This window comes from Maribacter sp. BPC-D8 (genome assembly GCF_035207705.1).
GTDB lineage: Bacteria > Bacteroidota > Bacteroidia > Flavobacteriales > Flavobacteriaceae > Maribacter.
This window is the reverse complement of sequence record NZ_CP128187.1, coordinates 4,209,771-4,325,113: the sequence shown is the minus strand read 5'-3', so window position 1 is coordinate 4,325,113 and position 115,343 is coordinate 4,209,771. Positions and strand designations below refer to the sequence as shown.

At 35.1% G+C, this 115,343-nt stretch carries 107 protein-coding genes and 1 tRNA gene; 69 read left to right on the top strand and 39 right to left on the bottom strand.

What is annotated here, in order from left to right; genetic code table 11:
* Nucleotides 1-126 precede the first annotated feature (126 nt).
* Both QSV08_RS19005 and QSV08_RS19000 read right to left on the bottom strand, forming a co-directional pair.
* Nucleotides 127-1,002 (bottom strand): hypothetical protein, encoded by an 876-nt coding sequence (locus tag QSV08_RS19005; RefSeq protein WP_324025272.1) that lies wholly within the window; start codon nucleotides 1,000-1,002, stop codon nucleotides 127-129.
* A 161-nt stretch (nucleotides 1,003-1,163) separates the two neighbouring features.
* Nucleotides 1,164-3,074, bottom strand: a complete 1,911-nt coding sequence (locus tag QSV08_RS19000; protein ID WP_324025271.1) for an ABC-F family ATP-binding cassette domain-containing protein — start codon at nucleotides 3,072-3,074, stop codon at nucleotides 1,164-1,166.
* A gap of 140 nt (nucleotides 3,075-3,214) precedes the next feature.
* Here QSV08_RS19000 and QSV08_RS18995 point away from each other — a divergent pair, with 140 nt between their 5' ends.
* The gene (locus QSV08_RS18995; protein WP_324028394.1) at nucleotides 3,215-3,610 is read left to right on the top strand and encodes a DUF983 domain-containing protein; all 396 of its coding nucleotides are present in this window, start codon (nucleotides 3,215-3,217) and stop codon (nucleotides 3,608-3,610) included.
* Here the strand turns inward: QSV08_RS18995 and QSV08_RS18990 are convergent.
* From QSV08_RS18990 to QSV08_RS18950, 9 genes are all read right to left on the bottom strand, one after another.
* Nucleotides 3,600-4,643 carry an NAD(P)/FAD-dependent oxidoreductase gene (locus QSV08_RS18990; protein ID WP_324025270.1) on the bottom strand — a complete coding sequence of 348 codons (1,044 nt, stop codon included), beginning with the start codon at nucleotides 4,641-4,643 and terminating at the stop codon, nucleotides 3,600-3,602. The genes QSV08_RS18995 and QSV08_RS18990 overlap by 11 nt on opposite strands.
* 99 nt (nucleotides 4,644-4,742) lie before the next feature.
* Entirely contained in the window at nucleotides 4,743-5,630 is an 888-nt protein-coding gene (gene gldN, locus QSV08_RS18985; RefSeq protein ID WP_324025269.1) for a gliding motility protein GldN, read from the bottom strand.
* Between the two features lie 64 nt (nucleotides 5,631-5,694).
* Nucleotides 5,695-7,263, bottom strand: a complete 1,569-nt coding sequence (gldM, locus tag QSV08_RS18980; protein ID WP_324025268.1) for a gliding motility protein GldM — start codon at nucleotides 7,261-7,263, stop codon at nucleotides 5,695-5,697.
* A gap of 55 nt (nucleotides 7,264-7,318) precedes the next feature.
* Nucleotides 7,319-7,975, bottom strand: coding sequence for a gliding motility protein GldL (gene gldL, locus QSV08_RS18975; protein ID WP_324025267.1), 657 nt, complete (start codon nucleotides 7,973-7,975; stop codon nucleotides 7,319-7,321).
* Nucleotides 7,976-8,060: 85 nt separating this feature from the next.
* The gene (gene gldK, locus QSV08_RS18970; RefSeq protein ID WP_303600511.1) at nucleotides 8,061-9,425 is read right to left on the bottom strand and encodes a gliding motility lipoprotein GldK; all 1,365 of its coding nucleotides are present in this window, start codon (nucleotides 9,423-9,425) and stop codon (nucleotides 8,061-8,063) included.
* 121 nt (nucleotides 9,426-9,546) lie between these two features.
* A complete protein-coding gene (locus tag QSV08_RS18965; protein ID WP_324025266.1) occupies nucleotides 9,547-10,704 on the bottom strand; it encodes a formimidoylglutamase in 1,158 nt (385 codons plus the stop codon).
* 58 nt (nucleotides 10,705-10,762) lie between these two features.
* Nucleotides 10,763-13,267, bottom strand: a complete 2,505-nt coding sequence (gene topA, locus QSV08_RS18960; protein ID WP_324025265.1) for a type I DNA topoisomerase — start codon at nucleotides 13,265-13,267, stop codon at nucleotides 10,763-10,765.
* Nucleotides 13,268-13,483: 216 nt separating this feature from the next.
* Complete coding sequence (locus QSV08_RS18955; RefSeq protein WP_324025264.1) at nucleotides 13,484-14,749, bottom strand: LVIVD repeat-containing protein; 1,266 nt, start codon at nucleotides 14,747-14,749, stop codon at nucleotides 13,484-13,486.
* Nucleotides 14,750-14,807: 58 nt separating this feature from the next.
* A complete protein-coding gene (locus QSV08_RS18950; protein ID WP_324025263.1) occupies nucleotides 14,808-15,551 on the bottom strand; it encodes a hypothetical protein in 744 nt (247 codons plus the stop codon).
* Nucleotides 15,552-15,701: 150 nt separating this feature from the next.
* On the opposite strand from QSV08_RS18950, the gene miaB reads away from it, so the two are divergent.
* The 8 genes from miaB (at nucleotide 15,702) to groL (ending at nucleotide 22,652) form a co-directional block, all read left to right on the top strand.
* Complete coding sequence (gene miaB / locus QSV08_RS18945) at nucleotides 15,702-17,147, top strand: tRNA (N6-isopentenyl adenosine(37)-C2)-methylthiotransferase MiaB (protein ID WP_324025262.1); 1,446 nt, start codon at nucleotides 15,702-15,704, stop codon at nucleotides 17,145-17,147.
* A 20-nt stretch (nucleotides 17,148-17,167) separates the two neighbouring features.
* Complete coding sequence (locus QSV08_RS18940; protein WP_324025261.1) at nucleotides 17,168-18,454, top strand: sigma-54 interaction domain-containing protein; 1,287 nt, start codon at nucleotides 17,168-17,170, stop codon at nucleotides 18,452-18,454.
* A gap of 21 nt (nucleotides 18,455-18,475) precedes the next feature.
* Nucleotides 18,476-18,997 carry an LptE family protein gene (locus QSV08_RS18935; protein WP_324025260.1) on the top strand — a complete coding sequence of 174 codons (522 nt, stop codon included), beginning with the start codon at nucleotides 18,476-18,478 and terminating at the stop codon, nucleotides 18,995-18,997.
* A gap of 5 nt (nucleotides 18,998-19,002) precedes the next feature.
* Complete coding sequence (locus QSV08_RS18930; protein WP_324025259.1) at nucleotides 19,003-19,707, top strand: hypothetical protein; 705 nt, start codon at nucleotides 19,003-19,005, stop codon at nucleotides 19,705-19,707.
* 187 nt (nucleotides 19,708-19,894) lie between these two features.
* A complete protein-coding gene (locus QSV08_RS18925) occupies nucleotides 19,895-20,116 on the top strand; it encodes a tetratricopeptide repeat protein (RefSeq protein WP_324025258.1) in 222 nt (73 codons plus the stop codon).
* Nucleotides 20,117-20,123: 7 nt separating this feature from the next.
* Nucleotides 20,124-20,477, top strand: a complete 354-nt coding sequence (secG, locus tag QSV08_RS18920) for a preprotein translocase subunit SecG (protein ID WP_324025257.1) — start codon at nucleotides 20,124-20,126, stop codon at nucleotides 20,475-20,477.
* A 148-nt stretch (nucleotides 20,478-20,625) separates the two neighbouring features.
* Nucleotides 20,626-20,904 (top strand): co-chaperone GroES, encoded by a 279-nt coding sequence (locus QSV08_RS18915; RefSeq protein ID WP_036156781.1) that lies wholly within the window; start codon nucleotides 20,626-20,628, stop codon nucleotides 20,902-20,904.
* A 119-nt stretch (nucleotides 20,905-21,023) separates the two neighbouring features.
* The gene (gene groL / locus QSV08_RS18910; RefSeq protein WP_324025256.1) at nucleotides 21,024-22,652 is read left to right on the top strand and encodes a chaperonin GroEL; all 1,629 of its coding nucleotides are present in this window, start codon (nucleotides 21,024-21,026) and stop codon (nucleotides 22,650-22,652) included.
* Nucleotides 22,653-23,070: 418 nt separating this feature from the next.
* On the opposite strand, the gene QSV08_RS18905 is transcribed toward groL, so the two are convergent.
* The 4 genes from QSV08_RS18905 to QSV08_RS18890 all read right to left on the bottom strand — a co-directional run bounded on the left by QSV08_RS18905 (nucleotide 23,071) and on the right by QSV08_RS18890 (nucleotide 28,829).
* Nucleotides 23,071-23,436, bottom strand: coding sequence for a heavy-metal-associated domain-containing protein (locus QSV08_RS18905; RefSeq protein WP_324025255.1), 366 nt, complete (start codon nucleotides 23,434-23,436; stop codon nucleotides 23,071-23,073).
* Between the two features lie 20 nt (nucleotides 23,437-23,456).
* Complete coding sequence (locus QSV08_RS18900) at nucleotides 23,457-25,697, bottom strand: TonB-dependent receptor (protein WP_324025254.1); 2,241 nt, start codon at nucleotides 25,695-25,697, stop codon at nucleotides 23,457-23,459.
* Nucleotides 25,698-25,718: 21 nt separating this feature from the next.
* Complete coding sequence (locus QSV08_RS18895; RefSeq protein WP_324025253.1) at nucleotides 25,719-28,211, bottom strand: heavy metal translocating P-type ATPase; 2,493 nt, start codon at nucleotides 28,209-28,211, stop codon at nucleotides 25,719-25,721.
* 213 nt (nucleotides 28,212-28,424) lie between these two features.
* On the bottom strand, nucleotides 28,425-28,829 hold the full coding sequence (locus tag QSV08_RS18890) for an HYC_CC_PP family protein (protein ID WP_324025252.1): 405 nt from the start codon (nucleotides 28,827-28,829) through the stop codon (nucleotides 28,425-28,427).
* A gap of 220 nt (nucleotides 28,830-29,049) precedes the next feature.
* On the opposite strand from QSV08_RS18890, the gene QSV08_RS18885 reads away from it, so the two are divergent.
* From QSV08_RS18885 to rodA, 8 genes are all read left to right on the top strand, one after another.
* The gene (locus QSV08_RS18885) at nucleotides 29,050-30,150 is read left to right on the top strand and encodes a hypothetical protein (protein ID WP_324025251.1); all 1,101 of its coding nucleotides are present in this window, start codon (nucleotides 29,050-29,052) and stop codon (nucleotides 30,148-30,150) included.
* Between the two features lie 114 nt (nucleotides 30,151-30,264).
* Nucleotides 30,265-30,714 carry a GAF domain-containing protein gene (locus QSV08_RS18880; protein ID WP_324025250.1) on the top strand — a complete coding sequence of 150 codons (450 nt, stop codon included), beginning with the start codon at nucleotides 30,265-30,267 and terminating at the stop codon, nucleotides 30,712-30,714.
* 92 nt (nucleotides 30,715-30,806) lie between these two features.
* Nucleotides 30,807-32,339 (top strand): bifunctional phosphoribosylaminoimidazolecarboxamide formyltransferase/IMP cyclohydrolase, encoded by a 1,533-nt coding sequence (gene purH, locus QSV08_RS18875; RefSeq protein ID WP_324025249.1) that lies wholly within the window; start codon nucleotides 30,807-30,809, stop codon nucleotides 32,337-32,339.
* A gap of 56 nt (nucleotides 32,340-32,395) precedes the next feature.
* Nucleotides 32,396-33,424, top strand: a complete 1,029-nt coding sequence (locus QSV08_RS18870) for a rod shape-determining protein (protein WP_027066022.1) — start codon at nucleotides 32,396-32,398, stop codon at nucleotides 33,422-33,424.
* 168 nt (nucleotides 33,425-33,592) lie between these two features.
* Nucleotides 33,593-34,414, top strand: a complete 822-nt coding sequence (gene mreC / locus QSV08_RS18865; RefSeq protein ID WP_324025248.1) for a rod shape-determining protein MreC — start codon at nucleotides 33,593-33,595, stop codon at nucleotides 34,412-34,414.
* Entirely contained in the window at nucleotides 34,407-34,916 is a 510-nt protein-coding gene (mreD, locus tag QSV08_RS18860) for a rod shape-determining protein MreD (RefSeq protein WP_324025247.1), read from the top strand. The genes mreC and mreD overlap by 8 nt, the downstream gene beginning before the upstream one ends.
* Complete coding sequence (mrdA, locus tag QSV08_RS18855; protein WP_324025246.1) at nucleotides 34,913-36,781, top strand: penicillin-binding protein 2; 1,869 nt, start codon at nucleotides 34,913-34,915, stop codon at nucleotides 36,779-36,781. Before mreD ends, mrdA begins: the two co-directional genes overlap by 4 nt.
* Complete coding sequence (gene rodA, locus QSV08_RS18850) at nucleotides 36,771-38,054, top strand: rod shape-determining protein RodA (protein ID WP_324025245.1); 1,284 nt, start codon at nucleotides 36,771-36,773, stop codon at nucleotides 38,052-38,054. Before mrdA ends, rodA begins: the two co-directional genes overlap by 11 nt.
* Here rodA and QSV08_RS18845 read toward each other — a convergent pair.
* On the bottom strand, nucleotides 38,051-38,863 hold the full coding sequence (locus QSV08_RS18845) for a DNA/RNA non-specific endonuclease (RefSeq protein ID WP_324025244.1): 813 nt from the start codon (nucleotides 38,861-38,863) through the stop codon (nucleotides 38,051-38,053). The genes rodA and QSV08_RS18845 overlap by 4 nt on opposite strands.
* Before the next feature lie 89 nt (nucleotides 38,864-38,952).
* Here QSV08_RS18845 and msrB point away from each other — a divergent pair, with 89 nt between their 5' ends.
* The 3 genes from msrB to QSV08_RS18830 all read left to right on the top strand — a co-directional run bounded on the left by msrB (nucleotide 38,953) and on the right by QSV08_RS18830 (nucleotide 40,483).
* Complete coding sequence (msrB, locus tag QSV08_RS18840) at nucleotides 38,953-39,411, top strand: peptide-methionine (R)-S-oxide reductase MsrB (protein ID WP_324028393.1); 459 nt, start codon at nucleotides 38,953-38,955, stop codon at nucleotides 39,409-39,411.
* Nucleotides 39,404-39,946, top strand: coding sequence for a peptide-methionine (S)-S-oxide reductase MsrA (gene msrA, locus QSV08_RS18835; protein ID WP_324025243.1), 543 nt, complete (start codon nucleotides 39,404-39,406; stop codon nucleotides 39,944-39,946). The genes msrB and msrA overlap by 8 nt, the downstream gene beginning before the upstream one ends.
* A gap of 129 nt (nucleotides 39,947-40,075) precedes the next feature.
* On the top strand, nucleotides 40,076-40,483 hold the full coding sequence (locus QSV08_RS18830; protein ID WP_303600486.1) for a DoxX family protein: 408 nt from the start codon (nucleotides 40,076-40,078) through the stop codon (nucleotides 40,481-40,483).
* 70 nt (nucleotides 40,484-40,553) lie between these two features.
* Here the strand turns inward: QSV08_RS18830 and QSV08_RS18825 are convergent, their stop codons facing one another.
* Nucleotides 40,554-42,692, bottom strand: coding sequence for a carboxy terminal-processing peptidase (locus QSV08_RS18825; protein WP_324025242.1), 2,139 nt, complete (start codon nucleotides 42,690-42,692; stop codon nucleotides 40,554-40,556).
* A gap of 191 nt (nucleotides 42,693-42,883) precedes the next feature.
* On the opposite strand from QSV08_RS18825, the gene surE reads away from it, so the two are divergent.
* The 5 genes from surE to QSV08_RS18800 all read left to right on the top strand — a co-directional run bounded on the left by surE (nucleotide 42,884) and on the right by QSV08_RS18800 (nucleotide 47,756).
* On the top strand, nucleotides 42,884-43,657 hold the full coding sequence (gene surE / locus QSV08_RS18820) for a 5'/3'-nucleotidase SurE (RefSeq protein WP_324025241.1): 774 nt from the start codon (nucleotides 42,884-42,886) through the stop codon (nucleotides 43,655-43,657).
* A gap of 45 nt (nucleotides 43,658-43,702) precedes the next feature.
* Nucleotides 43,703-43,987 (top strand): hypothetical protein, encoded by a 285-nt coding sequence (locus QSV08_RS18815; protein WP_324025240.1) that lies wholly within the window; start codon nucleotides 43,703-43,705, stop codon nucleotides 43,985-43,987.
* A 1-nt stretch (nucleotide 43,988) separates the two neighbouring features.
* A complete protein-coding gene (lpxB, locus tag QSV08_RS18810) occupies nucleotides 43,989-45,110 on the top strand; it encodes a lipid-A-disaccharide synthase (protein ID WP_324025239.1) in 1,122 nt (373 codons plus the stop codon).
* A gap of 68 nt (nucleotides 45,111-45,178) precedes the next feature.
* Complete coding sequence (locus QSV08_RS18805; protein ID WP_324025238.1) at nucleotides 45,179-45,742, top strand: C40 family peptidase; 564 nt, start codon at nucleotides 45,179-45,181, stop codon at nucleotides 45,740-45,742.
* 1 nt (nucleotide 45,743) lies between these two features.
* Entirely contained in the window at nucleotides 45,744-47,756 is a 2,013-nt protein-coding gene (locus tag QSV08_RS18800; RefSeq protein WP_324025237.1) for a ComEC/Rec2 family competence protein, read from the top strand.
* Nucleotides 47,757-47,762: 6 nt separating this feature from the next.
* Here the strand turns inward: QSV08_RS18800 and QSV08_RS18795 are convergent, their stop codons facing one another.
* A complete protein-coding gene (locus QSV08_RS18795) occupies nucleotides 47,763-49,295 on the bottom strand; it encodes a peptide MFS transporter (RefSeq protein WP_324025236.1) in 1,533 nt (510 codons plus the stop codon).
* Nucleotides 49,296-49,311: 16 nt separating this feature from the next.
* A complete protein-coding gene (locus QSV08_RS18790) occupies nucleotides 49,312-51,477 on the bottom strand; it encodes a S9 family peptidase (protein ID WP_324025235.1) in 2,166 nt (721 codons plus the stop codon).
* Between the two features lie 211 nt (nucleotides 51,478-51,688).
* Here QSV08_RS18790 and QSV08_RS18785 point away from each other — a divergent pair, with 211 nt between their 5' ends.
* Both QSV08_RS18785 and QSV08_RS18780 read left to right on the top strand, forming a co-directional pair.
* A complete protein-coding gene (locus QSV08_RS18785) occupies nucleotides 51,689-53,005 on the top strand; it encodes a hydroxymethylglutaryl-CoA reductase, degradative (RefSeq protein ID WP_324025234.1) in 1,317 nt (438 codons plus the stop codon).
* Nucleotides 53,006-53,012: 7 nt separating this feature from the next.
* Nucleotides 53,013-53,921, top strand: coding sequence for a GYDIA family GHMP kinase (locus QSV08_RS18780; protein ID WP_324025233.1), 909 nt, complete (start codon nucleotides 53,013-53,015; stop codon nucleotides 53,919-53,921).
* A gap of 57 nt (nucleotides 53,922-53,978) precedes the next feature.
* Here QSV08_RS18780 and QSV08_RS18775 read toward each other — a convergent pair whose 3' ends face one another.
* The 7 genes from QSV08_RS18775 to QSV08_RS18745 all read right to left on the bottom strand — a co-directional run bounded on the left by QSV08_RS18775 (nucleotide 53,979) and on the right by QSV08_RS18745 (nucleotide 61,738).
* The gene (locus QSV08_RS18775; RefSeq protein ID WP_324025232.1) at nucleotides 53,979-56,096 is read right to left on the bottom strand and encodes a peptidylprolyl isomerase; all 2,118 of its coding nucleotides are present in this window, start codon (nucleotides 56,094-56,096) and stop codon (nucleotides 53,979-53,981) included.
* Nucleotides 56,097-56,206: 110 nt separating this feature from the next.
* Nucleotides 56,207-57,433, bottom strand: a complete 1,227-nt coding sequence (locus tag QSV08_RS18770) for a hemolysin family protein (RefSeq protein ID WP_416382032.1) — start codon at nucleotides 57,431-57,433, stop codon at nucleotides 56,207-56,209.
* A 59-nt stretch (nucleotides 57,434-57,492) separates the two neighbouring features.
* Entirely contained in the window at nucleotides 57,493-57,699 is a 207-nt protein-coding gene (locus QSV08_RS18765; RefSeq protein ID WP_299322438.1) for a hypothetical protein, read from the bottom strand.
* Nucleotides 57,692-58,303 (bottom strand): LPS export ABC transporter periplasmic protein LptC, encoded by a 612-nt coding sequence (gene lptC / locus QSV08_RS18760; protein ID WP_324025230.1) that lies wholly within the window; start codon nucleotides 58,301-58,303, stop codon nucleotides 57,692-57,694. The genes QSV08_RS18765 and lptC overlap by 8 nt, the downstream gene beginning before the upstream one ends.
* Nucleotides 58,304-58,308: 5 nt before the next feature.
* A complete protein-coding gene (locus QSV08_RS18755) occupies nucleotides 58,309-59,682 on the bottom strand; it encodes a tetratricopeptide repeat protein (protein WP_324025229.1) in 1,374 nt (457 codons plus the stop codon).
* A gap of 37 nt (nucleotides 59,683-59,719) precedes the next feature.
* Entirely contained in the window at nucleotides 59,720-61,009 is a 1,290-nt protein-coding gene (locus tag QSV08_RS18750) for a hypothetical protein (protein WP_324025228.1), read from the bottom strand.
* Nucleotides 61,010-61,738, bottom strand: coding sequence for a type III pantothenate kinase (locus QSV08_RS18745; protein ID WP_324025227.1), 729 nt, complete (start codon nucleotides 61,736-61,738; stop codon nucleotides 61,010-61,012).
* A gap of 100 nt (nucleotides 61,739-61,838) precedes the next feature.
* Here QSV08_RS18745 and QSV08_RS18740 point away from each other — a divergent pair.
* Nucleotides 61,839-61,911: transfer RNA gene (locus tag QSV08_RS18740), tRNA-Phe, on the top strand.
* Nucleotides 61,912-62,235: 324 nt separating this feature from the next.
* Here QSV08_RS18740 and QSV08_RS18735 read toward each other — a convergent pair.
* On the bottom strand, nucleotides 62,236-63,819 hold the full coding sequence (locus tag QSV08_RS18735; protein WP_324025226.1) for a glycoside hydrolase family 32 protein: 1,584 nt from the start codon (nucleotides 63,817-63,819) through the stop codon (nucleotides 62,236-62,238).
* A gap of 55 nt (nucleotides 63,820-63,874) precedes the next feature.
* On the opposite strand from QSV08_RS18735, the gene QSV08_RS18730 reads away from it, so the two are divergent.
* The 4 genes from QSV08_RS18730 to QSV08_RS18715 are packed head-to-tail and all read left to right on the top strand — an operon-like array spanning nucleotide 63,875 to nucleotide 66,664.
* On the top strand, nucleotides 63,875-64,381 hold the full coding sequence (locus QSV08_RS18730; RefSeq protein WP_324025225.1) for a rhodanese-like domain-containing protein: 507 nt from the start codon (nucleotides 63,875-63,877) through the stop codon (nucleotides 64,379-64,381).
* A gap of 50 nt (nucleotides 64,382-64,431) precedes the next feature.
* Complete coding sequence (locus tag QSV08_RS18725; RefSeq protein WP_324028392.1) at nucleotides 64,432-65,103, top strand: TIGR04282 family arsenosugar biosynthesis glycosyltransferase; 672 nt, start codon at nucleotides 64,432-64,434, stop codon at nucleotides 65,101-65,103.
* A complete protein-coding gene (locus QSV08_RS18720; RefSeq protein WP_324025224.1) occupies nucleotides 65,100-65,915 on the top strand; it encodes a purine-nucleoside phosphorylase in 816 nt (271 codons plus the stop codon). Before QSV08_RS18725 ends, QSV08_RS18720 begins: the two co-directional genes overlap by 4 nt.
* A 44-nt stretch (nucleotides 65,916-65,959) precedes the next feature.
* Entirely contained in the window at nucleotides 65,960-66,664 is a 705-nt protein-coding gene (locus QSV08_RS18715; RefSeq protein ID WP_324025223.1) for a TIGR04283 family arsenosugar biosynthesis glycosyltransferase, read from the top strand.
* Between the two features lie 3 nt (nucleotides 66,665-66,667).
* Here QSV08_RS18715 and QSV08_RS18710 read toward each other — a convergent pair whose 3' ends face one another.
* The 4 genes from QSV08_RS18710 to QSV08_RS18695 form a co-directional block, all read right to left on the bottom strand.
* Nucleotides 66,668-67,669: an N-acetylmuramoyl-L-alanine amidase family protein gene (locus QSV08_RS18710; protein WP_324025222.1), complete on the bottom strand. Its 1,002-nt coding sequence runs from the start codon at nucleotides 67,667-67,669 to the stop codon at nucleotides 66,668-66,670.
* Nucleotides 67,670-67,768: 99 nt separating this feature from the next.
* On the bottom strand, nucleotides 67,769-69,034 hold the full coding sequence (locus QSV08_RS18705; protein ID WP_324025221.1) for an outer membrane protein assembly factor: 1,266 nt from the start codon (nucleotides 69,032-69,034) through the stop codon (nucleotides 67,769-67,771).
* Nucleotides 69,035-69,206: 172 nt separating this feature from the next.
* The gene (locus QSV08_RS18700) at nucleotides 69,207-70,082 is read right to left on the bottom strand and encodes a hypothetical protein (protein ID WP_324025220.1); all 876 of its coding nucleotides are present in this window, start codon (nucleotides 70,080-70,082) and stop codon (nucleotides 69,207-69,209) included.
* A gap of 24 nt (nucleotides 70,083-70,106) precedes the next feature.
* Nucleotides 70,107-70,823: a DUF547 domain-containing protein gene (locus QSV08_RS18695; RefSeq protein WP_324025219.1), complete on the bottom strand. Its 717-nt coding sequence runs from the start codon at nucleotides 70,821-70,823 to the stop codon at nucleotides 70,107-70,109.
* Between the two features lie 277 nt (nucleotides 70,824-71,100).
* Here QSV08_RS18695 and QSV08_RS18690 point away from each other — a divergent pair, with 277 nt between their 5' ends.
* The 9 genes from QSV08_RS18690 to QSV08_RS18650 all read left to right on the top strand — a co-directional run bounded on the left by QSV08_RS18690 (nucleotide 71,101) and on the right by QSV08_RS18650 (nucleotide 82,319).
* Nucleotides 71,101-72,447 carry an NAD(P)/FAD-dependent oxidoreductase gene (locus QSV08_RS18690; RefSeq protein WP_324025218.1) on the top strand — a complete coding sequence of 449 codons (1,347 nt, stop codon included), beginning with the start codon at nucleotides 71,101-71,103 and terminating at the stop codon, nucleotides 72,445-72,447.
* 29 nt (nucleotides 72,448-72,476) lie between these two features.
* Nucleotides 72,477-74,060: a 4Fe-4S binding protein gene (locus tag QSV08_RS18685; protein WP_324025217.1), complete on the top strand. Its 1,584-nt coding sequence runs from the start codon at nucleotides 72,477-72,479 to the stop codon at nucleotides 74,058-74,060.
* A gap of 155 nt (nucleotides 74,061-74,215) precedes the next feature.
* Complete coding sequence (locus QSV08_RS18680; protein ID WP_324025216.1) at nucleotides 74,216-76,621, top strand: hypothetical protein; 2,406 nt, start codon at nucleotides 74,216-74,218, stop codon at nucleotides 76,619-76,621.
* A gap of 55 nt (nucleotides 76,622-76,676) precedes the next feature.
* Nucleotides 76,677-77,168 (top strand): toxin-antitoxin system YwqK family antitoxin, encoded by a 492-nt coding sequence (locus tag QSV08_RS18675; protein WP_324025215.1) that lies wholly within the window; start codon nucleotides 76,677-76,679, stop codon nucleotides 77,166-77,168.
* Entirely contained in the window at nucleotides 77,168-77,857 is a 690-nt protein-coding gene (locus QSV08_RS18670) for a glycosyltransferase family 2 protein (RefSeq protein WP_324025214.1), read from the top strand. The genes QSV08_RS18675 and QSV08_RS18670 overlap by 1 nt, the downstream gene beginning before the upstream one ends.
* A gap of 1 nt (nucleotide 77,858) precedes the next feature.
* A complete protein-coding gene (locus QSV08_RS18665) occupies nucleotides 77,859-79,343 on the top strand; it encodes a cellulose synthase family protein (RefSeq protein ID WP_324025213.1) in 1,485 nt (494 codons plus the stop codon).
* 229 nt (nucleotides 79,344-79,572) lie between these two features.
* Nucleotides 79,573-80,193 (top strand): tetratricopeptide repeat protein, encoded by a 621-nt coding sequence (locus QSV08_RS18660; protein WP_324025212.1) that lies wholly within the window; start codon nucleotides 79,573-79,575, stop codon nucleotides 80,191-80,193.
* Between the two features lie 163 nt (nucleotides 80,194-80,356).
* Nucleotides 80,357-81,691, top strand: a complete 1,335-nt coding sequence (locus QSV08_RS18655; RefSeq protein ID WP_324025211.1) for a hypothetical protein — start codon at nucleotides 80,357-80,359, stop codon at nucleotides 81,689-81,691.
* A 76-nt stretch (nucleotides 81,692-81,767) separates the two neighbouring features.
* Entirely contained in the window at nucleotides 81,768-82,319 is a 552-nt protein-coding gene (locus QSV08_RS18650; RefSeq protein ID WP_324025210.1) for a hypothetical protein, read from the top strand.
* 451 nt (nucleotides 82,320-82,770) lie between these two features.
* Here QSV08_RS18650 and QSV08_RS18645 read toward each other — a convergent pair whose 3' ends face one another.
* Nucleotides 82,771-82,977, bottom strand: coding sequence for a hypothetical protein (locus QSV08_RS18645; protein WP_324025209.1), 207 nt, complete (start codon nucleotides 82,975-82,977; stop codon nucleotides 82,771-82,773).
* A 358-nt stretch (nucleotides 82,978-83,335) separates the two neighbouring features.
* Between QSV08_RS18645 and QSV08_RS18640 the strand changes: the two genes are divergently transcribed.
* The 12 genes from QSV08_RS18640 to QSV08_RS18585 all read left to right on the top strand — a co-directional run bounded on the left by QSV08_RS18640 (nucleotide 83,336) and on the right by QSV08_RS18585 (nucleotide 93,125).
* The gene (locus QSV08_RS18640) at nucleotides 83,336-84,334 is read left to right on the top strand and encodes a hypothetical protein (protein WP_324025208.1); all 999 of its coding nucleotides are present in this window, start codon (nucleotides 83,336-83,338) and stop codon (nucleotides 84,332-84,334) included.
* 210 nt (nucleotides 84,335-84,544) lie between these two features.
* Nucleotides 84,545-85,117, top strand: a complete 573-nt coding sequence (locus tag QSV08_RS18635) for an SMI1/KNR4 family protein (protein ID WP_324025207.1) — start codon at nucleotides 84,545-84,547, stop codon at nucleotides 85,115-85,117.
* 123 nt (nucleotides 85,118-85,240) lie between these two features.
* Nucleotides 85,241-85,870, top strand: a complete 630-nt coding sequence (locus QSV08_RS18630; protein WP_324025206.1) for a hypothetical protein — start codon at nucleotides 85,241-85,243, stop codon at nucleotides 85,868-85,870.
* A 142-nt stretch (nucleotides 85,871-86,012) separates the two neighbouring features.
* A complete protein-coding gene (locus tag QSV08_RS18625) occupies nucleotides 86,013-86,681 on the top strand; it encodes an SMI1/KNR4 family protein (protein WP_324025205.1) in 669 nt (222 codons plus the stop codon).
* A 20-nt stretch (nucleotides 86,682-86,701) separates the two neighbouring features.
* Nucleotides 86,702-87,127: a hypothetical protein gene (locus QSV08_RS18620; RefSeq protein ID WP_324025204.1), complete on the top strand. Its 426-nt coding sequence runs from the start codon at nucleotides 86,702-86,704 to the stop codon at nucleotides 87,125-87,127.
* Between the two features lie 420 nt (nucleotides 87,128-87,547).
* Nucleotides 87,548-88,147 carry a hypothetical protein gene (locus QSV08_RS18615; RefSeq protein WP_324025203.1) on the top strand — a complete coding sequence of 200 codons (600 nt, stop codon included), beginning with the start codon at nucleotides 87,548-87,550 and terminating at the stop codon, nucleotides 88,145-88,147.
* 15 nt (nucleotides 88,148-88,162) lie between these two features.
* Nucleotides 88,163-88,522, top strand: coding sequence for a hypothetical protein (locus tag QSV08_RS18610; RefSeq protein WP_324025202.1), 360 nt, complete (start codon nucleotides 88,163-88,165; stop codon nucleotides 88,520-88,522).
* A gap of 304 nt (nucleotides 88,523-88,826) precedes the next feature.
* Nucleotides 88,827-89,378 (top strand): TetR/AcrR family transcriptional regulator, encoded by a 552-nt coding sequence (locus QSV08_RS18605; protein ID WP_324025201.1) that lies wholly within the window; start codon nucleotides 88,827-88,829, stop codon nucleotides 89,376-89,378.
* Between the two features lie 51 nt (nucleotides 89,379-89,429).
* Nucleotides 89,430-90,290 (top strand): SDR family oxidoreductase, encoded by an 861-nt coding sequence (locus tag QSV08_RS18600; protein ID WP_324025200.1) that lies wholly within the window; start codon nucleotides 89,430-89,432, stop codon nucleotides 90,288-90,290.
* 165 nt (nucleotides 90,291-90,455) lie between these two features.
* Nucleotides 90,456-91,517 (top strand): YHYH protein, encoded by a 1,062-nt coding sequence (locus QSV08_RS18595; protein ID WP_324025199.1) that lies wholly within the window; start codon nucleotides 90,456-90,458, stop codon nucleotides 91,515-91,517.
* On the top strand, nucleotides 91,507-92,121 hold the full coding sequence (locus QSV08_RS18590; protein ID WP_324025198.1) for a hypothetical protein: 615 nt from the start codon (nucleotides 91,507-91,509) through the stop codon (nucleotides 92,119-92,121). Before QSV08_RS18595 ends, QSV08_RS18590 begins: the two co-directional genes overlap by 11 nt.
* 38 nt (nucleotides 92,122-92,159) lie before the next feature.
* Nucleotides 92,160-93,125, top strand: coding sequence for a tetratricopeptide repeat protein (locus QSV08_RS18585; protein ID WP_324025197.1), 966 nt, complete (start codon nucleotides 92,160-92,162; stop codon nucleotides 93,123-93,125).
* Nucleotides 93,126-93,247: 122 nt separating this feature from the next.
* Here the strand turns inward: QSV08_RS18585 and QSV08_RS18580 are convergent, their stop codons facing one another.
* The 4 genes from QSV08_RS18580 to QSV08_RS18565 form a co-directional block, all read right to left on the bottom strand.
* Nucleotides 93,248-93,664 carry a hypothetical protein gene (locus tag QSV08_RS18580; protein ID WP_324025196.1) on the bottom strand — a complete coding sequence of 139 codons (417 nt, stop codon included), beginning with the start codon at nucleotides 93,662-93,664 and terminating at the stop codon, nucleotides 93,248-93,250.
* Between the two features lie 99 nt (nucleotides 93,665-93,763).
* Nucleotides 93,764-94,477, bottom strand: a complete 714-nt coding sequence (locus QSV08_RS18575; protein WP_324025195.1) for a class I SAM-dependent methyltransferase — start codon at nucleotides 94,475-94,477, stop codon at nucleotides 93,764-93,766.
* 36 nt (nucleotides 94,478-94,513) lie between these two features.
* Entirely contained in the window at nucleotides 94,514-96,316 is a 1,803-nt protein-coding gene (locus QSV08_RS18570) for a DUF885 domain-containing protein (protein WP_324025194.1), read from the bottom strand.
* 231 nt (nucleotides 96,317-96,547) lie between these two features.
* Complete coding sequence (locus tag QSV08_RS18565; protein WP_324025193.1) at nucleotides 96,548-96,898, bottom strand: DUF983 domain-containing protein; 351 nt, start codon at nucleotides 96,896-96,898, stop codon at nucleotides 96,548-96,550.
* A 91-nt stretch (nucleotides 96,899-96,989) separates the two neighbouring features.
* Between QSV08_RS18565 and QSV08_RS18560 the strand changes: the two genes are divergently transcribed.
* From QSV08_RS18560 to argH, 16 genes are all read left to right on the top strand, one after another.
* Nucleotides 96,990-97,865, top strand: a complete 876-nt coding sequence (locus QSV08_RS18560) for an AraC family transcriptional regulator (RefSeq protein ID WP_324025192.1) — start codon at nucleotides 96,990-96,992, stop codon at nucleotides 97,863-97,865.
* Nucleotides 97,866-97,893: 28 nt separating this feature from the next.
* Nucleotides 97,894-98,271 carry an ester cyclase gene (locus QSV08_RS18555; RefSeq protein WP_324025191.1) on the top strand — a complete coding sequence of 126 codons (378 nt, stop codon included), beginning with the start codon at nucleotides 97,894-97,896 and terminating at the stop codon, nucleotides 98,269-98,271.
* 27 nt (nucleotides 98,272-98,298) lie between these two features.
* A complete protein-coding gene (speB, locus tag QSV08_RS18550) occupies nucleotides 98,299-99,081 on the top strand; it encodes an agmatinase (protein ID WP_324025190.1) in 783 nt (260 codons plus the stop codon).
* A 78-nt stretch (nucleotides 99,082-99,159) separates the two neighbouring features.
* Entirely contained in the window at nucleotides 99,160-100,479 is a 1,320-nt protein-coding gene (locus QSV08_RS18545; RefSeq protein ID WP_324025189.1) for a mannosyltransferase, read from the top strand.
* Nucleotides 100,480-100,715: 236 nt separating this feature from the next.
* Nucleotides 100,716-101,330 (top strand): GNAT family N-acetyltransferase, encoded by a 615-nt coding sequence (locus QSV08_RS18540; protein WP_324025188.1) that lies wholly within the window; start codon nucleotides 100,716-100,718, stop codon nucleotides 101,328-101,330.
* Between the two features lie 233 nt (nucleotides 101,331-101,563).
* The gene (gene argG, locus QSV08_RS18535; protein WP_324025187.1) at nucleotides 101,564-102,751 is read left to right on the top strand and encodes an argininosuccinate synthase; all 1,188 of its coding nucleotides are present in this window, start codon (nucleotides 101,564-101,566) and stop codon (nucleotides 102,749-102,751) included.
* A gap of 133 nt (nucleotides 102,752-102,884) precedes the next feature.
* Complete coding sequence (argC, locus tag QSV08_RS18530) at nucleotides 102,885-103,859, top strand: N-acetyl-gamma-glutamyl-phosphate reductase (RefSeq protein WP_324025186.1); 975 nt, start codon at nucleotides 102,885-102,887, stop codon at nucleotides 103,857-103,859.
* 207 nt (nucleotides 103,860-104,066) lie between these two features.
* Nucleotides 104,067-104,861 carry a pyrroline-5-carboxylate reductase gene (gene proC, locus QSV08_RS18525; RefSeq protein WP_324025185.1) on the top strand — a complete coding sequence of 265 codons (795 nt, stop codon included), beginning with the start codon at nucleotides 104,067-104,069 and terminating at the stop codon, nucleotides 104,859-104,861.
* 48 nt (nucleotides 104,862-104,909) lie between these two features.
* Nucleotides 104,910-106,034, top strand: a complete 1,125-nt coding sequence (locus QSV08_RS18520; RefSeq protein ID WP_324025184.1) for an aspartate aminotransferase family protein — start codon at nucleotides 104,910-104,912, stop codon at nucleotides 106,032-106,034.
* On the top strand, nucleotides 106,031-107,227 hold the full coding sequence (locus QSV08_RS18515) for a glutamate-5-semialdehyde dehydrogenase (protein WP_324025183.1): 1,197 nt from the start codon (nucleotides 106,031-106,033) through the stop codon (nucleotides 107,225-107,227). Before QSV08_RS18520 ends, QSV08_RS18515 begins: the two co-directional genes overlap by 4 nt.
* Before the next feature lie 70 nt (nucleotides 107,228-107,297).
* Nucleotides 107,298-108,065 carry a glutamate 5-kinase gene (gene proB, locus QSV08_RS18510; RefSeq protein ID WP_324025182.1) on the top strand — a complete coding sequence of 256 codons (768 nt, stop codon included), beginning with the start codon at nucleotides 107,298-107,300 and terminating at the stop codon, nucleotides 108,063-108,065.
* Nucleotides 108,062-109,003: an acetylornithine carbamoyltransferase gene (locus tag QSV08_RS18505; protein WP_416382031.1), complete on the top strand. Its 942-nt coding sequence runs from the start codon at nucleotides 108,062-108,064 to the stop codon at nucleotides 109,001-109,003. The genes proB and QSV08_RS18505 overlap by 4 nt, the downstream gene beginning before the upstream one ends.
* Nucleotides 108,993-109,175 (top strand): hypothetical protein, encoded by a 183-nt coding sequence (locus tag QSV08_RS18500; RefSeq protein WP_324025181.1) that lies wholly within the window; start codon nucleotides 108,993-108,995, stop codon nucleotides 109,173-109,175. The genes QSV08_RS18505 and QSV08_RS18500 overlap by 11 nt, the downstream gene beginning before the upstream one ends.
* On the top strand, nucleotides 109,165-109,944 hold the full coding sequence (gene argB / locus QSV08_RS18495) for an acetylglutamate kinase (protein WP_324025180.1): 780 nt from the start codon (nucleotides 109,165-109,167) through the stop codon (nucleotides 109,942-109,944). Before QSV08_RS18500 ends, argB begins: the two co-directional genes overlap by 11 nt.
* A 1-nt stretch (nucleotide 109,945) precedes the next feature.
* Nucleotides 109,946-111,010 carry a M20 family metallo-hydrolase gene (locus QSV08_RS18490; protein WP_324025179.1) on the top strand — a complete coding sequence of 355 codons (1,065 nt, stop codon included), beginning with the start codon at nucleotides 109,946-109,948 and terminating at the stop codon, nucleotides 111,008-111,010.
* A 72-nt stretch (nucleotides 111,011-111,082) separates the two neighbouring features.
* Entirely contained in the window at nucleotides 111,083-112,360 is a 1,278-nt protein-coding gene (gene argH, locus QSV08_RS18485) for an argininosuccinate lyase (protein ID WP_324025178.1), read from the top strand.
* Here argH and QSV08_RS18480 read toward each other — a convergent pair.
* From QSV08_RS18480 to QSV08_RS18470, 3 genes are all read right to left on the bottom strand, one after another.
* Complete coding sequence (locus tag QSV08_RS18480) at nucleotides 112,357-113,238, bottom strand: YihY/virulence factor BrkB family protein (RefSeq protein WP_324025177.1); 882 nt, start codon at nucleotides 113,236-113,238, stop codon at nucleotides 112,357-112,359. The genes argH and QSV08_RS18480 overlap by 4 nt on opposite strands.
* Before the next feature lie 105 nt (nucleotides 113,239-113,343).
* Nucleotides 113,344-114,405 carry a zinc-binding metallopeptidase family protein gene (locus QSV08_RS18475; RefSeq protein WP_324025176.1) on the bottom strand — a complete coding sequence of 354 codons (1,062 nt, stop codon included), beginning with the start codon at nucleotides 114,403-114,405 and terminating at the stop codon, nucleotides 113,344-113,346.
* Nucleotides 114,406-114,440: 35 nt separating this feature from the next.
* Nucleotides 114,441-115,283 (bottom strand): pseudouridine synthase, encoded by an 843-nt coding sequence (locus QSV08_RS18470; protein WP_324025175.1) that lies wholly within the window; start codon nucleotides 115,281-115,283, stop codon nucleotides 114,441-114,443.
* Between the last annotated feature and the right edge of the window lie 60 nt (nucleotides 115,284-115,343).

Below are 115,343 nucleotides of genomic sequence, written 5' to 3'. Positions count from 1 at the left end.
ACTTTTATTATAACGTGCAAAAAATACATTTATGATACATAGCTAGCGATAATGTATAAAAACAAGAAAGAGATGCTGTTCAACATCTCTTTCTTTCACCAAACTAACTAAAAGTGTAAACTACTCTTACTCTTCTATATCTTCGAACTTCGTATCTGCCATTCTGGTTTTACTGAAGTTGACATCTTTAAACTCTAATTTTCTATCATCTTTATCATAGTCAAAAACCAAATACTCTTTCGTTTCTAAAAACTCTAAAGCTTTGAAAGAACTGAAATTATTATTCTGAATTTGAAATACTTCTAAGCTTGCCAAGTCAGCAAACTCATTAGGTATATCACCTACAAATCTATTATTTGCTAAAACCAATTCTTTCAACTTGCTTAGTTTACCCATATCTCTTGGTATAGCACCTTCTAATCTATTTTCAAATAGACCTAAAGTTTCTAATTGAGATAATGAGCCTAACGAATTTGGAATGTCACCATTAAACTCATTACTTGAAAGATTCAATACTTTTAAACTCGTAAGGTTTCCTACCGTAGCTGGTATTTTACCTGTAAAAAAATTATTGAAAGCTGAAAGCTCTTCTAATTGTATTAAACTACCAATACCTTCTGGTAGTTCGCCATTAAGCCTATTCATCTCTAATTTTAAAACTCTTAAATTAGAAAGATTAGCTATTTCTGCAGGTAAAGCACCTGTTAATGAATTGAATGCTAAATTTAGTACTCTAAGGTTTTCTAAATCTCCTATTTGTGAAGAAATTGATCCCATTAGATTATTATGGAATAAATTAATTTCGATAACCTTATCATTTACAACCGTTACCCCGTGCCATTGTGAAACCGGAGTTTTTAAATCCCACTTCTTAACCCAATGATTACCATTGGTTGTTTCGTAAAAATCAATTAAGGCTTTCTTCTCCTTTTTAGAGACCTCGGCAAAACAAACAGTTGTCAGAAATAATAGACTGAAACTTAAATAGTATAATTTTTTCATAATATGGTGGTTTGATAAATTCTATATACTAAGAATTATCCTACAAATTTGAACTAATAACGTTGAAAACTGAAATTTTATCGTTCACTGACCCCTGTTTGTTGTGAAAGCAGGGGAATATGTTGTGAAACCACCAAAACTGTATGTCAGTAAATGTAGTTCTACGCTAAATCATCAATATCAATTGTAAGAGTTTCCCAGTTCTGCATCAATGTTTCCAATTTTTTCTTTTTCGCTTGGTAACCTTCGAAAAAATCGGGCTTAGCAATAGTGGTATCATAATCTACCAAAAGGTTATGGTCGATATCTTTGATCTCTTTTTCAAGCGAACCGATCTTACTCTCTACTGAGCTTAACTGATTTTTTAAACTTTTTAGTTTCTTCTGATCTTGAAATGAATTTGATGGTTTAGATTTTGTCTTTTCTACAACAACTGCCGACTTCTTCTCAATAGCTCTAAAATTTTCTACTTTACGTTGTTCTAGATAAAAATCTACATCACCTAAATACTCTCTAATCTTTTGATCTTTGAATTCGTATACCTTGTTGGTTAGCCCTTGTAAAAAATCTCTATCGTGAGAAACCAAAATCAAAGTACCTTCAAAGTTCAAACATGCTTGCTTAAGTACATTCTTCGATTTAATATCTAAGTGGTTGGTAGGCTCATCCATCACCAATACATTAAAAGGCTGCAACAACATTTTTGCTAAAGCTAAACGGTTACGCTCACCACCTGATAGTACTTTTACATATTTGTCTACTTCATCTCCTCTGAATAAAAATGAACCTAAAATATCTCTTACCTTACTTCTATTCTTTTCGTTTGCGGCATCGATCATTGTATCTAAAATGGTCTTATTACCATCAAGATACTCCGCCTGGTTTTGAGCAAAATATCCTATCTGTACATTATGACCCAGTTTTAGGTGTCCGTCATATTTAAGCTCCCCTACAATAATTTTTGCCAGAGTAGATTTACCTTGTCCGTTTTGACCAACGAAGGCAGTTTTACTATCACGCTCAATAAGCAGGTTGATATCGTTCAACACTAAATTATCATCATAAGCTTTTGATAGGTCTTCTATCTCTACAACCACTTTACCAGGAATTACAGAAATTGGAAAACGAAGACTCATTACGCTATTATCATCTTCATCAACCTCTATACGCTCTATTTTGTCTAATTTCTTAATTAAAGATTGCGCCATTGAAGCTTTGGTTGATTTCGCCCTAAACTTTTCAATTAACCTTTCTGCTTGCTGAATTTCTTTTTCTTGGTTCTTTTGAGCGTTTACCTGCTGCTGCTTTATCTCATTTCTCAATACCAGGTATTCAGTATACGGTTTGTTATAATCGTAAATACGACCTAAAGAAATTTCAATAGTTCTGTTGGTAACATTATCTAAGAACATTTTATCGTGAGATACAATAACCACCGCACCAGTATAATTGTTCAAAAATTGCTCGAACCAAATAATAGATTCAATATCTAAGTGGTTGGTAGGCTCATCGAGTAATAACACATCATTAGTCTGCAATAATAATTTAGCAAGCTCTATACGCATACGCCACCCACCAGAGAACGTTTCGGTCTTCTTGTCAAAATCTTCTCTTCTAAAACCTAAACCTTGTAGTATTTTTTCAGTCTCGCCTTGGTAATTATATCCTCCTAAAATTTCATAGTGGTGTGTAATATCACTTAGGTCTACAATTAACTGACTATATATATCAGATTCATAATCGGTTCGTTCTGCTAATTGATGGTTAATATCATCTAACTGCAGCTCTAAAGCTTTGATCTCTTCAAAAGCCTGGTATGCCTCTTCTAAAACTGATCGACCTTCTACAAAATCTATATCTTGTCTAAGAAAACCAATTTTGACATCTTTTTCTATTGCAATAACACCGGTATCCAAAGCCATATCCTTGTTAAGCAATTTCAACAAGGTTGATTTACCTGCGCCGTTTTTACCTACTAGCCCTGCTCTATTCCCTCCATTTAAGCGAAATGATATTTCTTGAAATAAATATTCTCCTCCAAAAGAGACTGATAGGTTGTGAACGTTTAACATAAATTCTAATTATTCTAGTTTTTCTTAAAAGCAAAATCTATTTTATCATAGAAACTTTTAAGTTAAATTTATCATTTGCCATGATACATATCAGGCATAAAAAATGCCTTAAAATCGTACCTTAGTATAAAGTTTTGCAAATGTTAAAAAAAGGAAACAAACTCTACAGTATTTTAACAGGAAGTTGCCCTAGATGTCATGAAGAAAGCATGTATTTGGACAAAAACCCGTACCATATGGGCAAAATCTTTAAAATGCATGAAAGATGCAGCCATTGTGACTTAAAATATAAAATAGAACCTTCGTTCTTTTATGGGGCTATGTATGTGAGTTACGGAGTCGGAATTGCCTTTGCTGTTGCAGCATTTGTTATCGCTAATCTTTTTCTAGGCGCTGGCTTAATAGAAGCGTTTATTACTATAATTATCACCCTTATTGTATTTATGCCGGTAATTATGAGGGTATCTCGTAACATATGGATTAATATATTCATCAAGTACGATGCTAAGGCTACCTCAACAAATCTTAATTCGTAGCAAATCGCTCTATATTCATTTCTTCCAGTAAAGGAATTTGATGTTCTATATACTCGTAAAGAGATTTAGCCGCCCAAGGTGCAATGGTAATGCCATGAGAACCAAAACCATTTAATAGCCATAAGTTATTATACTTTGAATGCCTACCCACCAAAGGTCTTCTATCTTTAACCGTAGGGCGCATACCCGCTTCGTGATCCACTACCTCATAAGCACAATCTAAAAGGCTATCTAATTTATCCGCAAGTTCATTTTTAGCATCTAAAGTCGTTAAATTGTCTTTTTGACCTCTATTATACGTAGCTCCTACTTTGTACAAATCATCGCCTAGCGGAATTAAAAATATGGATGATTTAATTATTTGAGCTTCTTTTAACGCTTTCGCCTTAATGACGATATACTCCCCTTTCGACCCTTGCATTGGCAAATGGTTGAAATACGGATTCTGCATCATACCATAACCTTCGGTGAAGACTATATTTTTGGCTTTTATATCTTGATAACTAACAGTTTCTTTCTCAATTTGAAGTTGACTATAATTAAATGTATCTGTATATAACTTGTTTTCTTGCTCTAACCAGTTTGCATAGCTATTGAAAAGTAACTTGGTATCTAACTTACCTGTTTCCAATACTTTTCCAAATTGATGTGGTGCTTTAAGTGAGGTATTCTCATTATTTACCAATTTCGAATCTAAGTATGGTTTCAGCTTTTCTTTATCAGCAGCTTCAAACCAAAGGTTCTGCTCTTCTATAGATGCAAATTTTCGAAGAACATTGAGCTTTTCATCAAACTTTACATTCAAAAATTGCTCTAGCTGCGTATAAAAATCAGTTGCAATAGGCAGTTGCTCATCTGCGCGCCAAGAAAGGGTAAATCGTTTTAAAATAACAGGATTATACAAACCACCTGCCACACGAGAAGATGTTTGCGATTGGTCATTAAAAACTACAAACGTCTTGTTGTTTTTACGCAAAGTTTCGCAAAATGCGGTACCCGCCAATCCTAACCCTACCACTATATAATCTACCATGGCGCAAATGTAATGACAATTGCACAAAACATGATATAAAAACAAAAGACCCGATCTTTCGATCAGGTCTTTATTATGTGAATTGGATTTTCAGTAAGCTTAGTAAGCCCACATGTCTTGTTCCTTATCTCTAATTGTTTCTTTAATTCGTTTTGCTTCCAATAATTGGAACAAAGCATTATCAGAAATGTAATCATCTACTTTTCTATCGCCTTGTACGTTATCTTCTTTATAAATAACGGCATCGAATCTTCTTGCATTTAACAACATATCAAATGAGATAGGTTGAGCTGAATTCTGTGAGTTGAAAACTTTAGCTTCGTGCAACATTGCACGAGCATCTGGATACCATACCCAAAAAAGCTCTACCATATCTGGATTGTCATCATCCATAAAGTTTACATCTGGCGCTACTGGAGCAATACCTAAAAGACGGTATTTTAATTCTCCCTGTCTCTTATCAAAATACCATATTCCTTTTACATGGTACTCTTCAATATCAGCTGCAGAAATAGTTCTACGAGTAATATATTCTTCTGAAACAGCTTCACCTGCATTCATTTGCTCATACCCATAATCTAAGGTATCAACCATTTGCAAGGCATCTTTTAAATCGCCAAAAGTTCTTTTTTGTGTAAAATAAGAATCTGTATAAGTTTCTAATTTTCCACTTTTTAAATTTTTAACTAGAACGTGGTATAAAGACCTTCTATCTGGGCCAATATCCATAGTATCTGTTGGATAATATAATGGGAAATTAACTCTCTCATCTAAATCTATGGATTCCCATAACGTTTTAGACCAAAGGATATCCCTATCATCTACATAACCATATTCTAATGGAGCATCGTTATCGACAGCTTTCTGTGCTTCTGTACGAATACCAACCTCATCTGGTTTCTTTGCATTCAATACATTCGCTTGGGCCATCATTGATAAAGGTAACATTGTTACCGCTCCCATTACTAAAACATTTTTCCAATTCATGTTTGCTTCACTTTAAAATTAACCGGGCAAGACCAATAGGCTTACCCGGTATCATTCTATTTATTTAGTTTGTAATCTCCACAACTACTGGAGATACTTTCTTCAACTTGTAACTCTTATTGTTTGTGATATAAGCTTCGATATCAAATATTTGAACGATATCTCCTCTTTTAGCACGTGATAAAGCTTGTTTAGCCTTAGCATTCATTTTGTTTCCTCTTACTGAAACAGTTGGTTGACCTGGTACTTTGAATTTAAATCCGCTTACTGCAAGATTCAAATCAAAATCGAAATCTTCTAAGCCAGCACCTACAGTAGCAATCTCAACATTCCTTTTTGGAAGTTTAATACTACCTGTTTGCTTACTTACAGAACCTTCTGGTCTTGGAATATCTTTAATTCTGAATTCAACCTTAGAACCTACTGGCTTACCGTTTGGCAATGTACCAGAAGCACTAATCGTTACTGTTCTACCAGTTCTTGGATTCATAACATAACTACTTCCATTACTTTTAGATAGACCTGGTGCAGAAGCACTTACTTTATTATTAGGAATACCTGGTATAGAAATAGACATTGGGTTAGCAACACCTCTATATACAACGTTCATTTTGTCAGCAGCTATCAAAGCAGCACCTGGCATTGTAATTGTTGCAAACTTGTTCTCTACAGGAACTTCTACTTCTTCACCATCTTGCTTAAAGTAAATCATACCAGCAATAGTATGGTCTCCAGGAGCTCCAGCACTTGTTAACATTTTAACACCGCCTGCTTCTAATTTATAATCAGAACCTTCTGATAGTTTTCTGCCATCTAAAGTTAATTCTGCTCTAATTGGTGTAGAAGAATTATCAGTTTTACTAATGATAATTTTACTAGCATATTCTGACATTTTTTCACCAGAATAAAAAGCAGTTTTAGAACCAGCTAATGATGTTGCAAAATTCTTTAAAGATACTTGATCAGTTAACTCACCTGCTAACATTGATTTCAACGCTGCTTCTTCAGTTATTTTAACGTCAGCTTGTAACTGAGTTAATTTTGCTAAAGATGCTACTAAAGGATATCCTTCATAGTGATAGTTGATCCAATCTTGCTTGGTACCATCTCTCTTTTCAACTTTACCGTTCTCATCTCCTGTTTGGAAACGATCGATAACAGATTGCTTTAAGGCTGTAGGCACTATTGCTGCAACTTGATCTCTATAACCAGTAAGGTTACTCATGAATTTTTTACCGTCTTCTGATAAAGTTTCACCTTGGAATAATTTCTGATCTAAGTAATCAGCCATATCCATACGAGCATAATCTTTAGGATCTTCGATCCCTTCCATCATACCTACTTTAAGTCCTTCTAAGTAATCATAATACTCTTGAGACATAGACTTAATCTCTTGAGCATTCTTGTATAACTTATCATACTTTGCAGCATCTTCCGATGCTTTAGTTCCAAGACTTTCCAAGAACGCATCGTTACTTGCGGTTGTCTTTTCATTTGAAGTCTCTAGCTTTTCATTCATTATACCGAATGCGGCTAATACTTCTTTACTCATGTTTAATGCCAGCATTGCGATGAAGATCAAATACATTAAGTTGACCATCTTCTGACGTGGTGAATTTTTTCCTCCTGCCATGGATTTTTAATTTAGATTTTTATTAATAATTGATTCGGGTTGGTAAAAATCCAAATTAGTTTTTGCTCATTGCAGATAACATACCACCATATACACCATTCAATGAAGAAAGGTTTGTAGACAAAGATGCCATTTGATCTTTAAGTGCACTTGCATTTTGAACAACTTCTTCATTAACTGAAGCTTGCTTGCTAGCACTTTCTAATTGTACTTTATAAAGACTGTTCAAAGACTCCATTTGAGCGGCAGCATGAACCATTTCACTAGAATATTTCTTAGTAGATTCCATTGCATCAACTGTTGGAGCGATACCTTTAGCAGCACCTTCAAAGTTTTTAATGCTTGAACCTAAGCTTGCCATAAGACTTGCGTCTACACCAGCTTCTTTTAATAAATCATCTAATTTCTTAGATAAAGATGCTTCAGCTTCTTTTACTTCTGTTGCAGCTTGTGCTTTCTTAGGTGCTTTACCTTCAGCGCCTGCTAATTCTGGGTATACTAATGCCCAATCTAATTCGTCATCTACTGGTTCGAATGCACTGATCGCGAAAATTAATGCTTCTGTAATAAGACCTATCGCTAGAAGAATACCACCATTTAATGGTCCTAACTCCCAGTGAAGAATTTTAAATAATGCACCAATAATTACAACTGATGCTCCTAGCCCGTAGGCCATGTTAAATAATTTTTTTGTGGATTTTGACTGTGCCATGTTTAATTTAATTTAAGGTTTAAAAAATAAAGATTTGGTTAAAAAAATGAATTTGAATTTATACTAAAACTGTTAATATTATTATTTATTGTGTGGAATCTTCCTCACCCATATAATCTTGTACTGTTCTGAAACCGATGTAACTACGAGCTGAATCAGCGTATTCGTAATCTCTTGTACTTACTTGTAAGAAGTAAGCTACATCTTTCCAAGATCCACCTCTAATAACTTTTCTTGTATTAGATGAGTCACCTCCGTTAGGGTTCATAGTTGATACATAATCGTATGCACTTGGATCGTAACTTGAATTTGTCCACTCAGAAACGTTACCGGCCATGTTGTACATATTAAAATCATTAGGCTCGTAAGATTTCGCTTCTACTGTATATAAAGCAGCATCTGCAGCATAATCTCCACGTTGTGGTTTAAAGTTTGCCATAAAACAACCAGTATCACTGATTACATATGGTCCACCCCATGGGTACGTACCACCTTCGATACCACCTCTTGCTGCATATTCCCATTCAGCTTCTGTTGGAAGTCTAAATTGATTAACAAATTGTCTACTACGACTCTTGTTATCATCATTTTTGAACTTCGTTCTCCAGTTACAGAATGCTTTAGCTTGTTGCCAGCTGATACCAACTACAGGGTATTCGCTATAAGCATCATGCCAGAAATAATCATTATGCATTGGTTCATTATAAGAATAAGAGAAATCTCTGATCCAAACTGTTGTATCTGGGTATATCTCCACTTCTTCTGTACGAATGAAGTCTTTACGACTCTTATTTCCTTTTACGGAAGCACGTGCAGCTGCCTCGATATCCATCCAGCTATACTTATACTTAAGACTCTTAACATCTATAGTACGCTGACCGTTATAAGACTCTTCTTCAGATAGATAGATAGAATCCATGATTTCGGTATAATACTCATCTGGATAATCTGATGTGTTCCATACTAGGTCTTCATCTTTGCTCAACGCTCTACCTTCGTAGCCCGTTTCGCCCATACCTGAGTAATTGTCCAACATATACTTATCGTATACAGATGCTCTTGTAGTATCTGCATCTTTAAAAGCATAGTCACCAATACCGCCTTCTTCTGGACCGATACCTAACTCATCAGCTAAAATGGCTAACTTGGTTCTAACGATAGAATCCTTTACCCATTCTACAAACTGACGATACTCACTGTTCGTGATTTCGGTATCATCCATGTAAAAAGAACGTACCGTAACTGTCTTAGTCGGCGCATTCAATAACTTTCCTTGATCTTCTTCACTCTTACCCATTATGAAAGAACCCCTTGGGATAAGTTCCATTCCATATGGTTTTTCTGGGTACCATTTTTTTCCCTGGACTCCAGTTAGCTCACCTTTTTGCTTAGACCCACAACTTGTGAGTAAAAAAACAAACGCTATAGAGGATAACAATAGCTTCTTCATACTTTAGGTTAAATTTCGATTATGGTTAAACTCAGAATACAATAAATTATTCTATCAACTAAAACTAGGTTTTATATAAAATATTGTATTAAAGTCTTTTTATGCTTTAAAAAAAATAATGTTAATTAAAGCCTTTCTTGTAGGCCTTAAACCACCTTTCGGGAATTTGTTGATTACATGCATCTAAATAATCCTTCTCGGTGCAAGGTAATAACGCTGGTGTATGGCCTTTAGTATGTGAAGTAAAAATAGATGGAACTTCTGTCCACCATCTTTCTGTTAATAAACTTTTGTAGAATACCAATTCTTCGTCTTCGCTAGGTACATTATACTTAACAAAGTCATCAGTTTTGGTATATGGAGATTCTTTAATTCTAAAATTGATACCTTCTATAAAGTACCATATTATCTGCGCTATCAGCTGTTGCGACTGTATGGTGTTCTCCATTTCGTACAACCCGAATACAGAAACCTTATCGCTAATACCGGCATATCTAGAAATAGCACAGATCTCTCTACCATTAAATCCGTTCGGCGAAAAATTTGCTGATGAAGAAATTTCACTTGCTTTAACAGATCGTAAGTCTAAACTTACCATATGCGCATTTCTAAGCACAGGTTCTGCTAAAGAAATATCGTTTGCAACTTCTCCAAGTCTATAGGCGTCAAAAAATAAACGCTCCATTAAATCTATTTCTTCTTGAGCATTAAAATAACTTTGATATCCAATATTTGAGAAATTAAATAGATTATTTGGCTTATCGGTTATGATTTTACTCATATAGGAATGCGATGAAATAAGCTCATCTTCTATTCCAAAATCGAACCTACTATCTATCGCTACCAGATTAATCATATCTCTGATACCATCAAAAGCTCTGTAAGCTGGGTAAGTTATATCTTGTGTTGCACCTAAAATAATAGGTATAACATGTTCTTCTAATAACTCGGCTACTACTTCTTTTACAACAAAATAAGTGTCATTTACAGTAGCACCCTCTTCAATATCACCTAGATCTACAATGGTTGCATTCCAGTTTCCTATTAGAAGTTTGTAGAATTGTAATCGTATAGCAGAAACATCTAACTTCTCATGCTTCTTTTCGTAAGCGTTTCTAGATTCTCTAACCCCAATTATTGCTACCGTGGCATTTGCCAATACAGGCAAACCATCCTTTTCGGTATGAATATGGGTGTTTTTACCAATGGACTGACTAGGTAATAACTCATTATGGGCTAAAACTTTATCCGATACCGGAACTAGAAAATCAAAGGCCATTTATTAAAGGTTTTTAGAAATCATAAAATACTATACTAATCTTCGACCTAAAATTAAATTACTTTTTTGACTTAGGTTTAGCTTTTGCCTTTTTCTTTGGAGTTTTTTTCTTCGGAGTCTTTGCCTCTATCAACTTCTGAGCTTCTTCTAAAGTCATTTTGACAACATCGACAGTTTTTGCCAATTCTACCTTGATTTTACCTTTTAAGACATTATGACGGCCCCATCTAGCTTTTTCTATACGGATACCTTCTTCTTCCCAGTTATGAATAACCTTATCTATCTCTTTTTGCTTCTTGACTTCGATAAGCTCTATAATATCGTCATTTGATAAATTATCAAAATCGTATTTTTTATTCACATTGATAAACATACCGTTCCACTTAATGAACGGTCCAAATCTACCGGTACCCTTAGTAACCTCCATATCTTCATACATGGCAACTGGTGCATCAGCTTTCTGCTTGGCAATAATAAGTTCTATTGCCCTATCCATCTCTATTTCAAAAGCACTTTCGCCTTTATCCATAGAAATAAACTTTTCTCCGAACTTTACATACGGTCCAAATCTACCTACGTTAGCCAATACTTCTTCACCTTCATAAACTCCTAATTTTCTAGGAAGTTTAAAAAGATCCATTGCCTCTTCGTATGAAATGGTATTTAAAGATTGTTCTGGCAATAAACTTGCGAATGTCGGCTTCTCCTCATCATCAACAGTACCTATTTGTACCATTGGTCCGAATCTACCTAAACGTACAGAAACTTGTTTTCCGCTTTTAGGATCTTTACCTAATATTCTTTCTCCGCTTGCACGTTCTGCATTTTCTTCAACATCTACTACATTAGGATGAAAATCTTTGTAGAAGTTCTTCATCATCTTCTTCCAGTCTTCATCACCAGAAGCTATTTCATCAAAATCTTCCTCTACTTGTGCAGTAAAATTGTAATCTAAAATATTTGCAAAATTAGTCACCAAGAAATCGGTAACGATCATACCAATATCTGTTGGTACCATTTTACCTTTATCTGAACCTACATTTTCAGTAAGGTTCTTTTCTTCTATTTTATCTGATGCCAAAATCAATTGCTGATACTTACGCTCTGTACCTTCAATTGTGCCTTTTTCAACATAACCTCTATTAAGAATTGTAGATATTGTTGGTGCATATGTAGATGGTCTACCGATACCCAATTCTTCTAATTTCTTAACTAAAGATGCTTCTGTAAATCTATATGGCGCTCTTGTAAAACGTTCTGTTGCTGAAATAAAGTTATTCAACAAACGCTCGCCTTCTTTCATTGCCGGCAACATACCTTCTTGTTCTTCGGCTACATCTTCATCATCTACACCTTCCATGTAAACTTTTAAGAAACCATCGAACTTTATAACCTCACCATTAGCAGTAAATTCTTCTGAATGCTTGCTTGCTTTAATCTTAACATTGGTACGTTCTAATTGTGCATCGCTCATTTGAGATGCAACTGTACGTTTCCATATTAAGTCGTATAATTTAGATTGATCACGTTCTAATGATGGAGATTGATTATCCATCTCAGTCGGTCTAATTGCTTCGTGTGCTTCTTGAGCTCCTTTAGACTTCCCTTTAAAATTTCTTGTTTCGCTATATTCTTTACCGTAATTCTTTTCAATAGCTTCTTTCGCAGATGTCAACGCTTCGTTAGAAAGGTTAACACTATCTGTTCTCATGTAAGTAATTAAACCCGCTTCATATAAACGTTGGGCTACTTGCATGGTTCTACCCACAGAAAAATATAATTTCCTTGATGCCTCTTGTTGTAATGTAGAGGTTGTAAACGGCGCAGATGGCGACTTCTTAGCCGGTTTCTTATCTAATTTATTTACCGAAAAATTAGCAGCTTTGTTTTTCTCTAAAAATGCTTTTGCTTCTTTTTCTGATTTAAAGGTCTTGTTCAACTTAGCTGAAAAAGTACTTCCCGCTTCTGTTTGAAACTCCGCCGCAATCTTAAATGATGCCTGTGGCTCAAAACCTTCAATATCTCTTTCTCGCTCAACTATTAACCTAACGGCTACAGATTGAACACGACCGGCAGAAAGACCCGGTTTAATTTTTTTCCAAAGTACTGGCGATAATTGATACCCAACCAAACGATCTAATACTCGTCTCGCTTGTTGTGCATTTACAAGGTTGTAATTGATTTCCCTTGGATTCTCAATCGCTTTTTGAATAGCTGCTTTTGTAACCGAGTTAAAAACAATACGTTTTGTCTTCTTCTTGTCTAAACCTAGCTCTTCGGCCAAGTGCCAAGAAATAGCTTCTCCCTCTCGATCCTCATCACTCGCGAGCCATATAGTTTCTGCTTTATCGGCAAGACTCTTAAGCTTTTTCACTAAAGCTTGCTTGTCTTTATCGACTATATATTTCGGTGTAAAATCGCCTTCAACATCTACTCCCAACTCCTTTGAAGGTAAATCGGCAATGTGACCAAAGCTCGATTCAACCTTAAAATCTTTTCCCAAAAACTTCTCTATAGTTTTGGCCTTTGCAGGAGACTCAACAATTACTAAATTTTTCGCCATCAACCTTGTTTATACTTACAAATGTATACTAAAAATTAAACTTTGGAATTTTAGGAATTTATTTTTTCCCATATTTCAATAGAGTTTAGCCAATAAATTCAAATAATTCATGATTATTACACAAGCTATATCACAAGCCACAAACCAATTAGGGTATAGAAATAAAAAAAAAGGGAAGCTAAACTAGCTTCCCTTTTTTTTAACCTTTTATTATTCTTATAATTGAAAGGTACTTAACAACCTAATGTCATTATCTACATATTCATATTGATACAAGGTGCGATCACCGATCATTAATAATGATGATGCTAACGGTATAACATCATAAGCAATAATATCTTCGAATGTATTGACTAAAGTAACGTTTGGCGCATCTGTTTTATCATATACTTTCAAACCTGAATCACCATCGCATACAAATAGCGTATTGCCTTTTACTCCTAATCCGTTTGGACCATCCATCGGATAAATCACTTTTAATTCCGGATTCTCAAGATTAGAAATATCAATCACATACAATCCGCTTTCAGTATTACCACAGAAACCTCCTCCTTTTAAAGTAACATATGCGTAATCACCATCGACAACAACAGGATCACAAGCAGTACCATGCCTAAACTCTGAAATAAACTTCGGATTTTTCGGATCTTCTATTCCATAAATATACATACCCTGGGCACCGCCAATAAATAAAATATCTCCTTGACTATATATCGTTTCAATATCCCAAGCGACTTGAACATCATCTAAAACTTTTACATTTTCAACATCGGCAATGTTAAAAATATTGATGTTACTATAATCTACTACATATAAATAATCGTCTATGATTTTAAAACGCGCCAAAGAACCGCCCTGCCCAATACTAGGCTGACCAGAATCATTACTTTCTGCGGTTTGAAGCGCTAAATCATCTGTATACCGATATCGCTCTTCATATTCTTCAACAGACCTTCTTTCGGTGCTTACCTCCCAGCCTACAACAATATCCTTACCATAATCGATATCACCATACTCATAAAAATCTGCCTGAGGATATTCTATATTCGAAAGCCATACATCATTATTATATATGGCATTTACGATCCTACTTTGAATAGTAATATTAGTGATATCTGATATGTCAAAAATTACTAAATCGCCGTAACTATCAGCATACAGCTTATCATCTTTTATAGAAATATCGAAGTTGCCTTCTAACTTTATAAAAGCAATACTTTCTGGTGCTGACGGATTCTTATTATCCAAAACATGAAGACCCAGGTTTAAATCATTTACAAAAATATAGTCTTGGTAAGCATATATTTTACCTGATGATACAATAGCTACAGGCCCAGTAACGTCAACAGCTTCTGCCTTAAATGAAATTGCATCTTGTACAATTGGTCTAGCCACTAGGTAATCTTCATACGGTCCATCATCATCACAAGAAATAAATGCAGATAATGCGATGGCACAAAAAAGAAAAACAAAATTCTTCATGGTCTATAATTTAGCTGATTGTAACTAATAGATGAAGAAACCCGTAATAGTTGCGTTATCAATGGTTTGAAATTTCTTCTACCTCGTTAAAACCAACTCCGTCTTTATACATATAATAGGTAGGTACTTTAGCAAGCATTGCCGTAAATAGTACCCCTACACAACATAAAACTAACCCTAGTTGCGCTACAAATGCCGAAACGAAAACCAGACCAAATATGACCAACCAGTTTTTGTTACCCAAGGTAAAGCTAGCCTTTACCATTTCTAAAGGAGAAAGGTCATTCGAAAACGCCAAAAAAGCTGGAATCAATGAAACTGGAACCATAACATAGAACATACCAACACCACAGGCCATTGCCCCTAGAATTGAGAGTCCGAATGTGTACAAAGCAAGAATAAAAACCTTGCCTAAACGCCCTTCTTTAAAGAAATAGAAGTAGTCATCGCTAGATTCTTTTCCTAAGTCTTTTTCTCTACACATTTTTAAAAATGCTGCATTTAATGCCAAAGCGAATGTGGTTACCCCTATCGCAAAAACTGGAAAAAGAATAGCCATTGCAATAGCGGCCATTGGTGGCAATTCATTCTGCTGAAGTGCCTCTGGATCAGTTATACCCAAAGCAATCATGGGTATATATAAAACAATATAAAATGGGAGTATTACAACAATTGTTAAGAGCAAAACAATAAAGCCCTGCAACCATACCTTCTTAAAAAGGTCTATTGACCTACTGAATATGGTGCCAAATTCTAAATCTGGTTTCGATTTAATGTGTTGCGTCAAGTTTTCTAAATTCATAAGTATTGGTGGTTATAATTGGTGATAAAACTAAATAATTTTAGTGTAGAAAGCATAAACAAACCCTAAATAATCATGTCATCTTGTCATATTTTTGATTATAATAGTATCTTTGCCATCCAAAATATTTTATTGCAACGTATTACAAAAATGGAGAAAACCATAGACGAAAATGTGCAGGGCACAACTTTGGTAGTTGACGGAAAAGAGGCTAACAAACGAAATCTCTACATTGAGAGTTACGGTTGCGCCATGAACTTTGCAGACAGTGAAATTGTAGCATCTATACTTGCGACCGAAGGTTTCAACACCACCCAAACGTTAGAAGATGCCGATTTAGTACTTGTAAACACGTGTTCTATTCGAGATAAAGCTGAACAGACCATACGCAAAAGATTAACCGAATATAATAAGGTAAAAAAAACTCGTCCACATTTAAAAGTCGGTGTTCTTGGCTGTATGGCCGAACGTCTAAAAGACAAGCTTTTAGATGAGGAAAAAATAGTTGATATGGTCGTTGGACCAGACGCCTATAAAGATTTACCCAACTTAATAAAAGAAGTAGATTCTGGTAGAGATGCTGTTAATGTTATTCTCTCTAAGGATGAAACTTACGGCGATATTGCACCTGTAAGATTAAACACAAACGGAGTTACTGCTTTTGTTTCTATCACCAGAGGTTGTGATAATATGTGTACATTTTGTGTTGTACCATTTACAAGAGGTCGTGAACGTAGCAGAGATCCACAATCTATTTTAACTGAAGTAAAAGAGCTTTCTGAAAACGGATTCAAAGAAATTACACTTCTCGGACAGAATGTAGATAGCTATTTATGGTATGGCGGCGGACTCAAGAAGAATTTTGTGAATGCTTCTGATATGCAAAAAGCGACAGCTACTAACTTTTCTAAACTGTTAGAAATGGTTGCCTTGGCAAATCCTAAAATGCGTATTCGTTTTTCTACGTCGAACCCGCAAGACATGACTTTGGATGTGATTAGAACCATGGCCAAGCATAGAAATATTTGTAACCATGTTCACTTACCTGTACAAAGCGGTAGTAATCGTATTTTAAAGGAAATGAATCGCTTACACACTATCGAAGAGTATTTTGAACTAACAGATGAAATTAGAAAAATTCTACCTGGCTGCTCTATTTCTCAAGATATCATTACTGGTTTCCCTACAGAAACGGAAGAGGATCATGCCGCTACTTTAAAAGCCCTAGAGCATGTAAAGTATGATTTCGGATTTATGTATTCATATTCTGAAAGACCTGGCACCATGGCCGGCAGAAAAATGGAAGATGATGTGCCCGAGGCTACAAAGAAGAGACGCCTTTCTGAAATTATAACCTTACAGAGAAGTCACTGTCAGTTTAGAACAGAAAAACATGTGGGTCAGATTCAAGAGGTTTTAATAGAAGGAACTTCAAAAAAATCGGAACACGAATGGAAAGGAAGAAACACCCAAAGTACTGTAGTGGTTTTTCCGAAAGAGAATTACAAAGTAGGCGACTTTGTAAACGTACAAATTAACGACTGCACTTCTGCAACCTTAAAAGGTGTTGCTGTTGGGTATTCTGACAATAACTAACTTTATAGTACCCATTTTATATGGAAAGCATACAAAGTATAAAACAACGTTTTGAAATTATTGGGCAAGACCCAAAACTGAACCGTGCCATTCAAAAAGCAATGCAAGTAGCGGCTACTGATATTTCAGTTTTGGTTACTGGTGAAAGTGGGGTTGGTAAAGAATCTATTCCGAAAATTATTCATTCGCTTTCCCATAGAAAACATGCAAAATACATCGCCGTAAACTGTGGTGCAATACCCGAAGGCACTATTGATAGTGAACTTTTCGGACACGAAAAAGGCGCTTTTACAGGCGCCACACAAACTAGAAACGGTTATTTCGAAGTCGCCGATGGTGGCACCATATTTTTAGATGAAGTTGGCGAATTACCGTTAACTACCCAAGTACGACTTTTACGTGTACTAGAAAATGGTGAATTTCTTAAAGTGGGATCATCTCAAGTTCAAAAAACAGATGTACGTATTGTAGCAGCTACGAATGTAAATATGTTCGAAGCAATCAAAAAAGAGCGTTTTCGAGAAGATCTTTACTATCGTTTAAGTACCGTAGAAATCAACATACCACCATTGCGCGAACGTCAAGATGATATTCACTTATTATTCAGAAAATTTGCGTCTGATTTCAGTCAGAAATACAAAATGCCAACCATTCGACTAGACGACCATGCGGTATCATTATTAATAAAATATAGATGGCCTGGTAACATACGTCAGTTGAGAAATATTGCTGAACAAGTTTCGGTTTTAGAGGAAAATAGAGCCATTACCGCCGCAACGTTAAATGGATATTTACCTCATAACACTACAAGCAATCTACCTGCAGTAGTCTCCAGCACTAAATCTGAAAGCGATTTCAGCAACGAAAGAGAGATTCTATACAAGGTATTGTTCGACATGAAAGGTGACCTTAACGACCTTAAAAAGTTAACGATGGAGTTGTTAAAAAACAACGACTCGGAAAAGGTTCAAAAAGATAACGAAAACTTGATACGTAAAATCTACGGTAACGACGATGAAGATGATGCAGATATCGATCATGATACTCAAGAAGAATCATCAAGAAATCTTCTGCACCTACCTGAACCTAAAAAAGAAGAACCTTCTTTAATTCAAGAATCGTACGAAGACAAATATCATTTTGCCGAAGAAATTCAAGAAGAAGAAACCCTATCTTTACAAGAGAAGGAAGTAGAATTGATTAAAAAATCTTTAGAACGTAACCGCGGAAAAAGAAAGGCTGCAGCAACAGAATTAGGTATTTCTGAACGAACGCTTTACCGTAAAATAAAACAGTACGATCTTTAAAATAAAATGAACCCCATTTCAATGAGATACCTTAAAAAATCTATAATCTTTATACTGCCCGTCATCTTACTTTTAAGCTGTGGTGTATATAATTTTACCGGTGGTAATGTTGGCGAAGCGAAAACATTTAAAGTAAATTACTTTCAAAACTATGCCACCCAGAGTCCCGGTTCTACATTTGAACCAGGGGTAGATAGAGATTTCACTTTAGCATTACAAGACAGAATATTAAATCAGACCAGTTTAGATCTTATTTCTTCTGGTAATCCAGATCTATTATACGAAGGCGAAATAACCGAATATAAGATTTCACCAATGTCTGCAACTGCTGCTCAAACAGCTGCACAAAACAGACTATCGATACGAGTAAAAGTGCGTTTTTACAATCAACTGAAAGAAGATGCTGCTTTTGATCAGAGTTTTTCATTCTTTTATGATTATCCCGCAGACACACAACTAGCAAGCATAAAGAGTGAAGCCCACGAGATAATTTTCGAAAGGCTAACACAAGATATTTTCAACGCCTCATTGGCAGATTGGTAGATTACATGAACGTTAAGGACTTTACATATTTTCTAGAACATCCTACCAAAGTGGTAGAACCTATACATACAAAACACCTAGAAGATATTATTGCCGAATATCCTTATTTTCAAGCTGCTCGTGCCTTACATTTAAAAGGATTAAAAAATTTAAATAGCTACAAATACAACAAAGCACTTAAAGTAACTGCTGCCTACACCACAGACAGAGATGTACTTTTTGAGTTTATAACCTCTAAAGATTTTTTACAATATGATGGTGATATCTCTAAAGAGAATATCGTAGCACCAGAAAGTAAAGAAGAGATCATTGAAACTGAAGAAAAGGAGGAAATCTCAGAAAACAATCATATTGAGATAGTTAAAGAAGTAGAAGAAGTTACAGAAACCGAAATCGAAGCTGAAAATTCTATTTCAAAAGATGAAATTATAGCTGTAGAAGAAAATGATTTTCCTACAAAAGAAATAGCTATAGCATCTTTAATTACACCATCTATAGATAAGCCACTACCACAAGACGAGCATGATGCTGACCAAATACTAGACCCTGAATTATTTCAAACTAAAAACCCAGCAAACACCGAAGAAGAAAATGCCCTTGATATAGGTCAGCCTTTAACTTTCGATGCCAAAGAGAAGTACTCTTTTTCTGAATGGTTAAGTCTCGCATCTAAAAAAACCATTAGAAGAATCTCAAGAAGATATTGTTAAGATTCAGAAAGAAGAAATTATTGAGAAAGAACCCGAGGTAAGAGAAAGTAATATTAAAAAGACCGTACAAAAGGTAAAAGAGCTTACAATTACTCCGAAACCTATTAGAAAACCAAAGGTTAAAAGTGAAGCGATTAAAAAGAAATACGACCGTATAGATAAGTTTATAGCTTCAAACCCTAAAATAGTGCCCACCGAACAAAATACCGTTATAGACATTTCAAAGTCCTCTAGAATTGACCATAATGAGCTGATGACAGAGACTTTAGCGAGGGTTTATCTAGAGCAAAAAAAGTATAAAAACGCAATTCAGGCTTACAAAATTTTAATTTTGAAATATCCAGAAAAAAGTAGTTTCTTTGCAGACCGAATAAAAGCGGTAGAAAAACTACGAAAAGATAATAAATAATTTAATAATGAGTACATTTTCAATTTTCCTAATACTTATCATTGTCGTTTGCTTATTGTTAATATTAGTGATCATGGTACAGAATCCAAAAGGTGGCGGACTTTCTTCTTCTTTTGGTGGAGGAGGCAACCAAGTTGTTGGTGGAGTTAAAAAAACAGGTGACTTTTTAGATAAAAGTACATGGACTCTAGCAGGTTTATTAATAGTTTTAATCTTAGCATCTAATGTTGCCCTTAAAGGTAATTATGGTGATGCAGATTCAAAATTATTACAAGGTGATGATATCGAAACTGTAGTGCCAGAAACACTACCAGAGGCAGTAACACCTCCTGTAACTAATGATGAAACACCTTCAGAATAGATTATAAAATTTTTAGTACATAATATTTAAATGCCAGCTTGTCATAAGCTGGCATTTTTCGTTTACAATTTGTCAGTAAACAGGCAATGGCATAATTTCTGCCTTTACAATATCACGAAACTAAAAATCAATTTAAAAATTAATAATTATGGCTAAAGTTAATATCAAACCATTGGCAGACCGAGTTCTTATCGAGCCAATGGCAGCTGAAACTAAGACTGCGTCTGGACTTTATATTCCTGATACTGCAAAAGAGAAACCACAGAAAGGTAAAGTTGTAGCCGTGGGTCCTGGAACAAAAGATGACAGTGTTACCGTTAAAGTTGGTGATACCGTTCTTTACGGAAAATACGCCGGAACTGAATTGAAGTTAGAAGGTACAGATTACTTGATGATGAGAGAAAGTGATATTCTTGCTATAATCTAAAAATAGCAACTGGCTGCTGACTTTTAGTCATTAGTCATTGAATTTTCATTTAAAAAAATTAATAATTTTCTTGACTTTATGCCCAGTGCAAAAAGTCATAAATCAAAATAAAATTAAAAATGGCAAAAGATATTAAGTTTGATATAGATGCAAGAGACGGCCTTAAAAGAGGTGTTGATGCATTGGCAAATGCTGTAAAAGTAACATTAGGCCCAAAGGGTAGAAACGTTATTATCAGTAAATCATTTGGTGCACCACAAGTAACTAAAGATGGTGTTACCGTAGCAAAAGAAATCGAATTAGCTGATCCATTAGAAAACATGGGTGCTCAAATGGTAAAGGAAGTTGCTTCTAAAACCAATGATTTAGCTGGTGACGGTACTACTACTGCTACAGTTTTAGCTCAAGCTATCGTTAAAGAAGGTTTGAAAAACGTTGCTGCAGGTGCAAACCCAATGGATTTAAAAAGAGGTATCGACAAAGCTGTTGAAGCTATCGTTGCCGATTTAGCTAAGCAAGCTAAAAAAGTTGGTGATTCTTCTGAAAAAATTAAACAAGTCGCTTCTATCTCAGCTAACAACGACGAAACTATTGGCGATTTAATCGCAAAAGCTTTCGGTAAAGTTGGTAAAGAAGGGGTTATTACCGTTGAAGAAGCTAAAGGAACAGATACGTATGTTGATGTTGTTGAAGGTATGCAGTTCGACAGAGGTTACCTTTCTCCATATTTCGTAACCGATTCTGAAAAGATGGTTTCTGAATTAGAGAGTCCTTACATCTTATTGTTCGACAAGAAAATTTCTTCAATGAAAGATTTACTTCCTGTATTAGAGCCAGTTGCTCAATCAGGTAAGCCTTTATTAATTATCGCTGAAGATGTTGATGGTGAAGCATTAGCTACATTGGTTGTAAACAAATTAAGAGGTTCTTTAAAAATTGCCGCTGTTAAGGCTCCAGGTTTTGGTGACCGTAGAAAAGCAATGTTAGAAGATATCGCAATCTTAACTGGCGGTACTGTTATTTCTGAAGAAAGAGGTTTCTCTTTAGACAACACTACTCTTGATATGTTAGGTACTTGTGAAAAAGTACAGATCGACAAAGACAATACAACTATCGTTAACGGTGGTGGTGTTGCAAAAGATATTAAAACTAGAGTTAACCAAATCAAATCTCAAATCGAGACAACTACATCTGATTACGATAAAGAAAAACTACAAGAACGTCTAGCTAAATTGGCTGGCGGTGTTGCAGTACTTTACGTAGGTGCAGCTTCTGAAGTTGAAATGAAAGAGAAAAAAGACCGTGTTGATGATGCATTACACGCTACAAGAGCTGCCGTTGAAGAAGGTATTGTTGCTGGTGGTGGTGTTGCATTGGTAAGAGCTAAATCTGTTCTTAGCAAGGTTTCTACTGAAAATGAAGATGAGGCTACAGGTTTACAAATCGTAGCCCGTGCTGTTGAAGCGCCATTAAGAACTATCGTTTCTAACGCTGGTGGTGAAGGCTCTGTAGTAATCGCAAAAATCTTAGAAGGAAAAGGAGATTTCGGTTATGATGCAAAATCAGAACAGTATGTTGATATGATGAAAGCTGGTATTATTGATCCTGCTAAAGTAACTAGAGTAGCATTAGAAAATGCAGCTTCTGTTGCTGGTATGATTCTTACTACTGAATGTGCTTTAACTGACATCAAAGAAGATTCTCCTGCAGGTCCACCAATGGGTGGCGGTATGCCAGGAATGATGTAGTGGCGAGGCGCCACAGCCAATAATTAATTGGGTTGCGCAGTCAATATAATTTAAAACCGCTCTTGATATTTCAAGAGCGGTTTTTTTTGTTTCAAATATGAGCAAAAAAAAACCACCTTCTTTATTTACAGAAGGTGGTTTTATCGTCCATACGGTATTGCCTTCTAAAGGCATTAACCTGACTACTTCTTTTTAGGAGCAGCTTTCGGAGCAGCCTTTTTTCCAGCTTTTGCCGGAGAAGATTTTGCAGCTGGTTTCCCTGCTGATTTTGCTTGTGCCATTGTTATAGAATTTAAGATAAATCTATAGCTAATGTATTTCAGATTATGATCCGTGATAATCACGTTGGCAAAAAATTAACTAAAATTTATTATCCGATTTTCAACTCGAAATTACACCCAAATAAAAGCAGTACTTACTACTTGTTTTCATGGTGTTTTCCATCATCAGAATTATCTTCCCTATACAAACAACATGGGTGAACGCTATTATAAGCTTCATCTGTTGCTTTTAACTCTTTGGTATCATGACCAACTGCAACGATAGCTGTTTTAATCTTCATGGCATCAGTTTTACGCTCATCCATAATAATTGCTAATTGATGTGTTGGTATATCCCAATTTGCATATTTTACACCTTTTACATTTAGTGCAGCTTCTTCTATACGCTCTTTACACATGGCACATCTACCATTAACGTCAAAAGTCATTTTCTTGTTCTTGTCTTGCGCATAGGTTACTACCGCCATTAGCATCATTGCTATTGATAAAATTGTTGCTTTCATAGTTTTATATTAATCGTTAGTTACTGAATTTTAAATCTGAATCCGCCATAGAACATTCTTCCCATAATTGGCGCATATACTATGGTTGTATCAAAATTGGGACCAAAAGGGTCGTTTGCCCCTAATACCGGATTATTTTGTTGTTCTCCAGTTAAATTCTCACCACCTATATATAGCTCTATGGTATTAGAAAACACCTTGGTTATTTGGGCGTTCATCAAATTATAGGGTGATGAATATTCGCCTAATTGATACGCCGGCTCATTAACACTGGTATCGGGCAATCTCATTTTTCCTAAAGCATGCAAGGTATAATCGAACTTCCATTTTGCACCGTTTTCTTTTGCTTCGGTCTCATACCCTAAGTTAACAAAAAAGCGGTTTTGAGCAAGTAATGGTTTTTGTAAATTTCCAATGTTATAATCTGTAGATACATCATAAAACTTATAAGATGTTCTAAAATTTAAACGGGTTAAAAGTTCGTAATTTACCTCGACTTGAAAACTCTTGGCACTACTATCTCCATCTAAATTATAAAATGAAACCTCTTGTGGATTTTCCCAATCTACTACAATTTGATTTTCGAAATCGGTGATGTAATAATCCAACGAAATATCCCCTTTTTTATTTAAAAAATTGAATCCCTGTAAAAAGCTTACTCCGTAATTCCAAGCATCTTCCGGGTCTAAACCATATACTTTACCACCTGTATCATCAATATTAATTTGCCTTGCAGATGCAAACAACTGCTGATTCTCGGCAAAAATATTTGCAGCTCTTTTACCTCTACCAAACGAACCTCTTAGACTGCCTTTTTCCCATGGGGTATATCTTATATGAAATCTAGGTGTCACAAAAGTTCCTAACCTATTATGGTTATCTACTCGCAAACCAGCTGTAAGACTCACCTTTTCTAAATTCTCATAACTATATTCAAAAAATGCCCCTACAGATGTATCGTCTCTAGAGTAATCTGTTGCCGTAACCATTTCATCATAACCATCATAAGCAAAGGTAATTCCGGTTTTAAACTTATTTCTGGTATCACCGATTATAGAATTGAAAAGTAAATTACTATACAAACTTTCATGATTGATATCATAAGTTCTAAAGCCGAAATATGAATCTTGCTTATGTAAACTGTATGATGTTTGAAAGCCTAAACTCTGAAAGGGCAATTCTGGAAAAACATAACCCAATTTTAATGAAGTATCGAACCTACGTGTATTAATTTCACTACCCCATGAGTTCGTTGTGAATTTATCTACATTAGGATTAAAATCTACTTGCCCTACTTGTTTTTCATCATTTAAAAAACGAACATTAAAAAAACTAACCCAACCTTTTTCTGCATCTTGATATTGCCAACGGTTCATAACATTTATTTGATCCGCCAAAGGAGCATCTAAAAATCCGTCTTCATTATTATCTTCTTTTTGTGTCCTCTTGTTTCCATGAATATATAACCCTGTACTCCACTTGTCGGTTAACTTTCTATTAAAATGTGTATTCAGCTCATAACGCCCATTTTGGTTTGCATATCCATTTACAAAAACAGCATTATCAGTTAATGGTTTTACCAGTTCTGTGTTTATTTGTCCCGATATACTTTCATAACCATTAACAACACTACCTGCACCCTTTGTAATTTGAATACTCTCGATCCAAGTACCAGGTGTAAACGTTAATCCGTATGCTTGTGATGCTCCACGAACCATAGGAATATTTTCTTGGGTTATCAATAAATACGGACTCGTTAAGCCCAACATCTGTATTTGCTTGGTACCGGTTAATCCGTCTGAAAGATTTACATCAATAGCCGGATTCGTTTCAAAGCTCTCTGCCAAATTACAGCATGCTGCTTTCAATAATTCTGCACTATTTACAGTGATGACATTCTGCGGACTGAAATACGTTTTTTGAATAGCATCTCGCTCTTGCTGCACTACAACCTCATCTAATTCATTCGATGGTTTTAAACTAACACGAATTGTCTTTGGTTCATTTATAGTTAATGTATCAGTTTCAAAACCAACATAACTAATTATCAATTTATTAAATTCCTTTGCATACGGAATTGAAAATTTGCCATCAAAATCTGTCACTACTCCCGTTTGAGAGTCTTTCCAATAGACATTTGCACCAGGTAAACTTAAGGCATTAGACCCTTCAGAATCTAATACCACACCTTCTACCCTATCTTGAGAGAAAGCAAACCACGGCAACATGGTCATTATTATTACTATTATATATTTATTCATTTAATTTTTTATTCAACTTGATTAATCAATTTTTGCTGCTCGTAATCGTAATGCATTTGCTATCACTGAAACAGAACTAAAACTCATAGCCAAAGCGGCGATCATAGGCGAAAGTAACAACCCGAAAAACGGATATAAAACTCCTGCAGCTATAGGGATACCAACGGTGTTATAAATAAGTGCAAAAAATAAATTCTGCTTGATATTCTTCATCACTGCTTTACTGAGATTATGCGCTTTTACAATACCATGTAAATCACCTTTAACCAACGTAATAGTAGCACTTTCAATAGCTACATCTGTACCAGTACCCATAGCAATACCCACATCACTTTTTGCCAATGCAGGCGCGTCATTTATACCGTCGCCAGCAACAGCCACTTTTTTACCTTCTGACTGTAAACGTTCAACAACAGCCAACTTATCTTGAGGAAGCATCCCCGCTTTAAAATCTGCTAAATTCAATTGTTCGGCTACAGCCTTTGCCGTATCATAATTATCACCCGTTAACATGATTACCGAGATACCAGATTTTTGAAGCGCTTCAATTGCCTTTTTACTAGTCTCTTTAATTTGATCACCAATAGCCACAAAACCTACAGCATTACCATCGATTGCTACATAAGAAACTGTTTTACCTTGCCTTTGATGCGCAGCAACAACTACTTGTAAATTCTCAGGAATAGCCACTTTAGCCTCTACCATCATTTTATCATTTCCTAAAACAATAGCTTCGCCATTAATTTTACCAGAAACCCCCATACCTGTGATAGAGTTGAAATCATCAACTTTTAATATATCTACATTTTGAGATTTTCCATAATTAACGATGGCATCTGCCAATGGGTGCTCACTTAACTGATTTAAAGAAACGATATACCGCAGCACCTTTTCATTATCAATTTCTGCAATGCTTCCTACTTTTTCTACTGATGGCTTCCCTTCGGTTATAGTTCCTGTTTTATCTATAATTAGCGTATCAATTTTATCCATACGCTCAAGTGCTTCTGCATTTTTAATCAACACACCAGATTGCGCTCCTTTACCCACACCTACCATTACTGACATCGGTGTTGCCAAACCTAAGGCACAAGGGCAAGCTATAATCAATACCGCAATGGCATTAACCAATGCAAATACATAAGCGGGATCAGGACCAAAAATGACCCAAACTATAAAAGTTACAATAGAAATAAAGACAACAGCAGGTACAAAATAACCAGATATTTTATCTGCCAGTTTTTGAATTGGTGCCTGACTACGACTAGCCTTGTTCACCATATCGATGATTTGAGACAATAAGGTATCTGCCCCTACTTTCTCAGCGGTCATTATAAAAGAACCCTTACCATTTATAGTACCTGAACTTATTATATCGCCGACTACTTTCTGAACTGGAACAGGCTCGCCCGTAATCATAGATTCATCAACCGTGCTCTCCCCTTCATAAATACTACCATCTACAGGTATTTTATCGCCTGGTTTTACACGTAGCAAATCACCTTTTGAAATCTGGTCAATAATTATGCTCACTTCTTTACCGTCTACAATTTTTACAGCTTTATTAGGCGCTAATTTCAACAGTTCTTTTACCGCAGAATTGGTTTTACTATGTGCGCGAGCTTCTAATAACTGACCAAATAAAACTAAAGTCAAAATCACCGTAGCAGCTTCGAAATAAACATGAACTGTACCTTGATCTGTTTTAAATTGAGGTGGAAAAAAATCGGGTACCAAAATAGCGAATACACTAAACAACCACGCCACACCTGCACCAATACCAATTAATGTAAACATGTTCAAATTCCATGTTTTAACTGAACGATAGGCACGTTCAAAAAACATCCACGTTGCATAAAACACCACAGGTATCGACAACGCAAATTGTACCCAATTCCAATATTTTAAGCTCAAGATATTCTGAAGCGGATTATTAGGTATCATTTCTGACATTGCAATAAGAAAGATTGGCAACGTAAACCCTACTGCTATTTTAAACTTATTTAGCAGTTTCTTATAACTCTTTTCTTCGGCGGAAATATCTGCTTGCTTCGGAACCAGATCCATACCACAAATTGGGCAATCGCCAGGTTCATCACTATTTACCTCAGGATGCATTGGGCACGTATACTCTTGACCCTTATTTGTTGTAGCACTTGCCTCTTCAACCAAATCCATACCACAAACCGGGCAGTCTCCAGCTTCCTCATATGTTTTTTCTCCTTCGCAATGCATAGGACAGTAAAAAACACCATTTCCGTTCTCGACCGCTTTAGGTTTTGTAGCCTCATGTATCGGAGCACCGAGTTCATGGATAGAATAATGTCCCCCATCAGCTTCCATAGCCGCCTTTAGAGTTTTCAACGGAATATGATCATCCATCTCTAGCACAGCTTCAGCCTTTTCTAAATTCACCGCAGCATTCTTTACTCCGTCTATTTTAGCTAAGGTTTGCTCGACATGACCTCTGCAGCCATTGCAGGTCATTCCAACTATAGTATATGTATGTTCCATAATGAGATTATGATTTCTTCCAGTTATTACAAACTGTTTCTACTATTTAAACTAATCGTATACACTAAACTTTTATAAAATCTATACATAAAACAAAAACGACTACACATAAGGCAGACTTGCTTTACAGCTCAGTCAATGAAAAAGATAATTAGTTAAAAGTAGTACTTGATTACACTGTATTTGCGAACTAACGCTTACTATCAGTTTAAATCAAATCAAGAAAACTTGGTGTAGAATATTTAAATCTTTAGCCAATATAGGCGGCGGATATGAATCAAAATCGATATTCTCATCTGTAGTTTCTTCAAACAAGCCTATATAAGAACTTGTAAAAGAGATTAAGAATACCTGTTGTGAAAAATCAAAATTAGAAATATCATGTGTCAAATCATCTTGACCTTGCATGGTAAAAGCTTCATTATTACAACAATGCTTTTTAACTATAGGTGTATCTTCTAATAAAGACAAACCAGCTTCCATACCACAATCATCTGCATGATCAAACAATGCTATATCCATAACACGACCCATACACAAATGCTTTTCTACTGTCCAAGAAATTGTAGACAGTAACAATAGCATTGCCATTAGTACAGAAAAAAGTTTATGTAGCAATTGTTTCACATTACAAAATTACAAAATATTGAATAGCAAAGCGCTTATACTGCATTTCTTTAACTAAACTTTGCTATAAGAAATACCTTACAACGAATTAATCCATAAAAAACGATATATATAGTATACGAATTGCAATAATTTCAAGCTAACAGTGTTAAGACATTAACAAAACAATAATCATTAACAGGTTTAACACTAACTATTTAAATTAAAAATCATGAGAAAACATTTAAAATACACATTTCTAATATGCACAATTGCCCTTTTTGTAGGTAGTTGTAGTTCTGACGACGGTTCAGTTTTTGATACTCCATTACCAGATGATACCACAGGAGATGATGGCGCTGATGACTCTGATGAGCCAGAAGTGGCTACGATAGTTTTTAACGAAGCATTACCTTCTGTAAACATTACAACAGCATCTGCGAGCGGAGAAGCAGGCACAAACGTTACAGGTAGAGTTATTTTTACTTCGGACGCTACTACACAACGTAGAATGTATATTACTCAAAATTATTTAGGACAAGGAGAAATGCCTTTTAGTTCTTTTGATTTGGTGAGTGATGATTTAACTAAAGCTTTAAAAGCTGATGGTTCTATAGATTTAGACGGTGCCACTAAGAAAGAAATTGATTTTTCTTTTCCTCTTCCAGTGCCAGATATTGACAACGGAGAAATTGTATATACTTTCTGGACAACAACTGGCAAAGGAGATTTTAGAGATAGCGAAAAAAGATTGGCTTTAGGTGCTGGTCAAATTACCGTAACTGTTGGTTCAGGTGCAAACCCAGCTGCCGCGGTTAGAGAATTTAACGATGTAAAATTATTTGCTCCAGATGTAAATGGTAACACAGAAACATTCTTTTCTTTATTAAATGAAACAGTTTACAAGATCAACGTAGGTCCTGAATTTAGAGCATTCTGGGATTTCGGATATTACTACGGTGCTTCTGGCGTTTCTGCCGATGACAATGCTTCATTTGCTTCTACAGAACAATATGATGCATCTTTCGGATTTGATGTTGAAGGCTTAGAGCCAGGTGCAGACGAAGAAAATTCAGCAACAGAAACTTTGAACCAAATGTTTTTTGCCACTTCTACCACTACAGATGCAACTGCATTTGACGCTATAACATTATCTGGCGATATCAGTTTTACAGCAACTCCTGATGCTCAAAAAATTACTAACCTAAGTGTAGGTGATGTTATTGAATTCGTTGACAACTACGGTAAAAAAGGATTAATAAAAGTTACTGCCATACAACCAGGATTTGGCAATGCTGACTTTATTGAATTCGATGTTAAGATTCAACCATAAGTTTTACAAATAAAATTTAGTTTTAAAAGAGGATGTTTTTAAAAACATCCTCTTTTTTTGTTTTTGAGCACACAGACACATTACAACAATATGTATTTTTGTAAAAAAAAAGTTATGTTCGACGCACTTCGCCCTAAAGTAAGTTCCATTATAGACTCAAATAAAACTCCCGATGCTAAAATGCAAGACATCTGCGAGCTTTTAAAAGCCAATGTTCCGCATTATGACTGGGTAGGGTTTTATTTCAAGAACGGCGATAAGCCAGAACTTAAATTAGGTTCTTATGCTGGTGCGCCAACCGACCACACTATTATCCCCTTCGGAAAAGGAATTTGCGGTCAAGTAGCTGAAAGCAATGAGAATTTTGTAGTACCAGACGTTCAGGCTCAAGACAACTACATCGCATGTAGCATTACCGTTAAAGCAGAGATAGTAGTACCGTTATTCGTTAACGGTGAAAACATTGGTCAAATAGACATCGATTCTAACACTCCCGACCCATTTACAAAGACAGATGAGACATTTTTAGAATTCGTAAATTTTGAAGTAGCCAAAATTCTTTAAAACTTTAGGCTTTTTGTTGATAAACTAGCTCATTTTATAACTGCAAAAAAAGTACTTTTGCTTGCTTATTAAAAACATTTAAGCATCATACAATGAGCAGTGTAAAAAAAGCGTCTTCAGCCTTAATTTCAGTTTTTCATAAAGACGGATTAGAGCCAATAGTAAGAAAATTTCAAGAATTAGGAATCACTATTTACTCCACCGGAGGAACCGAAAAATTCATAACTGATTTAGGTATCGACGTTGTTCCTGTAGAAGACGTAACTAGCTACCCATCTATTCTTGGTGGCAGAGTTAAGACCTTACACCCAAAAGTATTTGGTGGCATTTTGAACAGACAGGATAATGAAAGTGATGTTGCTCAACTAGCAGAATTTGAAATTCCACAAATAGATATCGTTATTGTTGATTTGTATCCGTTTGAAAAAACAGTTGCTAGTGGTGCTTCTGAACAAGATATTATCGAAAAAATAGATATAGGGGGAATTTCTCTTATTCGTGCCGCAGCTAAAAACTTTAAAGATGTTACCTGTGTTTCTTCAATGGAAGATTATGCTGAATTTCTTGATGTTGTTTCTGCTGACAATGGTAACATTAGCATAGAAGACAGAAAGCATTTTGCTGCTAAGTCTTTTAATGTTTCTTCTAATTACGATACTGCTATATTCAACTATTTCAATAAAAACCATGATATCGCCGCTTTAAAAGTTAGCGAAACTCAAGGTAAAGTTTTACGTTATGGCGAGAACCCACACCAAAAAGGGTTCTTCTTCGGAGATTTCGATGCTATGTTCTCTAAATTACACGGTAAAGAATTATCATACAACAACCTTTTAGATGTTGATGCTGCAGTTAATTTGATGTTGGAATTTAAAAATGACGCTCCGACTTTCGCAATACTTAAACACAACAATGCCTGCGGACTTTCGCAAAGAGAAACTTTACACCAAGCTTATGTTGACGCTTTAGCCGGTGATCCTGTTTCTGCTTTTGGTGGCGTTCTTATCAGTAATAAAGAAATTGATAAAGCTACGGCAGAAGAGATTCACAAATTATTCTGCGAAGTTGTTATTGCACCAAGTTATAATGCGGAGGCTCTTGAGATATTAAAAGGAAAGAAGAACAGAATTATTCTTATACAGAATGAAGTTGAAATGCCAGACATGCAAGTAAGAACATGCTTGAACGGTATGCTTCTTCAAGAAAAGGATCATAAAACAGATACGCTTGCAGATTTAACAAATGCGACCAACACAAAGCCTACAGAACAAGAATTAGAAGATTTAATTTTTGCATCTAAACTTTGTAAGCACACGAAGTCAAATACTATCGTCATCGCAAAAAACAAACAACTTTGCGCAAGTGGCACTGGGCAGACTAGTAGAGTTGATGCTTTAAACCAAGCAATACACAAAGCACAGACCTTTAATTTCGACCTAAAAGGGTCGGTTATGGCAAGTGATGCTTTCTTCCCTTTCCCTGATTGTGTGGAGATTGCAGACAAAGCCGGGATCACTAGTGTTATTCAACCAGGTGGATCTATTAAAGACCAATTGAGTGTAGATTATTGTAACGAGCACAAAATTTCAATGGTCATGACAGGCACACGTCATTTCAAACATTAATTTCATTACTTTTGTCGATGAAATACACCCTTTTATCTAAAATTTAAACAGCACATATGGGATTTTTTGATTTCTTGACCGAGGAAATAGCTATAGATTTAGGTACAGCGAACACCCTTATTATTCATAATGACAAGGTAGTTGTCGATAGCCCTTCCATCGTTGCCAGAGATAGAATTAGCGGAAAAATCATTGCAGTTGGTAAAGAAGCCAACATGATGCAAGGTAAAACCCATGAGAATATAAAAACAATTAGACCGTTGAAAGATGGTGTAATTGCTGATTTTGATGCATCTGAAAAGATGTTGATGATGTTCATTAAGAACATTCCGGCATTAAAGAAAAAATGGTTTCCACCAGCATTACGTTTGGTGATCTGTATACCTTCTGGTATTACCGAAGTTGAAATGCGTGCGGTAAAAGAATCTGCCGAACGTGTAAACGGTAAAGAAGTATATCTAATTCATGAACCAATGGCTGCGGCTATAGGTATCGGTTTAGATATTATGCAACCGAAAGGAAACATGATTGTTGATATAGGTGGTGGTACTACTGAAATTGCAGTTATCGCTTTAGGTGGTATTGTTTGTGATAAATCGGTAAAAATTGCAGGTGATGTATTTACGAATGACATCATTTATTACATGCGTACACAACACAACTTATACGTTGGTGAAAGTACAGCTGAAGCAATTAAAATTGAAATAGGTTCTGCAACTGAAGATTTACAGTCTCCACCAGATGAAAAATCTGTACAAGGGCGTGATTTGTTGACTGGAAAACCAAAGCAAGTTCAAATATCTTACAGAGAAATAGCGAAGGCTTTAGATAAATCTATTCTGCGTGTTGAAGATGCGGTTATGGAAACACTATCGCAGACTCCCCCAGAATTAGCTGCCGATATTTACAATACAGGTATTTACCTTGCGGGTGGTGGTTCTATGTTACGTGGATTGGATAGAAGGTTGTCTCAAAAAACCGACCTACCAGTTTATATTGCTGAAGATCCATTACGTGCCGTAGTACGTGGTACAGGTATTGCATTAAAGAATTTAGAACGCTACAAGAGCATATTAATTAAGTAAGAAGTTCATTTTACGAACTGCTTCTTAAATAATGGCAGAAAACCTTGAAGAAATTTCAAGAGCAATTTAGTATTGAATATTGATAGAACTTCGAGGCAAGCCTCGAAGTAGCTTGCCTAACGGCAGTCAGGTTTAAATCTCGATTATCGAGTAAAAATTTAAGGGTGAATGCAACAGATCATAAATTTTCTAATTAGGTATAAGATATTCTTACTTTACCTTTTTCTGTTATTGATTTCATGCATTTTTACGTTTCAATCGCATTCGTACCATCAATCTAAATTTTTAAATTCCTCTAACTATATTTCAGGAAGTATCTATACTTTTTCAGATAATGTAACTTCATATTTTGGCTTAAGGGAAGAAAACAACAAGCTTGTTGAAGAAAATAAAAGACTTAGAGATAAGCTCTTTAACAATGTAGTTCTTTCACCTTCACTAATAGATTCTACTTCTGTAGACTATGAAGTAGTAAGAGGTCGTGTCATCAACAACAGTTATGCCGACCAGCGTAACTACATCACTATCAACAAAGGTAAAAATGATAGTATCGTACAAGATATGGGTGTTATTACAGACAAGGGTATTTTAGGTATCGTTGAAAATACATCAGATAAATTTTCTACCGTACAGAGTATTTTAAGTGACAAATCGAACATAAATGCAAAAATCAAAAACTCTAATCACTTTGGATCTTTAGTTTGGGAGAATACCACAGATTATAATGTTGTTCAATTAATCGACATTCCAAGACTGGTACCACTTACCATTGGTGACACCATTGTTACAGGAGCCATGAGTAGCATCTTCCCAGAAAACATTCCTATTGGTACGATTAAAAGATTTGATTTAGATAACTCAAAAAGTTTCTATTTTATAGATGTAGAACTTTTCAATGATATGACAAATATTGACAATATTTATATCATTAGAAATTTGAACCGTAAAGAGGTTTTAGAATTAGAAGCAGAAACAGAAGCCAATGATTAATAGTACTTCATTTTTAATTGTGCTCCGATTTATTTTATTGGTACTACTGCAAGTGCTAGTATTCAATAAGCTGAATTTCTTTGGCTATATAAATCCGCTAATCTATATTCTTTTCCTGTATTGGTATCCTATCAAACAAAATAGAACTACCTTTATAATACTATGTTTTTTCTTAGGATTATGCGTAGATATTTTTTCTGACACACTTGCCATAAACGCAGCAGCTACCGTTACCATAGCTTATCTTCGACCAACCATTATGCGTTTTATCTTTGGTGTCAATTATGAATTTCAAAGTTTTAAGTTAAACAACAGTACAAAGGCACAACAATTCACGTTTTTAGCGTTATTGATTATAATACATCACTTGGTATACTTCACCTTAGAAATTTTCAGCTTTTCAAACAGCTTGTTAATTTTACAAAAAACGGTAATTGTTAGTATTTCCACATTGATTTTAGGCATGTTGTTCAGTACATTATTCAGCAGTAAAAAAGAATGAGAAAAATTCTTTTATCATTAATTATAGTTGTCATCGCAATTACCTTTTTGGGAAGGCTATCCTATTTGCAAATTTTTAGTTTTTCTGCAGAGCAAGTTTTAGAAGATCCAGCAATTAAAGCGATATACGATTATCCTGAAAGAGGCTACATTTATGATCGTAACGGTTATCTTTTAGTAGGGAATGATCCTGCTTATGATGTAATGGTTATCCCTAGAGAAGTTCAACCTTTAGACACCCTTGAGTTTTGCGGGCTATTAGGAATTGACAAAGAGAAATTCATTGAAAAACTAAGAAGAGCCAGAGTATATTCACCAAGACTACCTTCTGTATTGGTGCCACAACTTTCTAAACAAGATTACGCAAAGCTGCAAGAGAAAATGCGTAAGTATAAAGGCTTCTATATTCAAAAAAGATCTTTACGTTATTACGACACTCCTAGTGCTGCAAATGTCTTAGGCTATATTAGCGAAGTTAACGAAGGGGATTTAGCAGTCAACAAATATTATGTTCAAGGTGAACTGAAAGGTAGAACGGGAGTCGAACGTTACTACGAAGATTTATTAAGAGGTAGAAAAGGTGTACAATACATTCAGAAAGATAGATTCAATAGAGATATCGGTCCGTATAAAAATGGAACTATAGATACGCTACCTGAACAAGGAAAACAAATAAGCATTACCATTGACAAAGCGCTACAAGAATATGGCGAGTTGTTGATGAATGGTAAGCGAGGTGGAATTGTTGCAATTGAACCGGCAACTGGCGAAATTCTTTCTATGATTTCTGGACCAACCTATGACCCTGCTCTTTTAGTTGGTAGAGAACGTTCTAAAAATTATACGAAACTATATAATGATACGATAGCGAACCCTACTTGGGATCGCTCAATCCATGCACAACAACCTCCAGGATCGCCATTTAAGACGCTAAATGCTTTAATAGCTTTACAAGAAGGTGTTCTAGATGAAAATACGACCATACAATGTTACCACGGGTTTTACGTAGGCAAGAAAAAAAGAGGTTGTCACTGTGGTGGTGGTTTACGAAGTTTGAATAAAGGCATATCGCAATCATGTAATGCTTATTTCGCAGGAGCATTCAGAAAAATATACGAAAAGTTCGAAACTACGGATGAAGGCATGGATGTGTGGGAAAAACACATGAAAAGCTTTGGTCTAGGTGATTATTTGGGTTATGATTTACCATTCGGACAAAAAGGACGTATACCGAACAAAGAATATTACGATAAATGGTATGGCGATAATAGATGGAGTTCTTCTTATATCATCTCTAATGCTATTGGGCAAGGTGAAATTTTAGCGACACCTGTTCAGTTGGCAAATATGACAGCTGCTATTGCTAATAGAGGTCACTATTTCACTCCTCATATTTTAAAGAAAATAGAAGGAAAGGATATCACCGAACCAAAATTTACCGAAGCCAAACACACCACAATAGATCCTAAATATTTTGAACCAGTAGTACAAGGTATGGCAGATGTGTATGTAAGTGGTACAGCTAGATGGTTGCAAATACCAGGTATCGCAGTTGCAGGTAAAACAGGTACTGCCGAGAATTTCACTAAAATAGATGGTGTACGTACACAATTGACCGATCACTCGGTTTTCATAGCGTTCGCACCCGTCGATAATCCTAAAATTGCAATAGCGGTTTATATTGAAAATGGATATTTTGGATCTAGATATGCTGGTCATATCGCCACATTAATGATCGAAAAATACCTTAAAGGTGAAATCACCTTAAAGACCCTTGAAAAGAGAATGCTAGAAAAAACACTAGAAGCAGAATACGCGAAACCCTACAGTGGGGAGGAGTTTAAAATAAACGAGCGTGTCTGGTAGAAGCATCTTAAAAAGAATAGACTGGTTGAGTGTATTTATCTATTTTGCACTTGTTTTTATTGGCTGGATCAATATTTACTCTAGTACATTTACAGACGAGCATAGCTCCATATTTGACTTCAGTACACTTTACGGAAAACAGTTATTTTTTATAGGCGTTAGTTTAGTTACTGTAGTTGTGGTACTTGCCTTAGAAGTAAATTTCTATGAACGTTTTTCTAGTTTACTATACCTCATTTCTATGGTCTCGCTACTGGGGCTGTTTGTTTTCGGTAAAACGATTGCCGGTGCAACATCTTGGTACGACCTTGGTTTTTTCAACTTACAACCTTCTGAACTTGCAAAAGTAGCTACTGCACTGGCGCTCGCTAAATATCTCAGCGATATACAAACAGATATTAAACGTAGAAAAGATCAGTTCTATGCACTTCTAATTATACTTATACCAGCTATTTTAATTATACCACAACCAGATCCTGGTAGTGCACTAGTTTTCTTTGCAATGATTTTTGTAATTTTCAGAGAAGGTTTACCTCTATACTATTTAGTTATTCTATTAAGTTTTATTCTCATTTTTGTTATTACTTTAATGTTTGGTACTGTTTGGCTTATTATTGGCCTTGTTTTAATGATCATACTTTTATATGCCTTAAAGCGTAAAACATTAAAAATTCCGGTGATTCCACTTAGTCTTATTAGTGTAGCTGTAATTCTATTCTCGCTTTCGGTAAATTTCGTTTTCAATAATGTCTTTGAGCAACGCCACAGAGATCGATTTGGCATATGGTTACGATTAGAAAAAGACCCGAAAAAACTAGAGCAGATTAGAAAATCTATAGGATACAATACCTATCAATCTGAAAAAGCAATCGAATCTGGCGGATTCTTCGGAAAAGGATTTCTAGAAGGCACCCGTACAAAAGGAGATTTTGTACCTGAACAGCACACCGATTATATTTTTAGTACCGTTGGTGAAGAATGGGGGTTTTTAGGTACTGCAACCGTAATTATTCTATTTACCGTATTATTTCTAAGGCTAATCTCTTTAGCCGAACGACAGAAAAATGCCTTTGCCAGAATGTATGGCTATGGCGTTATATCTATTCTACTCATCCATTATTTCATTAACATAGGTATGGTAATTGGTATTTTACCTACTATTGGTATTCCACTACCCTTTTTTAGTTATGGTGGATCCGGACTCTTATTCTTTACTATTCTACTATTTATTTTCTTAAAGTTGGATACGAATAGATTGAAAGAGAGTTTCTAAAACTTCCACCCAGTAGTATTTTTACTTGCTTCAAAAGCACTTTGCTGCTTTTCTGTTAGTTTGGCAAAAAAATCGATTCCTGTTGCTTTTTCTATATCATCAACAGACACAACAAAATTGCGTAAAGAAGTAAATTGAGGTTTATTTGGCATTAAAAAAGAAAGGGTATAAATCTTATCTCCTTTTTTACGGGCAATGATCTTATAGAAAGTATCAGGCACATCTACATCTTCTTCTCCGATCTCTTCTAATCCACTTTCTAACACTCCGCCAGTAAACACATATAAAGTTCCGTACTGTTTTGCCCAGCGTCTTGTTTGCTGCTCTAAGTCGTTCCAAATACCAGCATTGAACTCTCTGTCTTGCGGACTTATATTACTCGTATAAAAAGTTTCATTGTATGCTTGTAGCGAGAATCTGCGATCACCAGCAGGTAATAAATGTCCACGGTCATAACCCGACCCCTTATAGTTTCGCCAATCTGCAGATTTAGAAGAGACAAATGGATCTTCTATAAAATAAGGGCGCTTTCTATCATCATAGGTCAAATGACTTTTACTAAGTGTATACGCCACCCATTCGGCTTGTTCATAAGGTTCATTGTATGACAAGGTAAAATACTCATGATTTACAATTTCACCTGTTGTTGATGACGGCAGTAATTCTTTCGGAAACTCATTTGTGATAACACCCTCTTCATTTTCAGAATATGTTGCGGGCGTATAAAAGTTTTCAAACAGCCAAAAACCTACAATACAAACAAGAATTAAAATACTATAAAGAGATCCATTTTTTTTGCGGTATGCCATACGCCAAAATTACCTAATTTTGTAAGATATATGGTAAATTACCGACCAATAAAGCTAGTAAACAAAGTCTAAACGAAAGGAAAATTATGATGTTAACTTGGAAAGATGTAATTCATTTTTCAGTGAATGGTAACCCTGAACCTGACAGAAGAGTTGAAAAAACAGAACAGGAGTGGAAAGAGATTTTGACACCTGAACAGTTTAGAGTTACTCGAAAAAAAGGTACTGAAGCTCCGCATTCTGGTGCGCTTTGTACTGCTCACGAAGCTGGTAAGTATGAATGTGTATGTTGTGGCACACCATTATTTGATTCTACTATTAAATTTGAATCTGGTACCGGGTGGCCTAGCTTTACACAACCCATTAAAGAGAATGCTATAAAATACCATAAGGATACAACCTTTGGTATGATACGGGTAGAAGTGATGTGCAATACGTGCGATGCCCATTTGGGACATATATTCCCAGACGGACCAGAACCTAGCGGATTACGCTACTGCATTAATTCTGAATCTATGCAATTAGAAAAGGAGGAAGCTAATGGCTAATACGAATCTAGAAATCGCCACAGTTGGTGGTGGTTGCTTTTGGTGTACCGAAGCGGTATTTCAAGAGGTAAAAGGTATACATAAAGTAGTTTCTGGATATACAGGCGGAAAAGCACCTGGAAGACCAACATACAGAGAAATCTGTTCTGGATTAACAGGTCATGCAGAAGTAGTTCAAGTTACTTTTGACCCCGCTATCATTTCTTATGAAGATATTCTGATTATTTTCATGACAACTCACGACCCTACCTCTCTAAACAGACAGGGTGCCGATGCTGGAACTCAATATCGTTCTGTTATTTATTTTCACAATGACGAACAAGAGAAAAAAGCAAAAATTGTATTGAACGAGATGCAAGCGGTCTATGAAGAACCTATTGTAACTGAATTAAGTCCTTTAGGTATTTTCTATGACGCAGAAGAGGATCATCAAGATTACTACAAGAACAATTCTGAGCAAGGCTATTGCCAGGTGGTTATCAACCCGAAGTTGGCAAAACTTAGACAGTTACATGCCGACAAGCTTTTATCATAGCATGTAGTTCGGTTTATCTTAAGAGACATTCTATTCAACTATAGCAATTTTCTGTTCACCTATAAAAACTTAAAACTTTTTATAGGTGAACTTATTTTTGAGACATCATAACTTTAAAACCTACTTATTATGAATTCTCAAAAATCTTTTTATTACATCGCATTGGGGCTTTTCGCCATCGCTGTTATAGGCTCAATCATCAATTCATTCTTAAACTATGAGATGGTTGCAGAAACATTTACAAAACTTGGCTATCCGGTTTATCTAATTCATGTTCTTGGCGTATTTCAATCTTTAGGTCTTATCTTAATTCTTTTCAACAAATCTCATTGGGCTTTAGAATGGGTATATGCTGGTTTCTTTATGAACTATACATTAGGTGCTTTGGCACATTTAGCCATTAAAGATGGTAATGGAGCATCTGCGGTAGTATGTATTGTACTGCTATTTGTAACATACATTCAAAGTAAAAAAATACGTAACACAAATAATGAGTTAGCTGATTTCGGGAAACCTGAGCACGCTAAATTCATTTAGAAAATTAGCACATAAAAAAAGCCGCTATATAAGTTATATAGCGGCTTTACTTTTTTATAAAATAAGAACTCTAGTTCTTAACACTAGCTAGTTTACCTTGCTTAATGTTATTCATTTTTAAATCTTCTAATACGTTTACAGCTTCTTCAACATAAACATCTTTTGCTAAATTTTTATGCCATCTGTTACGCTTTTCACGTAGAACAGAATCTTTAGTAAACAATTGCTCTTCATAGCCTAAAGACTTAAATGTAAGTTTAGAATCGTAATCGGTTAACTTTTTAAAGTAGTTCGATTGTTCTTTATCCTTATTTTTTTCTTCCTTATAGGTATCAAAATTTAAAGAAATTTCTGTCTCATCTTGCTCAGCTTTTAACCACTTTGCATTTTCTTCTATCAACTTAATTTGCTGACTAGTTGACATTCTCTTTTCACTATCGGCTATAGTTTTTTCATAATTGATATAACCATCCCAAGGTTTATAATCAGCAGGTGTGATTTTATCCCATCCTAACGGATTTGATTGATCTCTTTCTCCTAAATCAATATAGCTATATCTGTCTGGTACAACAATATCACTCTTAACACCTTCTAACTGAGTAGAACCACCGTTAATTCTATAGAATTTCTGAGTCGTAATTTTAATCGCACCTAAATCGCCGTGCTCATTACTACGTAACATATTGTTCAACGGTATAACGTTCTGTACCGTTCCTTTACCAAATGTTTGCTTACTACCAATTACAATAGCTCTTTTATAATCTTGCATTGCAGCAGCTAAAATTTCAGATGCAGATGCAGATAATTCGTTTACAAGAATTACCAACGGACCATCCCACTGAATTCTTTCATCTTTATCATCATACACATCTTTACCTTTATCTTTAGATTGCACTTGCACAATAGGACCATCTTTAATGAAAAGACCTGCCATTTCAACAACAGTCTTTAAAGATCCACCACCATTGTCACGTAAATCTAGAATAAGACCTTCCATGCCTTCTTCTTTTAAACGATCTACTTCTTTAGCAACATCTGTAGCTGCATTTCTTTCGCTGTAATCATTAAAATCAACATAGAATTTTGGAAGATTAATAATTCCGAATTTCTCTTCTCCTTTAATAATGTTCGCTGATTTTGCATAAGACTCTTCTAATTCAACAACGTCTCTCGTTAAGGAAACAACATCTAAAGAACCATCGACCTTTTTAACAGTTAAATCTACAATAGTACCTTGGGCACCTTTGATCAATTTAATGGCATCGTCTAAACGCATACCTACAATATTAATAGGCTCTTCTCCATTCTGACCAACTTTTATAATTTCATCACCAACTTCTAATCGTGCATCTCTCCATACTGGTCCACCAGAAATAATTTCTACGATTTTTGCACCTTCAGCCTTTTTCTGAAGTCTTGCTCCAATACCTTCGAACTTACCTGACATACTCGTATCAAACTTCTCTTTCTCTTCTGGAGCGAAGTAAAATGTATGTGGATCAAATTCATCAACAATAGTATTGATGTATTGTACAAACCAATCTTTACGTTCTAAATCATTTACAAAATCAAAGAACTCATCTAAAGTAGTTTCTGTAGATTTTCTTGACTCCTCTTCTGCCTCTTTTGGCGAATGCGCAGTATGATCATGCTCATCTGTACTTTCGATTTCCTCATTCTCCATATGAGAAATTTTAGAATCATACGTACCTAAAGTCGCATATTTCAATTGCTTTCTCCAACGTTCTTTAAGCTCTTTTCTATCTGCAGCAAAAGGCTCTTCATCATACTTAATGCTGATGCTTTCATTCTCAGAATAATCAAAAGGAGTTTCTAAGACTTCTTTATAAATTCCTTTTGCATCGCCCATACGCTCCATCAATCTTTCATATACTACATTGAAAAATGTGATGTCTGTATTTTTGATTTCATCATCTATCTGATACTTGTACTTTTCGAATTCTGCGATATCAGATGCAATAAAGTATCTTTTGGTCGGATCGATTACATCAATAAAATCTTCAAACACATGTACCGAAAAATCATCGTCAAGCGCTTTTGGTTCATAATGTCCTTTTTCTAACACATAGGTTATTAAATCTAACAACAATTTGTCCTTATCGTCATTTTCAAAAGTCTTATTTGTAAAACTGCATGACGCTACAGCTGCGAGCATCAACAATAGTACGTAGGCTAAATTTCTTTTCATAAAATTATCTTTTACTTTCCTTTTCAATATCTCCGAATTTGAGGGTTGTAAGCAACATAAAAAGCTACTTAAACCCCTAAGGTAAAGAAAAAACCATGCCAATTAAATGTGCTTAGAACTAATTTTTTGTTAAACGGCATTTCGGGCTTATCATATTTAAAAACGTATTTTTACTACAGAAAGTATACGATATGGAAAAACCACTGATTTTAATAACGAATGATGACGGAATTACTGCGCCTGGTTTACGCATGTTGATTACCATAATGAAAAAAATAGGCGATGTAGTTGTCGTAGCACCTGACAGTCCGCAATCTGGTATGGGTCATGCAATTACCTTAGATACTGCCCTTTTTTCTAAAAAAATGAAAATCGATCTAGACCAAGATGGTATTGACGAATATAGCTGCAGCGGTACACCTGCAGATTGTGTAAAATTAGCACTTCAAGAAATACTACCAAAAAGACCTGACATTTGTGTTAGCGGCATTAATCATGGCTCTAACTCTTCAATAAATGTTATTTATTCAGGCACTATGAGTGCTGCGGTAGAAGCGGGTATCGAAGGAATTCCCGCCATTGGTTTTTCTTTATGTGACTACAGTTGGAATGCTGATTTTGAGCAAGCTCATGATTTTATTCATAGTATTGTTACCCAAGCTTTAGCGAACGGTATACCGAAAGATACCGTGTTAAACGTAAATATACCTAAGCTTAAAAAAGAGGAAATAAAAGGTATTAAAGTTTGTAGACAGGCAAAAGCAAATTGGAAAGAAAAATTCGATAAGCGCACCAATCCGATGGGCAAAGATTACTATTGGCTTACCGGTGAATTTGAACTACTTGACAAAGGCGAAGATACCGACGAATGGGCATTGGCAAATGGTTATATTTCTGTTGTGCCTGTCCAATTCGATTTAACTGCCCATCACGTAATTCAAGAATTGAATACTTGGGAGCTTTAGTAAAACACAGTTTAAAGATTTAATTATTACGCACAACTATTTTAAATGAATACTAAAAAAGAAATTCTAATAGGGTTTATAGTAGGCATCATAGCAAACGCTCTTGGCACATTACTATACATTCTTGTATTTTCAGATTTAAGCATTACCGAAACTTTTGAAGCTGCCGTAAACCAAGAACATGTTGGTAGCCTTTTGGCATTGGGCGCTATTCTAAACCTAGTTGCTTTTTTCGGATTTCTAAGAATCAAGAGAGACAATAGAGCAAAAGGGGTTTTGATTGCTACCATATTAACCGCATTCTTGATTCTTTACTACAAAGTATTTTAAAATGAAGTACTACATAATTGCAGGCGAAGCTTCTGGTGATCTTCATGGCTCTAATTTAATTAAGGCACTGAAGAAACAAGACCCGAATGCCGACATTAGATGTTGGGGTGGAGATTTAATGCAACAAGCTGGCGGAACTCTAGCCAAGCACTACAAAGAATTGGCTTTTATGGGATTCATCGAAGTCCTTCTCAACCTAAACTCCATTTTTAAAAATATAAAATTCTGTAAGCAAGACATTGCAGCCTTTAATCCTGATGCTATAATTTTCATTGATTATTCCGGATTTAATTTACGTATTGCCAAATGGGCAAAAGAAAATAATTTCCAAACCAATTATTATATTTCACCGCAAATATGGGCTTCTAGAGAAGGTAGGATCGAGAAAATAAAAGCTACGGTGGATCACATGTATGTGATTCTCCCTTTTGAGAAAGAATTTTACGAAAAGAAACACAATTACCCAGTTAATTTCGTGGGGCATCCGTTATTAGATGCCATTGATAATAGACCTGAATTAAACGAAACTCAATTTAGGTCAGATAATGGCATAGATCCGATCAAACCAATTATAGCCTTGCTACCTGGCAGTCGCAAACAAGAAGTTCAAAAGATGCTGTCTTTGATGCTTTCTTTGACCAACGACTTTGCTGAATATGAATTTGTTATTGCAGGCGCACCAAGTTTAGACAAAGAATTTTACGCTGCTTTTCTTAGCAATGCGAATGTAAAGTTCATTCAAAATAAAACTTACGATTTACTATCTATATCAACCGCTGCCTTAGTTACCAGTGGCACAGCTACTTTAGAAACTGCATTATTCAAAGTGCCACAGGTGGTATGCTACAAAGCAAACTGGATTTCTTACCAAATTGCTAAACGTATTATCACTTTAGAATATATTTCTTTGGTCAACCTTATCATGAAAAAGGAAGTAGTTAAAGAATTAATACAAGATGATTTCACCAAACAGAACCTAAAAAAGGAACTGACCTTAATTTTAGATGGGGAAGCTAGAAGTAAACAACTGGCTGAATATGATGAGTTAATTGCGAAATTGGGTGGTTCTGGAGCTAGCGCCGAAGCTGCTTCGCTTATCATTGCAAATGCTAAAGTTTCATAGCTTTATTAATTTTAAAAAATAATTATATAATTTTGAAGTTACACGTACTACAGGGTACACTCTATTTTATGCGCATATTACCATACTTTTTTATCATTTGCTTTTTAGCCAGTTGCGGAGTCAAAAAGACGAGCACTTCTGACAAGGAGCGTAAAATATCTGTTGCTGCAGCAAATAATGCCAGAACAGGTAACGTTGCCCAACCTACAAGAACAGAAGAACGAAGAGTAATAACTTCTTCAACGCACACAAAGGCCGACGAGATTATTAATACAGCCCTTTCATTTTCTGGAACACGCTATAAGTTTGGTGGCACCACCAAAAAAGGAATGGATTGCTCTGGTCTACTATATATTTCTTTTGGTGAACATGATGTGCAACTGCCTAGAACTTCTATTCACATGGCAGAAGAAGGTCATCGTGTTACGGTTAAAAATGTTGAGAAGGGCGACTTGCTATTTTTTAAGACTTCAAGAGGTTCTAAACGTATTAACCATGTAGGTATGGTTGTAGGTACAGACAATAACGAAATTACATTTATACACGCATCAACATCTCGTGGTGTTACCGTCTCATCTTTACGAGACGGATTCTGGAACCAAGCATTCGTAAAGGCTACAAGAATATTATAGCATGAAGCTCTTAGCGTTTATTCCTATCAGATTAACGCTTTTACTCATTGCTGGAATCTTAATAGGTTACTTTTTTTCCTTTAATTTAATATATACGCTTCTCTTTACCGTTTTTCTTTTTCTACTACTTGCTGTAATTTTCTTTTTTGAGAAGAATACAAAATCGGTTTTATTTGGAACAATTGCCGCGCTAACATTTGTATCATTAGGCATCTACAGTTATACTGCTGCACAACCCATAAATCTCAACAGTCATTACAGTAATCACCAAAGTACCAAGAACGAATTATGGACGCTAAAAATCAAAGAGGTTCTAAAACCCAATCAGTTTTCGACCCGCTATTTTGCCTCTGTAAAAAATATCGGCAATGAGCATGTAAGTGGTACTATTCTTATAACTATACCCAAAGATTCAACAAATTTAAACTTAGCTATTGATGATGAATTTGTGACTTATGCCGAAGCTAAAGCTATTTCTCCTCCTCTAAATCCGCATCAATTTAATTATAAAAAATATCTGAAGAATTTAGGTGTATACCATAGTATACGAATCGAGCATGATGGACTAGTTAAAATCAAAAATTCGCAAACAACCCTTCTCGGTATCGCTGCCAGCGCTCGAAATCATATTATTAAAAAACTTGATAAAGAAAATTTCGGAGCAGATGAATTAGGAGTCATACAGGCCCTATTACTTGGGCAGCGTTCAGATATATCAGAAGAAACGTATACCAACTACCAGAAAGCTGGTGCTGTGCATATTTTAGCAGTATCTGGACTACACATTGGTATTCTACTCTTAGTTATTCAATTTTTATTGAGTCCGCTGAAAAACATACCTAATGGGCGAACTCTTATTTTAATTCTTTCGGTTCTCTTTTTATGGATGTTTGCCTTTATTGCAGGGTTGTCTGCTAGTATTATTCGAGCAACTACGATGTTTACTTTCGTGGCGTATGCCTTGTATTTGAACCGACCTAGCAATACGTTTAATATACTTGCGATTTCCATTTTATTTATTCTACTATTCATTAATCCGAATTTGCTATTTCAAGTCGGATTTCAAATGAGCTATGCGGCTGTTTTTGCTATACTTTGGATTTTTCCCTTGCTCAAACAATTATGGTTTCCGAAGAATAAAGTGGTCCGTTACTTTTGGCAACTGTTATGTGTTAGTATAGCCGCACAATTAGGAGTTCTACCAATTAGTCTATTCTATTTTCATCAGTTTCCGGGATTGTTCTTTATTTCAAATTTAGTGATTGTACCTGCTTTAGGATTGATTCTTGGTATGGGTATTTTAGTGATAGCATTATCACTATTAAATTGGCTCCCCAATCCATTAGTCTGGTTTTACAATGAAATCATCAGTTTAATGAATAGCTTAATAGCTTGGGTGGCAAAACAAGAAAGTTTTATTTTCAGTGCTATCTCTTTCGATTTTATTCAGTTATTATTAAGTGTTTTGGTTCTGGTAATGGGAATTGAACTTTGCACAAAATTCAACTACAAACGAATAGTTTTCTTTTTATTAAGCATTCTATGTTTTCAAGGCTGGACAATCTATCAGGAATATGAAGCTCATAACAAGTCGGAAGTATTAGTGCTTCATCAAACGAGAAAGAGCATCGTTCTTAACAGAAACGGAGGTGATTTATCCATCCTAACAAATCCTAATAACACTCCAGATTATTTGATTTCAGATTATAAAACTGCTGAACGCATAGATTCCGTTCAATATGATTCTTTAAAAAACAGCTATGCTTTTGAAGATGAATTACTTTTGATTATTGATAGCACAGGAATTTATCCGAAGTCAACATCCTTTAAAATCTTATTGACGCAATCACCGAAAATCAACCTAGACAGATTGCTTGATAGCATCAACCCAAAAGTGATTATCGCAGATGGTAGCAACTACAAAAGTTATATTGACCGTTGGGAAGCTACTTGTTTAAAAAACAAAATCCCTTTTCACTATACTGGCGAAAAGGGAACTTATTATTTTGAGTAGTATAAATTAATGTACTTTACCCATTAACTTTTTAATTAACGGTGATGCTAAAAGAACGATAACACCTGCACCTAAAGCATATTTTGCAATAAGCATAAAACCATCTGTATACACAGTTAAAGTTGCAAATCCGCTTACCTCGCCATCTGTACTTTCGATAGCTAATTGTTTACCTATAAAACCTACTATCTGAAATGCAAAAGCGGATGATAAAAACCAAACACCCATAATAAAGGCGATCAATCTCATCGGTGCTAAATCGGTCATTTTAGATAGACCTACTGGTGACATAAATAGCTCACCAACCGACAATAAGAAATACATTAACAAAAGGTATGTAAAGGGAACAAATCCGCTTTCGTTGGCACTACCACCACTTAATGCTAGTACATAAAAACTAATACCTGCAAAAAGCAATCCTAATCCGAATTTATAAGGAGTTCTAGGATTCCATTTTTTCTTGCTTAACCAAGTCCACATCATTGAAATCGGAATAGCCAATATAATAATGAACATCGAGTTCAATGAATTTGTTTGCGCAGCAGACATGATGCCTTCTAAATCAATATTTCTAGCTGCAAACAAAGTAATTACACTACCAGACAATTCATGGAAACCCCAGAATATAGTCATGAAAAATGTAAGTAAAACAGCTACAAACAGCTCTTTTCTTTCCTTAACATTTGCCTTGTACATTTCATAGGCTAGGTAAGCCAATACCGCAATACCAATACCAGTGAAGATAATATTTACAATGTTCTGATCAGCAAACATACCATCTGTAGCAACCGCTTTATAAGATGCCAACAATAGTGCTATTAATGGTGCTGAAAGTACCGCTAGTACAGGTACAAGAATACCCTGTTTAATACCAAGTACTTTTTTCTCTAATACATGCTCATTTGGGGGCAACCCTCTATCACCAAATACATTCGCTTGTATACCTCTCCAAAAAACAATTAGACCGGTCAACATACCAATACCTGCCAAGCCAAAACCATAGTGCCAGCCATAGGTAGCCGCTAGCCAACCACACAAAAGTGGAGCTACCCAACCACCAATATTAATACCCATATAGAAAATGGTAAAACCAGAATCTTTTTTAGGATCACCTTTCTCATACAACGTACCTACGAACGTTGAGATATTTGGCTTAAAGAATCCGTTACCTACAATGATTAACGATAGGGCAAAAAAGAAAGCCATGTCGTCTTCTACTGCCAAAACAAAGTGACCTATAGACATTAAAATACCGCCTAAGAAAATAGAATTACGCATTCCTAAAATCTTATCCGATAATTTTCCTCCGATAACTGTAGAGGCATAAACTAATGATCCGTAGGATGAGTAAACAGCTGCTGTTGCATAATCTCTTTCTGCCAAGGCCTTGAAGATTACATCGATCATGTAAAGCGTCAATAACGCTCGCATACCGTAGAAGCTAAAACGCTCCCATAACTCTGCAAAGAATAAGTAAAATAAACCCTGCGGGTGTCCAAAAATCTGCTTTTGGTCTGAAAATTCAGTACTTTCAGTCATATTGTTGTTAGTTTGATTAAAGTTTTTCTTTTATAAAATTGGTCATCTTATTGAAAAGGTGAATTCTTGTGTTTCCACCGTAAATTCCATGATTTTTGTCTGGATAAATTCCCCAATCGAATTGCTTATCTGCCTGTATTAAAGCTTCGATCATTCGCATTGAGTTTTGTACATGTACATTATCATCACCTGTACCATGTATCAACAAATAATCACCTTCTAACATTTGCGGATAATTAAATGGTGAGTTGTCATCATAACCACTTGGGTTTTCTTGCGGAGTTTGCATGTAGCGTTCCGTATAAATGGTGTCGTAAAAAGCCCATGATGTAACCGGCGCAACAGCAATTGCCATTTCAAAAGTATCATTTCCTTTTAAAATACAATTGGTTGACATAAAGCCACCATAGCTCCAACCCCATATACCGGTTCTTTCTTCATCTATATACGGCAACTCACTTAATTTTTTGGCTGCAGCAATTTGGTCTTCTACCTCGTATTTTCCTAATTCTTTTTGAGTAACTTTTTTGAAATCCCTTCCTTTAAATCCGGTTCCACGACCATCTACACAAGCTACAATATACCCTTCAGCTACTAACATTTGGTGCCAGTAATCATTAGCACCCATCCAACTATTGCTCACATTTTGCGAACCAGGACCACTATATTGATACATGAATAAAGGATACTTTTTTGAAGGATCAAAATCTTTTGGCTTGATCATGTACATATTAAGATCATTACCATTAATAGAAATTGTAGAGAACTCTTTCGGACTCACAGCATAACCTTCTAACCTCTTCAATAATTGACTATTGTCTTTTATATCTTTTACCTTCTTACCATTAATGGCTTGATGTAAGGTATATACCTGAGGCATTTCTGCACTTGAGAATGTATTGATGAAATATGTAAAATCTGCACTAAAAGATGCGTTGTTCGTTCCTTTAGTTACTGCTAAACCTTTTTTATCATCACCACCGCTGCTAATATTATAAACGCCACGGTTTATAGAACCATTTTCAGTTGATTGATAGTAAATTTTATCTTCGTTTTGGTCGTAACCGTAGTATTTGGTTACTTCCCAATCGCCTTTTGTAATCTGGTTCATTAAACTACCATCTTCTCCATAAAGGTAAATATGGTTATAGCCATCTTTTTCGCTTGTCCAGATAAAGCTATCGTCTTCTAAAAATGTTAGGTTGTCGGTGATTTCAACATACGCATCATCTTTCTCCTCCAATAAAACCGATACATCTCCTTTTTTTGCATTTACCGTATACATGGTTAAATGATCTTGATGTCTGTTCAAGGTTTGAACACTCAACATATCTTTATGGTTCATCCATTTAATACGCGGAATGTAATATGCATTATTGGTATTTACTGCAGAAATCGATCCACTTGCAACATCTAAAAGATGCAACGTAACTATAGAATTGTTCTCGCCTGCTTTTGGATATTTAAATACATGGGGTTGTTGATATAGTCCTGTTCCATAAACATCCATAGAAAACTCTGGAACATTTGTTTCATCAAAACGTAAAAAAGCTATTTTAGAACCATCGGTATTCCATTCGAAAGCACGAACGAATGCAAACTCCTCTTCATATACCCAATCGGTAACACCATTGATAATCTTATTTGTTACTCCGTCAGCAGTAATCTGCTTGGTTTCACCCGAACCCAAATTAAAAATGTAGATATTATTATTCTTTACATAGGCAACCTGACTACCATTCGGAGATAATAATGGTTCTTGTATTTTGTCAGCACTTACCTTCACTACCTTTTTTGTAGCTATATCGTACACATAAAAAATACCTAATGTAGAGTGTCTAAAAATAGGCTCTACTTCTGTAGATAATAAAATCTTTTTTTCATCTGAACTGAAGTCATAAGATGAAAATGAAGGAATATCTGCTAAATCTGCAGAAGAAACTACTGTACCTACTTTTTCTAATGTTTTGTAATCGTATTTATCAACCGTAGTAATCTGGCTGAACCTATTCGAATTAAGAACCGTATACTGGGTGCCATTCTTCATAGACCTAAGGGCATCCATCCCTTCTGTTCTAAAAGCGCCTTGATATATTTCAGCAACTTCAATCTGTTTTTCCTGTGCCCAAGTAATTGCGGTGAACGAAAGTAAAATCAACGCAAATAAGTGTGTTTTTCGCATAAAAATTTGAATTTTGTTAAATCTCTCAAGTTTACCACTATTTCCTCAAAAAAACACGCTTTAAGGTGAAAAAGAAAGCGCTTTTAACGCTTTGCCCTAAGAAAATAGATTCTTGCCAATATGCTTATCTTTACAACCGTAAAAATGTGTAGTATTTTTCTAAATCTAGACGTTTACACAACATTGAATATTAGTTGAAAGTTATACCTAAATGACCAAGCCAATAAGCGGTTTCTCCAAGCTTACGAAAGAAGAAAAAATAGATTGGGTCACCACTAATTACACCCAAAATGCAACACAATCAAAGAAAATATTGCAAACCTATTGGAATGAAAATTCTAGTATTCAGCAATTGCACGATGAGTTTATTGAAAATACACTTACCAATCTTTATATGCCCTTAGGCATTGCCCCTAATTTTTTAATTAACGAAACGCTTTATGCCATACCCATGGCTATTGAAGAAAGTTCGGTTATTGCAGCTGCTAGTAAAGCAGCAAAATTTTGGCTAAACAAAGGTGGATTTAAGGCTGAGATCATAGGCACTGAAAAAGTAGGTCAGGTACATTTTATTTTTAAAGGCGAAGCGACAAAGCTGAACTCCTTTTTCACCTACTTGAAACCTATTTTACTTGCAGAAAGCACTTCTTTAACCACTAGCATGGAAAAAAGAGGCGGTGGTATTTCTGATATTGTTCTCAAGGATAAAACCAGCGAACTAGAAAATTACTTTCAACTACATGCTACTTTTCAAACGAAAGACGCCATGGGCGCTAATTTCATAAATAGCTGCTTAGAGCAATTTGCAGCTACATTGAAAAAGGAAGCTGCAAATTATACTGACTTCTCAGCCCTAGAAAAAGATGTTGAAGTAGTAATGAGCATACTATCTAACTACGTACCCAATTGTACCGTTCGCGCTGAAGTAAGCTGCCCTGTTGAAGATTTAAAACTAACAGCCGAATTAACGCCTCAACATACCGCAGAAAAAATAATACAGGCGATTAAAATCGCTAAAGTAGAACCATATCGCGCGGTTACACATAATAAAGGAATCATGAACGGCATTGATGCCGTTGTTCTAGCTACAGGAAATGACTTTAGAGCCGTAGAAGCCGGCGTACATGCATATGCTTGTAGAAATGGTCAATACAGCAGCTTAACACATGCCGAAATTGAAAACGGAATTTTTAGATTCTGGATTGAACTACCATTAGCATTAGGTACCGTTGGCGGACTCACAAACCTGCATCCGTTAGTGAAGTTGAATATGGAGATACTTCAACGACCATCTGCCGAAGAACTCATGCAAATTGTAGCGGTAGCGGGACTAGCACAGAACTTTGCCGCAGTAAGTTCTTTGGTTACCACCGGAATTCAAAAAGGACATATGAAAATGCACCTGCTGAATATTTTAAACCAATTAGGTGCAAATGAAAACGAAAAAGCTACGTTGATCGAGTATTTTAAAACCAACCCCGTTACACACCATGGTGTAGAAATTCAACTAAGTAACATAAGAAAGTAAGGTATCTATGAAAGAATTTTATAGTAATGGAAAATTATTGCTCACAGGTGAATATGCCATTCTTGATGGTGCAAAAGGTTTAGCCTTACCTACATCTTTCGGACAATCATTAAAACTTAGAAATAAAAATTCTGAAACCATTCACTGGTTTAGTGTTGACGAGAATGACGACACCTGGTTTTATGCTGAATTTTCTAAGTCAGATTTTAAAACTATTAATACAACTGACGAAACTGTTTCAGATCGATTACAACAGATATTGAATGAAACGCAAAAGTTAAATTCTGAGTTCTTATCACGTATTTCAGTATATAGTGTAATTGAAGCCAAAATTACCTTCCCTAAAAATTGGGGCTTAGGCACTTCTTCTACATTGATTGCAAATATGGCTACCTGGGCAAACGTTAATCCGTATGAATTGCTAGAAGCTACATTTGGCGGCAGTGGTTATGATATTGCATGTGCCACACATAATACCGCAATTACCTACCAAAGAAATGGTTTTGAACCCAAAATAAACAAGGTAGTTTTTAATCCCGATTTTAAGGATGAGTTATTTTTTGTTTACCTAAACCAGAAAAAGAATAGTAGAGACGCCATTAATAGCTACCGTAGTTTAGACATTAATAAAGAAGCTCTTATTACCAAGATTGATGCTATAACTGAAAACATTAAAAAGTGTACTGCCATAGCTGAGTTTGAAGGTTTATTAAACCAACACGAAGCTATTTTATCAGAAACACTTCAAACACTTACTATTAAAGCAACTCTTTTTTCTGATTATTCCAGAACTATTAAAAGCTTGGGAGCTTGGGGTGGCGATTTTGTGCTTGCCACAGGCACTGAAGATGATATGCAATACTTCAAGAAAAAAGGTTACAATACTATTCTCCCCTACTCAAAAATGATACTATAAAAAAAGGGCATCCAAATTGGATGCCCTTTTTTTTATATATAAATCTTAAAGTATCTACTAGTAAAAAGTAGCTCTTTTATCTTCTATTTCAGAACCGTCTTTCAACGCATTGTATACTGCAGTGTTCACACGGCTAGCAGCTCCTGTTTTAAGCGTATTAGCATATACACTATAGTTATCTAATTTAGGAGCTTCTGTCTTCTTCACGATTTCAATTTTGAAAACACCCGTGTTCCCTTGAATCAATCCTGAAGTTGCACCAGCAGCCATTCCGTAAGCAGTACCTACTACAACTGGCTCACTACCAGCGCCAGGTATTGTTGGAGACTTCACTGTTAACGCAGAACCATTTGAAATGCTTACACCATTATCAGATGCAATAGCACTCATATCTTTACCCTTGTTAGCCGCTATTATTTGAGCTGCCTTACGTTCTTTTCTTATAATTGGTAAAACAAGCACAGAAGCATCTTCAGCACTCATTACACCTGCAGCATAACTACCTGTTAACTGAACAACAGCATAACCGTTGTTAATGTTGAATCTCTTTACGTCGCCAACTTTAGTATCGCCATTAAAAGCCCACTGAACAATGTTTCTTTGATTTGTTAAGCCAGGAAGATTTTCATCTAAAGCTTTAATCTTATTTACCGGACGAACTACATATTCATCTTTCTTAGCCAATGTTGAAAATGCACTTTCATCATCTGTAGTTTCCATTTCAAATTTCGTAGCACTTGTAAACAATGTGTTTATTGTTTCTTCTGATGCAACTATTTCTCTTGAGATTGTAGCAACTTGAACTACATCTTCTTTGTCATCTATTTTAATAACGTGAAAACCGAAATCAGTTTCAACCAAACCAATTGACCCTTCATTATTGTTGAATGCAAAGTCATTGAATTTAGGAACCATAACTCCTTTTTGGAAGTATCCTAAATCTCCACCGTTTGGTGCAGATGGTCCGTCAGAGTTGTCTCTTGCCAATTCTGAAAATACTACTCCAGATTTCTTAGCCTCTCTTAATAATTCTTTTGCTTTAGCTTCCGCTTCTTCTTTTGTTCTAGTTACAGCAGGGTTAGCTCTAGTTGCACCTGTGTAAGCCAATAGAATATGACTAGCTTTTACAGAACCATTTGGCTTTCTAGCGATCATTTTAGAAATCTTATACGAATTTCCATCTTTATAAGGACCGTAGATTTGACCAACATTTAAACTCATCAATGTATCAGCAACACTTGAAGGTAAATTCTTCTTAGCTTTAAAGATAGTATCAAACTTAGTGTCTGAATATCTATCTAAAAATGCAGTAACATCTTTTGTATTTCTAAAACCTTTAATAGTATCGTTACGATCTGTTTGAGAATTGTATTCAACAGTATCATCTAAAAGTTTAGTAATCTCTTCTTTAATAGCAGCTTGATCAGCTTCAGATGGTTTTTCTTGAAAATATACATATTGTAAATCTCTAGCAGGATCTTGCTTATATTCCTCTTTATGCTTACTAACGTAATCAGCAATTTCACTTTTAGTAACCGAAATAGTGCTATCGGCAATTGAAGTATAAGGTACTCTTACGTACTTAATGTCCATTTTTTCGTTAGCCAACTTATAATCTAACTCACCTTCTTTCAAAGTAGCACCAACACCAGCTCTTACCATATTAAAATAAGTCTGCTCTTTTGCCAATTCAATAATTTCATCTTCTGTTTGCAGCCAAGCTTCGTATTGAGCAGGGTTGTTTACTTTCCAATCAGCTACAGTTTGTCTAAACATGTTTGCATCGAACTGACCGTTCTGGTCTTGAAACTGAGGATTCTGTGCATAACCGGTAGTTCTAAGAAAATCAACAATTTGATCTTGCTCAATACCAATACCTAAATCTTCAAATTGCTCACCTAAAATTGTCTTTCTAACTTTGTTCTCCCAAACTTGGTTTACAACCTGCATAGATGATGCTGTTGGACCAACTCTATTTGAAGCTACTTCAACTTCTCTTCTGAATTCATCAATAGAAATATCTTCTCCATTAATTTCAGCTACTGATGAGCCTACTTTTTCTCCTCCAAAATTGCTACTGGTAAAAACCCCAGAAATAACAAATGCAAAAAGTGCTAAACCTATTATCAAGATCAACACTGTTGTACGTTTCCTAATATTTTCTAATACTGCCATTCTAATTAACGTTTAAAATAATCGTTTGTGGTTATTGGGAGGCAAAACTACCATTTTTAATTGAAATAATAAAAACTAAAAAGACTCCTAATTTATTGATTGATGCACTGTTATTCCTCTTCCAAAACTTCTATCGAAATCAAATCGATTTTGGTGTTAGAAACTTCTAGTACAGTAAACTTATAAGACGCTATGGTAAGCTCTACTTCTTTATCTGGAATTTCCCCTAGGGTATGTACCAAAAGACCACCTAAGGTCTCATATTCATCTGATACCGGAAGATTTAATTTATGATTTTCATTAATATCATCAACTTCTAATCTTGCAGAGAACAAAAAGTGACGTTCATCAACCACTTCTTCCCTTAAATCTGTTGTATCATGCTCATCTTCTATCTCTCCAAATAGCTCTTCAACAATATCCTCCACTGTCACAAGACCCGATGTGCCACCATATTCATCTAAGACTACCGCTATACTTTTACGTTTTTTAATCAATACGTTTAGTATATCTTGAATTAGCATTGTTTCTGGTACAAACTCTACAGGTAATAAAATGCTTTTGATAGTCTTTGGCTTCTTGAATAACTCATAAGAATGCACATAACCAATTACATTATCTACCGTATCATTAAATACTAATATTTTGGAGTAGCCTGTTTCTGTAAATATTTTCGCCAAATTTTTCGGACTCTCATACATTTCTACAGCTACAATCTCAGTTCTTGGAACCATAACTTCTCGCGCTTTTACAGCCGCAAATTCTAATGCATTCTGAAATATTTGTATTTCGGTATCTACCTCATCTTCTTCCTCTATAGTTTCCATCTGTTCGGTAATATAATCACCCAACTCTAACTTACTAAAGGCAAGCTGCACTTCATCGCCCGATGTTCCAAACACATGTTTCAATATCAAATCAGAAATCCAAATAATAAAATCTGATATGAACGAGAATAATATGTAAAATAAAAATGCTGGTATCGCCAATAACTTCAACAGGTTATTTGCATAAATCTGAAAGAGCACCTTTGGCAAAAACTCTGCTGTTATTAAAATAACGAAGGTAGAAATCAATGTTTGGGTCAACAGACTAAAATCTGTTAGCAACAACTTTAAAAAAGCATTATCTGGCGCAATACCTGCAAACCAGTTCATAAGCACATCGCCCATGAAAAGACCATAAATAACCAGGGCTATATTGTTTCCAATAAGCATGGTTGCAATAAACTTAGATGGTTTTTTGGTTAATCTAGTTAATACCCTAGCCAAAAAGCCCTCTTGTTTTTTCTCTATTTCAATATGGATTTTGTTCGCAGAAATAAAGGCAATTTCCATTCCTGAGAAAAATGCTGAAAAAATCAAGGAAAGTATAATGATAATACCGGCTGTACCCACTATTTGTTTTGATTATCCCGTTTACGTTGTTCGAATTTTTTTCTGTAGTTTCTTCTGAACAAGAACATACCTATAGATACTATGGCAAAAAATATGAAAAAATAAGCCATACTTCTATCTGTATTCCAATCTGTAAAAATTCTAAAAATTGAAAAACCAGCTACTATAACATATAAGTACTCTGTATACCTTAAAATATTAATCATTCTCTTGTTCTTTATCTTCTTTAATCAACATAAGACCATAGGTTTTATGCGCATTTAAAAACTTAAGGTCTTTCTGAATATCCATTCCTTCACCATCCATCACCGTTCCATCATCAGGATTGGTAAATGTAAATTTCTCTTGTGTAAATGCCCATTCATTACCGCGATCATAATACAATTGAGATGTTGCTAATTTCTTACCATCATCACTTTTTATAAGCACATTACCACGCAAATCTACGATAGAAGTCTTAGAGTACAACACTCCAAAATCTGCTTCTATAGTTGTTTTTTCATTCTTCTCATTGAAAATCTCCACTAACAAGCCTTCTGGAAAGGTTTGATAAGGAAAAGACAGCTGCTCAAAATCGTTTCTTATAGGTCCCGATAGTACTGCCATAACTTTAGAAGAACCTTCATCTTCAGACCCTAATTTTTCAGGAGATTCGGTATAGGTAGCCACAAAGTTTTGTGCCACACTTCTGGGGAAAACTTCCTTTACCGCTTCTTCACCAACTCTCTTGTAATCATCTTTACAAGATAAAAAAAGCATTGCCATGGTACATACCACGGCAATGCTTTTAAAATTTTTAATCTGTATCATTTTTTCTATAAAGAAGGTACTTTCACGCTACCACCAACCCAACAGTTGAAAGTAACAGTTTTACCAGCCATACCTGAACTAAAGATCATTTCTTTAGATGGTGCTTTTGCACTATAACTGTTTGCAGCTTGACTTGAAGAACCACTTAATGATGGATCTACTCTACCTGCTTTTCTTGCCATATCTGCAGCTTTCCAATACATTGCTCTTTTTTCGAAAGCAGTAGTACCACAACCGTTTGCACTTGTTGCATATAAGTTAGCAATTAATAAATATGCACGACCGTTAGACGGGTTAGCATCAATCGCTTTCTGTGCGTAGCTACGAGCTGTAGACTTGCTACCTTTTCTCTTATTAATAACCGCTACTTTGTAAGCAATCTTAGATTTTTTCTCATTATTCGTTTCTAAAGACAATGCTTTATCGAAATCTGCAAGAGCACCTTTAGTGTCTCCATTTTTCATCTTCAAAGTACCACCATATACATAAGCATCGGCAGATGGATCTAATCTCAATTGCGCTTCGAATAATTTCTGGAACATTGGATCATCTGTACATTCTTTGTTGAACATAAGACCAACTGCTCTTTTTACCCAAACAACATCGTTCTGCTTCTCTTCAAAACTCTTTTCGTAAAGAGGAATTAAGTTGCTACAATCAGCTAAAGGACCTAATTTAGAATCGATACTTCCTGCGATTTTACCGTAAACTTCAGAATAAGAATTGTAAGACTTTAAACGAGATTTTTCTTTAGAAGTTAATGTACCAGCTTCTTCTTTAGGTAAAAGTTTAGCAATTTTACCAGTAAGGCTTTCATTTTCTAATTCAATTTTCTCTGTAACAGCATCGTACACATCAAATACTTCTTGCAAATCTTTTCTACCAGCCTTATGCTCATCTACCAAACTCGAGAAATAGATATATAATGCTTTAGGGCTTTTAAAGTTTTCTTGATCCTTTGTAAAGGCATCACTTAACATGCTGTACATTTTAGCATCGTCAGCCATTTTATTATCATACATTACTAAAGCCTTGTCAACTTCAGTTTCGCCTGGACTAGTTTTAGATGCAAAATGCTTTAACTTATTGTCATAAAGACCCATAAGATCATTTGCAAACTTCTCTTTATCAGCACCTGTGGCGTTTTTCATCTTATCTTTCAGTATACGTTCACCATATACATAGATAGCATTATTTAATTGAGGACAAGTTTCATAAACCATTTTCCATGGCTCATAAGCCGCGTCGTAATTTTTAACTTTCGCATGCTCAGAAAAGATAGACAAGTTAGTCATACATTCAGGGTTTTGTGCCTGTGCATTACTTACTCCCATCATTCCTAGGAACATTATTGCCGTGAAGTAAAGTTTCGATTTCATATTTCTCTTTTTAAATGGTTAATGTACTAATTTTTTATTAATTGATTTTTCTTTTCTGGAACCAACGATCGTTCAACGAAAGACCTACATTGAATTTAAAATAGCTCTCTTCGATTAGATTCGCTCTAGTTGTTCCTCTTTTGCCAAATTCAAAACCTAAGTTAAGATTAGAGAAACTTCTACCCAGTGGTAAGCCTAATCCAAAAGTTATGCCAAAGTTATTTATATCAACATCATTCACCAACATACCAGTCTTATCTAAACGCATTCCTGCGCGGTAAGTAATTCGTTTTAAGTAACTTGAAAACGAATTATGATCTGGTGTAATAAAAGCACCTAATGCAAATGAACTTGCATCTTCATACGCTATACTATCAGCACCTAAGAAAGAATTTTCAAAAGAACTCATCTCTTGAAAACTATATTCAGCACCTACAAACCATTTATAATCTTCTCCATAACCTAAACCTAATGTAGTAGTCGTAGGTATCTTCAACTCGGTATTACTCAAATTCTGAGCAGCCAAATTTACTTCTACCTCTTCTATTGTACCACCATTAGCAACCGAGAAAGAACCTATTTGTCTATCATTCTTAGAAACTAAATTACCTTGGGTATTTACTCGAATAGAAGAATGTAATCGTTGTCTACCTTTTATTATAGGGGTATAATTTAATGCGTAGTTAAAATCAAACCCATTTATTCGAGAACTTCTTCTATCAAAAGTTCCAAATTGAATATCTTCTACCTGTTGCAATCTTTCACTATCTAAAGTACCGAAGTTAAAATTTACCGTAGCTCCAATACTTAAGTCTTTTACCACTTCATATCCTATAGAATAAAAAGCACGGGTTAAACCGCCTTCTCCATTATATACATTAACTAAACCTGAGCCGCTTGCATTTGTACGTTCTTCAACCAAATTATAGCCAACTGAAGAGTATGGCATAATACCAAACCCCATACCTAGACCATTACCTACACTAAAACCTATTGCCAAATAATCTAAACTAGTAATAGAGCTTTGTTGTTCTTCGGTAAAACTTTTAAGTGTATACTGTTTATTAGAGACCCCAGCAGTATAGGTTACTAGACCTTCTCTATCCATTACCTCTAAACCTAGCTTACCATAAGCTGCAGGGTTTTTTAGGTTTATATGAATACTATCGGCATAGACGCCAATACCACCCATCATTTGATTTTCAACCGTGCTTTCGTTTTTTAAATCGCCAATTCCGAAGAAAGAATAGGGAGAAACGGTGCCATCTTGAGCGTACATACCCACGGTGGTTATGTATACAATTGCAATTACAATTTTTCTGATCATTTAGTGCTTGTTGTATTCCAGCAAATAATTAAGCCCTTTCAGGAGAAATTTGGAATCCGCAAATATGGTATTTTTTAATCGTTTAGACAAAAATAGTGTGTCTCCACCAGTTAAAATAACTGTTAAATTTTCAAATCTAGCTTTGTAGAGATCAATGACACCGTCTATTTCAAGAGTTATACCGTTCACAACACCACTATGAAGACAGTTTTCTGTCGTGTTACCGATATAGTCTAACAGTTCTTTTTTTTCGAGTAAAGGTAACTTTGCCGTTTGCTGATGCATGGCATTATACCGCATTTGAACCCCAGGAGATATCGCACCGCCCAAATATTCATCAAAATCATTCAACATATCATAAGTAACACATGTACCAGCGTCAATTACTAAATTATTCTGATGCGGATTGAAATAATATGCTGCCGTAGCCAAAGCCAAACGATCTACACCTAATGTCTGAGGTGAGGCATATGAGTTCTTAAATGGCACTTTTGATGCATTAGAAAGTTCATGTAGTTCACAAAAAACGGCCACAACCTTCATTTGATCCTTAGAAAGTGATCCAACACTAGAAACTATTGAAGATTTTATTCTCGGAAATTCTCTGAAGATTTTTTTAACTGCCTCAACAAACAAATCGACAACAACAGTCTCTAAATGAATTATTTCTGACTTTTTGAAGATTGCTAACTTAACGTTTGTATTACCTGCATCAATTATTAAATTCATGTTACAAAGATTAAAAATTAAAAAAACATTTTTCTTTTTTCACGATTTAGTTTGTAAATCATAAAATTGAAATTATATTTGCAGCCGCTTATAGCGACATGGTGCCTTAGCTCAGTTGGTAGAGCAATGGACTGAAAATCCATGTGTCCCTGGTTCGATTCCTGGAGGCACCACAATAAATCCTTACTTTACGGTAAGGATTTTTTTGTTTTAATACCCTCCTATTCTAATACAAAAATATATAGGTTAGTTTACAAATCATAGCATAGAGTTGTGCTTTTCGCCTTTATATCGACAAAAAGATTTCAGAATTAAACTGTAGTTAATAACCAATTATAATGATGAGCACATCATCATAACCTAAGTTTCAGCAAACACAATTAGCCAACTTTAACTTAGACGCAACAAAATCTACCTAGCAAATTATATAAAAAACAAAAATAGCAAGTAGCATCACAGACGAAGAAGTCTTAATCTATGAGACAATCCTGCAGAAACTAGTCCCAAACACGCTCTACTTTATGCTCTGTAAAGTCTTCTATAACTAACTCTTCTTCTGAATTATTCACTATGGTAATCGCCCTAAAAAACTCATTAGGAAAGATTTGATTGGTCATTACATATTGACCGCCATTGATAAAAAGTTCTAACGAAGAATGATCTAGAAGCAATACTATTTCAATTGGATCATCTGGTAAATTCGGAATTTTCATTTGCTGAACTCCCGGCGAAAATTTATCGCTAAAATCAACATTGCCCGATTTTCTTCGATCTAGCGTGACCAACTTTTTATCCCTATCAATATTAATGCTTAGGCTATCTCCGTTTTTATTCCTAAAATAAATCTGAGCATTTGGAACGGACAACGTAAATTTCGTCTTGCTTTGGTTGCCGTACTTCAGCGGAATAATTCTTTTTCTAGTAGGCAGAATCTTTATTATACTTTCTGGGTATGCCAAAGCAACATGCTTTTCAAAACCTATTACCGGATAATTAAATAACGATACTTCGTCACCAACCTTACGCAAAGTCAATTCTCTTGGTACTGTCATCGCACTACGCCATTTTTCAGTAGGTGTTTCACTAGCATAATCCCAATTACTCATCCAACCAATAAATACGCGTTCATCATTTGGCGTGTCGTTATAAGTTACACCTGCGTAATTATCTCTACCTAAATCAATCCATTTATGCTCTACTTGGTCTGTTGTAAATGTTGTACCATCAAAATCTCCTATAAAATATTGCGTGCCACTACCGCCATTTGGCGCACCAGGGTTTATGCTAATCAAAAGCACCCATTTTACCTCATCGGTACCTTCTATTTTTAATGGAAACAAATCTGGGCATTCCCATACACCACCATGCGCACCGGTTTCTTTACCGAACTCACTAACTTTTTCCCATTCCTTTAAATTGGGTGAATTCCATATTTGTAAGTAATCACCAGCGACTAAAAGCATGGTCCAAAGCTCAGCTTTATCATTCCAAAATACCTTTGGATCTCTAAAATCTTTAATTCCCGTATTGCCAATTACAGGGTTATTCTCATACTTCGTCCAACTATCTCCATTATCTAAGCTATAGGCAATACCTTGTGTTTGAAAATCATTTTCCCCAGCTTGTTCACCTTCCATATCATGATAGGTGAAAATTGCCACCATGGCGGAATTATCTTTTGTACCAAAGCCCGAAGTATTGTTATGATCTACCACAGCACTACCAGAAAATATGAACCCGTTTTCATCTGGGAATAAAGCAACTGGTTTATGCTTCCAAATCATCATATCTTTACTAACCGCATGCCCCCAATGCATGGGTCCCCAAACCGTACTATCTGGATAATATTGATAAAAAAGGTGATACAAACTATCTTTATAAACCAATCCGTTAGGATCATTCATCCATTTCTCTTCTGGTGTAAAATGATATTGCGGTCTATATTTTTCAATATAATACCCAGTCGGGATCTCTTCTTCTTCAATCAACTCTTGCTTTACTTCTTGTTTACAACTGAAATTGAAAACAACACACAGTAATACAACTACTGCTAAACCTTTATTTTGCAAAGTTTTAACCATAAATTCACTTTTATACCGGTACTTCTTAAATGCTAATTATAGTACCTTTGTAGTAATGAAAATACTAAATTATAAGTTATTACTCTGTGTTATTGCCTTCCTTTCTTTTTCAAAATATAGCTCAGGCCAAGACAAAATTTCAAAGGCACTAAACTCTTGGAACCAAGGAACGATACCATATGCGTATTTTGATAATATACCAGAGACAGATTCTATCGTATTTTTAGATACTAGAGAAAAAGAAGAATTTGAAGTAAGCCACCTTAAGAATGCTATTTGGGTCGGATATAAAAAGTTCGATGAAAAAAAGGTGCTGGCAACTATTACTGATAAATCGCAACCCATAATCGTTTACTGCTCCATAGGTGTAAGATCAGAAGATATTGGTGAGAAGCTAAAAAAAATAGGATATACAAAAATTCTAAACTTGCATGGTGGTATTTTTGAATGGAAAAATAAAGGTGGAACCGTTTTTAACGACAAAGAAGTTGCAACCGATAGTGTTCATGCTTTTAGTAAACACTGGGGTAAGCTTTTACAAGAAGGAATTAAAGTATACTAATTAGGAGTTAGGAGTTAGGAGTTAGGAAAAATTAAAAAAATATATTGGCAATACTACAGAACAATAAAGCAGTACGAGACGAGAAAGTCATAGATTTTACCCTCGCAAACTCAAACAATCTTTTACTAATTTTCACTAGAAACCCTGAAATAGGCAAAGGAAAAAGACGCTTAGCCGCTACTGTTGGTGACCAAGCTGCATTTGATATTTATAAATTTTTATTGGACCACACCGTAGCGATCACCAAAAATTTATATGCTGAAAAAGAGGTGTATTATTCTGAAGAAATTTGGGAAAACGATATTTGGGACAATCAAAAATTCGGCAAAAAAATACAAGTAGGCGAAGATTTAGGTGTTCGTATGGCAAATGCCTTTCAAGAAGGGTTTCAAAACGAATATCAAAAAATTATTATCATCGGTAGTGATATGCTAGATCTTTCGCAAGAAGATTTAGAAGAAGCATTTAAAGCTTTAGAGAAAAACGATTTTGTGGTTGGTCCCGCAGAAGATGGTGGTTATTATTTATTGGGCATGAAGAGATTTTTACCTGCACTTTTTAAAAATAAAACATGGGGAACAGAAACCGTTTTGAAGGACACTTTAGCTGACCTAAAAAATGAAACTACTGCCCTTTTAGAAATAAGAAACGACATAGATTATTACGAGGATATAAAGGATATCGATGCCTTTGCACCCTTTTTAAAACATATAAAATTATGATGAAAGATGAACTTTTAGAATCTGTAGCATACCTTAAAAATAAAGGTTTTGATAAACCTGAAATAGGTATTGTTCTAGGTACAGGATTAGGTAAATTGGTCAATAGTGTTGAAGACCCTATTGAAGCTCATTACAATCACATTCCATTTTTTCCATTGGCAACAGTAGAATTTCATACTGGTAAATTGGTATACGGCACCATTTCTGGTAAGAAAGTAGTGGTAATGCAAGGTCGTTTTCACCTTTACGAAGGCTACGACTTTTTAGATATCACCTACCCTATTCGTGTAATGCACATGTTGGGCATTTCTAAATTATTTATTTCTAATGCAGCCGGTGCAGTAAACCTTGATTATAAAAAGGGCGACATGATGCTGATTGAAGATCACATTAACCTACAAGGTGGTTCTCCATTAGCATTTAAAGGTGTTAGTGATTTTGGCGAGCGTTTTGCCGATATGTCTGAGCCTTATGATTTAGATATGCGCACCAAACTAATGGCTATTGCTAAAGAGCATAACATTACATTAAAAAGCGGAGTTTATGCTTCTGTAGTCGGACCTCAACTAGAGACAAAGGCAGAATATAGAATGATCAAATTAATTGGTGCAGATGCTGTTGGTATGAGTACCGTACCAGAGGTTATCGTTGCCAATCATTTATCATTACCTATCGTTGCCGTTTCTGTTTTGACAGATGAATGTGACCCAGACAATTTAAAGCCTGTAGATATCAGTGAGATTATCGCTATTGCCGAAAAAACCGAACCTAAAATGGTAAAGTTATTTCAAGAATTAATCAAGCAATTGTAAGGTTTAGCAGTATTTGGCTACCATAAGTAAGCAAACAGTATTGTATGAGTGCCCACCAGCCAACCATTAGTATTATTATACCGGTATTGAATGAAGAAAAGTACATTAAAGATGTACTTTTCGCTATTTCAACCAATGCAGGCTCTGACCGCATTAAAGAAATACTAGTGGTTGATGGCGGCAGCACAGATTACACTGTTGAAAACGCTATAAAACATGGTGCTTCTGTTGTTAAAAGCAAAAAAGGACGTGCTGCACAAATGAACCTCGGGGCGACAAAAGCTACTGGAGATATACTTTATTTCTTACATGTAGATTCTTTACCTCCGAAAGATTTTGACAATGCTATTCTAAATGAAATTGACCAAGGTTTTGAGGTGGGTTGTTTTCAAATGCGCTTTAACAGCAATAGCCGATTTTTAAAATTCTTCTCTTGGTGCACCCGTATTAATCATCAAATTTGTCGTGGTGGTGATCAGTCGCTGTTTATCACTAACAAACTTTTTCACCAACTCAATGGCTTCAATGAAAAATTTGTGATTTACGAAGACAATGAATTTATTCGACGTGTATATAAATTAAAACCTTTTAAGATTATTTCTTCTGCCGTAACTACTTCCGCAAGACGTTATGAAGAGCGAGGCGAAGTACGGTTACAATGGCATTTCGGAATGATTCATTTAAAATACCATTTAGGGGCAAAACCAGCTGACTTACATCAGTATTATTTAAAGCATATAGCGGCTTAACCTTTATTCTCCTTCAAAATCTAACAGTACCCCTTCACTGATCCATTTGGCAAGTGCCTGGCGATTGTCTGGATCTAGAATTCTGACCTGATCTTTTTTATTTCTAATATTCCCAATTTCAATATATGCCATCGCAGGATGCGTTTTCTTTACTAAATACAGCGATGTTCTATCTTCAAAAGTACCCGAATACGTTCTATTAGGTTGATATTTTTTATACTTAGCTCCGAAGGTCTTATGTATACTTTCTGCTAGTTTTTCTCCGTTTTTACTTTTCTCGTGGTGATAAAAGAATACATCAATATTTTGATTTTCGCTTCTACTATCTACATGCGTAACAATCAATCGTTGGTATTTTCCTCTATTTTCTTTATACAGATCATTGACAATATCCACCCGCTGTTTTAATCTTGCCAATTGGTTTAACGGTATTGTTTTATCCATATATGCAACCTCATCGTGGTCGATTTCAAGAACGAAATCATCTCTAATTCCGTCATTTTCGTCTTGTATAATGATGTATACTTCGGCACCATGAGCCAATAACTCTTTAGCCAAACGTAATGTAATATCATAGGCATATTCATCTTCTGCTATCGCCTTGCCTGCATAAACCCCCATAGCACCTGGATCAGGGCCACCGTGACCTGAGACCAAATAATATACATTACCTTTTAACCGTTCGCTTTTGGCAATAACCGTTTTATGCTTCTCTCCAAAAATGTCATAAGAATCACTTTCTAGCTCTTTAATTTCTTTTGACTGCAGCTGTAAAGAATCTACAATAGACACAGTATCTAATTTTATTCTTGGAAGCACATAAACTCTACCAGCAACGAGGTGCACACTATCGCGTAAATCATGATGATTTAAGGCTACAAACTCATCATAAGCCTCATACGGATTTACACCTTGCTTTCTTAACAGCGATAAAATTCCGTCACCGGGTTCAGCCACAACTGTTTTCAACGAATCTTGCGCAACGCAAAAAACGCTAAAAAACATTAAAAATAAAATTGTAAAACTGTTGTGTTTCATGCTATTGTTGAACGCAAGGTCTATGCCATACTTTATTTACGGCTATCTATCGAACCACAAAGATTGCTAAAAATATTGACCAATACCAAAGACAATTCCGTTGTCGCCGTCTTTTGTGATTCCGTAGCCGTAATCTATCCTAAAAATCGCATTGAAAACTCGCTTGTGCATAAATCGGAGTCCGACACCCGGGTAAATTCTAAGATTCTCACTCTTTAGCAAATCATCAAATCCGCCTGCGGGGTTCCGCCATGTGCCTCCATCTACAAATACATTTCCTTGTAGTACAAACTTATTTTTATCTATTAAAGTTTGTCGATATTCGGTATTTAAAACAACCATACCTGTACCTCTATCAATGGTATTACCCACCCCTCTAATATTTAAATTATTATCTACTGTGAATGGTGCAAACGGACTATCAACATTACTTGCCAAACCCAAACGCAACCTGTTTGCCCAGTTACCCCTATCTCCTATTCTTTTGAAATAGGTAAAATCATTGAACCCGATTAAGAATTCAGGCAAATTTGTATTGGTACTGCCCACATACTGCAGATTCAGCTGACTTCTAAAACCTTCTAAGTAGTGATAGAAATAATCTAAACTGTTATAGTCATAAATAAATTTGAACAGATGCTTATCTACATTTAAATTCAAAGGTACGCCCACACCAGTAGCCCCTTCTACGTATTCATAGTCTTCTGTAAAAAAGCTAAAGCCCAATTCTATTCTATTTTTAAAATTGAGTTCGTAAAGTCCTAAGAGTTCAAAGCCGGTATTGTTATACTTATAGTCTGCTGTATCATCTTGAAAAAATACAGGTTCTAAAGTGGTGAAATTATTATAATTTACCGCCAGCCCAAGCTTATTAGAGAATAGGTATGGTGCTCGTACACTTAACCCAAACGAGCTATAATTATCATACTGATAAAAAGCGCCTAATGTAATGTTGCGACCAAAAGAATTAAACTCTTGCAGCCCAATTCTAAAAGCAAAATCATCATTTGAAGAACTAAATAGATTAGCAAACGGAATTAACGTAAAGTTTTCTTCAATAACATAGGCTACCTCACAAGTTTCATTTGCTAAATTTTTAATCTCGTAATACGCATGAGAAATAGACGGCAATCTTTTTAAACGCAGTATGTCTCGATTCATTTGAACAGAATCTAACAGCATACCTTCTTTTACGTCTACCAGATTTTTAACAAATGAAATCTTAGTCCGCTTTGCGCCTTCAAACTTCAATTCTATCACCCTTATATCTTGCCCTTTCAATAAGAAACTGGCAAATAATAGCATAAAAAAGGGAAGTATTTTTATTTTCATTTTTTTTCAAATACTCATACTATAACTCATATGAATCTTTCATCAAGATTTTCAATATAGAACAAAATAATTGCGCAATCAATTATAGTTCAAAAGCATACCTATAAATACCAAAAAAGAGCCTAGTTGTTTTATCAACTAAAGGCTCTTTAAAGGAACACTCAAACTAATTTTAAAATATACCGCGCAATCCCAAATTAAAGGTCTGCCCTAGTCCTGTATTATTACCACGTACAAAATTGGTGTACAACACTTCTAAATTCAATGCATTTGTCAATTGATATTTTGCACCGCCACCTAAGGCTGTAAAATCTTGTGTAAAATCGTTTCCTAAATCTAAACGTTGAGAATGTTGCGCCAAAGCCAAAATGGTGAATTTACTGGATGGGAAATAGCTAAGAAATAAACCCGGACTAAGATTTAAGCTATTGTTTGCGAAACTTTCATCTTTGTCACCAAAGCTTAATTCTGAATTGATTTCACTAAAAAGCTGCCATTTATCGCCAGGAAAAGTATAATCATAAAAGAATCTATTTTGCCAGATGTATCCCTTTTGATCTAAAAAGACTCCGTTTTCCGTTTCATTATCTACCAACGGGATAAAAAATGAACTTTGAATGGAAAAATTACTGACAGAAGCAATTGGCACAAACTTTACCGATGGCGCTATCGATGTTAGACCTGATCTGGCGGTGTTATTCTCTCCGTCAAACTTAAATACATCTAATGCACTTCTATCACCGACAACATTTGACCTGAATTCTAGAATAGCACCTACATTCCACCTTTTGTTAGTACCTACACCTGTATACCCTTCAATGGTAGACGTAAAAAATGTTTGTCTTGGCTCTTTACCTTCTGTAAATGTGCTTTCGGTTTGCGTATATAAATTATTAAACCATTTGATATCGTACTGACCTTTGCCTACTAATTTCGACGGTGTGTACTGTTGTATATTACTTTTTTGCTGCAAACTATCTTGACTATACCCTTTAAATAAGGCACAAAAAGCCACTGCAAGAAATAAATTTCTAGTTATAATATTCATAATAAGGTTTTTAGGTTTTGTTAATTATTTAGCTTCGTTCAAAGACCAGTCGTAAGGGTAATAAGAAACCTTTGTATTTTCTGGTAATTGCTCTCTTCTATAGGTATTGATAAAATCTACTGTACTTCCTTTTTGTTCAAAATCTCCTTTATACCATTCGAACAATTGTGAAATCTGAGCTTTATTCTTATTTACTTTTATAAAGTTGGGATTGTTCAACGCCTTAACCGTTTGTTTCTGTAACTGACTTTCTAAAGCAGCTGGCTTATACGATGTATTTATAATTGGAGGACACCCCAAACCTGCACATACCAATACGAAGTGGAATCTTGCTTCTGTTGGAAATTGTGCTCTAAGCAAATCATTTTCTATTCCGTTTAAGGTTGTTGACTTACCACCAATTTCGTGTTTTGTTTTATCAAAAAAACCAGCAACATCTAAAGGCGATTTTAATGGATAGTTTTTAACGATACCGTCTATTACCAGAAGATTATAAGCATTGATCCAAAAAGCTTGGTAGGTAGTAGCATCAGATTTTGAAACCGAAATACCTTTTGCTGATGCCAATACCGCATTCAAAGCATCAGGATTGTTTTTTATCGCTGCATATTTCACTTTACCATCAACAACATTGGCTTTAAAAAAGCTATCACTTTTACTAAAAAAAGTGTTTACATCTTGTGCAGATATATTAGTTACTATTAAAAGGAAAAATAGTGTCTGTAGTAAAGTTCTTTTCATGATATTCGAAATTTAAATTCGCATTTGAGTTTGTTTAGGTCGTGGCTTTTTTCAAAAACATACACTTCCTAAAAAAAATAATTTATTTTATTTAAAATTTTTAAGCCAATTAAACACTGATTTACTGTGTTTTACAAATCCGTTTTAATGCTATTAAAACGCAAACTACGTTTAAAAGTATCACAGAGTTATAACAAGTTTATAATCTTTCTAAATAAAAAGTAGGCTGTTAAGTTCTTACCTTTAATACCGACACACACATCAATAAAAGCATTTTATGGATCATATAGTAATTATTGGTAATGGCATATCCGGAGTCACGTTAGCTAGACATATACGAAAGCTATCAGACAAAAGAATCACCATTATTTCTGCAGAAAGCGACTATTTCTTCTCTCGTACCGCATTAATGTATGTCTACATGGGGCACATGAAATTTGAACATACACAACCTTACGAAAACTGGTTTTGGAAGAAAAACAGGATCGACCTCGTAAACGGATTTGTAGAAAAAGTGGAGACCGATGCTAAAAAGCTAGTCTTAAAAGATGGCTCCTCTATATCTTATGACAAGCTAATCATCGCAACAGGTTCTAAACCGAACAAGTTTGGTTGGCCTGGGCAAGATTTAAAAGGTGTACAAGGTTTGTACTCCAAACAAGATCTAGAAATGCTTGAGAAAAATGCCCCTAATAAAAAGGTTTGTAACCGTGCTGTTATTGTAGGTGGCGGACTCATAGGCATTGAAATGGCAGAAATGCTGCGTTCTCGCGAAATACCGGTTACTTTTCTAGTCCGTGAAAAGAGCTTTTGGAACGGAGTATTACCGGCAGGGGAATCTGCAATGATCAACGAACATATTCTAGAACATCATATTGATTTACAGTTAGACACCAATCTTGAAAAGATAATTTCTGATGAAAATGGGCGTGCAAAAGCAGTAGTCACAGATAAAGGCGAAACCATTGAATGTAATGTGGTCGGCTTAACTGCTGGCGTAACACCAAATATCGATTTTCTAAAAGATTCTGGTATTGAATTGGGCAGGGGTGTTAAGGTTAACCGATTCTTGGAGACCAACGTAAAAGATGTATTCGCTATTGGCGATTGCGCAGAACAGCATGAGGGCATTGGTAGCAGAAGACCAATTGAAGCTGTTTGGTATACAGGTAGAATGATGGGCGAAGCGCTTGCGCAAACTATTTGTGGTAACCCAAGAGAATACAACCCTGGTCACTGGTTTAATTCGGCTAAATTTTTAGATGTAGAATACCAAACCTACGGCTGGGTATTTAGCGAACGTAGTAAAAATGATAATGAACACCATTTTCATTGGCGCCATGCTTCTGAAAAAATATGTATTACCGTTGCGTTTGATAAAGACAGTCATCAATTCTTAGGCCTAAACACCTTTGGCATTCGTATGAGACATGAGATTTTTGACCAATGGTTGACAGAAAACAAAGATATTGACCATGTAATGACCTATTTAAAAGATGCCAATTTCGACCCAGAGTTTTTTAAACTTTATGAGGATGAAATTATCGCCAAATACAATGCTGATTTCAATAAGAATATCAGTGCAAAGAAAAAAAGCTGGAAACGTATTTTCAGTATCGCCTAACTAAATAACAAACACAAACAACACCTACTATGGGTAATTTTGACAGAAGTATGTCACTTGCGGGAGAACCGCCTAAAGCATTAAATACAGGCCAAAAATTGGCGGTATTAGTAGGTATGACCGGTATGGGCATTCTTATATTACAATTGTTCAACTTAAACTTGGGAAATAGTGCATTGTGGTTAACGATTTCTATCGTGGCTATTTTTACAGGCATTATTTGGTTTTCACAAGCAGCTTACGCCCATAAACATAAAGGTATTAAGAATGACGGTGTTTGGTTTAAATCTATTTCTAGCCGTGGCGTGCTAGCCTGGATGGGAGGTATTGCCTTAACAGGGTTTTACATTGTGCTCTATTTCTATCCGCAATATTTAGGCTTGGTAAAAGATGGCGACAACACGGGTTTAATCGCTTTATTTGATCCGCTAAGTAAAGGACTTAGTGGCAACCCTGCCAGCCAGTGGTTCGTTTACGGCACTATGTACACCGTTGCTATTTTGGCATTTGGCGCTAAATTCATTTGGAAATACCGTCATAATAAATACGAGCAATTGAGAACGGTTAGTGTTATGTTTTTTCAAACTGCATTTGCGTTTTTCATTCCAGAAATAATGGCGCGTTTAAATGGTGACTTACCATATTACGACCTTAAAAACATGTGGCCTTTAAACTATTACAACTTTGAGCGTTACCGTATTAACGGGTTCATAGATTCTGGTAGTGTTGGTATGACGATGTTGTTTTTCGGTATTATATCCATCTTTGTGATCTCTCCTTTTTTAACTTATAAATACGGTAAACGTTGGTATTGCTCTTGGGTTTGCGGTTGTGGCGGATTGGCTGAGACTGCTGGTGATTCTTTTCGTCAGCTAAGTGATAAATCTAAATTCGCTTGGAAAGTTGAGCGTTGGGTAGTACATAGTGTTGTAGTATTTGTAACCTTAATGACTACAGCCGTTATTTACTCTTATTTAGGTAATGACAGTAGTAAATACTGGTTAACAAAAACAATGTTTATCTCTGGTGTAGCAGTTATTTTGACAGCTGTATTTGCTTGGGTAATGATTTATAAAAGAGAAGAACTGGCAAAAGATGCGAAGTATGGTGCTATTGGATATTTCACCATTATCGCCGTATTAATAGGAATGCACTTTTTTAGTGACTCAGCAAACATATTCATTTTCAAAGCAGAAACATTACGTACTACTTACAGCTTTTTAATCGGTAGTATTTTCTCTGGAGTTATAGGAACAGGATTCTACCCTATTTTAGGTAATCGTGTTTGGTGTAGGTTCGGGTGCCCAATGGCAGCTATGTTAGGTTTTCAACAACGTATGTTCTCTAAATTTAGAATTACGACCAATGGTGGCCAATGTATTTCTTGTGGTAACTGTTCTACGTATTGCGAAATGGGTATCGATGTTCGTGCCTATGCTCAAAAGGGTGAAAACATTGTACGTTCTAGTTGTGTAGGCTGTGGTATTTGTTCTGCGGTTTGCCCAAGGGGAGTTTTAAAATTAGAAAACGGACCAGAAAAAGGACGTATCAATTCTCAAGATGTCTTATTAGGTAACGATGTTGATTTAATGGATTTAGTGAATAAAAAATAGATCTTATTTCTAAAATGGAATATGCTATTTTTTTGCATTATGACTTATAAACTCAGGTGCACTTAAATTATATAACAGGAAAAAGTTCATGAAAGACTGGTTTTTACTAATCTTTCATGATCTTTACAACCTACTAACATCAACTCATACATTACATGAATCGCTTTTTAATCCTCTTACTTTTAGTATCTCTTTCTGTTCAATCGCAATTGGAAGTCAATTACCCTGAAGTAATTTATGGCAAAGAAAACATTAGTGCCAGTTGGGTAAGTCACCCAGATACTCAAGGAGGCGAAGACACTGCTGTGTTGTTTCGTAATACCTTTAAAGTAGCAGACACAAAAGCTGATTTTATTATCAATATTTCTGCAGACAATCATTATTACCTTTATGTAAACGGTCAGTTTATTACTCACGGACCGCAGTTGAGCGATATTCAACATTATAAATATGAAACCTTAAACCTGAAAGATTACCTAAAGCAAGGGGAAAATGTTATCGCCGTCAAGGTGATCAATTTTGGTAAAAGGAGGTTTTTGGGTATGCAGTCCATCTTCACCAGCGTAATGGTGAACGGCGTTACAGACAATGCCAAAATCATTAATACCACCGGATTCAATGATACTTGGGTAAGCACTGTCGACGAATCGTACAAAGCGAACGAAGTTATCTGGAGAGGAGATGGCGAAAAGGCTATCGTTGGCGGTTTTTATGCCAATAACCCTACCGACATTGTTGACATGAACAACTACCCTACAAATTGGGAAACATTAGATTTTGATGATACTAACTGGAAAAAAGTCGAATTTTTTGAAAATGCCAGTAGCATGGGCGGCTCTATTGCTTATTTATTAGAACCTCGTAATTTACCATTACTTTCATGGGATGAGGAAAGAATTGCAAGTATTGTTCGTTCTTCGAAACCAATTGAAACTGAGTTCCCAGTGTTGGGTACTTTGACACTTGCCCCGAACACAACAACCACTTTTTTATTAGATCAACAATACGTAACTAACGGATTCCCAGAATTGATCTTCAGTAAAGGAAAATCATCAATAATTACTATTAAGTATGCTGAGAATCTTTTCGGTGCCAACAATGCAAAAGGGGACCGAAACGACTTGGAGAATAAAAAGCTTTTAGGCTATTACGATGAAATTATTTCTAACGGAAAAGATGAACAGAAATTCATTCCGAATTGGATGCGTACGTTTCGGTTTATTGAGTTTGGAATTGAAACCAAAGACCAAGAACTTGTTCTTGAAAATTTCGTAAACCATAGATCAAGAACTACCATACCTTCAATTGCAAAATTCACTTCAGACGATGAAATGTACAATGACATTTTTGACATCTGTAAGCGTACTATTGATATTTGTACACAAGATTATTTTTTAAGTGATGCCTATTACGAAACTATGCAGTATGTAGGCGATACAAAAATTCAGGGTTTAATTTGGGAAGCTTTAAGTGGTAATGCCGAACATACCAAAAATGCGATTCGCCAATTTGATCATTCTAGAGATTCTGATGGTAATATTTTAGGTGCTTACCCACTGAGATCTACTTTTATTTACCCGACCTATTCTTTAGTGTGGGTAGATATGATTGCCGATCAGTACAATACTTCTGGCGACAAAGAATTTATACATACCTACAAAGATGGTATTATTAATACACTTGCCGGATTTGAGAAAAACATGAACGACCTAAATTTGGTCAACAAAACACCATACCGTTATTTTATAGATTGGTATACCGGACCTAATAATGGAAGTGGAACCGCTACTAAAAATGACGGACTAAACTCTGCCGTAGTTAGTTTACATTATGTGCATGCGCTACAAAATGCGTCGCGCCTTTTCAGTGAAATTGGTGATAAGCAAACCGCTAGCGATTATAAAAACCGTGCTGACGAAATTATTACATCGGTATACGAATTGTGTTATGATGCCGATAGAAGTCTTTTTGCCGAAAGACCAGACAAAACCATTTACGATCAGCATACTAATATCATGGCGATATTGACAGATGCTATACCAGAAAATGAGCAGCGCGCACTTTTAGATAAAATTCTAAACGAAGAAGATTTATTACAAGCAACCTATTACTACCGTTTTTATCTTTTTGAGGCGATTAAAAAAGTAGGTGCTCCTGAATTATTCGACGTCGCCCAAAAACCTTGGGAGCAAATGATCAATGAGAACATGACCACCACTTTAGAGCGTTTTGAAAGTGTAGAGAAACCAACAAGATCAGAGGTACACCCGTGGAGTGCATCGCCCGCATATTTTTATTTTAATTATTTGGCAGGCATCCGGTCTGTAAAGAATGATTTTGAAGAAGTAGAAATAGCTCCGGCATTCGGCAAACTAAATGAGATAGCAGGTTTGCTTCCTACATCAAAAGGAAATATTGAATTTGAATTAAAAAGAAACAAACATAAATTATCCGCAGAAATAACCCTTCCTACAACCATAAAAGGAAATATAGTTTGGCAAGGAACTGTGGTTGAACTAAAACCTGGAAAGAATACATACACCCTAAAAAGCGCTAAATAATATAGCATATTAGGTGTCTGTTTCGATACAGCAATAAACTTGAATTATCAAAAAAATGAAGCTATTTAAACTCTTTTACGCCGCACTTATTTGCTTAGGATTGTTAGCTTTTATAAATCCTGAAGACAAACGCTACGAGCGTACCTATTACGATGACGGTACCTTAGAAAGTGAAGGGTGGATTCGCTATAGCACAAAAACAGATTATTGGACCTTCTACCACCAAAATGGTCATAAATCTGAGCAAGGTTTTTACGCTTATGGCAAAAGAGAGAAATATTGGTTCTTTTTTAGTGAAGACCGTATTAGAACCAAAGAGGGGAAATTCGTTGAAAATAAAGAAATAGGTTGGTGGTTGTTTTATGACAAAAAGGGACGTGTAAACCACAAATGCCAATTGACAAAAGGAATTAAAGACGGATATTGCCTAAAATACAAGGATACAAAATTGATATCTGCCGAGAAATATAGCAAGGGTGAAAAAGTAAAAGAATGGACATCTTTTCGCGCTTTCACCAGTGAAAATAGTTTATCAGATTTAAAATAATGACAGACATTAAAGTAATTATACCAGCTTTTAACGAAGCAGATTCCATTGCACATGTCATCAACGAACTACCAAAATCGGTATCTGAGGTAATCGTTGTGAACAATAATTCTACAGACGATACCGTAAAAAATGCAGAAGCTGCAGGGGCCACAGTACTTACCGAGACTAGAAAAGGTTATGGTTTTGCCTGCCTTAAGGGGCTAGACTATGTAGCATCGTCAACTAAACAACCCGACATTATCGTATTTATTGACGGAGACTATTCTGATTACCCAGAGGAACTGGATAAGATAGTTGCACCTATTTTAGAAGATGACATCGATTTCGTGGTCGGTGCAAGAACAAAAAGCTTGCGAGAAGAAGGTTCGATGACGCCGCAACAGATTTTTGGCAACTGGTTAGCGACATTTTTAATGCGATTATTTTTTGGCGCAAAATTTACGGATTTAGGCCCTTTTAGAGCTATTAAATACGAAAAGCTCAAGGAATTGAACATGGAAGACAAAACTTATGGATGGACGGTTGAAATGCAACTGAAAATTCTTAAGAAAAAAATGACATATACCGAAGTACCAGTACGTTACAAACGAAGAATTGGCATCTCTAAAGTATCAGGAACCGCAAAAGGTAGTATATTTGCAGGCATAAAAATTTTGGGGTGGATCTTCAAATACAGTATTAAATAATATGGCACTAGCTTTAGCTTATTTTATTATCATAATTTATAGTATCTCTTTACTATTAATTTTCTTTTATAGCTTGGCGCAGCTGAATCTATTATTCAACTACTTATCTCAAAAAAGAGAGAACACAACAGCTCCAAAATTTAACCTTTTAGACCCAAAAGAAATTCCGTTCGTAACCATTCAGCTTCCTGTATTTAACGAGGAGTATGTTATGGATCGCTTATTGGAAAACATCGCTAAAATAGAATACCCTAAAAGTAAATTAGAGATTCAGGTTTTAGATGACTCTACCGATGACACTGTAATTACAACTGCTGCCACTGTTGCTAAATTGCAAGAGACCGGTTTAGATATTCAACATATTACAAGAACAGATCGTTCTGGTTTTAAAGCGGGTGCTTTAAAAGAAGGACTTAAAGTAGCGAAGGGTGAGTTCATCGCAATTTTTGATGCCGATTTTTTACCGGCTTCAGATTGGCTGAAGAAAACCGTTATCTATTTTAAAGATGAAGAGATTGGTGTGGTACAAACCCGTTGGGGGCACTTGAACCGCGACTACTCTACACTAACTAAAATACAGGCATTTGCATTAGATGCGCACTTTACTTTAGAGCAAGTAGGTCGTAACAGTAAAGGGCACTTTATCAACTTTAACGGTACCGCTGGTATTTGGCGTAAAGAGTGTATTATCGATGCTGGTAACTGGGAAGGCGATACGCTTACCGAAGATTTAGATTTGAGTTACCGCGCACAGTTGAAAGACTGGAAATTCAAGTATTTAGAAAATGTAGAGACTCCTGCAGAATTACCTGTAGTTATTAGTGCCGCACGTTCGCAACAATTTCGTTGGAACAAAGGTGGTGCAGAGAACTTTAGAAAAACAGTTTGGAGTGTTGTTACCGCAAAGAACATTCCTTTTAAAACAAAGTTTCATGGGGTAATGCATTTACTGAACAGTTCAATGTTCTTATGTGTATTCTTAGTGGCTTTATTAAGCATACCATCGCTTTATATTAAGAACACGTATGGTCATTTAGACTGGGTATTCTCTCTATTAAGTTTGTTTACCGTAAGTACGATCATCTTATTCGTTTGCTATTGGTTTACCTATAAGAGTATACAAGGCAGCGGCTTTAACAACTTTGTAGATTACATACGTATATTCTTTACCTTTTTCTCTGTAGCATTAGGTTTCTCTTTACACAATACCATTGCAGTTATTGAAGGTCACATGGGTAAAAGAAGTGAATTTGTACGTACACCAAAATTCAATATAAGCACTATGAAGCAAAGCTGGAAAGGCAATAAGTACTTGGCTAAAAAATTATCGCCAAATATGATATTAGAGTTTGCCTTAATGATTTATTTCATGTTCGGTATGTACAGCGCTATACCATTAAATGATTTCGGACTGTTTCCGTTTCACTTTATGCTATTCTTAGGTTTCGGGTTTGTATTCTTTAAATCATTGACCTCAAGAGCTTAAAACAGCTTTAAATAAGATATTAAAAAGGGACAGCCATTGGCTGTCCCTTTTTTGATTTATATAATTATCTTACCTTCAAACTAAGAACCAAACATAAGAGCTTAAGCGTTGCCAGTAATTCGCAAGAAATTGAATGACTCGAATTCAAACCAAACTTTCATTCTAATGAGAAAATTGGAGAAAGAATATCAGCCTTAGCTAATGGCAACTATCTAAACAAAAAACGATAATGAACCTGAATAAATTTCTATTTACTTTACTACTTATAGCTTCCTTAAATAGTTGTAAAGACAATAAAAAAACATCAATTAACGATGAACAAAACAAATCTATTTCTGGTGATAATTACGAAAATGAAGATGCAGAAGAACTTAACGAAAAAGGAATAGAATTTAGTAAAAATGGAGACTTTGATAAAGGTAAAGCAGTTTTTCTAAAATCTTTAAAACTAGACCCAAACAATGCAGCTACGTTAAGTAACTTAGGGTTAAATAGATTTTTAGATTCTGATTATAATAATGCAATAAAGTATTACCAAAAATCTTACGAAGTTTCAGATTCAACATATCATATTGCAGCAATTAATTTAGGCTTGACCTACTTCTATACTAAAGAGTTTGATAAAGGCGTTGTAATTACCAACTATGTTATTGAAAACACAGATGACAAAGACATCTTATCTACAGCCTATGTTCATAGAGCATTAAATTATCTAGGCAGAAATGACTGTAAAAAAGCTCAAACCGATTTAGAATACATCAAAGCAAATTTTAAAGGAATCGGAAATACTGAATATCACATAAAGGATTTGACCGAAAAAATAAAAAACTGCACACCAGACGGGTTATAAAAACTAGTGTTTTATATACTGTCTATATTAACCATACGGTTTGCTAGGTTCTATTTTCTATAGAAGAATACTCAAATGCTAACCCGCAATTGTTCTTATACTAAATGTTGGAAATTATTTAAAAACTTCCAGAAAATAAAATCTGACACAAAACAATTTATTGATGCAAAAAACCTTTTTATTGCTATTAGTACTGTTTCAATTTCAATCTGTTATAGGGCAAAAAACTTTAGAACAGATAATTAATGAGGCACCTTTTTCTACAGATTATTATTCCCCTTTTAGCTATTATGATAGTGCAGGTGAAAAACAAGGGTTTTCGATACAAAACGAAACTGATGTTTTGAAAAAATTAAATTTAAAACCCTTAAAACATAGCGAATATTATATTACTGGTAAGTATGAAATAAACAACTTAACTATCCTTTTCTTCTCAGAGTATTGGGAAACTGAAGATATTCATTTTGCTCTACTGCTAGACAAATCGCTAAATGTTATAGATAGAATCGATGAGACATCATATGATAATGCCGAAGGTTTTTATGGCGTAAACTCATGGATTGACTATAATATTATAACCATCAATGCTCAAAACATATATAATAATCCTGAGTATACAGTAAAAAAATACTCCATTACAAATAAGGGTTTTAAGCCTATAAAAAATCAGGTAGTTATAAAAACACCATCAGGAATTAGAATACGTAATAAACCAACGACTCAAAGTTCAGAAGTAGCAAAAGCAGCTAATTTAAAAGTTTTCGATTACTTGTCTATCGACGGAAACATAGATTCTACATCAGTATTTGACAATGGGAAATATCTAAAAAATCACTGGTTAAAAATTGCAACAAAAGATTCATTACAACAATTAGGATATGTTTTTGGTGCTTTTGCAAAAAGACACATTGAAATCATTACAAACGATTATAATGTGATTATTGATGAAGTGTCAAAAGAAGAATTTAATTCGGCAGAACGACATAAAAAAGGGAATCCCAGTACCGAAAAAGTAACAGACATAAAAAAAATTAAAACAATTTTAAAGAATCAATTGATTGGAAAAATCAATGAAGATGGTTATTACACTATAAAAAAAATACTAACAGATAACGACAAAGAAACTAGTGCTTATCTTGATGAATGTGGAATTACTGCTTATTACCCAGAGTACCATTATTTGTTGTTAGAATGCGGTCATTCTTCAGATTACTTAATAAACTTAAAAAATGGTAAAGATGATATTAACCGAATAGGAAACCCAGATTACTACACGCCATCTCCACAAAACACCTTTCGATTTAATGGATATTATAGCGGACAATCTAATGTTCATTTTTTAGAAAAAAACATTATAGACGATGAACCAGAGTATATGCTTAGTATGTCAAGTATCTTTTCGTTAGATTATATTGAAAGTTATTTTTGGATAGATAACACAACTATTTTCTTGATGATTGAAAATAAATATTATAAAATGCACCTACAAGAAATTTAAATACTAGCCGAACTATTTGCTAGCTTCTATTTTCTTTAGAAAAATACTCGAACACGAACCCGTAACAATTTTAGAAATGAAAAACGCATTTACCATATTACTTCTAACTTTATTATTGTTTTCATGTAAAAATCAATCAGAACCAAAAGCAGAAATCGTTCACATTGAGAAGACCGAATTGATTGAACCAAAGCAAACAGTTTCAATTGCTGAACAGTGGAATTTAATGGTTTTAGAAAAAGGCGGTTGTTTAGGTGGTGGACAATATTTCAAAGAAACTAAAAGAGAAATCCCTACAATGGTTTTTAGCGAAACCGAATGGAAAAAATTCTCAGAAAACGACAAAAGAAAATTGACTGAATTTTTAATCACAAAACTCTCTGACACAACGAAAACGAAAGTACATACTTGCCCATTTTTCGAAGCGACAAATGGTGAAATGGCAGTATATTCCCTTCAACACATTCACAAAAAAAATTGGTATGACTTTTCAGAATTTCAAGCCTATAAAGACAAAGAAATTAAAAGTGCAATTGATCAACCGCAAATATGGCTACAGAACGTATTGAAAAACGAAAATGAAAGAAAAAAACTAGCTGAATTGTTTAAAAATAAACTGAAAAATTAGACTAAAATGGATAGTATAAATTTCAAAAAATGGGCTTTCCATTTTATGATTTGGATTTTAATAATTAATGTAATTACCTTTTATCTTACAATTAGCTATACGAGTATATTCCATGACGGAAACAACACAGCAGAAGCTTATTTATACTTTGGAATATTAGAAACAGTTTTACTTTTATTGTGTCTGATTTTTATAATTATTAGTAGTATAAAAAAAGAGAAGAAAAATTATCAATATTGGATTTCCATTGTTGGTCTCGTCATTATTGGAATTTTGCCAACGATACTCTTTTTATTTTTAAATTATTTTAAAGAATACTTGAACTAAAAATATAAAAAGTATTTTCTCTGCTAAGAACTACTTGCTTTCAAATTAATAAAGCAACCAAATACAATACCTATTGGCGCTGAATTAAGCTTTAGAAAAGAAACAAAAGCACTACAATAATTTATCAATCTACCTTATTCAAATTTTTATTGTCATTAATGGTTTTTTCTAAGCCATCTTCCCCGCTAATCGGCACACAATACGAACCACCAGTTCCTTGACCATTATCTTGTTCAAAATAACCTTCATCACATTTTCCTTGCTCGAAATCACTTTCACAACCTAAAAGACAAATTCCAAAGACAACTAATATTACAATTTTTATTGACATAAAAATGAGTTTTCACAAGTCTAAAATACTTAAAAAAATAGCTAGTTTAGGCAGATAGTCTAAAACAAGTCAAACCTGTTACGCAAGCTTCTCAACTAACACAAAGTACCAAATAAAATAAAAAATCACCCACCTACCGTAAACGCACTGCAAAAGATAAAAACGGCGTTAAGAAATAGGTCATAAAATATTATATTTAAAGTCTAACGTGCATTTAACGAAACTTCAAATAGATTACCCCAGTGAGTGCAATCGTTCGGCACAGGCAAGTAATAAGCTTTAGACAGTAGAATAGATAGAAGCAAAAAGTCATCTTACTGCCGATGTAAAAATAATTAAGACGTTCTTGTAATTTAAAATGCAACAGAAATATACTATGGATTATTTAGACGATTTATTTGAAAGGTTAGAAAATAATGATTTGAGACCTGGTCTAACATTACCTGAAGGGGTTAGCTATCAGACTAACTTAACGGTTTCTTGGAATGCAAGAATTGAATCAAAGAAGCTCTCTGACCCTAAATGGATTAGTCCATTAAAAGAACGTTTAAATAAAGAAAAGATAACCATAGAGAAAATAAATATCATTCGCGTTTTAATACCGTTAGCTGATAAAAACAAAGAAAACTCGATAGCCGATTATATCATTACATTTATAAAACAAGAAAAAACTAGGTGGGTTCGCGATGTTGCTTTGTCTTCTTTAAATAATTCAGAACTTGAAATTATAAACGAGAAAGAATACCTGTTTGAATTAATTAAGGACAAAGATTGGCAAATCAAATTAAGCGCTTTAGGCTTATGGAAGAAACTAGATAAATCATATTCTAATAGAATAGAAGATGTTTGCTTAGACTTAATAGAAAAAAACCAGAAGAAGCCACATGAGTTAAGCTCCATCTGCGGTGTATTAGCCAAACACGGTACCACAAAATCACTTCCTCAAATCAAAGAAATCGCTAAAAATAACAGCAAAGCTTTTACTGTAAATTCAGCCATAAATGCAGTGAGAGAAATTAACGGTGCCAAAGAATTAGATTTCTTTATTGAAATTTTTCAGACCAACCGAAATAATGATGTCAAGTCTATGATTACCCAGGTACTTTGCGAATTTGGAGGCGAAAGTGTTATTGACCTATTAATCAAAAGAGCTAAAAATATACTTTCTAAAAAAAGAAAAACGAATATGATATATGTTGGCGGCAGTAAACCTGAACTTGTTCATATTCTCACTTTTTTGACAACGTACGATGATAAGAAAGTAAATAAATTAATCGATTTTATAAGAACCAAAAAAATAGAATTAATGGATGAAACAGAATTGACTTGGTTCAAAGAAAAAGTAAAAACTACATAGAAAAACAATTACTATTTGTGGAAATTTCTGGTTCTTCAACTAGCGCTTAAAGATTCTACAAAAAAAACTCAAGATGGCTAAAACTGCCAAAAAGAAACTTTGAGGCGGCAAAAAGTGATTACTAATGTTGCGAGGAACCAAAGAATTATTTTGACTGAATTACTTATTAAAATCAACCCCATTTTCATTTCATTAATAAAAATGTATCTAATGAAAAACATATGGAATAGCATTCAATTGAAAATAAATTCAATTGATCATAAAGCAGGCAACTCTTTCAACCGACCCGCCACAGATTCTGAAATAAACGTACTGAACTCTCATTTTGATCAAAAAATTCCGATTGAGTTTATTAACTATTTAAGAGTATATAATGGACAGAATCATAACAACTTTGAAATTCAACCCTTTAATTATTATGCCTTTATTCCTGTAAAAGAAATACTTGAAATAGTAAAAATGCAAAATGAGTTATGGGCAGATGAAGAATCTATAGCTTCGATCTCTGAAAATAAAATACAACCAAAACAATGGGACAAAAATTGGCTTCCAATCGCAAGTGAAGCTTCTAGTTATTTAATTTTAGATATGAACCCTGGTAAAAATGGTGTATTCGGACAAATTTTTCAACTATTTTCAGGCATGGATTACGAAGACAATAATATTGTTTTAGCAGATTCGTTTCTTGAATTTAGCGAAATACTAATGCATAAACTAGAAAGTAAAGATTATGAAATTGAAGATGATGAACCTACCCTAATTTTTAAAAATGATTGGATATAAAGACCTCTTATATCATGTTTCATTATCAATTTCATCAAAATATATTTTAAAGCAAAGGTCTGTGTGTTTTTAAATATATTAACTTGTTTTTACCTATTCGTAGGCAAACAATAAAAATCATAAATGCTAGATCAAATACAATTAGACTTTTTTAAGACATATAAAAAAATTGAATCAGAAGAATTAATTCTACAACCAATAGAAGGTGAAAATTCAAAATGGTCTTCTAATGCGATGTTTGATTTAACTCCTTTACATATTGAACGATCTAGAGGTAACTTGACCTTTACTGATATATCTGAAGAAAAACCTAAAACAGGAATAATAACAGAGGCGCTGTATCACAAGAATAAGTTAGCCACTTTAAAAAACTGGAACGGTAACGAATTAACAGGAATGTCTGTATTTTCATATGATCAAAGCAACAAGATTAAAATAATAAATGTTTCTATTGATGAAGATGACCAAGAATTAAGAGGGCTTACTATTTTTTCTATCCAAAATAATAAGATAGTAGATAAAACACAAGCAAGTATATACGGTGCATTTACAGAACATTATATATACTCGAATGATCAATTAATAGAAATTCGAATATCTAAAAGAATAGATTACATAAATGAAACAATTGATACGATAGACGGTATCAGCAATGTACCTGAAAATAATTTTTCTTATTTAATTGAATATAAAAACGATAAATTATTTCAAATTATTGGCGAGAATGGTTCAAATATTTTAAAGATTAAATAGCTTCTTTAAGCTTGATTTAAATTTGAAAACAAAAAATAGTTGCTTATCGACTAGAGCTTTAGTTCTAGCTGCACATATAATTAGGCTTAGCAACATGTATAGTTTCCCTATTAATGAATTTTATTAAAAACAAATCCGTCGCATGACAAATAAATTAATAACTCAATTAGAAAAGGTACTCCCTGCGGGTATGACCATACCCAAAGAGTTACATCTATTATATGAATGGATTGAAAACAACAACCTGTATGTTGACAATAAAAATGGATATAGAATTGGTTTTCTATACCCCGAAAAAAAGTTAAAAGAAAGCTGGACCGATACCGAAAGAGAAGGTGGTACTGAAATTGAATTTGCAGCAGGCGGAACAGAAAATTTAAAATATTGGTTCGGTGGTGAAGACAATGAAGAAATCAACGCTAGATTATGTGTTTTTGCTCAAAGCGGTGCTGAAGGTTCTCAATCTGCCCTTTGGTTAAATAATCAGAACGAATTAAAAGTTGTTCATTTGGGGTCGGGCTCTGGCTCAATGTTATCATGTGTTTTAGCTGATAACATGATTGATTTTATACGACTTTTAGCTATTGGCTATGACGAAATATGTTGGGATGAAAATTTTCCATATCCACCCAATGAAAATGGCGAAGAATTTATCGTAAAACCTAATTTAGAATTCCAAAAATGGGTTCAAGATACGTTTCATCAAAACATTCCGAAGACGGCTATAGAAATTGTAAAACATCCTGCTAGAATCGATAGTGAAACTTCAGAAGATGAATTTTTTAATTGGTATCAACAATTCATAAAATAATAATCACTATTATAAAATATATGGAAATTGCCACCTTCGAAACTAAATGCCATTGCGGTTATACATTTGATTTGCCTGAACTAAGCGACATGAGCTACGGTGAGTTTCTATATTTCGATTCTAGTGGAAATGGGGCGAGGTATTTATGTGCTATTAATAATCAAACTTGGGAATATATCTCTACCATAATTGATTCAGAACTAAAAGATACTAGTCTAACTAAAGGAATAATTATTCGTAATACTTTAGGAGAAATTGCTGATAAAATAAATATAAACACAACATATGTACAAAAGGGAGTATGCCCTAAGTGCAACTCATTTGTAAACAGTAATACTGAAATAAAAAAAGGAATTATGGAGGTTGAAGAAATGAGTTTTAAACAATTTCAAAAATATACTGATTCTGAGAAAAGAAGAATTGTAACTGAATTTATAAAACTGTAGTTAATAATACTACTAACCAAAAAAGGCTTTATACTAAACCAAATTTGTACTTTTTAGATTTGTTATTATCCAGTTATATCTCATTGCAACCTACTAAAATGAAAAAAAATTAAAATTTTTATAAAAGCAACTATTCCAACTATAAATTCTATCTAAACATGGGAGAAGATGCTGAATGGACTTTTTACAGAGATTTTTTATATCCAAATAAAGAAACTAAAAATTACATGGCAGACTAGTCTTTGTTGCGAAGAATAGCAGGTGCACGCGATAACCTTACAAAGTCAAGAAAGGTAAACCATTGGATCTATTTCTTATTTGAAATCTGCTGATTGCCCTATTAACTGTGTTCAGCAATAAAAAATTAAACAACTAATTGCCTTGATAGAGTATATTTAATCCTACATAAAAACATTAACCATGATAAAATTATTAATAAACACACCTTCAAAAGAACAGTTATCTAACAAAACAAGTTTCGGCGGTTTACCTGTAAAAGGGGTAGATCAAAATATTGAATGGCCAAAGTGTGAAACCTGTAGTTCTGAAATGGAATATCAAGGAAAAATAAAAACAGACATTGGATTAGAATTAATTTTTATGTGCCAAAATGACCCAGGTATGTGCGATGAATGGGATGCTAATGAAGGCGGAAATAAAGTGCTTATTATCGCAGATGAAAATCTTGAATATTTTAATCCGGAAACAGAAACAAATACAACAAGAAATACAGAATATAGTGCTACCATATTTGAAATTGAAGCAGATAATTATGATGAAGCACGAGAAAAATGCGAAGAAAACCCTAGAGATATATTAGGTGCTTTATATGGTGAACCAGATTGGATTCAAAATGATGAAACACCAAACTGCGACTGTTGTGACGAAAAAATGAGGTTCGTAGCTCAATTAGAAGAAGGTCCAGACCACAAAACAGCCATGAACTTTGGCGGCGCTGGTGTAGGGTATTTATTCGATTGCCCAAAAGGCAATACAGGCAAATTTTTATGGCAGTGTTAGACAATATAAGCGAGTATGAATAAACGATTAATTCCTGGAGAAACAATAATTGAAGGTAGAGAGGTTAAATACATCAGTGATGATGGAAATGACAATTTTACAAATAACAAAAACGGTTTGTTTGACCTAATCACTTCACAATTTGAAATCGCTAAACATGGCGGCATCATTTCTGAAAACTGCAGGCTAACATTACCTAACGGAGAATTATTTCATACATTATCATATAAAGGAGATATTGAAGGGTGGCGTGAAGAAATTACTTTAGGTGCAGAAAAATTGAATCTTATTAACGGTAAAATAGTTAATGGGAATATTGAATTATCTGATGGCAGGCAATTTAGTTTATCCGCTTGTGAGATTGAATTTTATTAAAAAATATAATTAAGATTCAGATCAAAATGAAAAATAAGAATCGCATTATTGCCCTTTGGATTATTGGAAACATCCTCCTTTTAATCAGGTTCTTAATAGACCCTTATCTAATTCTATGCGAACCCTGCATGTCTGGTTACACCTGCCCACCTTGCCGCACTGAGTTTGCTAACCATATTTGGATCTATTTCTTCATCTTTAATCTGTTAGTTGCCCTATTAGTTTTAATTAGCAAGAAAAAATCAAAATCAAAATAAAATTAATAATTTTGGAATAATCATTCCAAACTACATATCTTTGCTTCGTGAATAAGAAAGAAGCCATATTATCATCTGCACTTAAATTACTTACAGAGAAAGGGGTACACAACACACCCATGTCTGCAATAGCGAAAGCTGCCGGTACTGGCATGGGAACTATTTATAATTACTTCCCAAATAAAGATATTCTTATCAATGAAATTTACATCAACATTAAGAATAAAGAAAAAGCACTGTTTTTAGAATTTGATGCCAATCAACCTATTAAAACCCAATTCGAGACCTATTTCACCGCTATAATTGACTTTTTTATTGCAAATGCAGAGAATTTTAAATTTATGGAGCAGTTACAAGCTTCGCCCATTATTACAGAAGAAATACGAACAGAGGGTGCAAAAGCCATTAATCCGGTAAAAGACTTATTGGTAGAGGGCAAACAAGAACGCATTATCAAAGCCATTGAAGTTGATGAATTATTGATGTTTATTGGTGGTGCCGTGTTATCGTATTTAAGATGGTATTTTAATCAGTCAGAAATTAAAAAATCATCCCTTAAAAATCAAATACAATTGGTTTGGGACGGAATTAAAGCATAAAAAATTTATCTAAAATCTGGAATGAATATTCACTCCACTAAATATATAATCATGAAAAAAAATATATTAATTACAGGTACTTCAACAGGTGTAGGTTTTGAAAGCGCCATCTTATTTGCTAAAAATAATTTTAAAGTATACGCTAGTATGCGTAATCTTAAAAAAGCTGTTGAATTAGAGAAACGCATTGCAGAAGAAAACCTAGATATTGAGATTCTTACTTTAGATGTAACTGACACGAAGTCTATTGCTACTGCCGTTGAAACTATCATAGAGAAAGATGGCAGAATAGATGTGCTTTACAATAATGCTGGTGCGGGTTTTGCAAAAACAACTGAACAAAGCACAGAGGCTGAGATTCGATGGGTTACCGATGTCAACTACTTAGGTGTAGTTTTCTGTACACAAGCGGTATTACCTTATATGAGAAAGCAAAAATCTGGTCAAATTATATCGGTTACCTCCGTTGGTGGTTTGGTTGGTCAGCCTTTTAACGAACTGTATTGTGGTGCAAAATTTGCTGTTGAAGGTTTTATGGAAGGTCTTGCTACTTATGTAGGCCGTGCCTTTAATATTAAATTCACCTGTATTGAACCTGGCGGAATTTCTACTGAATTTATGACTTCTGCTATTGGTAAAACCGCTGTCGATGGTGAGTTCGCAACTGGTGAATACCTACCTATTTTTGAAAGATATATGGCAGGGAATCAAAAAAGGGCACAAGAGAGTGAAGAACAAGTTTACCAGACGGGTTTAGAAGTAGCCACAGTTGCCTTAGAAGTGGCAAAAAATGAACAGCCACCCTTGCGTATTCGTACGTCTAAATGGGCAGAAGACTTTTGTAACTTAAAAACACAAGCAGATCCAGATGGCACTAAACTGGTTCAACAAATTAAGCAGACTTTTTTATAATAGAACATCAAAACATGTCTGATTTATATTATCACAAAATTTGATGTGCTATTCACTATTAATAATATAAATCAGGCTCTTTTACGACAGATAAGTTGGCACAATAAACGCCAAGAGATTCAAAGTTCTTAACTTTATAGTACTAACCACAAGAAGGGAGTTACAATGAAAAATCATTTTAAGATTTTAGCGATACCAGTATTGCTATTCATTTTTACAGCGTGCAAAGACACAAAATCGACAGCTACTACTGACGAAGTAACCATTTCGGTAAAGAAAGAGAATTTTATTTCTGGCGGATTGGCTGAGCCGATTTCTATTGTAAGCAGAGAACTTTCTGACGGCTCTACTGCCGATTGTTTTAAATTTGTGGTGACCTCAACCCCTACTGATCACGAAATGGGCCCTTGGTGTCCTGATAATATTTCTGATGATGCTTCTGCGGGTGGTATTTGGTTAGAAGATGGTAAAGTCTACGATGTTGATGGCGAATTTGTAAAAAACCTGAGTACATTTTATGATGATGAAACTTGGATGATGTACGACAACGAAACTGGTGCGATTACAAAAACAAGTTCAAAACAAGAATGTGAAGATGCCGCAAACCCTAATGTTGGTGAAGAATATGAAAATTTTTGTGTAGAATGTTTACCATCTTATATAGGTGATATAACCCACACCTATTATATACCTGTAACTCCTAAAAAAGCGGCTAAACCATATGCTTTTTCAAATGGACCAGGTGGCGGACCACCTCCTGGAGGTGGACCAGATGACGGACATGAAAGACCAGGACCAACACCGAATGGAGGCCCAGAAGGTCATTGCGGACCAAATGGTGGTTCTACTATGCCATCTAATAGAGGCTTAGCTTTTAACGGTGTTGTTTTTGACGCTCCGGCACCTGTAGATGCCATTTTAGGTGCATACACCATTGCTCCTTTTGATGATGCAGGCGGACATATAAATTTAAACGCTGGCTACCATTACCATGCGGCAACAGGAGTTTCTAAAAAAATTGAACAACCAGACAATCACGCCGCTATGATCGGTTATGCTTTCGATGGATACGGAATCTTCGGAAACACTAATGCAGAAGGAAAATCATACGAAGATTTAGATGAATCTCGTGGTCATTACGATGAAATTAGAGGATACCATTATCATGTAGATCAAGCCGGAAACAATAATTTTATTGACGGCTTACGTGGTGAATATGCCTTATAAAAATACTGCGCTAAAATTTTTACTTTTCAGTTTGCTATGGGTCAGTACTACTGCATTTGCCCATAGTCCTGATTTTTCTAGTATCATCATCTCTAAAACCGAAAACGGGCAAATTGTTTTACAAATAACCAGTTCATTAACGGCTTTTCAGCAAGAGGTAAATTACGTAAACGGCGAAGGAGCCTATAAATCTCCCGAAGAATTTCAAAACCTTGTACTTCAACTTTTCAAGTCTAGATTCTCTTTTGTTCTTAACAACAATGACACTATTAAGTTTAAGAATTCGAAAGTACTATTAGGTCATGAAACCAAAATAATTGCCGAAATAAATAGTCTACCTAAAGAAGTAAATCACATCTATTTAAAGAATACATTATTTAAGGATTTACACAATAGCCAATCTGTTGCTATCTTTTTATTGGTTGGATTTCCTGAAGAAAAATTCACTTTACAGCGCGATAATCAACACGAACTAAACATTATTCTAGAAGATGAAAATTGGATTGTGCCAACAGCTAAAAGTGATTATATATCCTTGAAGTATTTACCTTATCTTATTACTTTAATAATTGGAGGTCTGCTTCTCTTTATTTCTAAAAAATAAAAATATCTTCATCACTTTGTTCTATTAAAATTCATACAATGACAAGATTGTTTTTTTCTACATTAATCATACTTCTTCTTTCACTTCACTCATGTGAAATATTTGATCGTGAAAAACATAAAAATATAGATAAGCTTGTTGAACATTTTAATCAAAAAGAATATGAAAAAGCTATAATCTATGCCAACAAATTAATCGAGAAAAACCCTGATGATTATGTTTCTTGGACTACGAAAAGTCGAGTATTATTCAATTTAGGAAAGGATCAACAAGCTATTGCCGCAATTAACAAAGCAATATTAATAAACCCTAAATATTACGAAGCTTATGGTTATAGAGCCGCCGCGTATAAGCTATCTGGAGAATACGAAGTAAGTCAAATTATTTCTGATATTGATATTGCTCTTTCTGGAGAGCCTGACAATACTCAACTTATTAAAATTAAAGCTGATGCTCTCAAAGAATTAGGTGAATTTTCAAAGGAAATTAGCCTTTATGATAAAGTTCTCAGCTTAGACCCTAAAGATTATGAAGTAATAGTAGCAAAAGCATCATCAAATAAAAATCTAGGTAACTACGATTTAGCTTTAACAGGATACAAAGAAGCAATTAAAATGTACCCTAATAAATCTTTTGCCTTTGAAGAAAGAGCATATTTATTTATAGAGAATGAACAATTTGAAAAAGCAATAACAGATTATAACAAAGTGATTGATTCACTACCAAGCGACAAAGATATTCCACAAATCAAAACATACTCTTTAAACAATAGAGGATATGCATATTATAAAACGGGTAAAAATAACAAGGCATTATCAGATATTAATAAGTCCTTAGAAATACTCAATACAAATTCTTATGCTTATAAAAATAGAGCATTGGTATACCTAAATAAGAATTTAAAAAGCAAAGCCTGTTCTGATTTAGTAAAAGCTATTGAATTACGCTATACTGAACAATACGGTAATGAAGTTGAAAAATTGATAAATGAATACTGTAAGTAAAAAGAAGGATAGCGAAAATGACCTGTGAACTAAACAACAATCTAAATGGTCTGCTTGTTATGAACTACCACTGTAAAACAAACGAACCTTTCGCTATCCTCTTCTTAAAAATTTATTCTCGTTTACTTAAATAAACGAATAGAAGATTCTTTCAAATTTAATTTTGCCGGTTGCGGAAACTCAGCATGAACTATCAGTACATTTTCATGATGTTGCTCTAGCTTACTCAACACTTCTCTATTCAATAATAAAATGGTTGAATGACCAAAATGATCTAATTTATCGAGAATAGTTTTTCCGTTGAACTCACATACCCAATGGGTCTCAGACATATTCTCTTCATAAAACAACTCTAAAGTTGGTACTTGGTAATAATCATGCTCACCAATACCTTCTAAATCAAAAACCAAACGAAGCAATCCGCTTTCTAACTTTGCACCATCATTAGAAATGCCTAATTCTTCAAATGATAATTTACCTGAAGTTGGTTCATTAAATTTTACTTTTATCTCTCCTTGATTTATTTCTACTTTGCTCATCTACGTTTGTTTTTATGATACCATCAAAGCTAGATAACACCGCTAATGTATACTATGATATTTATCAGGATTGAAAAATTTAATACTTAAAAACAAGATTTACCTGCAACGATATAACGTAGTTACAATTAGACCGTTTTCATCAGCAATAGACAACAATACGCTTTCTTCAAGTATCTTAAAATTAAATGGTGCCAGCAAAAGATTGATTCCACTGTGCTTTTTTAAACGAGTGCCTTGACCTGAGATAATATCTTTATTGGGCGTAAAATCACCTTTAGGCAGATGTTCTGTAACGATTACATATTCGTAGCTAGCTAATTTAGCTACCACTTGCTTTACCTCATCATTAGAGATGTGTTGCAATACTTGTCGAACTATAGCACAATCTGCGATAGGTAATTTGTCTTTGGCAATATCTAAACATTGAAATTCTAAATTCGATGCTTTGAATTTCTCGCTGTTGCGCTCCATCAGTTCTGGAACAATATCTACAGCTATATAGTTCTTCGTGTAGCTTACCAATTCTTTACCTACATTAAAATCTCCGCATCCTAAATCGCACACTGAAATGGGGTTTTCGAAGGCTGTTAAAAAAGCAGTTAATGTCTCGATATAAGGTTTTACAATTTCTGGTTTATGAGAACCTTCACCCGAGTAAAAATCTGAAGTACCACTACCCCACAGATTCTTTTCATAGACCTGCTGCATAGCATCTTTTGTAGGCCATGGTTGTTTATTACGTATCGATTTATTTTCTTTTTTATCCACCGGACTCTTATTAAAAAAAACGCGCCATAAACTTTCGTTCATGGCGTGTCAATATACTTTAAAATAGATGAATTCTTATTATTTCTGGGTTGCTATCCAAGTTTTAACTCGACGCTCTAATAAATTTAAAGGTAAAGCACCGCCACCAAGAATAGTATCGTGAAAGCCTTTAATATCAAATTTATCGCCTAACTCGGTCTCCGCCATTTTACGCAATTCTTGAATTTTAAGCATCCCTATTTTATAAGAAGTTGCTTGCCCTGGCATTACCATATAACGCTGAACCTCTGCTACAATAGCACCTTGAGAGATAGAAGAATTCTCTGTGAAATATTTGATTGCATCGGCTTCTGTCCATCCTTTGGCGTGTATACCTGTATCCACTACCAAACGAATAGCCCTCCAGATTTCATTTACCAAACGACCAAAATCGTAATACGGATTCTGGTATCCGCCCATTTCTTTCGCCAATGCTTCTGAGTATAAACCCCAACCTTCGCTGTAGACACTAAAACCTGCCTGAGTTCTAAACTTAGGTACCGCCTCTAATTCTTGTGCTATAGAAATTTGCATGTGGTGCCCTGGGTTACCTTCATGATACGCAACACCTTCCATCGTGGTTTTCGGCATCGCATTCATATCAGATAAATGCACATAATACGTACCTTTTCTAGAACCGTCGGGCGTACCTGCAGAATAGTGCTGTGGCGCACCGTCTTGCTCACGAAATGCCTCTACCCTTTTTACCTGTAACTTTGCTTTTGGCAAAATACCAAAGTAGTCTGGCAGCTTCTTCGTTAGATCATCTAAGTACTTTGTCGACTCATCTAAATATCCCTGTCTACCTTCGTCTGTATTTGGAAAAAAGAATTGTGGGTCTGTATTTACAAATTTGAAAAAAGCATTTAAATCGCCATCAAAGCCAACCTCTTCTTTAATCGCCATCATTTCCCCTTTAATTCTAGCTACTTCTTGGAGTCCAATTTCATGAATCTCATCTGCCGTCATTCCGGTTGTTGTGAACACTTTTAGTCTATAGTTATAAAAGTCTTTTCCGTTCTCATGGCGGCTTACTCCCGTTGGGGTTTCTTCGGCATTATCTATTTCAGTTTCTAGCCAAGCTAAAAGCTTTTCATAAGATGGTTTAAAATATTCGTTAAGTACCTGCTCTGATTGTTCTTTAAGTGAAGTTGCTTGTTCTGCCGTTATTTTTTTTGATGCAAAAAGGGCATCGATTTTACCATTCATATCATTTAATAATGGCGTACCATCGCTTAATGATTTTGTTTGAGCGATAACCGTAGTAAATGCAAATTTCGGAGGAAGATTACCTGCCGTAGCTTGTTCTTTTGCTCTCACCACCAATTGATCAATACCTCTAGATGCCTCTTTTACTCTAGAGATATAAGCGTTCATATCTGATAGACTATCGACCTTATGAAAATTGATCAAATAACTTGGTAAACGCGTATGCATACCGCGCATTTGGTCAAAAACGTAATCTAAATTCTCAAAAGTGGCACCTTCTTTTAATGTCTCGTATTGATAAACCCATAAATCGTAAGACGTTTTATCGGCATCATTTAGCTTATCGTAATCGAATTTCTCTTTTAATTCGTTGGTAGTTTCGGTATACCACGCCAACTCTTTTTCTTCAGCTGCCTTACTTAAATCATCAATTTTATCATATTGATCTTTTCGACCTTGAGCGGTCAACGCCAACGGACTCATTTGTAACTGCTCTTCGTACTTATCATCGAACCATTTGTTCAATGCTACAGTCTGGTCTACCTCAACCTTTGGTTCTTCTTTACAAGAAGAGAGCAGCAGAAAAGCTATAGAAAAGCTTGTTGCAATGCTCGTAGAAATAATTTTTTTCATGATAATTGATTTTGGATTTAGCTTGTTATAATTCTGCTGACTTATGTACTAAAAAACAGCAGTTAGGGAAGATTTAAAGATAATCAATTTGCCTAAATGATTTATGCTAATAAATCGTCCATTTTATAATCACAAAATCTAACTAATGGAATACTAAACCCTTTTATATAAAAGCTTGTAGACCTTACCAAAAAAATCAACTTATCAATATAAGTTACCAGAGTAATCTGATTAATTCTTATAAAAAATATAAATCCATATTGATCGAGACAGCCTAAAGTTTAAGGTACTCATCAAAATTGCTATAGATGCTATTATAATATACACTCTAACAGGTGACAAATCAACAAAGTACCAGAAGAGCACTAAGCTTATAATCATTTGCGCCACCGATAATGCATAACTCACGAACATAGCACCAAAAAAGAAACCTGTCTCTTTTTCGAACTTGAAATCGCATTCGGGACACCTTGAATTCATCTTAGGCATTTTAAACAAAAATATATTTCCGCCCTCGCTAAAAACGTCTCCTTTTCTGCAATTAGGACATTTACACTTCAATACATCTACAACTTTGCTCATAACTACGATTATAATACTGCAAAATTAAGACACAAACTTCTTGATTCAGTTATATCATTCGCTCCATTATTTGTACTTTTAAGACATTCTTATGAAAATACCCGCTTTAAATATTCAACAATTCTTAGATAAAAAGCCTTTAGACAGCTTGTATGTCAACTCTTTTGCCACTCATATTGTGCTTAACCAAAATTTGATCAATAGACCACACAGCCATAATTTCTATTTGTGCGTTCTATTTACCAAAGGCACCGGCACTCATGAAATAGATTTCAACAGCTATACCATTGAACCTGGTATGGTATTTTTCTTAAAACCGGGTCAAACACATTTCTGGAAGTTCGAAACACAGCCAGAAGGGTTTATTTTCTTTCATTCACAAGAGTTTTATGAACTAAAGTATTTAGACCATACCTTAAGTTCTTTTCCATTTTATTATTCAAATCAGAATCCGCCATTTCTACAAGTATCCGAAGAAAAACTAGTTGATATCTCAATTCACTTTACCGAACTTTATAAAGAATACCGAGAAAACAATATTCTTCGAGAAGCTAAAATCACCAATCTTATCAATTGCATTTATATTGAACTGACCCGTGTGTATACAGCAGATGTTACTATAGAAAAATTAGGATCTGCTAGTTATTCTCAGATACTAGAGCAACTAGAAACACTAATCAACACTCATTTTTACAGTCAAAAGCTACCTAAATTTTATGCGTCGCAACTAAATATCACTACAAAACACTTAAACCGAGTGGTGCAAAAAACCATTAACAAAACCACTAGCCAATTAATTTCTGAACGCATATTACTTGAAGCGAAAAGATTAATTGTACATTCTAGCGACAATTTAGCTGGTATTGCAAATACACTTGAGTTTTCTGATTATGCTTATTTTTCAAAATTCTTTAAATCTAAAATAGGAGTGACCCCAATGGAATTTAGAAAAATGTATTTTCACTGAACCTATTATCAATTAAAACAGCATTACAATGAACCTAGAGAAAAACAAAAAAAATGCCATCGCTTTTTACCAAACAGCCTATTTGGGGCAACCAAAACTGGCTATAGAGAAATATGTAGGCAACGAATATATTCAGCACAACCCAGCAGTAGCGAACGGTACACAGGGTTTCATCGATTACTTTGAACGCATGCAAGTCGAATACCCAGAGAAATCTATTGAATTTGTTCGCAGTATTGCAGAGGGTGATCTTGTTGCCTTACACACGCACCAAACATGGCCTGGTAATGACCAATATATTACTATGGATTTTTTTAGATTTGACGACAATGGTAAAATTTGCGAACACTGGGATTCTATTCAGCAAATACCCGAAAAGTCTGAGAACCCTAATACCATGTTTTAATTATAATATCAACTAAAAGCAGCACTCATGCAGAACATCAATATTCAAGGTCTAAACTGGGACGCTAAGTCCTCTTTTCAACAAGGTCCGGCGAAAGCTCCCAGCCTAATTCGAAAAGCATTGTACAGCGATTCAATGAATCTATGTACCGAATTCGGGGTATCAATTGAAAACGATGCCGTAACAGATAAAGGTGATTTTACCATAAATGAGTATTTTGATATTACTGATATTACGAGAAAGAATCTTGAATCTGGCGCTAAACTACTTTCATTAGGTGGTGATCACTCGGTCACCTTCCCTATAATAAAAGCCTTTCATGAGCACTATCCAAAACTAGACATTCTACATATCGATGCCCACGCAGATCTGTACCATGACTATGAAGGTGACCCGTATTCTCACGCATGCCCTTTTGCACGTATTATGGAAAACGGTTTTGCCGTAAAACTGGTTCAAGTTGGGATAAGAACTCTGAATCCACATCAGGCTGCACAAGCAAAAAAGTACAATGTAGACGTTCATGAAATGCGGAACCTTGACCTAAATAACATTCCGAAATTTGAGAATCCGTTGTATATAACTTTAGATATGGATGGCTTTGACCCTGCCTTTGCACCGGGAGTTTCTCATCATGAGCCAGGCGGACTCTCATCGCGTCAAGTTTTAGATTTGATTCATAGTATTGATACCGAAATAGTAGGTGCCGATATCGTGGAATATAACCCTGATCGCGATTTTCATGACATGACCGCCTATTTGGCGGCAAAAATGATGAAAGAACTTATTGGCAAAATGATGGAACGTTAAATCATATTTCAATAAAAACCATTAAATTGACACTTTACTAAACCCAAACCCCTAATGCCGTTTTCCTTTAAAAATTTTATGAAACTCCATAAGGTTTCCTTGATATTGGCGGTATTGAGCTTTGTATTCTATTACACCTTTGCATATCACTTACAGCGAACAGATTTCATAAAGCTACTTACGCTCTTTGTTGCACTTTTCTTTTTCTGTTTTAAACTTATTCAGTTCGAAAAGCTCAACTTTAGATTTCTACTAGGTATAGGAGTAATTTTTAGGCTTATTTTTCTTTGTATAGAACCCAATCTATCTCAAGATTTTTATCGTTTTATTTGGGATGGTCATTTGGTATCTAGCGGTGCCAACCCTTATTTACACACCCCAGATCAGTTAATGGAAAACATGGTATCTATGATACCAAATGCCAATACTCTTTATGAAGGCATGGGCAGTTTAAGTGCGCGCCACTATAGCAATTACCCACCCTTGAACCAGATTATTTTCGCTATTGCAGCATTTGTAGGCGGTAAAAGTATTTTTGGGTCACTGCTAACCTTACGAGCAATTATTATACTTGCCGATATTGGTATATTCTATTTTGGCAGAAAGCTACTGAAAAACTTAAATAGATCTCCGCATTTAATATTCTGGTACTTTTTAAATCCGCTTGTAATTGTAGAGCTTACCGGCAACCTTCATTTCGAAGGGGTTATGCTGTTTTTCTTTATTCTAGCTATGTTTCTATTATCAATAGATAAATGGAAAACTGCAGGTATAGTTATAGCTTGTTCTATTTCAATAAAACTGGTACCGCTATTATTCTTACCACTTTTCTTTAAGTACTTAGGATGGAAAAAAAGCATCATTTTCTATGCTATCATTGGCATAACCTCTATTGTTCTTTTTCTACCGTTTAATACTCCAGAATTTATAGACAACTATTCTAAAACCCTGAAGCTTTGGTTCTCTAATTTTGAATTCAATGCTAGCATCTATAATATCGCTAAAAAAACTGCCATACATTTTGATGCAAAACCGTGGGAGTTTATTAAAGAATATGGTAAAATTACCCCGTTACTTACCATAGCCACCGTAGGGCTATTTACATTTTTACCAAAAAGATATGATCTAAACAGGTTACTCTGGTCTATGATGTGGGTTTTGACCATCTATTATTTTATGTCTACTACGGTACACCCTTGGTACGCCATTTTTCTGGTGTTACTTTCTATTTTTACCACGTATAGATATGCGATTATTTGGTCTGCCGCTATTGTACTGAGCTACTTCGCTTATTCTCAGGCAGATTTCAAAGAAAACCTCTGGCTTCTTGCCATTGAGTATATTTCAGTGTACGGCTTCATTATTTATGAAATTATTGCACATAATAACAAAAAGTGAAGTTTTTGTAAAAATTATGCAATGAGTGATGTCAAATAAATATAATTTGTACATTTACCCTGTAATGAACGAAATAAACTACTTTTTATATAGCACCGTGAGCCCATTGGCTCTAGCGCGCCCGTTCACATCTCGCCGTCGTCGCCCGTAAGGGTAAGATATAATTATGGAATTAGGTGAGTCCATTTCCGCACAACAAATCAAAACTTTTTTTACACATTTAAATCTAACTGGCAATGAACTTAATTGTTGCTAACGAATCACATTTTAAATACGCTCAGGATATTTGCGATACTATAGCCGATTCTGCTAAAGTTCGCGGTACTGGTATTGCGAAACGTACTCCAGAATACATCCAGAGAAAACTTTCTAACGGCAATGCTATTTTAGCTTTGGACGGAGAAAAATTTGCAGGGTTCTGTTATATTGAGATTTGGGGGCACGAGAAATTTGTTGCCAACTCCGGACTCATAGTACACCCAGACTACAGAGGTCAGGGACTTGCCAAGAAAATAAAAGCTAAGATTTTTGACCTTAGTAGAGAGAAATTTCCTGATGCTAAAATATTCGGAATTACTACCGGTTTGGCAGTTATGAAAATCAATAATGACCTTGGCTATAAACCTGTAACGTTCTCTGAACTTACAGATGATCCAGAATTCTGGAAAGGTTGTCAAACCTGCAAAAACTTCGATATTCTTACAAGAACAGAGCAGAAAATGTGCTTATGTACAGGTATGCTCTATGATGGTACCACGAAGAAAAAACCCGAAGAATCGAAAGAAATGAACGGCAAGGCTTTTACAAGATTAAAAAGTATTAAAGAGAGTTTGTTTCTCAAAAAGAAATAACAAGTATAGAGTAGAGTATAGAGTATAGAGTATAGAGTATAGAGTATAGAGTATAGAGTATAGAGTATAGAGTATAGAGTATAGAGTATAGAGTATAGAGTATAGAGTATAGAAAATTAAAAAATAGGAGCTGGATGATGAAGGTTTTTCAACCTTTTTTCTAACATCTCTTTTCTAAACACTATCAAACAAAACAATAATTACCCGGCATCACCGGATTTGAACATATTACAATGAAAAAATTAGTACTAGCATACAGCGGCGGATTAGATACATCTTATTGCGCTAAACATTTATCAAAAGATAAAGGATTTGAAGTTCATGCGGTAAGTGTAAATACTGGCGGATTTTCTTCGGATGAAATAAAAGAAATAGAGAAAAAAGCGATTGAATTAGGTGCAACTTCATATACATCAATTGATGCGGTACAGACATTTTATGATAAAGTAGTGAAGTACCTTATTTTTGGTAACGTACTAAAAAACAACACCTACCCACTTTCTGTAAGTGCAGAACGTATTGTACAGGCTATTGAAATTGTAAACTACGCAAAAAAAGTAGGTGCTGGTTACATTGCTCATGGTAGTACAGGCGCTGGTAACGACCAAGTTCGTTTCGATATGATTTTCCAAATCATTGCGCCAGAGATTGAAATCATTACTCCGATAAGAGATAACAAATTAGCAAGAGAAGAAGAGATTGCATACCTAAAAGAAAACGGAGTAGATTACCCTTGGGAGAAGGCTAAATATTCTATTAACAGAGGTCTTTGGGGAACATCAGTTGGTGGTGAAGAAACTTTAACTTCTGAAAAAGCATTACCAGACAGCGCTTACCCAAGTCAGTTACAAGAAAAGAACCCAACCGATGTAAAGCTGACTTTCGAAAAAGGAGAGCTAGTTGCTATCGACGGAAAAAAAGATTCTCCTGTTGCTAATATTGAAAAGTTAGAGGCTCTAGCTTCCAAGTACGCCATTGGTAGAGATATTCATGTTGGTGACACTATTATAGGCACTAAAGGTAGAGTTGGTTTTGAAGCTCCGGCATCCTTAATTATTATAAAAGCTCACCACTTATTAGAGAAGCATACGCTTACAAAGTGGCAACAATATCAAAAAGAACAACAAGGTAATTTCTACGGTATGCTATTGCATGAAGGCAACTACCTAGATCCTGTTATGAGAAACATAGAGACTTTCTTGACCGACACTCAAAAAACGGTTTCTGGTGATGTATTTGTTGGCTTATATCCTTTTCAGTTTAGACTACACGGTATCTCATCTAAACACGATTTAATGACCGATGCCTTTGGTAAATACGGCGAAGTAAATAAAGGTTGGACTGCAGATGACGCGAAAGGATTTATAAAAATTCTATCGAACTCTGGAAAGATTTATAACCATGTGAATGGGGATAAATAGGAATTAGGAAAAAGTAGTATTAAGTAAAGAGTACAAAGTATTAAGTAAAAAAGCTCAAGGCAAGCCTCTGAGCATTAAAATCTAGATTATTGAGTAAACACAGTACTTGATACTCTTTACACAAAATAAAAATATGATTAAAGCAGGTATTATTGGCGGTTCTGGTTATACGGGTGGTGAGCTTATTCGAATTCTATTGAATCATCCGGCTACGGAAATAGATTTTGTTTTCAGTACGACTAGAGCTGGCAAAAAAGTAACTACGGCACACCCTGATTTGTTAGGTACTACAGGCCTGGAATTTACAGGTAATGTAAACCTAGATGTGAATGTTGTTTTTCTATGTTTGGGTCATGGTAATTCTACCGCGTTCTTAAAAGAACATGATTTTTCCGAAGATACTGTCATCATCGATTTAAGTAATGATTTCAGACTAAACACTGATGCTGATTTTGAAGGAAAGCATTTTGTTTACGGATTACCAGAATTGAACAAAAGTGATATAGAGAACGCAAGATACATCGCTAACCCTGGCTGTTTTGCTACGGCAATTCAATTAGCATTATTACCTCTAGCACAGGCAAACCTTCTAGAAAATGAAGTTCATATCAATGCCGTAACCGGCAGTACTGGCGCAGGTGTTAGTCCATCAGCTACTTCACACTTTTCATGGAGAAATAATAATGTAAGCTGGTACAAACCTTTTACGCATCAGCACTTGGGAGAAATTAACGAGAGCCTACATTCACTTCAAAAGAATACGGGTAACTTATTTTTTATGCCGAATAGGGGAGATTTCACACGCGGAATTTTAGCGACATCATATACCAAATTTGAAGGCAGTTTAGCCGATGCTAAGAAAATCTATCAGGAATTTTATAAGGATGCTTTGTTTACCCAAATTTCCGAAGAACCCATTAATCTAAAGCAGGTAGTAAATACTAATCAATGTCATATTCATTTACATAAACACGATGATATTTTATTGATAACATCAGCAATTGACAACCTCTTAAAAGGAGCATCGGGTCAAGCAGTACAAAATATGAATCTCATTTTCGGATTAGAAGAAAATTTAGGGCTCAATTTGAAAGCGGGAGTATTTTAACTTCGGCTACGCTCAGTTACCTAACATAGGAGATGGTGAGAAATAGAAATACAGTTGATGGTTGATGGTTGATGGTTGATGAAAATTAAAAGACAAACATATTTAAAGGGATAAAGCTTAAAATAATAAAGTTTAATTATAAGTAGTGAAGATTAAGTACTAATAAATTAGGATATAATTTGTACTCATTACTTAATACAAAATACAATGAAAATAGCAATCATAGGTGCAGGTAATTTAGGACTTTCTATAGCAAACGGAATTCTAAAAAGTAATGGTGCAACGAGCATGTACCTTACTAAAAGAGACACCAAGTCTATTGCAGATTTTGAGAAATTTGACAAGGTTACGGTCACTAACGATAACCGTTTGGCCGTGCAAAATTCAGATATCTTAATCTTTGCAGTACAACCTGTTCATTTTGCTGCCATCTTAGAAAGCATAAAAGATCTATTGACCGAAAATCATGTGATTATATCTACAATAACCGGTTTCGGAATTGAAAAAATAGAAGCAGTTATCGGTAAAGACAATTACATTGTTAGAAGTATGCCCAATACAGCCATTTCCGTAGGTAAATCTATGACCTGCATCTGTAGTAATGAAAAAGGAAAAAAACGTATCGATTTAACAAAGGCTATCTTCAATAGAATGGGGCATTCTATGGAAATACCTGAGAACCAAATGCAAGCTGCAACAGTTATTTGTGCAAGTGGCGTAGCGTTTTGGATGCGCCTTATTCGCGCCACCACCCAAGGTGCCATACAATTAGGCTTCGATGCTAAAGAAGCACAAGAACTAGCAATGCACACTTGTAATGGCGCTGCAAGTTTATTAATAGATTCGGGCAATCATCCCGAAGAAGAGATTGATCGAGTAACCACGCCAATGGGCTGCACTATTACCGGCTTAAATGAAATGGAGCACCAAGGTTTAAGCTCATCTTTAATACGCGGTATTATCGCATCGTATGATAAGATTACCGAATTTAAAACCAAATAAAAATCCATCATCAAATCAGTTCTTAACGAACTTGAATCCTTTTGAATTATGAAATTATTCGATGTTTACCCACTATATAATGTTACTCCCGTTTCTGCAAAAGGTATTGTAGTAACCGATGACAAAGGTCAAGACTATTTAGACTTTTACGGTGGTCATGCCGTAATATCTATTGGACATTCGCACCCACATTATGTGGAGCGCCTAAAAGATCAATTAGATAAAATCGGATTTTATAGTAATGCTGTTCAAAATCCGCTTCAAGTAGAATTAGCCGAAAAATTAGGTATCGCTTCTGGCTGCGAAGATTACAATCTGTTTCTGTGCAATTCTGGCGCCGAGGCAAATGAAAACGCACTTAAAATGGCATCTTTTGTTACCGGAAAATCGAAAGTTATCGCTTTCAATAACGGATTTCATGGTCGTACATCTGCTGCAGTAGCGGCAACCGACAATCCGTCTATAAATGCTGAAATTAATCAGCAGCATGAGGTGGTATTTCTTGACCTGAACGATATCAAAGGTTTTGAAAGAGAAATTTCAAAGAATGTCTGTGCCGTAATCATAGAATCAATACAAGGTGTAGGCGGATTGGATGAACCGACAACAGAATTCTTACAACAAGTGGCTTTGCTATGTAAAGAAAATGATGCCTTATTAATTGCTGATGAGGTGCAATGCGGATTCGGTAGAAGTGGTAAATTCTTCGGATTTCAACATCATAATATACAACCTGATATTATTAGTATTGCAAAAGGAATGGGGAACGGATTTCCTGTTGGTGGCGTTCTTATTCACGAAAGTATAAAAGCGAAATACGGAATGTTAGGTACTACTTTTGGTGGAAACCACTTGGCATGTGTAGCTACAATGGCAGTTTTAGAAGTTATTGAGAAAGAAAACTTAATCACCAATGCCGAAGAATTGGGAGTTTATTTCAATGAGAAGGCAAAAGAAATTCCGCAAGTAAAACGTGTAAAAGGTAGGGGATTAATGCTTGGGCTAGAGTTCGATTTTCAGGTAGCTGATCTTCGCAAAAAATTAATTTACGAGCACCACCTTTTTACCGGTGGCGCCAAAGACAAAACGGTACTTAGAATTTTACCCGCATTAAACATTACAAAACAAGATTTAGACGTGTTTTTCACCGCTCTTAAGACTGCTTTATCATGATAAAAACACTCAGCTTAGAAAAAAGAAATGCCGTTCTAAAACGTATGGCAGAATTGGTTCAACAAGAAGAATCAATTTTAATATCTGCAAATGAGAAAGATTTAAATTCTTTCGAATCTGCCGACATCGCAATGATTGATCGCTTAAAGGTGAATAAAGATAAGGTTAGAGAAATGGTTTCTTCCTTAAAAAAATTAGCAGCTCTACCAGATCCTTTGCATGTAGAACGTTTTCAATTTACGCATGACAACGGTTTAGAAATTAGTAATAAAACAGCTCCGTTCGGCACTATCATGATCATTTATGAATCTAGACCAGACGTAACTATTGAAGCTGCCGGTATCGCTTTTAAATCTGGAAACAAAATATTACTAAAAGGTGGTAAAGAATCGTTGAACTCGAACTTGGTTTTGGTCAATTTGTGGCATAAAGCTTTGGAATCTTGTGACTGTTCTGAAGATTGGATTACGTACTTGAATTATTCAAGAACAGAAACGCAGCAGTTTCTTGAAAAACCAACTCAAAAACTAGATTTAATTGTACCGCGTGGTGGAGAAAAATTAATTGCATTTGTAAAACAACATGCGCAATGCCCAGTAATTGTTAGCGGTCGTGGAAACAACTTTGTATATGTTTCTCATGAAGCAGATTTACAAATGGCTTTAGACGTAATTATCAATGCTAAGACCACAAAAATATCGGCATGCAATGCAGTTGACAAAGTGATTATCTCAAGAGACTTACCCCGTAAAATGGAGTTTTTAAATCACTTGGTCAAAACCCTTAAAAAGCACAATGTAGAAATTTTGACCGATGCCAAACTAGCCGGATTAGAAGGTACTTCGCAGATGGAAGATGAAGCTGTTTGGCATGAAGAATTTCTAGATTATAAAATTGTTATTGGGCAAGTGCCCGATGTTGATGAAGCCATACAACTTATCAATACTTACGGTGGCGGACATTCAGCTGCTATTATCACAAAAGATGAAGAAGAGGCTACCACTTTTATGCAATCTGTAGATACTGCGGCTGTGTATCATAATGCATCTACCCGTTTTACTGATGGCGGACAATTTGGTCTAGGTGGTGAACTAGCTATCAGTACCGATAAATTACACCAACGCGGACCAATTGGGTTACAACACCTAGTCACCAATAAATGGTACGTAAAAGGGAATGGACAGATTAGATAGTTAGGAGTTAGGAGTTAGGAGTTAGGAGTTAGGAAAAATTAAAACTCATCCTAGAAAAAATGAGACAAGCATGTTGAAAAAGAGAATTTTATTAAAATTGGGTTCCAATACCTTAACTAAGGATACCGACCATATTTCTCGTGGTAAAATTGAAGATATTGGTAGGCAAATAGCAGCTTTGAAAGATCAATATGAATTTATTATTGTGAGTTCTGGTGCTATTGCCGCAGCGAAACAATTTGTAAAACTGGAGCATAATGGCGAAGAAATCAATGTAAAACAGGCATTGGCATCTATTGGTCAGCCGCACTTAATGCGTATTTTTCAAGAGAATTTTAGAGAATTAGGTCTTTTTACATCACAGTGTTTACTATCATATTCCGACTTTGAAAAAGAGCAAACTAGAGTGAATATTAAAAACACGATAAACGTTCTGGTTGCTAATAATTTCATCCCTATCATTAATGAAAATGACACGGTAGCAACCGATGAAATTAAGTTTGGCGATAACGATAAATTAGCAGGACTAACAGCCTCTCTTTTATCCGCAGATATTCTAATTATTGCTACCAATACTTACGGTATTTATACGAAGTCATCCTTATCAACTACTACACCAAAAACTATCGAAACAGTATCGGATCTAAGCATCCTATTAAAAGAAATCGGAGAATCTAAATCTACGCATGGCACAGGCGGAATGCAATCTAAAATAGATGCAGCAACCATCGCTCAAAAAGCAGGTATTGAAACTTGGATTACAAATGGTTTAAAAGATCACTTCATTACCGACGCCATTGATAATAAAAGCACATTTACAAAAATCAAAGCATCATGAATTACCTTTCTATAAATGATATTGACTCTTTATCTACCTGGGTAAAAGAAGCTATATCGCTTAAAAAACAACCTAAGAAATTTAAAGCCTTGGGTAGTGACAAAACTATCGGACTCCTATTTTTCAACAACTCGCTACGTACACGTTTAAGTACTCAAAAAGCGGCATTGAATTTAGGTATGGAAGTTATTGTTATGAATTTTGGTAGTGAAGGCTGGGCTCTAGAATATGCCGACGGGACTATTATGGATCAAGGTACCTCTGAGCATATAAAAGAGGCTGCTCAAGTAATTTCTCAATATTGCGACATCATAGCAATACGTGCATTTGCAGGGTTGAAAGACAAAGATTTAGATGAAGCAGAAGAAGTATTAAACGGCTTTAAAACATACGCATCTGTGCCTATCGTAAATATGGAGAGTTCTGTGGGGCACCCTTTACAGGCACTTACCGATGCCATTACTTTAGAAGAACATAATTTTAAGAACAACCCAAAGGTAGTTTTGTCATGGGCACCACACCCAAGGGCTTTACCACACGCGGTCGCCAATTCTTTTATTCAAATGATGCAGAAGCAAAATGCCGAATTTGTGATTACACATCCTGAAGGTTATGAGCTAGACCCTAATATTACCAAAGATGCTAAGATTGAAAACAATCAAGAGAAGGCGCTAGAAAATGCCGATTTTGTATATGTAAAAAACTGGAGTAGTTATACCGATTACGGTCAAATAAAATCTCAAGATACTACTTGGCAAATGACCTTAAAAAAATTAGGAAAGGCTAAATTTATGCATTGTTTACCCGTACGTAGAAATGTAGTGGTTGCCGATGACGTTCTAGATAGTGCACAATCATTGGTCATTGAACAAGCGAATAACAGAACATACGCAGCACAATTGGTTCTAAAGAAAATACTGGAGAGCAATGAAAATTAATAGATGGATATATATTGGCATCGCATTATTTGCGCTCATATTATTTGTAGTCAACTTAACAGATATTGACCATAGCACTGCACACTGGAAAGCCTACATGGGTCCAGTAAGTAACATAATTCTTATTATCGCCATGGTACTCATGTTCAAATTTTCTGACGATGAAAAATAAACTAAGTGTCGTAAAAATTGGCGGTAATGTCATTGAAGATGAAAAGGCTTTAGCTATTTTTCTTACAGCGTTTGCAAAACTAGAAGGATTAAAAATATTAGTACATGGTGGCGGAAAACTAGCTACTCAACTAGCCACTAAATTAGGTGTTGAATCTAAAATGATAGACGGTAGACGTATTACCGATACCGAAACTGTAGATATCATTACCATGGTCTATGGCGGATTAGCAAACAAGAAAATCGTTGCCCAGCTGCAAGCAAAAAATATTAATGCTATCGGGTTAAGTGGTGCTGATGGTGACAGCATACAGGCACATAAACGCCCCATAAAAGAAATTGATTACGGATTTGTAGGTGATATCGATGGTGTAAATTCTGAATTCATTAGCAACCTTTTATCCATTAACCTCACGCCTATTTTCTGCGCATTATCGCATGATGGCGCCGGACAATTATTGAACACAAACGCAGATACCATCGCATCTGAAATTGCAATCGGTATGGCATCTACATATGAAACTACTCTTTATTATTGTTTTGAGAAAAAGGGTGTTTTACTAGATATTGCCGATGATAATAGTGTTGTAAAAAACATCAATACAACTACATATAAAGAACTATTATCAGCAGGAGTAATTGCTGACGGCATGCTACCTAAACTTCATAATTGCTTTCATGCACTAAACAACACTGTTAAAAAAGTATGTTTGGGCGATGTAACTATGTTAGACAAAAATACCGAACTGTTCACTACATTAACTCTATAGCATGAATCAAACCGAACTTACAGAAAGCGCGTTAGCATTATTGAAAAAATTAATTTCAATAGAATCTTTTTCTAAGGAAGAAGACAAGACTGCCGATGCGATACAAGCGTGGCTGGCAAAATACGACATCCCTACAGAAAGAGATGGCAACAATATTATAGCGAAGAATAAATTTTGGAACGATAGCAAACCTACTCTTCTTTTAAACTCGCATCACGATACTGTAAAACCTAATAAAGCATATACAAAAGACCCTTTTTTGCCCCACATTGAAGATGGTAAATTATTTGGGTTGGGGAGTAATGATGCCGGCGGACCTTTAGTGTCTCTTCTTGCAACTTTCGTGAATTATTACCATAACGAAAATCTCAGCCATAATATTCTAATGGTCGCTTCTGCAGAAGAAGAAAATGCAGGTGAGAATAGCTTACGCGGATTGTTACCAAAATTGCCCCATATTGATGTAGCTATCGTTGGCGAACCAACATTGATGCAACTGGCTATTGCTGAAAAAGGTTTAGTAGTTTTTGATGCTGTAGTAAAAGGGACTCCCTCGCACGCTGCACATCCTAATGATGATAATTCCATCTACAACTCCATTAAAGTTTTAGAATGGTTTAAGAACTATACATTTGAAAAATCGTCTGAAGCATTGGGAGATGTAAAAATGACCGTCACCCAAATTAGCGCAGGTTCACAACACAACGTAGTTCCAGCTCAAGTTGATATGGTCGTCGATGTTCGTGTAAATGATGCTTATAGCAACAAAGAAATTGCAGATTTACTAAAGAAGGATGCGCCATGCGAATTAAAGGAGCGATCTTTACGCCTGAATTCGTCGAAAATAGATAAAGACCATCCGTTAGTGAAATCGGGTATTGCTTTAGGTAGAACAACTTACGGCTCACCTACCCTCTCTGATCAAGCAGCTTTAAGTTGCCAGTCATTGAAAATAGGACCTGGAGATAGCACACGTTCTCACTCAGCAAATGAATTTATCTATGTTCATGAAATTGAAGAAGGTATAGATTTGTATATTAAATTATTAAAAGGATTTCTGCACTAAGCGTGCGGATAATTATTAAACTAATTTCAGTATTAAGTTTTGAACTTGATACTTGAACTTGACACTTGAATTATGAAACTCTGGGATAAAGGATTTAGCACTGATAAAAAGATTGATCATTTCACCGTTGGTAATGACAGAGAACTAGATTTACTTTTAGCTAAGTATGATGTTATTGCATCTAGAGCTCATGCTAAAATGTTAGGCGAAATTGGACTGATTACACCTAAAGAAACTCAAGACCTTGTAAGAGAGTTGAATACTATCGCTGCAAGAATAGAAAAAGGAACTTTTACTATTGAAAATTCTTTTGAAGACATGCATTCTAAAATAGAATACATGCTTACCCTTAGCTTAGGTGATACTGGTAAAAAAATACATACTGCCCGCTCTAGAAACGATCAAGTTTTAGTGGCTATGCACCTTTATTTGAAAGATGAATTAACAGAAATTAAATCGATGACCAAGTCGCTATTTAATCTTCTTTTAGTAAAAGCCCAAGAACATAAAGATGTTATGTTACCTGGGTATACGCATTTACAAATCGCTATGCCTTCTTCATTCGGACTCTGGTTTTCTGCCTATGCAGAAAGCTTAATAGACGACCTTTATTTTATTGAAGCCGCCTATAAAGTTGCTGACCAAAATCCATTAGGTAGTGCTGCTGGTTATGGTAGTTCATTTGCAATCGACCGTAAATTTACTACTAAAGAAATGGGCTTTAGCACACTAAAATACAATGTAGTCGCTGCTCAAATGAGTAGAGGAAAAGTAGAAAAAGCAACCGCTTTCGGTATCGCAAATATTGCCGCAACGCTTTCTAAAATGGCTATGGATATTTGTCTGTACATGAGCCAGAACTTTAACTTCATCTCTTTCCCAGATGAATTGACTACAGGTTCTAGCATTATGCCACATAAAAAAAATCCTGATGTTTTTGAATTGGTTCGTGGTAAATGTAACAAGCTACAGTCTATACCAAATCAGCTTACTTTAATCATCAATAACCTACCAAGCGGATACCATAGAGACCTGCAATTAGTGAAGGAAATTATTATACCGGCAATTCAAGACATGAAAGCGTGTTTAGAAATATTGACATTTAGTTTAAAAGAAATTAAAGTCAATAATGATATCTTAGAAGACCCGAAGTATGACTACCTATTTAGCGTTGACACTTTAAATGAGTTGGTGCAAAACGGCATGCCTTTTAGAGATGCCTACAAGAAAATGGGACAAGAAATTAACGAAGGTACTTTTACACCGAAGAGAGATATTCACCACACTCACGAAGGTAGTTTGGGCAATCTTTGTTTGAAGGAAATTAATGATAAAATGAAGGAGATTTAGTTCTCCTTCAAATATCTATCTGAATAAATTTTGGTGAACTGGGCTCCGAAAGTGACGATTAAACTAGAATAAGATACCCACAACATGACCAATATTATGCTACCAGCAGCGCCATAGGTCGAACCCGGCTCTGCTTTACCGAAATAGAACGCAAGCGCATATTTACCTATTAAAAACAATAATGCGGTTAATGCAGCACCTACCTTAACTGCTTTCCATCGAACATGGGTGCTGGGCAGGTATTTAAACATTGCTCCAAATAAGAGATAAATAAAGCCAAGAGATAATACAAAATCTAATCCAAAACCTAACTCTAACATACCGTCTGGCAAAAGTTTAGAAAGTTGTGTAGAAAAGGCAGACAATAATGAGGTGAGCACAAAACTTACCAATAATAGAAATCCTATAATTATTATAAATCCAAAGCCCTTTAATCTCATAAACAAAGTAGATAGCACTTCATTAGAGTATTTCGGTTTTACCTCCCAAATGTCATTTAACGAATTTTGTAACTGATAGAATACTCCGGTTGCACCATATATCAATACTCCTACTCCCAAAAGGGTCGCTACTAATGATGTTTGTTGACTACCGCGATCAGCTATCATTTCTTGAATTGATTGTGCCGTATCGGATCCCATAGCCGATGAAATTTCAGCAAATAACTCACCACGCACAATCTCTTTACCCCAAATTCCCCCAACTAATTCCAATATTAAAATCAATAAACCGGGCAAAGAGAGAATTGCATAATATGCTATAACCGCACTTATTTGAAATGGCTCTTTCTCCATCCATTCGTTATAGGTTTTCACCAGTAACTTAGGAATATGTTTTAGTCTGAATTTAGAGTTTTTCTCTTCTGTTTTTAGTGCCATTTATAGGTATTGAATGCTACATATAAATCTACGTTAGAGTACACACGTATTGTAACCCAATCAAAATAAATACTACCTCTTTACTTATTCGTTTAAGTGATTTTATCAGACACTCTTCAATAATTTATGAATGAACTCTAATTTATTCTTTACGGGTTCTGATATGATGAATGGGTATGGATCGTCTTCTCCCATAGATCGGCTCATACTATTCAATGCGAACAGTAACGGAATACCGGTATCCATCACTTTTTTAAAACTGGTTTCTTTGTAAGGATCGAAACTAGCATTCATCTTTAAATTTTTCTTGGCGGTAATCTTAGGATCTGTTTTGAGTCCAAAATTATAGGCGGTTTCCAAAACATCGGTCAAGTGTAGATAATGCGACCAGGTTTCTGCCCAATCTTCCCAGGGGTGCGATGATGCATACTTACTTATAAAACGTTGTTGCCAATTTGCTTGAGGACCATTGTTATAATGATTGTTCAAAGCATCAGCATATGACTGTGAATCATCTCCGAAAATAGTTCTGAATTCAGCCAATACATCAGGATTGTCACGAATAAGCAAGTCCCAAAAATAGTGTCCGACTTCATGCCTAAAATGACCGAGCAAGGTTCTATAACGTTCAGACATTTGTTGTTTGACTTGTTCTCGTACAACTGGATCTGCTTCAGAAATTAAAAGAGTAATTACGCCATTAGCATGACCAGTTTTTAAATCTTTTGACCCTTCTGGCAAATCGTCTTTCGCTAAAAAATCGAAGCAAAATCCCTTTAAATCGTCTGTAGTCTTACTTACTATAGGTAGTCTAAATCGCAATAATTGATATACCAATCTATGTTTGGCAATTTCAATGTGCTGCCACTTATTTAGATTGTCGTCATCTAGAATATCAGGTATGGTTCTATTTAAACTGCATGCTAAACAAAACTCATTTCCTTTTTCAACATCTACAAGCCAGTTACAAACATTATGTTTATGATTTCTACAGTATGTATAGGTTTTGTCTTCCAATTCTGGAAGTTGCCATTTAGTAGCATTTACATCTAAGGAAACTATCTTATTGTAATAAGAAGAATACCCTAAAAGGTAGCCACAGTTTACACATTTGTTATTCTCGAAAACAACTGTATTCTTACAGTTTGTACACTGAAATAATTTCATATCCTATCGTCTTTTAAACAGACAAGGACATTGTATTATTTGATCATCTTAAGATTTATAACCTCTTGATCGGTCAAATACCTCCAGTGTCCTCTTGGTAAATCTTTTTTAGTAAGACCACCATAAACAACCCTATCCATTCTTTGAATCGTATATCCTAAATTTTCAAAAATGCGTTCTACAATTTTATTCCTAGAACTATAAATCTCAATACCGACTTCTCTTTTTGGAGCATCAGCAATAAAGCTTACATCTTGTACACGAACTGCCTTTTCATCAACAACTACGCCTTCTTGAATCTTCTTTAAATCCGCACTTCTTAATTCTTGGTCTAAAACCAAATGATAAATCTTACGCATGCCGTTTACAGGGCTTTTCAACACCTTGGTCATGCTACCATCATTGGTGAACAAAAGTAAACCTGTATGTTCTTTTTCCAATTTATCTACCGGAAGTAATTTTGACTTAGAAGCACTAGATATTAATCCAGAAACGTGTCTTTTCCCTTTTTCATCACGTACAGTAGTAAGAAAGTCTTTTGGCTTGTTCAGCAATACATATTCTCTCTTCACAGGATTTAGTAATTGACCATCGAATTTTACTTCATCGCTCAACTTAACCTTATATCCCATTTCTATAATAGGCTTTCCATTTACAGTTACATTACCGGCAGCAATGTATATATCTGCATCTCTTCGAGAACATACCCCAGAGTTGGCAACATATTTATTTAATCTAATAGAATTTGGGTCTTGTGGTTTAGCTGGCGTCACATTTTTTTTAATGGGCGCATTACCACGAGCGAAGCTCTTCTTTTTAAAATTACCACCTTGCCTACCTGAAGCATTTTTTCCCCTACTAGAATCATCCCTACTCATAACTGTACCAATTTTGCACAAAGGTAGCAAATTGCGTTGTCGTTCAAATAGTTATATGAA

What these genes read in the sequence shown, in the direction of transcription:
- gldN (WP_324025269.1), bottom strand. Translation starts at nt 5,630, where the DNA reads ATGAATTGGAAAAATGTTTTAGTAATGGGAGCGGTAACAATGTTACCT.
- QSV08_RS18600 (WP_324025200.1), top strand. Translation starts at nt 89,430, where the DNA reads ATGAAAAAAAATATATTAATTACAGGTACTTCAACAGGTGTAGGTTTT.
- QSV08_RS18570 (WP_324025194.1), bottom strand. Translation starts at nt 96,316, where the DNA reads ATGAAAAAAATTATTTCTACGAGCATTGCAACAAGCTTTTCTATAGCT.
- QSV08_RS18825 (WP_324025242.1), bottom strand. Translation starts at nt 42,692, where the DNA reads ATGAAAAGAAATTTAGCCTACGTACTATTGTTGATGCTCGCAGCTGTA.
- QSV08_RS18990 (WP_324025270.1), bottom strand. Translation starts at nt 4,643, where the DNA reads ATGGTAGATTATATAGTGGTAGGGTTAGGATTGGCGGGTACCGCATTT.
- QSV08_RS18930 (WP_324025259.1), top strand. Translation starts at nt 19,003, where the DNA reads ATGAACGTTAAGGACTTTACATATTTTCTAGAACATCCTACCAAAGTG.
- QSV08_RS18790 (WP_324025235.1), bottom strand. Translation starts at nt 51,477, where the DNA reads ATGCGAAAAACACACTTATTTGCGTTGATTTTACTTTCGTTCACCGCA.
- QSV08_RS18690 (WP_324025218.1), top strand. Translation starts at nt 71,101, where the DNA reads ATGGATCATATAGTAATTATTGGTAATGGCATATCCGGAGTCACGTTA.
- QSV08_RS18965 (WP_324025266.1), bottom strand. Translation starts at nt 10,704, where the DNA reads ATGGCCTTTGATTTTCTAGTTCCGGTATCGGATAAAGTTTTAGCCCAT.
- argH (WP_324025178.1), top strand. Translation starts at nt 111,083, where the DNA reads ATGAAACTCTGGGATAAAGGATTTAGCACTGATAAAAAGATTGATCAT.
- QSV08_RS18580 (WP_324025196.1), bottom strand. Translation starts at nt 93,664, where the DNA reads ATGAGCAAAGTAGAAATAAATCAAGGAGAGATAAAAGTAAAATTTAAT.
- QSV08_RS18565 (WP_324025193.1), bottom strand. Translation starts at nt 96,898, where the DNA reads ATGAGCAAAGTTGTAGATGTATTGAAGTGTAAATGTCCTAATTGCAGA.
- proB (WP_324025182.1), top strand. Translation starts at nt 107,298, where the DNA reads ATGTTGAAAAAGAGAATTTTATTAAAATTGGGTTCCAATACCTTAACT.
- argC (WP_324025186.1), top strand. Translation starts at nt 102,885, where the DNA reads ATGATTAAAGCAGGTATTATTGGCGGTTCTGGTTATACGGGTGGTGAG.
- QSV08_RS18520 (WP_324025184.1), top strand. Translation starts at nt 104,910, where the DNA reads ATGAAATTATTCGATGTTTACCCACTATATAATGTTACTCCCGTTTCT.
- QSV08_RS18685 (WP_324025217.1), top strand. Translation starts at nt 72,477, where the DNA reads ATGGGTAATTTTGACAGAAGTATGTCACTTGCGGGAGAACCGCCTAAA.
- QSV08_RS18500 (WP_324025181.1), top strand. Translation starts at nt 108,993, where the DNA reads ATGAAAATTAATAGATGGATATATATTGGCATCGCATTATTTGCGCTC.
- QSV08_RS18800 (WP_324025237.1), top strand. Translation starts at nt 45,744, where the DNA reads ATGAAGCTCTTAGCGTTTATTCCTATCAGATTAACGCTTTTACTCATT.
- QSV08_RS18795 (WP_324025236.1), bottom strand. Translation starts at nt 49,295, where the DNA reads ATGACTGAAAGTACTGAATTTTCAGACCAAAAGCAGATTTTTGGACAC.
- gldK (WP_303600511.1), bottom strand. Translation starts at nt 9,425, where the DNA reads ATGAAGAAGCTATTGTTATCCTCTATAGCGTTTGTTTTTTTACTCACA.
- QSV08_RS18615 (WP_324025203.1), top strand. Translation starts at nt 87,548, where the DNA reads ATGATAAAATTATTAATAAACACACCTTCAAAAGAACAGTTATCTAAC.
- QSV08_RS18505 (WP_416382031.1), top strand. Translation starts at nt 108,062, where the DNA reads ATGAATTACCTTTCTATAAATGATATTGACTCTTTATCTACCTGGGTA.
- gldL (WP_324025267.1), bottom strand. Translation starts at nt 7,975, where the DNA reads ATGGCACAGTCAAAATCCACAAAAAAATTATTTAACATGGCCTACGGG.
- QSV08_RS18515 (WP_324025183.1), top strand. Translation starts at nt 106,031, where the DNA reads ATGATAAAAACACTCAGCTTAGAAAAAAGAAATGCCGTTCTAAAACGT.
- QSV08_RS18710 (WP_324025222.1), bottom strand. Translation starts at nt 67,669, where the DNA reads ATGTTTTTTAGCGTTTTTTGCGTTGCGCAAGATTCGTTGAAAACAGTT.
- argB (WP_324025180.1), top strand. Translation starts at nt 109,165, where the DNA reads ATGAAAAATAAACTAAGTGTCGTAAAAATTGGCGGTAATGTCATTGAA.
- QSV08_RS18870 (WP_027066022.1), top strand. Translation starts at nt 32,396, where the DNA reads ATGGGATTTTTTGATTTCTTGACCGAGGAAATAGCTATAGATTTAGGT.
- QSV08_RS18630 (WP_324025206.1), top strand. Translation starts at nt 85,241, where the DNA reads ATGCTAGATCAAATACAATTAGACTTTTTTAAGACATATAAAAAAATT.
- QSV08_RS18815 (WP_324025240.1), top strand. Translation starts at nt 43,703, where the DNA reads ATGAATACTAAAAAAGAAATTCTAATAGGGTTTATAGTAGGCATCATA.
- argG (WP_324025187.1), top strand. Translation starts at nt 101,564, where the DNA reads ATGAAAAAATTAGTACTAGCATACAGCGGCGGATTAGATACATCTTAT.
- QSV08_RS18950 (WP_324025263.1), bottom strand. Translation starts at nt 15,551, where the DNA reads ATGAATTTAGAAAACTTGACGCAACACATTAAATCGAAACCAGATTTA.
- QSV08_RS18845 (WP_324025244.1), bottom strand. Translation starts at nt 38,863, where the DNA reads ATGGCATACCGCAAAAAAAATGGATCTCTTTATAGTATTTTAATTCTT.
- QSV08_RS19000 (WP_324025271.1), bottom strand. Translation starts at nt 3,074, where the DNA reads ATGTTAAACGTTCACAACCTATCAGTCTCTTTTGGAGGAGAATATTTA.
- QSV08_RS18955 (WP_324025264.1), bottom strand. Translation starts at nt 14,749, where the DNA reads ATGAAGAATTTTGTTTTTCTTTTTTGTGCCATCGCATTATCTGCATTT.
- QSV08_RS18645 (WP_324025209.1), bottom strand. Translation starts at nt 82,977, where the DNA reads ATGTCAATAAAAATTGTAATATTAGTTGTCTTTGGAATTTGTCTTTTA.
- surE (WP_324025241.1), top strand. Translation starts at nt 42,884, where the DNA reads ATGGAAAAACCACTGATTTTAATAACGAATGATGACGGAATTACTGCG.
- QSV08_RS18595 (WP_324025199.1), top strand. Translation starts at nt 90,456, where the DNA reads ATGAAAAATCATTTTAAGATTTTAGCGATACCAGTATTGCTATTCATT.
- QSV08_RS18675 (WP_324025215.1), top strand. Translation starts at nt 76,677, where the DNA reads ATGAAGCTATTTAAACTCTTTTACGCCGCACTTATTTGCTTAGGATTG.
- QSV08_RS18610 (WP_324025202.1), top strand. Translation starts at nt 88,163, where the DNA reads ATGAATAAACGATTAATTCCTGGAGAAACAATAATTGAAGGTAGAGAG.
- QSV08_RS18770 (WP_416382032.1), bottom strand. Translation starts at nt 57,433, where the DNA reads ATGGAAATTGCCTTTATTTCTGCGAACAAAATCCATATTGAAATAGAG.
- QSV08_RS18480 (WP_324025177.1), bottom strand. Translation starts at nt 113,238, where the DNA reads ATGGCACTAAAAACAGAAGAGAAAAACTCTAAATTCAGACTAAAACAT.
- QSV08_RS18780 (WP_324025233.1), top strand. Translation starts at nt 53,013, where the DNA reads ATGAAAGAATTTTATAGTAATGGAAAATTATTGCTCACAGGTGAATAT.
- QSV08_RS18905 (WP_324025255.1), bottom strand. Translation starts at nt 23,436, where the DNA reads ATGAAAGCAACAATTTTATCAATAGCAATGATGCTAATGGCGGTAGTA.
- lpxB (WP_324025239.1), top strand. Translation starts at nt 43,989, where the DNA reads ATGAAGTACTACATAATTGCAGGCGAAGCTTCTGGTGATCTTCATGGC.
- QSV08_RS18940 (WP_324025261.1), top strand. Translation starts at nt 17,168, where the DNA reads ATGGAAAGCATACAAAGTATAAAACAACGTTTTGAAATTATTGGGCAA.
- QSV08_RS18620 (WP_324025204.1), top strand. Translation starts at nt 86,702, where the DNA reads ATGGAAATTGCCACCTTCGAAACTAAATGCCATTGCGGTTATACATTT.
- mrdA (WP_324025246.1), top strand. Translation starts at nt 34,913, where the DNA reads ATGAGAAAAATTCTTTTATCATTAATTATAGTTGTCATCGCAATTACC.
- QSV08_RS18585 (WP_324025197.1), top strand. Translation starts at nt 92,160, where the DNA reads ATGACAAGATTGTTTTTTTCTACATTAATCATACTTCTTCTTTCACTT.
- QSV08_RS18885 (WP_324025251.1), top strand. Translation starts at nt 29,050, where the DNA reads ATGAGAAAACATTTAAAATACACATTTCTAATATGCACAATTGCCCTT.
- QSV08_RS18765 (WP_299322438.1), bottom strand. Translation starts at nt 57,699, where the DNA reads ATGATTAATATTTTAAGGTATACAGAGTACTTATATGTTATAGTAGCT.
- QSV08_RS18880 (WP_324025250.1), top strand. Translation starts at nt 30,265, where the DNA reads ATGTTCGACGCACTTCGCCCTAAAGTAAGTTCCATTATAGACTCAAAT.
- QSV08_RS18995 (WP_324028394.1), top strand. Translation starts at nt 3,215, where the DNA reads ATGTTAAAAAAAGGAAACAAACTCTACAGTATTTTAACAGGAAGTTGC.
- QSV08_RS18650 (WP_324025210.1), top strand. Translation starts at nt 81,768, where the DNA reads ATGAAAAACGCATTTACCATATTACTTCTAACTTTATTATTGTTTTCA.
- QSV08_RS18935 (WP_324025260.1), top strand. Translation starts at nt 18,476, where the DNA reads ATGAGATACCTTAAAAAATCTATAATCTTTATACTGCCCGTCATCTTA.
- QSV08_RS18705 (WP_324025221.1), bottom strand. Translation starts at nt 69,034, where the DNA reads ATGAAAATAAAAATACTTCCCTTTTTTATGCTATTATTTGCCAGTTTC.
- purH (WP_324025249.1), top strand. Translation starts at nt 30,807, where the DNA reads ATGAGCAGTGTAAAAAAAGCGTCTTCAGCCTTAATTTCAGTTTTTCAT.
- QSV08_RS18720 (WP_324025224.1), top strand. Translation starts at nt 65,100, where the DNA reads ATGATGAAAGATGAACTTTTAGAATCTGTAGCATACCTTAAAAATAAA.
- QSV08_RS18560 (WP_324025192.1), top strand. Translation starts at nt 96,990, where the DNA reads ATGAAAATACCCGCTTTAAATATTCAACAATTCTTAGATAAAAAGCCT.
- QSV08_RS18715 (WP_324025223.1), top strand. Translation starts at nt 65,960, where the DNA reads ATGAGTGCCCACCAGCCAACCATTAGTATTATTATACCGGTATTGAAT.
- QSV08_RS18545 (WP_324025189.1), top strand. Translation starts at nt 99,160, where the DNA reads ATGAAACTCCATAAGGTTTCCTTGATATTGGCGGTATTGAGCTTTGTA.
- proC (WP_324025185.1), top strand. Translation starts at nt 104,067, where the DNA reads ATGAAAATAGCAATCATAGGTGCAGGTAATTTAGGACTTTCTATAGCA.
- QSV08_RS19005 (WP_324025272.1), bottom strand. Translation starts at nt 1,002, where the DNA reads ATGAAAAAATTATACTATTTAAGTTTCAGTCTATTATTTCTGACAACT.
- QSV08_RS18625 (WP_324025205.1), top strand. Translation starts at nt 86,013, where the DNA reads ATGACAAATAAATTAATAACTCAATTAGAAAAGGTACTCCCTGCGGGT.
- QSV08_RS18475 (WP_324025176.1), bottom strand. Translation starts at nt 114,405, where the DNA reads ATGAAATTATTTCAGTGTACAAACTGTAAGAATACAGTTGTTTTCGAG.
- QSV08_RS18775 (WP_324025232.1), bottom strand. Translation starts at nt 56,096, where the DNA reads ATGGCAGTATTAGAAAATATTAGGAAACGTACAACAGTGTTGATCTTG.
- QSV08_RS18745 (WP_324025227.1), bottom strand. Translation starts at nt 61,738, where the DNA reads ATGAATTTAATAATTGATGCAGGTAATACAAACGTTAAGTTAGCAATC.
- QSV08_RS18805 (WP_324025238.1), top strand. Translation starts at nt 45,179, where the DNA reads ATGCGCATATTACCATACTTTTTTATCATTTGCTTTTTAGCCAGTTGC.
- QSV08_RS18680 (WP_324025216.1), top strand. Translation starts at nt 74,216, where the DNA reads ATGAATCGCTTTTTAATCCTCTTACTTTTAGTATCTCTTTCTGTTCAA.
- QSV08_RS18830 (WP_303600486.1), top strand. Translation starts at nt 40,076, where the DNA reads ATGAATTCTCAAAAATCTTTTTATTACATCGCATTGGGGCTTTTCGCC.
- lptC (WP_324025230.1), bottom strand. Translation starts at nt 58,303, where the DNA reads ATGATACAGATTAAAAATTTTAAAAGCATTGCCGTGGTATGTACCATG.
- miaB (WP_324025262.1), top strand. Translation starts at nt 15,702, where the DNA reads ATGGAGAAAACCATAGACGAAAATGTGCAGGGCACAACTTTGGTAGTT.
- QSV08_RS18750 (WP_324025228.1), bottom strand. Translation starts at nt 61,009, where the DNA reads ATGATCAGAAAAATTGTAATTGCAATTGTATACATAACCACCGTGGGT.
- mreD (WP_324025247.1), top strand. Translation starts at nt 34,407, where the DNA reads ATGATTAATAGTACTTCATTTTTAATTGTGCTCCGATTTATTTTATTG.
- QSV08_RS18785 (WP_324025234.1), top strand. Translation starts at nt 51,689, where the DNA reads ATGACCAAGCCAATAAGCGGTTTCTCCAAGCTTACGAAAGAAGAAAAA.
- QSV08_RS18640 (WP_324025208.1), top strand. Translation starts at nt 83,336, where the DNA reads ATGCAACAGAAATATACTATGGATTATTTAGACGATTTATTTGAAAGG.
- QSV08_RS18915 (WP_036156781.1), top strand. Translation starts at nt 20,626, where the DNA reads ATGGCTAAAGTTAATATCAAACCATTGGCAGACCGAGTTCTTATCGAG.
- secG (WP_324025257.1), top strand. Translation starts at nt 20,124, where the DNA reads ATGAGTACATTTTCAATTTTCCTAATACTTATCATTGTCGTTTGCTTA.
- topA (WP_324025265.1), bottom strand. Translation starts at nt 13,267, where the DNA reads ATGGCGAAAAATTTAGTAATTGTTGAGTCTCCTGCAAAGGCCAAAACT.
- QSV08_RS18555 (WP_324025191.1), top strand. Translation starts at nt 97,894, where the DNA reads ATGAACCTAGAGAAAAACAAAAAAAATGCCATCGCTTTTTACCAAACA.
- QSV08_RS18670 (WP_324025214.1), top strand. Translation starts at nt 77,168, where the DNA reads ATGACAGACATTAAAGTAATTATACCAGCTTTTAACGAAGCAGATTCC.
- msrB (WP_324028393.1), top strand. Translation starts at nt 38,953, where the DNA reads ATGTTAACTTGGAAAGATGTAATTCATTTTTCAGTGAATGGTAACCCT.
- QSV08_RS18735 (WP_324025226.1), bottom strand. Translation starts at nt 63,819, where the DNA reads ATGGTTAAAACTTTGCAAAATAAAGGTTTAGCAGTAGTTGTATTACTG.
- gldM (WP_324025268.1), bottom strand. Translation starts at nt 7,263, where the DNA reads ATGGCAGGAGGAAAAAATTCACCACGTCAGAAGATGGTCAACTTAATG.
- QSV08_RS18590 (WP_324025198.1), top strand. Translation starts at nt 91,507, where the DNA reads ATGCCTTATAAAAATACTGCGCTAAAATTTTTACTTTTCAGTTTGCTA.
- QSV08_RS18700 (WP_324025220.1), bottom strand. Translation starts at nt 70,082, where the DNA reads ATGAATATTATAACTAGAAATTTATTTCTTGCAGTGGCTTTTTGTGCC.
- QSV08_RS18660 (WP_324025212.1), top strand. Translation starts at nt 79,573, where the DNA reads ATGAACCTGAATAAATTTCTATTTACTTTACTACTTATAGCTTCCTTA.
- QSV08_RS18635 (WP_324025207.1), top strand. Translation starts at nt 84,545, where the DNA reads ATGAAAAACATATGGAATAGCATTCAATTGAAAATAAATTCAATTGAT.
- QSV08_RS18655 (WP_324025211.1), top strand. Translation starts at nt 80,357, where the DNA reads ATGCAAAAAACCTTTTTATTGCTATTAGTACTGTTTCAATTTCAATCT.
- QSV08_RS18730 (WP_324025225.1), top strand. Translation starts at nt 63,875, where the DNA reads ATGAAAATACTAAATTATAAGTTATTACTCTGTGTTATTGCCTTCCTT.
- groL (WP_324025256.1), top strand. Translation starts at nt 21,024, where the DNA reads ATGGCAAAAGATATTAAGTTTGATATAGATGCAAGAGACGGCCTTAAA.
- QSV08_RS18665 (WP_324025213.1), top strand. Translation starts at nt 77,859, where the DNA reads ATGGCACTAGCTTTAGCTTATTTTATTATCATAATTTATAGTATCTCT.
- QSV08_RS18490 (WP_324025179.1), top strand. Translation starts at nt 109,946, where the DNA reads ATGAATCAAACCGAACTTACAGAAAGCGCGTTAGCATTATTGAAAAAA.
- QSV08_RS18540 (WP_324025188.1), top strand. Translation starts at nt 100,716, where the DNA reads ATGAACTTAATTGTTGCTAACGAATCACATTTTAAATACGCTCAGGAT.
- QSV08_RS18895 (WP_324025253.1), bottom strand. Translation starts at nt 28,211, where the DNA reads ATGGAACATACATATACTATAGTTGGAATGACCTGCAATGGCTGCAGA.
- QSV08_RS18900 (WP_324025254.1), bottom strand. Translation starts at nt 25,697, where the DNA reads ATGAATAAATATATAATAGTAATAATAATGACCATGTTGCCGTGGTTT.
- speB (WP_324025190.1), top strand. Translation starts at nt 98,299, where the DNA reads ATGCAGAACATCAATATTCAAGGTCTAAACTGGGACGCTAAGTCCTCT.
- QSV08_RS18695 (WP_324025219.1), bottom strand. Translation starts at nt 70,823, where the DNA reads ATGAAAAGAACTTTACTACAGACACTATTTTTCCTTTTAATAGTAACT.
- msrA (WP_324025243.1), top strand. Translation starts at nt 39,404, where the DNA reads ATGGCTAATACGAATCTAGAAATCGCCACAGTTGGTGGTGGTTGCTTT.
- mreC (WP_324025248.1), top strand. Translation starts at nt 33,593, where the DNA reads ATGCAACAGATCATAAATTTTCTAATTAGGTATAAGATATTCTTACTT.
- QSV08_RS18755 (WP_324025229.1), bottom strand. Translation starts at nt 59,682, where the DNA reads ATGAAATCGAAACTTTACTTCACGGCAATAATGTTCCTAGGAATGATG.
- QSV08_RS18575 (WP_324025195.1), bottom strand. Translation starts at nt 94,477, where the DNA reads ATGAACGAAAGTTTATGGCGCGTTTTTTTTAATAAGAGTCCGGTGGAT.
- QSV08_RS18470 (WP_324025175.1), bottom strand. Translation starts at nt 115,283, where the DNA reads ATGAGTAGGGATGATTCTAGTAGGGGAAAAAATGCTTCAGGTAGGCAA.